The organism is Gluconacetobacter johannae, from assembly GCF_014174305.1.
In the GTDB taxonomy this organism is placed as follows: domain Bacteria; phylum Pseudomonadota; class Alphaproteobacteria; order Acetobacterales; family Acetobacteraceae; genus Gluconacetobacter; species Gluconacetobacter johannae.
Genome location: NZ_JABEQH010000008.1, coordinates 1 through 113,837 on the forward strand (window position 1 = coordinate 1; position 113,837 = coordinate 113,837).

The 113,837-nt window shown below is 67.3% G+C and carries 102 protein-coding genes and 1 tRNA gene (1 of these 103 running past the window's edge); 41 read left to right on the forward strand and 62 right to left on the reverse strand.

What is annotated here, in order from left to right:
• Positions 1–170: 170 nt before the first annotated feature.
• From HLH21_RS06940 to HLH21_RS06955, 4 genes are all read left to right on the forward strand, one after another.
• Positions 171–911, forward strand: coding sequence for a TlyA family RNA methyltransferase (locus HLH21_RS06940; protein ID WP_182942694.1), 741 nt, complete (start codon positions 171–173; stop codon positions 909–911).
• 104 nt (positions 912–1,015) lie between these two features.
• The gene (rlmN, locus tag HLH21_RS06945; protein ID WP_182942696.1) at positions 1,016–2,233 is read left to right on the forward strand and encodes a 23S rRNA (adenine(2503)-C(2))-methyltransferase RlmN; all 1,218 of its coding nucleotides are present in this window, start codon (positions 1,016–1,018) and stop codon (positions 2,231–2,233) included.
• Positions 2,234–2,360: 127 nt separating this feature from the next.
• On the forward strand, positions 2,361–3,590 hold the full coding sequence (locus HLH21_RS06950) for an argininosuccinate synthase (protein ID WP_182942698.1): 1,230 nt from the start codon (positions 2,361–2,363) through the stop codon (positions 3,588–3,590).
• Between the two features lie 49 nt (positions 3,591–3,639).
• Positions 3,640–4,140 (forward strand): FKBP-type peptidyl-prolyl cis-trans isomerase, encoded by a 501-nt coding sequence (locus HLH21_RS06955; RefSeq protein ID WP_182942700.1) that lies wholly within the window; start codon positions 3,640–3,642, stop codon positions 4,138–4,140.
• A gap of 50 nt (positions 4,141–4,190) precedes the next feature.
• Here HLH21_RS06955 and HLH21_RS06960 read toward each other — a convergent pair whose 3' ends face one another.
• Positions 4,191–4,394 carry a hypothetical protein gene (locus tag HLH21_RS06960; protein ID WP_182942984.1) on the reverse strand — a complete coding sequence of 68 codons (204 nt, stop codon included), beginning with the start codon at positions 4,392–4,394 and terminating at the stop codon, positions 4,191–4,193.
• 195 nt (positions 4,395–4,589) lie between these two features.
• On the opposite strand from HLH21_RS06960, the gene trpS reads away from it, so the two are divergent.
• Both trpS and HLH21_RS06970 read left to right on the forward strand, forming a co-directional pair.
• Positions 4,590–5,585, forward strand: coding sequence for a tryptophan--tRNA ligase (gene trpS / locus HLH21_RS06965; RefSeq protein ID WP_182942702.1), 996 nt, complete (start codon positions 4,590–4,592; stop codon positions 5,583–5,585).
• A gap of 10 nt (positions 5,586–5,595) precedes the next feature.
• Positions 5,596–6,015 carry a secondary thiamine-phosphate synthase enzyme YjbQ gene (locus HLH21_RS06970; protein ID WP_182942704.1) on the forward strand — a complete coding sequence of 140 codons (420 nt, stop codon included), beginning with the start codon at positions 5,596–5,598 and terminating at the stop codon, positions 6,013–6,015.
• A 7-nt stretch (positions 6,016–6,022) separates the two neighbouring features.
• Here the strand turns inward: HLH21_RS06970 and HLH21_RS06975 are convergent, their stop codons facing one another.
• Genes HLH21_RS06975 through HLH21_RS06985 form a run of 3 tightly spaced genes read right to left on the reverse strand, consistent with a single transcriptional unit; the run spans position 6,023 to position 8,794 of the window.
• The gene (locus tag HLH21_RS06975) at positions 6,023–6,820 is read right to left on the reverse strand and encodes a ribonuclease T2 family protein (protein WP_182942706.1); all 798 of its coding nucleotides are present in this window, start codon (positions 6,818–6,820) and stop codon (positions 6,023–6,025) included.
• Positions 6,821–6,825: 5 nt separating this feature from the next.
• Positions 6,826–7,674, reverse strand: coding sequence for an S-formylglutathione hydrolase (gene fghA, locus HLH21_RS06980; protein ID WP_182942708.1), 849 nt, complete (start codon positions 7,672–7,674; stop codon positions 6,826–6,828).
• 4 nt (positions 7,675–7,678) lie between these two features.
• On the reverse strand, positions 7,679–8,794 hold the full coding sequence (locus HLH21_RS06985) for an S-(hydroxymethyl)glutathione dehydrogenase/class III alcohol dehydrogenase (protein ID WP_182942710.1): 1,116 nt from the start codon (positions 8,792–8,794) through the stop codon (positions 7,679–7,681).
• Between the two features lie 257 nt (positions 8,795–9,051).
• Between HLH21_RS06985 and HLH21_RS06990 the strand changes: the two genes are divergently transcribed.
• Both HLH21_RS06990 and HLH21_RS06995 read left to right on the forward strand, forming a co-directional pair.
• Positions 9,052–9,927 (forward strand): bestrophin family protein, encoded by an 876-nt coding sequence (locus tag HLH21_RS06990; RefSeq protein WP_182942712.1) that lies wholly within the window; start codon positions 9,052–9,054, stop codon positions 9,925–9,927.
• 72 nt (positions 9,928–9,999) lie between these two features.
• Positions 10,000–10,590 carry a CarD family transcriptional regulator gene (locus HLH21_RS06995; protein WP_182942714.1) on the forward strand — a complete coding sequence of 197 codons (591 nt, stop codon included), beginning with the start codon at positions 10,000–10,002 and terminating at the stop codon, positions 10,588–10,590.
• 40 nt (positions 10,591–10,630) lie between these two features.
• Here the strand turns inward: HLH21_RS06995 and HLH21_RS07000 are convergent, their stop codons facing one another.
• On the reverse strand, positions 10,631–11,077 hold the full coding sequence (locus HLH21_RS07000) for a PACE efflux transporter (RefSeq protein ID WP_182942716.1): 447 nt from the start codon (positions 11,075–11,077) through the stop codon (positions 10,631–10,633).
• A gap of 5 nt (positions 11,078–11,082) precedes the next feature.
• Positions 11,083–12,060 (reverse strand): sterol desaturase family protein, encoded by a 978-nt coding sequence (locus tag HLH21_RS07005; RefSeq protein WP_182942718.1) that lies wholly within the window; start codon positions 12,058–12,060, stop codon positions 11,083–11,085.
• Between the two features lie 178 nt (positions 12,061–12,238).
• Between HLH21_RS07005 and HLH21_RS07010 the strand changes: the two genes are divergently transcribed.
• Positions 12,239–12,613 carry a response regulator gene (locus tag HLH21_RS07010; RefSeq protein WP_182942720.1) on the forward strand — a complete coding sequence of 125 codons (375 nt, stop codon included), beginning with the start codon at positions 12,239–12,241 and terminating at the stop codon, positions 12,611–12,613.
• A 13-nt stretch (positions 12,614–12,626) separates the two neighbouring features.
• Here HLH21_RS07010 and HLH21_RS07015 read toward each other — a convergent pair whose 3' ends face one another.
• Together HLH21_RS07015 and HLH21_RS07020 are read right to left on the reverse strand one after the other, a co-directional pair.
• Positions 12,627–16,853 (reverse strand): translocation/assembly module TamB domain-containing protein, encoded by a 4,227-nt coding sequence (locus HLH21_RS07015; RefSeq protein ID WP_182942722.1) that lies wholly within the window; start codon positions 16,851–16,853, stop codon positions 12,627–12,629.
• Positions 16,853–18,718: an autotransporter assembly complex protein TamA gene (locus HLH21_RS07020; RefSeq protein ID WP_182942986.1), complete on the reverse strand. Its 1,866-nt coding sequence runs from the start codon at positions 18,716–18,718 to the stop codon at positions 16,853–16,855. The genes HLH21_RS07015 and HLH21_RS07020 overlap by 1 nt, the downstream gene beginning before the upstream one ends.
• Before the next feature lie 539 nt (positions 18,719–19,257).
• On the opposite strand from HLH21_RS07020, the gene miaB reads away from it, so the two are divergent.
• The 7 genes from miaB to HLH21_RS07055 all read left to right on the forward strand — a co-directional run bounded on the left by miaB (position 19,258) and on the right by HLH21_RS07055 (position 29,530).
• Complete coding sequence (gene miaB, locus HLH21_RS07025) at positions 19,258–20,637, forward strand: tRNA (N6-isopentenyl adenosine(37)-C2)-methylthiotransferase MiaB (RefSeq protein WP_246379387.1); 1,380 nt, start codon at positions 19,258–19,260, stop codon at positions 20,635–20,637.
• An 89-nt stretch (positions 20,638–20,726) separates the two neighbouring features.
• Positions 20,727–21,782 (forward strand): PhoH family protein, encoded by a 1,056-nt coding sequence (locus HLH21_RS07030; protein ID WP_182942726.1) that lies wholly within the window; start codon positions 20,727–20,729, stop codon positions 21,780–21,782.
• Positions 21,783–21,825: 43 nt separating this feature from the next.
• Entirely contained in the window at positions 21,826–22,338 is a 513-nt protein-coding gene (ybeY, locus tag HLH21_RS07035) for an rRNA maturation RNase YbeY (RefSeq protein ID WP_246379368.1), read from the forward strand.
• Entirely contained in the window at positions 22,335–23,276 is a 942-nt protein-coding gene (locus HLH21_RS07040; RefSeq protein WP_182942730.1) for a hemolysin family protein, read from the forward strand. The genes ybeY and HLH21_RS07040 overlap by 4 nt, the downstream gene beginning before the upstream one ends.
• A 56-nt stretch (positions 23,277–23,332) precedes the next feature.
• Positions 23,333–24,280, forward strand: coding sequence for a ketopantoate/pantoate/pantothenate transporter PanS (gene panS / locus HLH21_RS07045; protein ID WP_281375020.1), 948 nt, complete (start codon positions 23,333–23,335; stop codon positions 24,278–24,280).
• A gap of 74 nt (positions 24,281–24,354) precedes the next feature.
• Entirely contained in the window at positions 24,355–24,975 is a 621-nt protein-coding gene (locus HLH21_RS07050; protein WP_182942734.1) for a thioredoxin domain-containing protein, read from the forward strand.
• A 16-nt stretch (positions 24,976–24,991) separates the two neighbouring features.
• Positions 24,992–29,530 carry an AAA family ATPase gene (locus HLH21_RS07055; protein ID WP_182942736.1) on the forward strand — a complete coding sequence of 1,513 codons (4,539 nt, stop codon included), beginning with the start codon at positions 24,992–24,994 and terminating at the stop codon, positions 29,528–29,530.
• Positions 29,531–29,593: 63 nt separating this feature from the next.
• On the opposite strand, the gene HLH21_RS07060 is transcribed toward HLH21_RS07055, so the two are convergent.
• Positions 29,594–31,114 carry an acetyl-CoA hydrolase/transferase family protein gene (locus tag HLH21_RS07060; protein ID WP_182942738.1) on the reverse strand — a complete coding sequence of 507 codons (1,521 nt, stop codon included), beginning with the start codon at positions 31,112–31,114 and terminating at the stop codon, positions 29,594–29,596.
• 216 nt (positions 31,115–31,330) lie between these two features.
• Between HLH21_RS07060 and HLH21_RS07065 the strand changes: the two genes are divergently transcribed.
• The 6 genes from HLH21_RS07065 (at position 31,331) to HLH21_RS07090 (ending at position 35,503) form a co-directional block, all read left to right on the forward strand.
• Positions 31,331–31,636 carry a hypothetical protein gene (locus HLH21_RS07065; protein ID WP_246379369.1) on the forward strand — a complete coding sequence of 102 codons (306 nt, stop codon included), beginning with the start codon at positions 31,331–31,333 and terminating at the stop codon, positions 31,634–31,636.
• A gap of 200 nt (positions 31,637–31,836) precedes the next feature.
• The gene (locus HLH21_RS07070; RefSeq protein ID WP_246379370.1) at positions 31,837–32,649 is read left to right on the forward strand and encodes a metallophosphoesterase; all 813 of its coding nucleotides are present in this window, start codon (positions 31,837–31,839) and stop codon (positions 32,647–32,649) included.
• 103 nt (positions 32,650–32,752) lie between these two features.
• A complete protein-coding gene (locus tag HLH21_RS07075; protein ID WP_264811746.1) occupies positions 32,753–33,064 on the forward strand; it encodes a chorismate mutase in 312 nt (103 codons plus the stop codon).
• On the forward strand, positions 33,064–33,621 hold the full coding sequence (locus HLH21_RS07080) for a SixA phosphatase family protein (RefSeq protein WP_182942746.1): 558 nt from the start codon (positions 33,064–33,066) through the stop codon (positions 33,619–33,621). The genes HLH21_RS07075 and HLH21_RS07080 overlap by 1 nt, the downstream gene beginning before the upstream one ends.
• Before the next feature lie 197 nt (positions 33,622–33,818).
• Positions 33,819–35,117: a citrate synthase gene (gene gltA / locus HLH21_RS07085; protein ID WP_182942748.1), complete on the forward strand. Its 1,299-nt coding sequence runs from the start codon at positions 33,819–33,821 to the stop codon at positions 35,115–35,117.
• Positions 35,118–35,269: 152 nt separating this feature from the next.
• Complete coding sequence (locus HLH21_RS07090) at positions 35,270–35,503, forward strand: hypothetical protein (protein WP_182942750.1); 234 nt, start codon at positions 35,270–35,272, stop codon at positions 35,501–35,503.
• Positions 35,504–35,541: 38 nt separating this feature from the next.
• On the opposite strand, the gene HLH21_RS07095 is transcribed toward HLH21_RS07090, so the two are convergent.
• Entirely contained in the window at positions 35,542–35,796 is a 255-nt protein-coding gene (locus HLH21_RS07095) for a hypothetical protein (protein WP_182942752.1), read from the reverse strand.
• 203 nt (positions 35,797–35,999) lie between these two features.
• On the opposite strand from HLH21_RS07095, the gene HLH21_RS07100 reads away from it, so the two are divergent.
• Entirely contained in the window at positions 36,000–36,758 is a 759-nt protein-coding gene (locus tag HLH21_RS07100; protein WP_182942754.1) for an orotate phosphoribosyltransferase, read from the forward strand.
• 13 nt (positions 36,759–36,771) lie between these two features.
• On the opposite strand, the gene murI is transcribed toward HLH21_RS07100, so the two are convergent.
• Both murI and HLH21_RS07110 read right to left on the reverse strand, forming a co-directional pair.
• Complete coding sequence (murI, locus tag HLH21_RS07105; RefSeq protein WP_182942756.1) at positions 36,772–37,569, reverse strand: glutamate racemase; 798 nt, start codon at positions 37,567–37,569, stop codon at positions 36,772–36,774.
• A 53-nt stretch (positions 37,570–37,622) separates the two neighbouring features.
• Entirely contained in the window at positions 37,623–38,627 is a 1,005-nt protein-coding gene (locus HLH21_RS07110) for a polyprenyl synthetase family protein (protein WP_182942758.1), read from the reverse strand.
• Between the two features lie 115 nt (positions 38,628–38,742).
• On the opposite strand from HLH21_RS07110, the gene HLH21_RS07115 reads away from it, so the two are divergent.
• The gene (locus HLH21_RS07115) at positions 38,743–39,588 is read left to right on the forward strand and encodes a tRNA1(Val) (adenine(37)-N6)-methyltransferase (RefSeq protein ID WP_246379371.1); all 846 of its coding nucleotides are present in this window, start codon (positions 38,743–38,745) and stop codon (positions 39,586–39,588) included.
• A gap of 33 nt (positions 39,589–39,621) precedes the next feature.
• Here the strand turns inward: HLH21_RS07115 and HLH21_RS07120 are convergent, their stop codons facing one another.
• The 7 genes from HLH21_RS07120 to uvrC form a co-directional block, all read right to left on the reverse strand.
• Positions 39,622–40,641: a ribonucleotide-diphosphate reductase subunit beta gene (locus HLH21_RS07120; RefSeq protein ID WP_182942760.1), complete on the reverse strand. Its 1,020-nt coding sequence runs from the start codon at positions 40,639–40,641 to the stop codon at positions 39,622–39,624.
• Positions 40,642–40,755: 114 nt separating this feature from the next.
• Positions 40,756–42,699 (reverse strand): ribonucleoside-diphosphate reductase subunit alpha, encoded by a 1,944-nt coding sequence (locus tag HLH21_RS07125; protein WP_182942762.1) that lies wholly within the window; start codon positions 42,697–42,699, stop codon positions 40,756–40,758.
• A 244-nt stretch (positions 42,700–42,943) separates the two neighbouring features.
• Complete coding sequence (locus HLH21_RS07130; RefSeq protein ID WP_182942764.1) at positions 42,944–43,411, reverse strand: molybdenum cofactor biosynthesis protein MoaE; 468 nt, start codon at positions 43,409–43,411, stop codon at positions 42,944–42,946.
• A 6-nt stretch (positions 43,412–43,417) separates the two neighbouring features.
• Positions 43,418–43,681, reverse strand: a complete 264-nt coding sequence (gene moaD / locus HLH21_RS07135) for a molybdopterin converting factor subunit 1 (protein WP_456305458.1) — start codon at positions 43,679–43,681, stop codon at positions 43,418–43,420.
• Between the two features lie 87 nt (positions 43,682–43,768).
• A complete protein-coding gene (locus tag HLH21_RS07140) occupies positions 43,769–44,290 on the reverse strand; it encodes a hypothetical protein (protein ID WP_182942766.1) in 522 nt (173 codons plus the stop codon).
• Positions 44,291–44,385: 95 nt separating this feature from the next.
• Positions 44,386–44,985, reverse strand: coding sequence for a CDP-diacylglycerol--glycerol-3-phosphate 3-phosphatidyltransferase (gene pgsA / locus HLH21_RS07145; RefSeq protein WP_182942768.1), 600 nt, complete (start codon positions 44,983–44,985; stop codon positions 44,386–44,388).
• Positions 44,986–45,061: 76 nt separating this feature from the next.
• The gene (gene uvrC / locus HLH21_RS07150) at positions 45,062–46,942 is read right to left on the reverse strand and encodes an excinuclease ABC subunit UvrC (protein WP_182942770.1); all 1,881 of its coding nucleotides are present in this window, start codon (positions 46,940–46,942) and stop codon (positions 45,062–45,064) included.
• Positions 46,943–47,313: 371 nt separating this feature from the next.
• Here uvrC and HLH21_RS07155 point away from each other — a divergent pair, with 371 nt between their 5' ends.
• On the forward strand, positions 47,314–48,123 hold the full coding sequence (locus HLH21_RS07155) for an exodeoxyribonuclease III (protein ID WP_182942991.1): 810 nt from the start codon (positions 47,314–47,316) through the stop codon (positions 48,121–48,123).
• A 52-nt stretch (positions 48,124–48,175) separates the two neighbouring features.
• Here the strand turns inward: HLH21_RS07155 and HLH21_RS07160 are convergent, their stop codons facing one another.
• On the reverse strand, positions 48,176–48,892 hold the full coding sequence (locus HLH21_RS07160) for a response regulator transcription factor (protein WP_182942772.1): 717 nt from the start codon (positions 48,890–48,892) through the stop codon (positions 48,176–48,178).
• A gap of 232 nt (positions 48,893–49,124) precedes the next feature.
• On the opposite strand from HLH21_RS07160, the gene HLH21_RS07165 reads away from it, so the two are divergent.
• Entirely contained in the window at positions 49,125–49,583 is a 459-nt protein-coding gene (locus tag HLH21_RS07165; protein ID WP_246379372.1) for a L,D-transpeptidase family protein, read from the forward strand.
• A 17-nt stretch (positions 49,584–49,600) separates the two neighbouring features.
• Here the strand turns inward: HLH21_RS07165 and HLH21_RS07170 are convergent, their stop codons facing one another.
• The 3 genes from HLH21_RS07170 to guaB form a co-directional block, all read right to left on the reverse strand.
• On the reverse strand, positions 49,601–51,415 hold the full coding sequence (locus HLH21_RS07170) for a cation:proton antiporter (RefSeq protein WP_182942775.1): 1,815 nt from the start codon (positions 51,413–51,415) through the stop codon (positions 49,601–49,603).
• Positions 51,416–51,538: 123 nt separating this feature from the next.
• A complete protein-coding gene (locus HLH21_RS07175) occupies positions 51,539–52,831 on the reverse strand; it encodes an RsmB/NOP family class I SAM-dependent RNA methyltransferase (RefSeq protein ID WP_182942777.1) in 1,293 nt (430 codons plus the stop codon).
• Between the two features lie 69 nt (positions 52,832–52,900).
• Positions 52,901–54,403 (reverse strand): IMP dehydrogenase, encoded by a 1,503-nt coding sequence (gene guaB / locus HLH21_RS07180; protein ID WP_182942779.1) that lies wholly within the window; start codon positions 54,401–54,403, stop codon positions 52,901–52,903.
• Positions 54,404–54,584: 181 nt separating this feature from the next.
• Between guaB and HLH21_RS07185 the strand changes: the two genes are divergently transcribed.
• Positions 54,585–55,190 (forward strand): nucleoside 2-deoxyribosyltransferase, encoded by a 606-nt coding sequence (locus HLH21_RS07185; protein ID WP_182942781.1) that lies wholly within the window; start codon positions 54,585–54,587, stop codon positions 55,188–55,190.
• A gap of 100 nt (positions 55,191–55,290) precedes the next feature.
• Here the strand turns inward: HLH21_RS07185 and HLH21_RS07190 are convergent, their stop codons facing one another.
• The 15 genes from HLH21_RS07190 to HLH21_RS07260 all read right to left on the reverse strand — a co-directional run bounded on the left by HLH21_RS07190 (position 55,291) and on the right by HLH21_RS07260 (position 71,423).
• Complete coding sequence (locus HLH21_RS07190; protein ID WP_182942783.1) at positions 55,291–55,788, reverse strand: cystathionine beta-lyase; 498 nt, start codon at positions 55,786–55,788, stop codon at positions 55,291–55,293.
• On the reverse strand, positions 55,766–56,221 hold the full coding sequence (locus tag HLH21_RS07195; RefSeq protein WP_182942785.1) for a c-type cytochrome: 456 nt from the start codon (positions 56,219–56,221) through the stop codon (positions 55,766–55,768). The genes HLH21_RS07190 and HLH21_RS07195 overlap by 23 nt, the downstream gene beginning before the upstream one ends.
• Positions 56,218–56,739: a methylamine dehydrogenase light chain gene (locus HLH21_RS07200; RefSeq protein ID WP_246379390.1), complete on the reverse strand. Its 522-nt coding sequence runs from the start codon at positions 56,737–56,739 to the stop codon at positions 56,218–56,220. Before HLH21_RS07200 ends, HLH21_RS07195 begins: the two co-directional genes overlap by 4 nt.
• 107 nt (positions 56,740–56,846) lie before the next feature.
• Positions 56,847–58,055 (reverse strand): amine dehydrogenase large subunit, encoded by a 1,209-nt coding sequence (locus HLH21_RS07205; RefSeq protein ID WP_182942787.1) that lies wholly within the window; start codon positions 58,053–58,055, stop codon positions 56,847–56,849.
• Between the two features lie 311 nt (positions 58,056–58,366).
• Positions 58,367–59,923, reverse strand: coding sequence for a SpoVR family protein (locus HLH21_RS07210; RefSeq protein ID WP_182942789.1), 1,557 nt, complete (start codon positions 59,921–59,923; stop codon positions 58,367–58,369).
• On the reverse strand, positions 59,923–61,284 hold the full coding sequence (locus tag HLH21_RS07215; protein WP_220789719.1) for a YeaH/YhbH family protein: 1,362 nt from the start codon (positions 61,282–61,284) through the stop codon (positions 59,923–59,925). The genes HLH21_RS07210 and HLH21_RS07215 overlap by 1 nt, the downstream gene beginning before the upstream one ends.
• Positions 61,254–63,203 (reverse strand): PrkA family serine protein kinase, encoded by a 1,950-nt coding sequence (locus HLH21_RS07220; RefSeq protein ID WP_182942792.1) that lies wholly within the window; start codon positions 63,201–63,203, stop codon positions 61,254–61,256. The genes HLH21_RS07215 and HLH21_RS07220 overlap by 31 nt, the downstream gene beginning before the upstream one ends.
• 381 nt (positions 63,204–63,584) lie before the next feature.
• Positions 63,585–64,376: an MBL fold metallo-hydrolase gene (locus tag HLH21_RS07225; RefSeq protein ID WP_182942794.1), complete on the reverse strand. Its 792-nt coding sequence runs from the start codon at positions 64,374–64,376 to the stop codon at positions 63,585–63,587.
• Positions 64,377–64,379: 3 nt separating this feature from the next.
• A complete protein-coding gene (locus HLH21_RS07230; protein ID WP_182942796.1) occupies positions 64,380–65,171 on the reverse strand; it encodes a TatD family hydrolase in 792 nt (263 codons plus the stop codon).
• Positions 65,171–66,706, reverse strand: a complete 1,536-nt coding sequence (gene metG, locus HLH21_RS07235; protein WP_182942798.1) for a methionine--tRNA ligase — start codon at positions 66,704–66,706, stop codon at positions 65,171–65,173. Before metG ends, HLH21_RS07230 begins: the two co-directional genes overlap by 1 nt.
• Positions 66,703–67,659: a DNA polymerase III subunit delta' gene (locus HLH21_RS07240; RefSeq protein ID WP_182942995.1), complete on the reverse strand. Its 957-nt coding sequence runs from the start codon at positions 67,657–67,659 to the stop codon at positions 66,703–66,705. Before HLH21_RS07240 ends, metG begins: the two co-directional genes overlap by 4 nt.
• A gap of 2 nt (positions 67,660–67,661) precedes the next feature.
• Entirely contained in the window at positions 67,662–68,306 is a 645-nt protein-coding gene (gene tmk, locus HLH21_RS07245; protein ID WP_182942800.1) for a dTMP kinase, read from the reverse strand.
• A 5-nt stretch (positions 68,307–68,311) separates the two neighbouring features.
• Positions 68,312–69,571, reverse strand: coding sequence for a D-alanyl-D-alanine carboxypeptidase family protein (locus HLH21_RS07250; RefSeq protein ID WP_182942802.1), 1,260 nt, complete (start codon positions 69,569–69,571; stop codon positions 68,312–68,314).
• A 2-nt stretch (positions 69,572–69,573) separates the two neighbouring features.
• On the reverse strand, positions 69,574–70,437 hold the full coding sequence (locus tag HLH21_RS07255) for an RlpA-like double-psi beta-barrel domain-containing protein (protein ID WP_264811736.1): 864 nt from the start codon (positions 70,435–70,437) through the stop codon (positions 69,574–69,576).
• Entirely contained in the window at positions 70,434–71,423 is a 990-nt protein-coding gene (locus HLH21_RS07260; RefSeq protein WP_182942804.1) for a lytic murein transglycosylase, read from the reverse strand. Before HLH21_RS07260 ends, HLH21_RS07255 begins: the two co-directional genes overlap by 4 nt.
• Positions 71,424–71,713: 290 nt before the next feature.
• Between HLH21_RS07260 and HLH21_RS07265 the strand changes: the two genes are divergently transcribed.
• The 4 genes from HLH21_RS07265 to HLH21_RS07280 all read left to right on the forward strand — a co-directional run bounded on the left by HLH21_RS07265 (position 71,714) and on the right by HLH21_RS07280 (position 75,328).
• Positions 71,714–72,301, forward strand: coding sequence for a DedA family protein (locus HLH21_RS07265; protein ID WP_182942806.1), 588 nt, complete (start codon positions 71,714–71,716; stop codon positions 72,299–72,301).
• Positions 72,298–73,395, forward strand: a complete 1,098-nt coding sequence (locus HLH21_RS07270; RefSeq protein WP_182942808.1) for an ATP-grasp domain-containing protein — start codon at positions 72,298–72,300, stop codon at positions 73,393–73,395. The genes HLH21_RS07265 and HLH21_RS07270 overlap by 4 nt, the downstream gene beginning before the upstream one ends.
• 196 nt (positions 73,396–73,591) lie before the next feature.
• Positions 73,592–74,968 carry an FAD-binding oxidoreductase gene (locus HLH21_RS07275; protein ID WP_182942810.1) on the forward strand — a complete coding sequence of 459 codons (1,377 nt, stop codon included), beginning with the start codon at positions 73,592–73,594 and terminating at the stop codon, positions 74,966–74,968.
• 108 nt (positions 74,969–75,076) lie between these two features.
• The gene (locus HLH21_RS07280; protein WP_182942812.1) at positions 75,077–75,328 is read left to right on the forward strand and encodes a hypothetical protein; all 252 of its coding nucleotides are present in this window, start codon (positions 75,077–75,079) and stop codon (positions 75,326–75,328) included.
• Between the two features lie 83 nt (positions 75,329–75,411).
• Here HLH21_RS07280 and HLH21_RS07285 read toward each other — a convergent pair whose 3' ends face one another.
• Both HLH21_RS07285 and HLH21_RS07290 read right to left on the reverse strand, forming a co-directional pair.
• On the reverse strand, positions 75,412–76,152 hold the full coding sequence (locus HLH21_RS07285) for a glycosyltransferase family 25 protein (RefSeq protein WP_182942814.1): 741 nt from the start codon (positions 76,150–76,152) through the stop codon (positions 75,412–75,414).
• A 53-nt stretch (positions 76,153–76,205) separates the two neighbouring features.
• Positions 76,206–76,673, reverse strand: coding sequence for an MlaD family protein (locus HLH21_RS07290; protein WP_182942816.1), 468 nt, complete (start codon positions 76,671–76,673; stop codon positions 76,206–76,208).
• Between the two features lie 93 nt (positions 76,674–76,766).
• On the opposite strand from HLH21_RS07290, the gene HLH21_RS07295 reads away from it, so the two are divergent.
• The 3 genes from HLH21_RS07295 (at position 76,767) to HLH21_RS07305 (ending at position 80,033) form a co-directional block, all read left to right on the forward strand.
• Positions 76,767–77,609, forward strand: a complete 843-nt coding sequence (locus HLH21_RS07295) for an undecaprenyl-diphosphate phosphatase (protein ID WP_182942818.1) — start codon at positions 76,767–76,769, stop codon at positions 77,607–77,609.
• 21 nt (positions 77,610–77,630) lie between these two features.
• Positions 77,631–78,410: a GDSL-type esterase/lipase family protein gene (locus HLH21_RS07300; protein ID WP_182942820.1), complete on the forward strand. Its 780-nt coding sequence runs from the start codon at positions 77,631–77,633 to the stop codon at positions 78,408–78,410.
• 78 nt (positions 78,411–78,488) lie between these two features.
• A complete protein-coding gene (locus tag HLH21_RS07305) occupies positions 78,489–80,033 on the forward strand; it encodes an amino acid permease (RefSeq protein ID WP_182942822.1) in 1,545 nt (514 codons plus the stop codon).
• 30 nt (positions 80,034–80,063) lie between these two features.
• On the opposite strand, the gene HLH21_RS07310 is transcribed toward HLH21_RS07305, so the two are convergent.
• Complete coding sequence (locus tag HLH21_RS07310; RefSeq protein WP_182942824.1) at positions 80,064–81,263, reverse strand: mechanosensitive ion channel family protein; 1,200 nt, start codon at positions 81,261–81,263, stop codon at positions 80,064–80,066.
• Positions 81,264–81,439: 176 nt separating this feature from the next.
• Here HLH21_RS07310 and HLH21_RS07315 point away from each other — a divergent pair.
• Positions 81,440–81,514, forward strand: a tRNA-Met gene (locus HLH21_RS07315).
• A 93-nt stretch (positions 81,515–81,607) separates the two neighbouring features.
• Here HLH21_RS07315 and HLH21_RS07320 read toward each other — a convergent pair.
• The 10 genes from HLH21_RS07320 to glmU form a co-directional block, all read right to left on the reverse strand.
• Positions 81,608–82,876, reverse strand: coding sequence for a c-type cytochrome (locus HLH21_RS07320; protein ID WP_182942826.1), 1,269 nt, complete (start codon positions 82,874–82,876; stop codon positions 81,608–81,610).
• On the reverse strand, positions 82,873–85,020 hold the full coding sequence (locus HLH21_RS07325) for a xanthine dehydrogenase family protein molybdopterin-binding subunit (RefSeq protein WP_182942998.1): 2,148 nt from the start codon (positions 85,018–85,020) through the stop codon (positions 82,873–82,875). Before HLH21_RS07325 ends, HLH21_RS07320 begins: the two co-directional genes overlap by 4 nt.
• Positions 85,020–85,475, reverse strand: coding sequence for a (2Fe-2S)-binding protein (locus HLH21_RS07330; protein ID WP_182942828.1), 456 nt, complete (start codon positions 85,473–85,475; stop codon positions 85,020–85,022). Before HLH21_RS07330 ends, HLH21_RS07325 begins: the two co-directional genes overlap by 1 nt.
• Before the next feature lie 90 nt (positions 85,476–85,565).
• The gene (locus HLH21_RS07335; protein WP_182942830.1) at positions 85,566–88,187 is read right to left on the reverse strand and encodes a cation:proton antiporter domain-containing protein; all 2,622 of its coding nucleotides are present in this window, start codon (positions 88,185–88,187) and stop codon (positions 85,566–85,568) included.
• Positions 88,188–88,428: 241 nt separating this feature from the next.
• Positions 88,429–89,055 carry a thiamine phosphate synthase gene (locus tag HLH21_RS07340; RefSeq protein ID WP_182942832.1) on the reverse strand — a complete coding sequence of 209 codons (627 nt, stop codon included), beginning with the start codon at positions 89,053–89,055 and terminating at the stop codon, positions 88,429–88,431.
• Positions 89,052–89,822 (reverse strand): thiazole synthase, encoded by a 771-nt coding sequence (locus HLH21_RS07345; RefSeq protein ID WP_182942833.1) that lies wholly within the window; start codon positions 89,820–89,822, stop codon positions 89,052–89,054. Before HLH21_RS07345 ends, HLH21_RS07340 begins: the two co-directional genes overlap by 4 nt.
• A 3-nt stretch (positions 89,823–89,825) precedes the next feature.
• Complete coding sequence (thiS, locus tag HLH21_RS07350; protein ID WP_182942835.1) at positions 89,826–90,023, reverse strand: sulfur carrier protein ThiS; 198 nt, start codon at positions 90,021–90,023, stop codon at positions 89,826–89,828.
• Between the two features lie 32 nt (positions 90,024–90,055).
• The gene (gene thiO / locus HLH21_RS07355) at positions 90,056–91,063 is read right to left on the reverse strand and encodes a glycine oxidase ThiO (RefSeq protein WP_182942837.1); all 1,008 of its coding nucleotides are present in this window, start codon (positions 91,061–91,063) and stop codon (positions 90,056–90,058) included.
• A 150-nt stretch (positions 91,064–91,213) separates the two neighbouring features.
• Entirely contained in the window at positions 91,214–93,037 is a 1,824-nt protein-coding gene (gene glmS / locus HLH21_RS07360; protein ID WP_182942840.1) for a glutamine--fructose-6-phosphate transaminase (isomerizing), read from the reverse strand.
• A complete protein-coding gene (gene glmU, locus HLH21_RS07365; protein ID WP_182942842.1) occupies positions 93,037–94,410 on the reverse strand; it encodes a bifunctional UDP-N-acetylglucosamine diphosphorylase/glucosamine-1-phosphate N-acetyltransferase GlmU in 1,374 nt (457 codons plus the stop codon). Before glmU ends, glmS begins: the two co-directional genes overlap by 1 nt.
• Before the next feature lie 109 nt (positions 94,411–94,519).
• Between glmU and HLH21_RS07370 the strand changes: the two genes are divergently transcribed.
• Positions 94,520–95,212, forward strand: coding sequence for an HAD hydrolase-like protein (locus HLH21_RS07370; protein ID WP_246379373.1), 693 nt, complete (start codon positions 94,520–94,522; stop codon positions 95,210–95,212).
• Between the two features lie 13 nt (positions 95,213–95,225).
• On the opposite strand, the gene HLH21_RS07375 is transcribed toward HLH21_RS07370, so the two are convergent.
• The 8 genes from HLH21_RS07375 to mutM all read right to left on the reverse strand — a co-directional run bounded on the left by HLH21_RS07375 (position 95,226) and on the right by mutM (position 104,087).
• Complete coding sequence (locus HLH21_RS07375; RefSeq protein ID WP_182942844.1) at positions 95,226–96,008, reverse strand: DUF3108 domain-containing protein; 783 nt, start codon at positions 96,006–96,008, stop codon at positions 95,226–95,228.
• 13 nt (positions 96,009–96,021) lie between these two features.
• Entirely contained in the window at positions 96,022–98,448 is a 2,427-nt protein-coding gene (gyrB, locus tag HLH21_RS07380; protein WP_182942846.1) for a DNA topoisomerase (ATP-hydrolyzing) subunit B, read from the reverse strand.
• Between the two features lie 86 nt (positions 98,449–98,534).
• On the reverse strand, positions 98,535–99,710 hold the full coding sequence (recF, locus tag HLH21_RS07385) for a DNA replication/repair protein RecF (protein ID WP_182942848.1): 1,176 nt from the start codon (positions 99,708–99,710) through the stop codon (positions 98,535–98,537).
• 21 nt (positions 99,711–99,731) lie between these two features.
• A complete protein-coding gene (gene dnaN, locus HLH21_RS07390; RefSeq protein ID WP_182942850.1) occupies positions 99,732–100,856 on the reverse strand; it encodes a DNA polymerase III subunit beta in 1,125 nt (374 codons plus the stop codon).
• A 111-nt stretch (positions 100,857–100,967) separates the two neighbouring features.
• Complete coding sequence (dnaA, locus tag HLH21_RS07395) at positions 100,968–102,413, reverse strand: chromosomal replication initiator protein DnaA (protein ID WP_182942852.1); 1,446 nt, start codon at positions 102,411–102,413, stop codon at positions 100,968–100,970.
• A gap of 166 nt (positions 102,414–102,579) precedes the next feature.
• Positions 102,580–102,783 (reverse strand): hypothetical protein, encoded by a 204-nt coding sequence (locus HLH21_RS07400; RefSeq protein WP_182942854.1) that lies wholly within the window; start codon positions 102,781–102,783, stop codon positions 102,580–102,582.
• A gap of 47 nt (positions 102,784–102,830) precedes the next feature.
• On the reverse strand, positions 102,831–103,100 hold the full coding sequence (gene rpsT, locus HLH21_RS07405; RefSeq protein WP_182942856.1) for a 30S ribosomal protein S20: 270 nt from the start codon (positions 103,098–103,100) through the stop codon (positions 102,831–102,833).
• 123 nt (positions 103,101–103,223) lie between these two features.
• Complete coding sequence (gene mutM / locus HLH21_RS07410) at positions 103,224–104,087, reverse strand: bifunctional DNA-formamidopyrimidine glycosylase/DNA-(apurinic or apyrimidinic site) lyase (protein ID WP_182942858.1); 864 nt, start codon at positions 104,085–104,087, stop codon at positions 103,224–103,226.
• A gap of 29 nt (positions 104,088–104,116) precedes the next feature.
• On the opposite strand from mutM, the gene HLH21_RS07415 reads away from it, so the two are divergent.
• The 5 genes from HLH21_RS07415 to HLH21_RS07435 are packed head-to-tail and all read left to right on the forward strand — an operon-like array spanning position 104,117 to position 109,782.
• Positions 104,117–104,911: a class I SAM-dependent methyltransferase gene (locus HLH21_RS07415; protein ID WP_182942860.1), complete on the forward strand. Its 795-nt coding sequence runs from the start codon at positions 104,117–104,119 to the stop codon at positions 104,909–104,911.
• Positions 104,912–104,913: 2 nt separating this feature from the next.
• The gene (gene coaBC, locus HLH21_RS07420) at positions 104,914–106,161 is read left to right on the forward strand and encodes a bifunctional phosphopantothenoylcysteine decarboxylase/phosphopantothenate--cysteine ligase CoaBC (protein ID WP_182942862.1); all 1,248 of its coding nucleotides are present in this window, start codon (positions 104,914–104,916) and stop codon (positions 106,159–106,161) included.
• Entirely contained in the window at positions 106,158–106,628 is a 471-nt protein-coding gene (gene dut / locus HLH21_RS07425) for a dUTP diphosphatase (protein ID WP_182942864.1), read from the forward strand. Before coaBC ends, dut begins: the two co-directional genes overlap by 4 nt.
• A gap of 39 nt (positions 106,629–106,667) precedes the next feature.
• Complete coding sequence (locus HLH21_RS07430) at positions 106,668–108,398, forward strand: ABC transporter permease (protein ID WP_182942866.1); 1,731 nt, start codon at positions 106,668–106,670, stop codon at positions 108,396–108,398.
• A gap of 37 nt (positions 108,399–108,435) precedes the next feature.
• Positions 108,436–109,782: an ABC transporter ATP-binding protein gene (locus tag HLH21_RS07435; protein WP_373319585.1), complete on the forward strand. Its 1,347-nt coding sequence runs from the start codon at positions 108,436–108,438 to the stop codon at positions 109,780–109,782.
• Here HLH21_RS07435 and msrA read toward each other — a convergent pair.
• The 3 genes from msrA to HLH21_RS07450 all read right to left on the reverse strand — a co-directional run.
• Positions 109,779–110,354 carry a peptide-methionine (S)-S-oxide reductase MsrA gene (gene msrA / locus HLH21_RS07440; RefSeq protein WP_182942870.1) on the reverse strand — a complete coding sequence of 192 codons (576 nt, stop codon included), beginning with the start codon at positions 110,352–110,354 and terminating at the stop codon, positions 109,779–109,781. The genes HLH21_RS07435 and msrA overlap by 4 nt on opposite strands.
• Positions 110,355–110,467: 113 nt before the next feature.
• A complete protein-coding gene (locus HLH21_RS07445) occupies positions 110,468–113,161 on the reverse strand; it encodes a valine--tRNA ligase (protein WP_182942872.1) in 2,694 nt (897 codons plus the stop codon).
• 126 nt (positions 113,162–113,287) lie between these two features.
• On the reverse strand, positions 113,288–113,837 hold the end of the coding sequence (locus HLH21_RS07450; RefSeq protein ID WP_182942874.1) for a TolC family outer membrane protein. Its footprint extends 884 nt past the window's final position; only the last 550 of its 1,434 coding nucleotides appear in the window; the start codon falls outside the window, past its right edge; it ends in the stop codon at positions 113,288–113,290.

Genomic DNA, 113,837 nt, shown 5'->3' on the forward strand with positions numbered 1-113,837 from the left:
CCCCATGACCCTGCCCGACCGCTTCATCGACCACAACACCCAGGACGCCCAGTATCACGAGGCCGGACTCGACGCCGCCGCCATCGCCCATACCGCGCTTCACGCCCTGGGGGTCGCCGCGTCCCAGCAGACGGCCTGATCCGGACGACAGGGACAGGGGGACCGGCGGGATGGCCAAGCGGCGCGTGGACCAGATGCTGGTCGATCGGGGGCTGGTGGAGACACGCAGCCGCGCGCAGGCGCTGATCCTGGCCGGCGTGGTGTTTTCGGGCGAACAGCGCGTCGCGAAGGCCGGTGACCAGTTGCCCGAGGACGCGCCGCTGACGCTGCGGGGGCAGGACCATCCCTGGGTGTCGCGCGGCGGGGTCAAGCTGGCCCACGCGCTGGAGCATTTCGGCCTGTCGCCCGAGGGCGGCATATGCCTGGATGTCGGCGCATCGACCGGCGGCTTCACCGACGTTCTGCTGACCCACGGCGTGCGGAAAGTCTACGCGGTCGATGTCGGGCATGGACAACTGGCATGGAAGCTGCGGAGCGACCCGCGCGTGGTCGTGCTGGAAAAATGCAACGCCCGCACGCTGGACCACACGATCATCCCCGATCCGATCGACGTGCTGGTCTGTGACGCCAGCTTCATCGGCCTGCGTACCGTCCTGCCCGCCGGGCTGGACCTGTGCCGTCCGGGCGCCTGGGCCGTGGCGCTCATCAAGCCGCAATTCGAGGCCGGACGGGCCGCCGTCGGCCCCAAGGGCGTGGTGCGCGACCCGGCCGTCCATGACGAGGTCTGCCAGACCGTTCGCGCCTGGTGGGACGCCCTGCCCGGCTGGCAGGTCCTGGGCGTCGAACCCAGCCCGATCACCGGGCCGGAAGGAAACCGCGAGTTCCTCATCGCCGCCCGGCGGAACGCCTGACCCAAATCCCCGGCCCCACGGGCGCAGGTATTTCCCCTTTTGCCGCGCGAATGTGTTACGCAGCGCGGATTCAGCCATGCCCCCAACCGGATGATTATCTGTCCATGACCGCCGCCTCCGCCCCCGCGACCCCGCACACCGCCGACACCGGTCTGGCCGCCGCCCTGACGGATGCGGAACGCCAGCGGATCCTGGCGAAATCCGCGCTGTTCGCGCCACCTAGCGGCATGCTGCCCGATGGCAGGCGCGAACTGGTGGGCCTGTCGCGTGAGGAAATGACCCAGGCGCTTCTGGAAATCGGCGAAAAGCCGTTCCGGACCAAGCAGCTCTGGCACTGGATCTATCACCAGGGCGTCACCGATTTCGAGCGGATGAGCACGATCGCCCGCCCATTGCAGGCCAAGCTGGCCGAACGGTTCGTCATCGGCCGGCCCGAGGCCGCGACGGTGCAGACATCCACCGACGAGACGCGCAAATTCCTGTTCCGCTTCCGCGACGGGCAGGAAGCCGAGACCGTCTACATCCCCGACCGGCGCGAGGATCGCGGGGCGGTATGCATTTCCTCGCAGGTCGGCTGCACCCTGTCCTGCACCTTCTGCCATACCGGCACCCAGAAGCTGGTCCGCAACCTGGGCGCCGCCGAAATCGTCGGCCAGTTCATGGCGGCGCGCGACAGCTATGGCGAATGGCCCAGCCCCCGGGGCGAGACCCCGCGCCTGCTGTCGACCATCGTGCTGATGGGCATGGGCGAGCCGCTGTACAATTACGAAAACATCGCCAAGGCCATGAAAATCATCATGGATGGCGAGGGGATCGGCCTGTCGCGCCGGCGCATCACCCTGTCCACCTCGGGGGTGATCCCGATGATGGACCAGTGCGGCAGCGAACTGGGCATCAATCTGGCGATTTCGCTGCATGCGGTCCGCAACGACCTGCGCGACGAAATCGTGCCGCTGAACCGCAAATACCCGATCGAGGAGCTGATCGCGGCCTGCCGGCGCTATCCGGCCGCCAGCAACGCGCGGCGGATCACGTTCGAGTACATCATGCTGCGCGGCGTGAATGACAGCGAGGCCGAGGCCCGCGAACTGGTGCGCCTGATCGCGGGGATTCCGGCCAAGGTCAACCTGATCCCGTTCAACCCCTGGCCGGGCAGCGCCTACAAGCCCTCGACGCGCGAGCAGTTGGCGAAATTCGCCCAGATCGTGATGGACGCGGGCTTCGCCTCGCCCATCCGCATGCCGCGCGGGCGCGACATCCTGGCGGCGTGTGGGCAGTTGCGTACCGAAAGCCAGCGCGAACGCCGCACCCAGCCGGCCTGACCCGAACGGGGTGCGCCTGAAATATAGGCGCACCCGCTGGCACCGCCCGCCATCCAATGCTAGGACGCGGGAACCCTACAGGCGGGCCCGCCCGCGCTTCAGCTTCGACGACAGGAGACCTTTTCCCATGGCCGCAAAGGACGTCAAGAAGGTCGTGCTCGCCTATTCAGGCGGTCTCGACACGTCCGTGATCCTGCGCTGGTTGCAGACCAGCTACGGGTGCGAGGTCGTGACCTTCACGGCCGACCTGGGACAGGGAGAGGAACTGGAGCCCGCCCGCAAGAAGGCCGAGATGTTCGGCGTGAAGGAAATCTTCGTCGAAGACCTGCGCGAGACCTTCGTGAAGGACTTCGTCTTCCCGATGTTCCGCGCGAACACGCTGTATGAAGGCCAGTACCTGCTGGGCACCTCCATCGCCCGCCCGCTGATCGCCCAGCGCCAGATCGAGATCGCCGAGGCGGTCGGCGCGGACGCCGTCGCCCACGGGGCCACCGGCAAGGGCAACGACCAAGTCCGCTTCGAACTGGCCTATTACGCGCTGAAGCCCGACGTCACCGTCATCTCGCCCTGGCGCGAATGGGACCTGACCTCGCGCACGCGCCTGCTGGCCTTTGCCGAGGAACATCAGATCCCCATCGCCAAGGACAAGCGCGGCGAGGCCCCGTTCTCGGTCGATGCCAACCTGCTGCATTCGTCGTCCGAAGGAAAACTGCTGGAAGACCCGGCGGTGGCGCCCGATGAGATCGTGTTCCAGCGCACGATCTCGCCTGAAAACGCCCCGGACGTCGCGACCGAGATCGCGATCGACTTCGTTTCGGGCGATCCGGTGGCGCTGAACGGCGTGACCCTGTCGCCCGCGACCCTGCTGACCCGCCTGAACGAACTGGGCCGGGCGAACGGGATCGGACGGCTGGACCTGGTGGAAAACCGCTTCGTGGGCATGAAGTCGCGCGGCATCTACGAAACGCCCGGCGGCACCATCCTGCTGGCCGCCCATCGCAGCATGGAGACCATCACCCTAGATCGCGAGGCCGGCCACCTGAAGGACAGCCTGATGCCCCGCTATGCGGAGTTGATCTATAACGGGTTCTGGTTCTCGCCCGAGCGCCGGATGCTGCAGGCCCTGATCGACGAGAGCCAGCATTCGGTGACCGGTCGCGTGCGCCTGAAGCTGTACAAGGGCAACGTCATCTGCGTCGGGCGTGAAAGCCCGAACAGCCTGTACGACACGCGCGTGGTCACCTTCGAGGATGACGAAGGCGCCTATAACCAGGCCGATGCCCAGGGCTTCATCAAGCTGAACGCGCTGCGGCTGCGGCTCGGCGCGCAGATCGGGCGGCGCGGCGGCGCGCTGTGACCGTGGCGCACCCGCGTCCCCTTTTCCGCCACTCTTCGATCGAGGTGTCATGAAACGTCTGTCCCGCTTCATTCCCCTCCTTGTCGCGTCCGCGCTGGCCCTGCCGATGGTGGCCTGCAGCCAGAGAGCCGGCACGGGCGATGACGAACCGGACCTGACGCCGGCGCAGTTCATGGCGAAGATGCGCGCCCAGCCGGGGGTCAAGTCCCTGCCGGACGGTCTGGCCTACAAGATTCTGGAATCCGGCCCCAAGGACGGCCAGAGTCCTTCGCCGGGCGACACGATGATGGTCATCTACGAAGGCCGCCTGCCGGATGGCGGCATTTTCGACAGTTCGGACCAGCATGGCCACGGCGCCTACATGCAGATGCCGCTCGATGGCGTCATCAAGGGATGGATGGAAGCCCTGCCGATGATGCACGTCGGGGACACCTGGATGCTCTATGTCCCGCCCGAACTGGGATATGGCCATCGCTCGATGGGCATCATTCCGTCGGACAGCCCGCTGGTCTTCAAGATCCAGCTTCTGGGCGTGTCCAAAAGCCAGTAACTGCGGCGTTCGGACCGTGCGATGGGATAGGTCCCATCGCACGGTTCGTCCTATCTTCCTGTCTTGCCCGTCCTGTGTCCGCCTTTGCCGAACATGGCCCGGCAGCGGGGCGAGAGCTTGTCGATTTTCTTCTCCATGCAGGCCTGCACCTTGCGCTCGTTCGGAATGGCGAAAGCGCACAGCTTGACCGCGTCGCCACGGCACGCGGCGGACTGTTGGTCGCGCGTGGGGGCCGCCCCGCGTGCTGGCAGCATGTAGAGGCCCAGGGCGGCCAGCACCGCGACGGACCATGAAACGGGCGATAAAATGCGGCGCACCGAAATCTCCCTCATCTTCGGCATCAGGACTGCCATGATATAACGTCGTCTGCGACCAGCCGTTTCCCGCATCGCTCCGCCAGCCGCCTTGACCCTTGACCGATTGGGGGCGGACGACCGAAAAGAACGCTCATGCAACGCATATTTTCCGGCATCCAGCCGACCGGTATCCCGCAACTGGGCAACTATCTCGGCGCGATCCGCAACTGGGTCGCCCTGCAACGCGACCACGAGTGCATTTTCTGCCTGGTGGACCTGCACGCGATCACGGTGTGGCAAGACCCGGCCGCCCTGCGCCAGCAGACGCTGGCCCAGACCGCCGTCCTTCTGGCGTCCGGGATCGACCCGCAGGCCCATATCCTGTTCAACCAGTCCGCCGTGTCGGCGCATGCCCGGCTGGGATGGATCTTCAACTGCGTGTCGCGCCTCGGCTGGCTGAACCGGATGACGCAGTTCAAGGACAAGGCCGGCAAGGACCGCGAAAACCATTCCGCCGGCCTGTACGTCTATCCCAACCTGATGGCGGCCGACATCCTGGCCTACAAGGCGACACGGGTACCGGTAGGCGACGACCAGCGCCAGCACCTGGAACTGGCCAACGACATCGCGCAGAAATTCAACCACGATTACGGCGTGGAGTTCTTTCCGGCGATCGAAGCCCTGATCCCGCCCGGCGCGGCCCGGGTCATGAGCCTGCGCGACGGCACGAAGAAGATGTCCAAATCCGACCCGTCGGCCCAGAGCCGGATCGAGATGACGGACGACGCCGACACCATCGCGCTCAAGATCCGGCGCGCGAAGACCGACCCCGAGCCCCTGCCCACCGACCCGGCCGAGCTGGCGGCGCGGCCCGAAGCCCGCAATCTGGTTGAAATCTATGCCGTGATGGCAAACATGACGGTCGCGGACGTCCTGGCGCGCCATGGCGGCGAAGGGTTCGGCCCCTTCAAGTCGGCGCTGGCCGATGTCCTGATCGCGGCGGTCGGGCCGATCGCCGCCGAAACCCGGCGGCTGCTGGACGACCCGGCGCATCTGCAGGCCGTGCTGCGCGACGGCGCCGCCCGCGCCCAGGCCATCGCGGAACCGGTGGTCAGCGAGGTCGAGCGCCTCGTCGGCTTCCTGAAGTAGGACCATGCCCATGCGCCAGGCCATGCACCGTCTGAGGATCGCCACGCATGGCAAGGGGCTGGTGCCCTTCACCCACGATGTGCTGGCCTGGGTGGCCTCCACCAGGATCAAGATGGGTGTGCTGACCCTGTGGTGCCGGCATACCTCGGCATCCCTGACCGTTCAGGAAAATGCCGACCCGACGGTGCTGGAGGACATCAAGCGCTATTTCGAGGCGCTGGTGCCCGAGGCGCACGGACGCTACATCCACGACGACGAAGGGCCGGACGACATGCCCGCCCATCTTCGGACCATGCTGACCCAGACCCAGCTTTCGATTCCCGTTGCCGACGGACGGCCCGTTCTGGGGACGTGGCAGGGCCTGTACCTGTTCGAACACCGGCGTCACCCCCACCAGCGGGACATCGTCCTGCACCTGATCGGCGAATAAGGGTCTCCTATTGCGCGAGGCGCGGCCAGTCCGGGACCGTGAAGCGCGCGGGGCAGTTGTCCTGTGGTTCCGGCGACCTCATGAACGATTCCGGCCGGGGAAAGGATGCGACGGCCCCGGTCCGGATGGTGAACCAGAGCTGGGTCAGGATGGTGCGGCCGTGATCGGTTTCGCAGTGGATCTGCAACGCCCGGTCGACATCGGTTCCGAACGTGCGCCGAAACACGTCCAGCAGCGCATCGTGGGTGATGTCCTGGCCGATATGCGCGCCCAAATACGCCGCCAGCGGCGAATCCGCGACCGTCGCCCGCATGGCCAGGGCGGTCCGGAAGAAGGATTCGGCCGGCATCCCGAAACACTGCACATGCTTGCGGTATTCGTGCGTCACCAGATCGTCGTGCAGATGCGCCACGGCCTCGCCCAACGCGCGGCGTGTGCCGTCGGTGAGCACGATCGGCGCATTCCTGTCCTGGCCGGGATAGATGTCGCACCCGGCGGCCCACCATTGCGGCGGGGTCACGCCCTGCTCGATCAGCTTCCGGGGGCGCGACGCCCATAGCCCGTGCAGGCCGATCAGCGGCGCCTTCGGCTGGTCGGCCAGGCAGCCGGGTCCGCTGGCGCAAAAGCCCGGCTGCCATGTCAGGGCCAGCGTATAATGGCCGAAGTCGCCATGCGCGGACGGCTGCAATGCCGGCAGGCCACGGGTGGCCTCGGGCAGCGGGGACGGAACGGGTCGGGGCGCGCAGGCGGCAAGGCCCAGCGTCAGCACCGCCGCCAAGGCCACCCCGGTCACATGTCGGAACATCGCCCCTAACCCCTGAGGATCGCGGCGTGGTGGGTCAGGTGGTCCTGGATGAAGGACTGGATGAACCAGTACGAATGGTCGTAGCCGGGATGGCGTCGTAAAATCAGCCCCTGCCCCGCCGCCTTCGCCGCCTCGTCCAGATACCAGGGCTGCAACTGCTCGGCCAGGAACTGGTCCGCGTCCCCCTGATCGACCAGGATGGTCGTCGGATGGCGATGTCCGGCCCGTAGCAGCAGGGTCGCGTCCTGCGCCGCCCAGCTTGCCCGGTCCGGCCCCAGATAGCCGGAAAACGCCTTTTCGCCCCAGGGCACGGCGGCCGGATGGACGATCGGAGCGAAGGCCGAGACCGACTTCCAGCGATCCGGCGCGCGTAGCGCGTGGACCAGCGCCCCGTGCCCGCCCATCGAGTGACCCATGATCCCGCGTCGGGTCCCGTCCAGGGGAAAATGGGCCTCGGTCAGGGCAGGCAGTTCCGTGCCGATATAAGACCCCATGCGGTAATGGGTGTTCCAGGGGGCCTGGGTGGCGTCCAGGTAGAAGCCGGCGCCACTGCCGAAATCGTAGGAGTCGTCCTCGCCCGCGATGCCCGCGCCCCTCGGCGAGGTGTCGGTGGCGACCAGCGCAATGCCGAATTCCGCGGCGAATCGGATGGCGTTCGCCTTTATCAGGAACGTCTCCTCGGTGCAGGTCAGGCCCGCCAGGACATGGACCACCGGCACGCGCGCCGCATCCGACGCCCCGTCGGGCAGGAAGACGGCAAAGCGCGCTTCCAGCCCCAGGGACGCCGACATGTGGCTGTAAAAACCCACCCTGCCGCCGCAGCACGCATGTTCGGATCGCGTGGTGATGCTCATCGGCTCAGAACTCGACGACGGTGCGGATGCTTTCGCCACGGGTCATCAGGTCGAAGCCTTCGTTGATCTTCTCCAGCGGCAGCTTATGGGTAATCAGGCTGTCGATGTCGATCTTGCCGTCCATGTACCAATCGACGATCTTCGGCACGTCGGTCCGCCCGCGCGCGCCGCCGAAGGCCGAACCGATCCAGCGCCGCCCGGTGACCAGCTGGAACGGGCGGGTGCTGATTTCCTGACCCGCGCCGGCCACCCCGATGATGGTCGAGACCCCCCAGCCCCGATGCGAGCATTCCAGCGCCTGGCGCATCAGCGTGGGGTTGCCCACGCATTCGAACGAATAATCCGCGCCGCCGCCCGTCAACTCCACCAGATGGCCCACGACGTCGCCGTCCGGCCCCAGGTCCTTGGGGTTGACGAAATGGGTCATGCCGAACTTGCGCGCCATCTCCTCGCGCGCCGGATTGATGTCGACGCCGACGATCATGTCGGCCCCCACCATCCGCGCGCCCTGGATGACGTTCAGCCCGATACCGCCCAGGCCGAACACCACCACGGTCGATCCGGTCTCGACCTTCGCGGTGAACAGCACGGCGCCGATGCCCGTCGTCACCCCGCAGCCGATATAGCAGACCTTGTCGAACGGCGCGTCGGGGCGGATCTTGGCCAGGGCGATCTCCGGCAGGACCGTGTAGTTCGCGAACGTCGAACAGCCCATGTAATGGTGGATCGGCCGCCCCTTGTAGGAAAAGCGCGACGTGCCGTCGGGCATCAGCCCGCGGCCCTGCGTCGCGCGGATCGAGGTGCACAGGTTCGTCTTGCGCGACAGGCAGGACTTACACTCCCGGCATTCCGGCGTGTACAGCGGAATCACATGATCGCCGGGCTTGAGGTGGGTCACCCCCGGCCCGACCTCGACCACCACGCCCGCGCCCTCATGACCCAGGATGGCGGGGAACAGCCCTTCCGGGTCCGCGCCCGACAGCGTGTATTTATCGGTGTGGCACAGGCCCGTCGCCTTCACTTCGACCAGGACCTCGCCCGCGCGCGGCCCATCAAGCTGGACCGTTTCGATCTCCAGCGGACGTCCCGCCTCGAATGCCACTGCCGCTCTTACGTCCATGCCCGTGCCCCGCGTCCGTCAGGTTAGAAATCGTGTACGAAATAAAGACGCGCGTTGCCGGGGCGGTCAATGTCCGCCCGCGCATTATGGTCGCGCGGTTGCATCCGTCCCGAATACTTTCCTGATTGCGACAGAAAATGTCGGCATCGTCACAAATTTCATCATGAATGCCGGGGCATTGTCTTTCCTTTGGCACCGTGCGAGCCACTATGCCTGCACGGCATGCCTGTCCGGACCAGGAGGAGGAGAATCATACGATGATCGTCGACCGGAAGATCGGCCTGTTCATCCTTATGCGGGAAAGCCTGCTGTCGCTGACGCTGCTATGCGCGTGGGACGTCTTCGTCGTCGTCATGTTCCAGATCTTCCACCAGGACTGGATGGAGCAGCCCAGCCTTCCCGTCTCGCTGATCGGCTCTGCCCTGGTGCTGTTCATGAGCGTGCGGAACAGCACCGCCTACAACCGCTGGTGGGAGGCGCGGACCCTGTGGGGCGCGATCACCAACAATTGCCGGTCGTTCGGGCGGCAGGCCGGCACGCTGCTGGGCGGACGGCCGGACCTGGCGCGCGCCATGGCCGCCTACCCCTACGCGCTGCGCGGCGCGCTGGGCCGGTGGGACGCCTCGGCCGACGTGAACCGCCTGCTGCCGCCGGCGATGAAGGACGCGATTTCCGGCTGGTCGAACCAGCCGAACGCCATCCTCTACCAGATCGGGCGCGAGGTGAACGCCGAGGTCGCGCGCCAGGGAATCGACGGCGCGGTGCATGGGCAGATCGACCGCATCCTGTCCGACCTGGCCAACGCGCAGGGCGGGCTGGAGCGGATACGCAATACGCCACTGGCCATCCAGTTCTCGTTGATCCCGCGGTTGGTCGCCAATGTCTTCTGCATCGTCCTGCCGCTGTCCATGGTCCAGACCCTGGGGTGGATCACGCCGCTGGGGTCATCCCTGGTGGGGCTTTTGTTCGTGGCGCTGGACAAGATCGGCAGCGACCTGCAGGAACCGTTCATCCACTCGCCTCACGCCATGCCGATGCTGACCATGGCGCGGACGATCGAGATCGACCTGCTGCAACCCGACCGACAGCCCGTCGAGGGGCCGATCGCCCCGGTGCGCGGGGTCCAATCCTGACCGCGGCGGCCGGCGCCGCCCGGTTTTCGAGGGATCAAGACAGAATATGAAAAATGTGGTAGACAATGCCCCATGAGCATGTTCAGAACGACCCCTAAGGGCGGCGTGACCGACGCAATGGCGCGGACCGCTGCCGCCGTAACTGCCGCGCAAGCCAAGACGAAGGTCAAGGACGAGGACCCGTTCCGCGAGGGAGACGCTATCGTCTATGCGGCTCATGGGGTCGGGCGCGTGGACCGTATCGGCGTTGACGAGATCGCGGGCACGAAACTGGAAATGATCCAGATTTCTTTCCCCGGCAACCAGATGACCCTGCGTATTCCGCTGTCGAAGGCGCGCAAGGCCGGCCTGCGTAAGATCGTCTCGCGTGAGATCGTGGACAAGGCGATGGCCATCATCAAGGGCAAGCCGCATGTCAGCCGCGGCATGTGGGCCCGCCGGGCCGTCGCCTACCAGGAAAAAATCAATTCCGGCGACCTGGTGCAGATCGCCGAGGTGCTGCGCGACCTGCGCCGCAATGTCGACAGCCTGGACGGCAGCTTCAGCGAACGCAAGCTGTTCGAGGCCGCCCAGGAACGCTTCGTGGCCGAAGTCGCGGTGCTGGAAGGCAAGGAACCCGCCGCGGTTCTGGAAACCCTGACGGCGGCGATGAAGGCCGCATGACCCAAAGGCCCTGGAAGGAGATCGTCCTCCAGGGCTTTTTTTACGTCCCGTGCGCCTCCTCGCCGTCCATGCCCGTGAACGGGACGGGGAAGGCCAGGTCGTAGGCCCATGTGAAGACGAAATTATATACGAGGTAGAACAGGGTCAGGCTGATGTTCGCCAGGAATGCCGCCCGCAATCCCTGGCCCAGATACAGCGCGATCGCCGGCACAAGCAGGCCGATCAGGCCGACCTGAAACAGCACCGCATGCGCGACCCGGTCGGTCAGGCTCTTGCGGGCCGATCCCCTTCGCCACAGCACGAACCGGTCGAACAGGCGGTTGAACGCATAATTCCACAGCACCGCGACCACGGACGACCCCACGCCGATGGCCCCCATGTCGACCAGCCGGATACCCAGCAACAGCCGGCCGCCCGGCAGGACCATCGCCAGTCCCAGTGCCTCGAACATGATCGTGTAGCGGAGCCTGTCCGCCGTCGTACGCACCCCCTTTACCGCGTCATCGGGCGGGACCCGCTGGCCGAGGAAGGCGAACGCCGCCAGCGCCGTGTCGCCAGGCGCCAGGACAGGCGCAGCCCGGCCACCTGCTGGGCGCCCCACCCCCCGCTGACCAGCGCGGGCTCGGCCTTCGGATCGCCGGTTTCCACCACCTTGTGCGAAAAATTGGCCGTCCGCAGGATCATGTCCCACCACGGGAAGACCGCCCCGTAGTTGCATGAATTCCGTCCCGCCGACCGCAGGCCGTGATGCACCCGATGGAATTGCGGCGACACCAGCAGGCGTTCGCCCAACCAGCCGAACCCGACAGTGGTATTGGCATGCGACAGGCTTTCGACCAGGCGCAGCAGCAGGATCAGCAGCGGAAACTGCAACGGCGGCACCCCGATCAGCAGGCCGACGGCGATGGCCCAGACATAGGACATGACATCGTCGAGCAGATGATTGCGGTCGTCCGACCAGAACGTCATCTGGGTCTGGGCATGATGCAGGGCATGAAGGCCGTACCACCACGCAAAGACATGGGACAGCCGATGCCGCCAGTAATCGGCGAAATCCAGAATCACGGCATAGATGAAGAAGGTCAGGACCGGCCAGTCCATCAGCGTCGGGAACAGGCTTTCGAGCGTCGGCGGGATATAGCCCCGATCGGTCAGGAAGCCATTCATCCAGGTCTGGATTTCATAGAATCCGAAAAACGTCACCAACGGGAACAGCCCGACCCGCGCGACGAGGGTATAGAGAACATCCATCGTCACATTGTCGCGGTTTTCCCATTTCTGCAGCGGCCGGAACCGTTCCAGCGGAACGCAGATCGCCAGGTTCAGCACCACCTGCAACACGCCATAGATCGCGAACATCGCCCACAGGAACGATGTGTCCTCCCACTCCATCCATCCGAAGCGGTAGAGGACCGGAATCAGCCAGTTTTCCTGGATCCATCCGGCAAGCCATGTAAACGGGTCGATCATTCCGGCCTTCCTGTCGTGGGTCGTGCGGGTGCGACGCCCGATCCTATCGTATCATGACGGACGGCATCAGCCTGTCCCCGGCATAGCCGATACGTGAACCCCTGGCCGCGCCCCGCGTTGGACAGGGCATGCGAAAATTTCCCTGCCCGCGCCCTCGCACGCGCCCGATTCCTGTTCCATGACTATAGCGCCCATTGTCCTGGTCGAGGACGAATTCCTGATCCGCACGGCGCTGGCGGGCTATCTGCGCCTGCGCGGTGGCTTCACGGTCATCGAGGCCGAGACCGCCCCGGAGGCCCTGGCCGCCATGGACACCCAGAACGACATCGCGATTCTGCTGACCGATATCCGGATCCCCGGCGGCCTGGATGGTTCGGAAATCGCGGCACTGGCGCGGCGGAAATGGCCCGACCTGCCGGTGGTCTATATCAGCGGCCATGCAACGGCGCCCGACGGCCCGGCCCCGGATGGAACGCGCGATAGCCATATCGCCAAACCGTACGAGCTTTCGGCGGTCCTGGAGCGGGTCCGGTCCATCCTCGGACAGGCCTGAGAGACGGACGGCCTCAGTACTGGTACTGGTAGGACAGGCCGACGCTGCTGCCCGGATCGTTTTCCGGCGTGGTGAAGCCGGTGACGTTGCCCCCGGTGCCGACCGTCGTGTTCAGCTTCAGCCGCCGCGTCAGATCCACCTGGACCTGGGCCTGCGTGCCGGAACCCGACGTCGCCTGCTTGGCCCCGACATAGACGCCGCGCATGACATATTTCCCGGCCTCGACACTGGTGCCGCCGCCATTGCCGACCCCGGAGCCGCCCGCCACTTGCAGCCGGTCCAGGCCCAGTCTGTTGCGGATCGTGCCGATGGGATCGAACCCGCTCCCCCCGGTCAGCGTCGCGACGGCCGCCGCGATCTCGGCCATCTGGGTCGGCGACAGCGATTGCGCGTCGGTGCCGAACAGCAGCATCGCCATGATCTGGTCCTGCGACAGGGGCGGCGAGGACGAAAAGCTGATCTTGGGGGCGCTGGCATATCCGCTGACCGTCAGGCGCGCCGTCCCGGCGTTGGTGCCGCGCTCGGCCTCGAAATCCAGGGTCGGGTCGATCGCCTGCGTGACGCCGGTGCCGTTGAACGCCACGCGCCCCTTTGTGAAATCGAGCGAGATCCCCGCCAGGTTGAAGTTGCCGCGCCGCATGGTGAATCCGCCGGTGACCAGCGGCGCATCCGCCGTGCCGCCCACGTGCAGGCGCCCGCGCATCTCGGCGTCCAGGCCATGCCCGCGAATGAACATCTGCCCCGGCGAGGAGGCCGTGATATCCAGCCCCACGACCATGCCGCCGCCCCCATCCTGCGCGGCCTTGGCGTCATCGCCCGGACGAATGACGTCCAGCCGCGCGACGGAGGTCGGCAGGGAACTGGGAATATTGATTTCGGCATGCGGAATCGCGACCGACCCCGCGACGTCGATACGCGAGGCCAGAAGCCCCCGGACGGTCAGGTCGCTGTCGATCGTCGCCGTGACCAGGTCGCTGGCCAGCGGCCGCGCCTTGGCCGCCATAATCCGCAGGTCGATCGGCAGGCCGGGCTGGAACGCGCCGACCGTCCCGCTGACCGTAATCTGGCCCGATCCCGCGGCGGCGGTCAGGCGGTCGATCGTCAACCGGTCGTCATGGGCCACGATCGAACCGTTTATGCTGGAAAGCTGGATTCCCTGGGCGAAATCATGGACCTGCCCGTTGGCCAGGGTCACGGTGCCGTTGGCGCGCGGGGCCGAGAACGGCCCCGTCAGCGCCAGGGCGAACCGTGCCACGCCTTCCGCCTGGCGTCCCTGCGCGCCCAGATAGGCGTTGGCCGCAGACAGGTCGATCTTCCCGTCGGCCTGCAGGGCCATGCCGCCGGCAGCCCCGGTCGGCACAGTTCCCCGCACCGTCAGGTCCAGCATCGACCCGGCATGGGCCGTGGCGTCCAGCCGTGCCTGCGTGCCCGCCAGTTGCGCTTTGGCGTCCAGGCTGGCCGCGGGCAGCGCCCCGCTGACGTCGGAATGATATTTCATGTCGCGGGCGGTCAGCGTCACCGTGCCCTGCGGCCTGGCCAGCGTCCCCGAAAGTTTCGCCCGCGCCGAGATCACGCCGCTGGCGTCCAGGGACGGCATGAACGGCCGGGCGATGGCCGGCGTCAGCCCGTCGATCGCGACGTTCAGGGACAAGGCGGGCCTGACGCTTCCGGCAATGTCGATCTGCGCCGGGCTGACACCCGGCGGCGCCACTGTCGCCCGCAGCCGATCGACGGCGATTGTGGCGCCGAAGCCGATTCGGGCCGGCGCCAGCAGGCGCAACGTCTCGCCCTTCGCGTTCGCCTGCAGCGTACGCAGGGCCACGGCCCGGCCGGGCAGGTCGAGGACGAAATCCGTCGACAGCCCGGCCGGTGCGCCGGCCAGGTTCTGCAACGCCGACGTCGCCGTGACGGCCAGCGCATTCCGTGGGCCGCGGGCCGTGATGCGGGCATTGCCGGTCACCCCGCGCGCGGCCACCCCGTCGATCGCCAGCGTCAGGTCCGATCGCGCCGCCCCCGCCGGATCGGCGACGCTGCCGGCCAGGACGACATGGCGGACGCTGGCCGCGCTGCTGGAGACGTTGCCATCCAGATGCAGCGTCACCGTGGGGGGAACGGCGGCATTCGCGGTATCCGATGTCCGCACCGACGCCACGACCGCGCCCGAGATCGCCTGGCCCAGCAGAGAGGACAGGTCGGCCAGGCGCGTCATCTGGAAATCGAGGGTCCCCAGCGGAATCGCCTTGCCGGCGGCCAGGGTCAGGTGGCCCTTGCCGGACGCGCTTTTCCAGTCGAGATGGTCCAGATCCAGCGTCCGCGTGCCCTGGGCATCCTGCTCCAGGTCCGCCGCGATGGACAGCGGCGCGCCGTCCACGGTGCCCTGCGCCATCACCGTGCCCTGGGGAGTCGTGGGCAGGTGGTGAAAAACCGCGTCCAGCATGACCGGACCGGCCGGCATGCCGCTGGTCCCCAATTGTCCGTCCAGATGCGCCGTCGCCGACAGGTCGTCCATCGGACCGGTCACGGCCAGCCCCAGGTCGCTGCGGCCGCGCAAGGCAGGCAGGACCCGATTCAGATCGTCCAGGGCCAGCTTCAGGCGAGCATCCAGTATTTTCGCGCCTGCCCCGCCGGTCTGGCTGCCGGACAGGGCCAGATGCATCGCCTGCCCGTCAAATGTCAGGCTGTCGATCCGGATCGCCCGCCCCCCTGCGGTCCCTTGCGCCGGCCCCAGCCTGCCCCGCAGCGCCAGACGTCCGTCCGGCCCGACCAGGCCGACCGCCTGGGGCTGGCCCCCGGTCAGCCCGACGGTGCCGTCAAGCGCCAGCGTCGTGTCGCCACCGGGATGGGCCGGCAGGGCAAACGCACCGTGCAGACCGGCCTGCCCCGTCAGCGCGACCGATCCGATGGCCGCCAGGGGTGCCAGTTGGGGCACCGTCAGGTCGAACGTGCCATGCGCCGGGGTGGCGGTCGCGACCCGGCCGACCAGATGGAGCAGGGCATGGGAGAGGTCGATGTCCAGCGGCGCTTGCGCGTCGTCGGGGTGCAGGAGCAGGTCCAGCGTGATCGGCGCCGCAGCGAACACCGCCGGACGCGGCCCCGGTATCGTCAGCCCATCGAGCGTGGCGCGCAGGTGCGCCAGGGCCGGCTGACCCGCCACCCCTTCATGCCCGTCGAAATTCACCGCGATCCGGCTGGCGCTGGTGCCGGCCGCCGACAGCCGGTCGAGAACCAGTTGCCCGCTTCCTACCGGGTGATGCAGATCGCCCGAGACATGGGCGTCGAGCGCGACCTCGTGCCAGCCGATGCCGTCACGCACCACCATTCCGGGTGCATGCGCCGTCAGGGCCAGTTGCGTCTTTCCATCAAGAAAATTGACGACACCATTTATATTGGAGGAAATTTCCCCTGCCTTCAGTGCAAAATCCAGACGGTTCGCATCGCGTGGCCCCTCAAGGTCGAGAGTCAGGTGAAGCGGGTCCAGCGCCGCCATGCCGGCGACCGTCGCAAACCCGCCCGCCTTTTCGTCGGCGGTCAGATGCAGGGCCAGCCGTCCCGGCGACACCATCGTATGCAGGGCCAGGGCGCCTTCGCGATCCAGGCGTTTCAGGCTCAGGGTAATGGCCGCGTCGGGCAGGGTGGCGACGCTCACCCCCTTCAGCACCGGCGCGATATGGGCCAGCCGCGCCTGCCCGTCGAGGGCGAAGGACGCCGCGGCGCCGGCGATGTCAGGCCCGACATCAATCCGCCCGACATGGATGGTCCGGATATCGACGCCGAGATCCAGCCCTCCCCCCTGGGACGACGACTTGCCCGAATTGTCCGTCTGGCCGGCCGGCAGGCGCGGGATGGCGAGGCGGTCCATCGCGATGCTGTCGACCCGCGCGGTCCGGAACAGCAGGTGCGTGGGGCGCCAGTCCAGCGACAGGCCGTCGATCGAAAGCCACGTGCCCTTGCTGTCGGCCAGGGCGATATGGCGAATCCGCAGCGCATCGGGAAAGCGGCCCGAAATGCCCTGCACCTGGACGGTGCCGTCGGTCAGGGCGGCCGTCTGCCGTTCGATGAAGTGACGGCCCGGCCCGGTATTGGCGGCGATCAGGATGCCGGCGAGGGCCAGCAGGACCAGCCCCGCCGGCACGCCCACCATCAGGCCGGCCGCCCATAGCGCGATCCTGGGCCACCGCCGCCCGGCTGGTGCCGGGGGGTGGGAATTGCGCGGGTCGGGGGTGCGTGGGTCCGGCGCCATCAGAACGTCTCCCCCAGGCCGATATAAAGCTCCCACGTGTCGCCCTGCGCCGGGCGGTTGAGCGGCACGGCCACGTCCACCCGGACCGGGCCGATCGGGGTATAGTACCGCACGCCGGCCCCCGCGCCGACCCGCAGCGTGCCCTCGAACGGGCGGCTGCTGGTGCCCACCTGCCCTGCGTCGGCGAACAGCGCCGCGCCGAAACTGCGGAACAGGCGCTGGCGGAATTCGAACGATCCGGCATCCATCGACGTTCCGCCGATCGCATATTTGCTGTTGGGGAATTGCGGACCCACACCCTGGTAGCGGAATCCCCGCACAGTGGCGCTGCCACCGGCATAGAGGCGCTGATCCGGCGGAATATCGAAGGTCGAGGCCCCCTGCACATTGCCGATGATGCCGCGAAACGCCAGGACGCTGCGTCCGGGGCGCGACAGCCCCAGGTGCGTCAGGTCGAAATAGGTCGAGGCGTTGGCCTGCAGGATGGTGAAGAAGGACGTCCCGTTGACCAGCGAGGCCGACGGCGTGGCGCTCAGCGCCAGGCGCACGCCATGGGTCGCGGGGTCGATGGGGTTGCTGACCCCCGTGCCGTCATAGGTCGCCGACAGGGGCAGCGAGACGATCGTGTAATCGTTCGTCCGGCCCATCTGGTCGATCTGTTCCTGTTCCGCCTGGCCCCCGTACGACACGCTCCAGCGCCGTCCCAGCCGCCGGACCAGCCCGGCACGGACCAGCAGCGCGGTCTGGCGATAGGAATAGAGCAACTGCCGGATGCCTTCGACGCGCACGCTGAGGTTCTGGTTGCGGGAGCCGAAATCCGGCTTCATCAGATCGGCATAGACATCGTAGCCCAACCCCTGCTGCGCGGATCCGCCCAGACCGGTGACCAGCGCCGTCAGCCGCAGTTTCTCGGCATTGCCGAAGATATTGTTGTGCGTCCAGCTCACGCCCCCCCGGCCGCCCAGGTCGGTCGAATAGCCGCCTTGCAGTTCCACCATCCGCCGCTTGCCCTCGGTGAACCCGAAATCGAGTGGCATGCGCTCGCCCGCCGTCAGCGGCGGCACGTCACGCACCTGCACGTCGGAAAACACCCCCAGCGACGCCAGGTCCTGCCGCGCCGCCTCGATGCGCGAGGGCTGGTAGAGCATGCCGGGGCGAATCGTCAGCCTGCGCGCGATATACGACGGGTGTACCCGCGTGAGCCCGGTCAGCGTGATGGCGCCGATATCGACGACCGGTCCGCGCCGCACGGTGAACACCAGGTCGAGCGTGCGCGTCTCGGGACGCAGCCACGCCTTGGGCGGCGCAACCGCCGCCAGGGCATAGCCTTCCTCCTTCAGTTCCGCCTGCAGATGCGTGGCGGCCGCCAGCACGTCCGATGCAACGGCCGGCTGGCCGACGCGCAGCCCCAGCGCCTTGGCTTCCGGACCATTCAGGACCACATCCCCCGGCCCATCCTGCGGGGCACGTTGCAGGGTCAGGCGCCCCAGCCGAAACAGTTCGCCGCGCGTGGGTGTGACGGTGATCTGCACGTTCTGCCCTTTCGGGACCGACAGCAGCCATTCCGGCAGGCGCGGATCGCGGCCATCGAGCATGGGGCCGGCCGGCGCCCCCTTGCCGGGCCGCATTCCCACCTCGATCCGGACGATCGGCGCATAATAGCCAAAACTTTCCAGGGCGGTGCGAATGCGGTCGTACTCGTTGCGGATGCGCCCCGCCAGCGCGAACGGGCTGACGGCCTGGGTCTTCTGAAGGGCCAGAAGATCGGAGGATGAACTGATCGCGGCGTCCAGGTCGCCGTCGCCCGTGGCGCGAATCGTAGTGACGTAGGCTTGCGGGTCGGCCCCGCGCGCGGTGACGGTCATCCAGGCCGACAGTGCCGACACCGCGATCCCGGTGGCCAGCAGGCCCGTGCGCCGCCGCCCCCCCCGCCCCTGATCGCCGCCCCCAGCCCCTGCCGCGTTTTCCCGTGAAATCGCCTTGGGGTGCCGTGACGCTGTCAATGTGTCCGAGCCCTGCCTCTGTGCTTTCCGACGGTCGCGTCCCGCGACGGCCTTCCTGCCTTGTTTATACGGCAGCCATTTGACAAGACGATAAAAAATTGTTGCCCGGCAGGCCGGCCGGATGTTTTTTTGATGCGAGACTCGGAGAGTTGCCTTGACAAGGGCGGGGCTTCTTTTGCCAGATCATGAACAGGGATGCCGCGGCCACCGGCATCGCCTGATGGAGGTCCGCCACGCGATGATCCTGCCATATCCCGGTCTGGCGGCTTCCGGCCTTGCAGGTGCCGGGCCTTGACCCGGACCTCCGCGCATATGATGTGTTCCCGCGACCGCGCGGGATGGTCCGGCGGTGCGCCGAGAAAGTTTCAGCCGTGACCGATCGTTCTGACTGCCCCCCCGCCATGGATGCCGCCCCCGAGGACAGGCGCAAGGGCCTCCATGTCATTACGTGGGGCTGCCAGATGAATGTCTATGACAGCGCGCGCATGACCGATGTCCTGCGGCCGCTGGGCTACCGGCCGGTGGACACGCCCGATGCGGCGGACATGGTCATCCTCAATACCTGCCACATCCGCGACCGCGCGGCGGAAAAGGTGTTTTCCGAACTCGGCCGGCTGCGCGTGGTCAAGGACGCGCGCGCGACCGAGGGACACAAGACCGTCCTGGCCGTCGCCGGATGCGTGGCGCAGGCCGAAGGCCGGGAAATCCTGGCGCGAGCCCCGTTTGTGGACATCGTCCTGGGGCCGCAGACCTATCACCGCCTGCCGGAAATGGTGGCGCGGGCGTCGCGGGCGGCAGGGGCGGTGATCGACACCGACTTCCCGGCCGAACAGAAATTCGACTTCCTGCCCGACGCCCAGGCCCCGCAGACGCCCGGCGGCGTCACCTCCTTCCTGACGATCCAGGAAGGGTGCGACAAATTCTGCTCGTTCTGTGTCGTGCCGTACACGCGCGGGGCCGAGGCCAGCCGCCCCGTGGCGTCGGTGCTGGCCGAGGCGCGGCGCATGGTCGATGCCGGGGCGCGGGAAATCACGCTGCTGGGCCAGAACGTCAACGCCTATCACGGCGCGGCGCCGGACGGGCGCATCTGGGGCCTGGCCCGCCTGGCCGAGGCCCTGTCGGCCATCCCGGGGCTGGCGCGCATCCGCTACACCACCTCGCACCCGCGCGACATGGACGACGCGCTGATCGCGGCCCATCGCGACCTGCCGGCGCTGATGCCGTTCCTGCACCTGCCGGTGCAGTCGGGGTCGGACCGGATCCTGGACGCGATGAACCGGGGCCATACCGCCGCGCAGTATCTGGAACTGGTGCACCGCCTGCGCGAGGCCCGGCCGGATATCGCCCTGTCGTCCGACTTCATCGTCGGCCATCCCGGCGAGACCGACGCCGATTTCGAGGCCACCATGCAGTTGATCCGCGATGTCGGGTTCGCGCAGGCGTTCTCGTTCACATATTCCCCCCGTCCCGGCACGCCGGCCGCCGGCGCCGCCCTGCAGGTGCCCGAGCCGGTGAAGGACGCGCGCCTGCAGGCCCTGCAGGCCCTGCTGCGCACGCAGCAGGACGCCTTCAACGACACGACGGTGGGACGCACCCTTCCGGTCCTGTTTACGGGGCGCGGGCGCAAGCCGGGTCAGATGTCCGGCCGGTCGCCTTATCTGCAGGCCGTTCACGTCGACGGACCGGACACCCTGATCGGCCAGATCACAGACGTGGAGATCGCTGAAAGATTGACCAATTCACTGAGTGGAACCCTCGTGCAGGAGAGAGCCTTCGCTTGAGAGAACAGACGGTATCACCGGTCCTGTCCGGCCAGCGCCCGACAGGCGCCCCCCTCCCCCAGGATCCGTCGCGGCATGGTTCCGACACCATGCGGACGGTTACCCTTCAGTTCGACGACAATGCCCTGCTGGCGATGCTCGTCGGGGATCATGACCGTCATCTTCTTCTTCTCGAACGCGGATTCGGCGTGCGGCTGTCCTGCCGCGGCAACCGCATCGCCATCAACGGCGAGGCCGGACGTGTCGAGAGCACCCGCCTCGCCCTGACCGGCCTCTACCGCAAGCTGGAATCCGGAACCCGGCTGGATACCGCCGAAATCGAGGCGGCAATCCGCATGGCCGCTCCCGCCCGTTCCCCCATGTCCCATCCGGCGACGGAAGGAAGGTCGAGCATGTCCCCCGAAGGCACGAGCCTGCTGTCCCTCTCCAACCTTCCCGCGATCCGCACGCGGCGGGGCGCCATCGCCCCACGCTCGGCGGGCCAGGCCGCCTACATGGAAATGCTGGCCCAGACCGAAATGGTGTTCGGCGTCGGGCCGGCCGGCACCGGCAAGACCTATCTGGCCGTCGCACAGGCGGTGGCGATGCTCCAGGCCGGTCAGGTCGACCGGATCGTGCTGTCCCGCCCCGCCGTCGAGGCCGGCGAACGGCTGGGCTTCCTGCCCGGCGACATGAAGGACAAGATCGACCCGTATCTGCGCCCGCTGTACGACGCCCTGCACGACATGATGCCGGGCGATCAGGTGGTGCGCCGCATGGGCACCGGCGAAATCGAGGTGGCGCCGCTGGCCTTCATGCGCGGGCGCACCCTGGCGCATTCCTTCGTCATCCTCGACGAGGCGCAGAACACCACCTCGGCGCAGATGAAGATGTTCCTGACCCGCATGGGCACGGGCACGCACATGGTGGTGACCGGCGACCTCAGCCAGGTGGACCTGCCCCATGGCGTGCCGTCGGGCCTGCGCGACGCGGTGGATACGCTGGAGGGCCTGCCCGGAATCGGCATCACGCGCTTCGAATCCCGCGACGTCGTGCGTCACCCGCTGGTCGCGCGCATCGTGGACGCCTATGATCAGCGGGCGGCGGCCGAAAGGGATATGTCCCGCAGCAGGGCGCGCCGGGAGAACAATGGAACCTCGAAGTAGCCAGAACTCCGCCAGTCCTGACGGAGTCCCGGAAATATCGCCGATGGCCGGTCCGGCCGTCGGCTTTTCCCCCCCTTTGCCTCGTGACGAGGCGGAAGTCGACGTGATCGTGGCCGATCCGCGCTGGCATGGCGCCGTCCCCCGGGTGGGGGCGCTTGTCCAGCGTGCCGTCCGGGCGGCGTGGGAGGCCGGCGGACCGGCGCCCATCACCATCGTGCTGGACAGCGATCGCGCCATCCGGCGGCTGAACGCCCGGCACCGGAACAAGAACAAGCCGACCAATGTGCTGACGTTCGAATACCCGGCCGGGCAGCCGGGGGGCGACGTCATGATCGCGCTGGACACCGTCCGGCGCGAGGCCAGGGCCGCCGGCCGCCCGATCCGCCATCATCTGATGCACCTGGTGGTCCACGGGATCCTGCATCTGCGCGGCCATGACCATCACCAGGCCGGCGAGGCGCGACAGATGGAAATGGAGGAATCCCGGATTCTCGGACGTCTCGCCGTCCCGAACCCGTGGAAAAACCGGGCCGGCATGGCGGGGGGCGACCAATGAACCGCCCTCCGCCCGACCCGGCCCCGCCCGAGAACGGGTCGGCCCGGGCCGACGACGCCGCGCCGGCCGCCAGACCGCGCAGCCGCGGCCTGCGCGCGCTGTTCGGGCGACGGCGGGTCGAACAGGGGCTGCGCCATTCGATCGCCGCCCTGGTTCAGGAAGCCGACGAGGCCGAAGGCGACGGCAACGGCGAGGCCTCGGAACTGGACCGTCAGGAACGCGCGCTGATCGCCAATGTGCTGCGCCTGCGCGGGATCACCGCCGACGACGTGATGATCCCCCGCGCCGACATCGTGGCGATGCCGGTGGCCCTGAGCCTGGACGACGCGCTGGCGCTGATGCGGCGGGAAAACCATTCCCGCATGCCCGTCTACCGCGAACAGTTGGACGACATCGTCGGCATGATCCACGTGAAGGATCTGATCGCCTACGCCGGCACCAGCGAAGCCTTCAATGTCGAGTCCCTGTTGCGCCAGCCCCTGATGGTGGCGCCGCAGATCCCGGTGCTGGACCTGCTGTTGCAGATGCGCCAGCGGCGCGTCCATCTGGCGCTGGTCATCGACGAATACGGCGGCGTCGATGGCCTGGTGACGATCGAGGATCTGGTGGAGACCATCGTCGGCGACATTTCCGACGAACATGACGAACCGACCGCCGTGCTGATCCAGGAACGTCCGGACGGCACGTTCGACGTCGATGCCCGGATGCCGGTGGCGCAGTTCGAGGCCCGCATGGGCCCGATCCTGACCGAAGCCGAGCGCGAGGCGGAAATCGAGACGGTCGGCGGACTGGTCTTCTTCCTCGCAGGGCACGTGCCGACGCGCGGCGAGGTCCTGACCCACGGCAGCGGCCTGGTCTTCCGGGTGCTGGACGCCGATTCGCTGCATATCCGCAAGGTGCGCGTCCGGCTGCCCACGCCGCCGGTCCCGCCCCCCTGATCCCTATGGCCGGCCGGGCGCGCGCTCGTCCGGCCCCCACACGCGGACCCTCATTCTTGCAGATCCTCACCCGCCTGTTTCCCCTGTGGGCGATCCTGGTCTCGGCCGCCGCGATCGGCGCGCCGGGGCCGTTTCTGGCCCTGTCGCCCGCGATCACGCCGCTGCTGGCCTTCGTCATGTTCACGATGGGGGTCACGCTGACGGCGGCGGATTTCCGGCGCATCGCCGTGCGTCCCGCGCCGGTCCTGGCCGGGATCGGGCTGCATTACACCGTCATGCCGCTGGCGGCGTGGCTGGTGTCGTGGCTGCTGGACATGCCCCCCGCCCTCAGGGTCGGCATGATCCTGGTCGGCAGCGTCTCCAGCGGAACCGCGTCGAACGTCATGATCTATCTTGCCCGGGGGGATGTCGCGCTATCCGTCAGCATCAGCACGCTCTCGACCCTGGTGGGCATCGTCGCCACCCCGTTCCTGACCCGCCTGTATGTCTCGACCGACGTCGCGGTGAATGTCTGGGGCCTGCTGCGTAGCATCGTCGAACTGGTCGCCCTGCCCGTCATCGGCGGCGTCGCGGTCAATGCCTTCGCCGGCCGCCTGGTCCGGCGCGTCGAGCCCGCCTTGCCGCTGGTCGCCATGGTGGCGATCATGGCGATCATCGGCTCCATCGTCGCGGCGACGCGCCCGGCGCTGGGTTTTGCCGGACCGGTGATCCTGCTGGCCGTGGTGCTGCACAACGGCATCGGCCTGCTGGGCGGCTATTGGGGCGGCCGCCTGCTGCGCCTGGACGAAAGCACCTGCCGGACGTTGGCGATCGAGGTCGGCATGCAGAATTCCGGCCTGGCCGCCACGCTGGGGCGCCTGTATTTCGGCCCGCTGGCCGCGTTGCCGGGGGCGATCTTTTCAGTATGGCACAATATCTCGGGCTCGGCCCTGTCGGCATGGTGGGCCGGGCGGCCGACCGGGGCGACCACGCCGTCGCTGGCCGCCGTTACGCGCGCACCTTGACGTTCACGCGCTTTGTGGGCTCTGTCCCCTTTCACGCGACCCCTTCGTCCCAGCCTGCCGGAGACCGTTCAGCCATGTCCGTTACGCGCCGCACCCTGCTTGCAACCGCGACCCCCGCCCTGCTGTTCGGGCCGCAGCTGGTCGCCGGCACGGCCCGGGCGGCCACCGATCCGCGCATGTCCGTCCGCGCGGCGGGCAACCCCGCCGCCCGCGTTCATGTCGAGGAATGGTTTTCCCTCACCTGCACCCATTGCGCGCGCTTCGCGTCCGAAGTCTTCCCCGAGGTCCGGACCAAGCTGATCGACACCGGGAAGGTCTATTACATCTTCCGCGATTTCCCCCTCGACCAGATCGCCCTGATGGCCGCCATGGTCGCCCGCACCCTGCCGCCGGAACGGTACGAGCCCTTCGTGCTGTCACTGCTGTCCAGCCAGGACCGCTGGGCCTTCGCGCGCGACGTCAATCCGCAGGACGAGTTGCAGAAGATGGCCGCGCTGGCCGGCATGCCGGCCGACCTGTTCCAGAAGACGGTCGCCGACGACACGCTGCGCCAGGCCATCATGGACGAGGAAAACCGCGCGCAGGCGCTCTACAAGATCGAGGGCACGCCGACCTTCCGCTTCAACGACAAGGTCCAGATCGGGCAGGAAATGACCTACGACGCCTTCGCCCAGCAGGTCGCCTCGGCCGCCTGATCCGGCTTCCGGTTCCATGACCGCCCGTTTCGTCCGGCTGCGTATCGTCGGGTTCAAGAGCTTCGCCGACCCCGTTTCGGTCGAAATCCTGCCGGGGCTGACGGGCATCGTCGGCCCGAACGGGTGCGGCAAGTCCAACGTCGTCGAGGCCCTGCGCTGGGCGATGGGCGAATCCTCCGCCCGGTCGCTGCGCGGCGGGGAAATGGACGACCTGATCTTCGCCGGGACAGCCGCCCGCGCGGCGCGCAACCTGGCCGAGGTCACGCTGACGCTGGAAGGCACGACCGGCATTGCCCCGCCGCCGCTGCACGACCAGGACGAATTGCAGATCAGCCGGCGCGCCGAACGCGGGGCCGGCAGCGACTACCGCGTCAACAGCAAGCCCATTCGCGCGCGCGACGTGCAGACCCTGTTCGCCGACCTGGCGTCCGGCGCGCGGTCCTCTGCCATGGTCAGCCAGGGACGTGTTTCGGCCCTGGTCAACGCCCGGCCCGAGGAACGGCGTTCGATCCTCGAGGAAGCCGCCGGGATCACCGGCCTGCACGCCCGCCGGCACGAGGCGGAACTGAAGCTGCGCGCCACCGAAACCAATCTGTCGCGCGCCGACGACCTGCGCGTGCAGTTGGAAGGCCATCTGGACAATCTGCGCGACCAGTCGCAGCAGGCCCGCCGCTACCGCGAGATATCCTCCGGCCTGCGCGAGGCCGAAACCACGCTGCTGGCCCTGCTGCATGCCCGCGCCCGGCTGGCGGTCGAACGTGCGGGGGCCACCGCCCGCCAGGCCCGCCAGGCCCTGACCCAGGCTGAGGAATCGGCCGAAAGCGCCGTCATCGCGGAATTCGAGGCCAATCGCGACATTCCCGCCCTGCGGACCCGGACGGACGAAAGCCGTACGGTGCTGGAACGCCAGAAACTGATCGCCGAAGGCATCGCGCAGGAAGAACACCGCGCCGCCGAGGCGGCCTCGGCGGCCACCGAACGCCTCCGCCAGGGCGAAAGCGACCATCAGGCCGCCCAGGCCCGGCAGACCGACGCGCAGGACAATGTGTCGCGCCTTCAGGCGGAACGTCACGCCATCGAGACACGGCTGGCCACCCTGCCGGCCGATATCGCCGACGCCGATGCGGCATTGCAGGCAGCGACGGCCGGCGTCCGCGCCGCCGAAGACACGCTGGAACGCGCCACCGCCGACGCCGGCACCACGCACAGCCGCATCCGCCAGACCGCCGAGGCCCACCGGGACGCCCTGGCCCGCCATCAGCGCCTGGAGACGCAATACGGACAGTTGGCGGCGCAACTGGACACGCTACGCCAGTCCCTTCCCGACCAGGACACGCTGGACGCCCACGCCGCCGCCCTGGCCGTGGCGTCCGAAACGCTGGCGCAGGCGCGGACCGGGCTGGAACAGGCCACACAGGCGCAGGCCGACGCCGTACTGGCGGCCGACCTGGCCCGCAACGCGGCCGCCGAGGCCCGACGCCTGCACGGCGACGCGCGACAGAGCCTGACCCAGACAGCGGAACGTGCGACCGCCCTGCACAGGCAACAGGAGGCCCTGCAACGCCGCCAGGCCGACGCGCTGTCGCAGCAGGTCGCGCAGGATCGGCGCGACGCCCTGCGCGACAGGCTGACGGCGGCCGAATCGGCCCTGGCGACGGCCCGCGCCGCCCTCGAGCAGGCGGAACTGGACCGGCAGGCCGCGTCGGCCGCGCAGATCGACGCCCGCGCCCGGGTGCAGGAGGCCGGAACCCGGCGCGCCGGTCTGGCCTCCGCCCTGCAAAACGCCGAATCGGCGCACACCCGCGCGGTGGCGCGGTTCCAGGCGCTGGACCGCGACCTGGCGCAGGCCCGTGCCGGGGCGGTGGACCCCGACAGGCTGATCGCCGCACGCGTCGCCCGCGAGCAGGCCGAACAGGACGTCGCCCGCTCCGGGCAGGCGCTGGACACCGCCGAGGCCGATCTGGCCGCCCGCACGGCCGCACGCGACACGGCGGCGCAGCATCTGTCGGACGTCAAGGCCGACCTCTCGCGGCTCGAGGCCCAGGCCGACGGGCTGACACAGGCGCTGGCAGCCGATGAAGGCGATGCCGGTATCCGGGGGGTCGTGGACGACATCACGGTGCCGGACGGGCTGGAAGCCGCCCTGGCCGCCGCCCTGGCCGACGGGCTGGATGCGTCGATCCAGCCGGACACCCCGCGCCTGTGGCATCGCCTGCCGGAAATCGCAACACAGGGGCTTCCGGGCCACGGCACCGTGCCGCTCTCCACGCTGGTCACGGCCCCGCCGGCCCTGGCCCGGGCGCTGGGCGCCATCGGATTGCTGGCCGACGGCGAGGATGGCGCGCCGTTGCAGGTGCAGTTGCATCCCGGCCAGAGCCTGGTGCGCCGCGATGGCGCCTTCTGGCGCTGGGACGGCTATCGGCTGGCGCCGGGCCTGCCCAGCCGCGCGGCGCTGCTGCTGCAACAGCGCAACCGCCTGCGCGAAACCACGGCGGCGCTGGCGGCCCGCCGCGCGGATCTGCCGGCCGCGCAGGCCGATCAGGCCGCGACCGAATCCGCCCGCGCCCAGGCCGCCGAGGCCGTAACCCAGGCCCGGGCAGAGCGCACGCGGATCGAGGCCATCCTGCGCCAGACCCGCGCGGACGAAGCCGAGATCAGCCGGCTGGACGCCACCGTCCGCGCGCGGCTGGACACCGTGCTGCCGCAACACGAACAGGCCGTCCAGGCCAGGACCGAATCCGAGGCCGCGCTGGCCGCCGCGCGACAGGCCCTGTCCGACCTTCCGGACGAGGCCCGGTTGCGGCACGACCATGACGCCACCCGCCAGCGGGAACAGGCCGCGCAGGCGGCGGAAAGCGCGGCCCGCGAGGCCCGTCGCCAGGCCGAAACGACGCTCGAGGCCGCCCGGCGCGACGCCGGAGACGCCACGGCCCGCCATGACGAGGCCGAAACCCGCCTGGCCACGATCGTCCCCGAACTGGAGCGCATCGTCCGCGAGGCCGAGCAGGCCGAAGCCGCCCGGCAGGCGGCCGAACAGGCGCTGTCCGGCCTGCCCCCGGTCCAGGACGCCGAAACCGCCCTGGCCGCCGCCCAGTCGCAGGTGGCGCAGACGACGCAGGCGCTGGACGCCGCGCGCCAGTACCGGCTGGACGCCGAGCAGGCGCTGGAACAGGCGCAATCCGCCCAGTCCGCCCTTCAGACCACCCTGATCGAAACCCGCAGCGCGATCGAGGCCCAGGCGCCGAGGCTGGCGACACTGGCCGAGGAACGGGACGACGCAGCCCAGACCCTGGCGCGGATCGTCACGGAACAGGCGACCCTGCCCGACCCGGATGCGATCGCCGAACAGATCCGGACCCTGCGCCAGGGGCTGGCGACGGCCCGCCAGGCCGAGGACACCGCCCGCGAACGCCGCGCCGCCCTGGCCGGCGAGGACCAGACGGCGCAGGCGCGCCTCGCGGGCCTGCGGGACGCCATCGCCGACTGGTCCGCCCGGCACGACGCCGCCGCCGCCGAGGCCGGGCAAACCGCTGCACGGCTGGACGCCACCCGTGCCGAACATGCGCGCCTGTCCGCCCTGCCCGACGAAGTCGTCCGCACGCGCGAGACGACGCGCGAGGCCCTGCTGCGGGCCGAGGCCGCGCATGAGGCGGCCACCGGCGCGCTTGCGGCGGCCGAAGCCGCCCTGTCCCAGGCCCAGGCCGGCCGGCGGGACGCCGACGCGGCGCTGGCGACCGCCCGCGAGGGTCTGCTGCGCGCCGAAGGGCGGCACGAACAGGCCGAAGCCATCCTGACCCAGCTTCTGACCGAAACGCCCGAACCGCCCGGCGTCGTGCCACCCGACCTGACGGAAGCGGCCGAAAGCAGCCTGCGCCGCAAGATCGCCCGCCTGGCACGCGAACGCGAGGACATGGGGCCGGTCAATCTGCGCGCCGAACTGGAAGCCGACGAGGCCGAGACCCGCATCGCCGTCATCCAGACCGAAAAGGACGAGCTGGAAACCGCCATCGCCCGCCTGCGCGGGTCGATCGGCGCCCTGAACCGCGAGGGGCGCGAGCGGCTGCTGGCGGTGTTCACCGAGGTGGACCAGCATTTCCAGGCCCTGTTCGCCCGCATGTTCAATGGCGGCCGGGCGCATCTGGGCATGGTGGGCAATGACGATCCGTTGCAGGCTGGCTTGGAAATCTACGCCCAGCCGCCGGGCAAGAAGCTGGCGACCCTGTCGCTGCTGTCGGGCGGCGAGCAGGCATTGACCGCCCTGTCGCTGATCTTCGCGGTGTTCCGCTGCAACCCCGCACCGATCTGCGTCCTCGACGAAGTGGATGCGCCGCTGGACGATGCCAACGTAGGCCGGTTCTGCGCCCTGCTGGGCGACATGGTGGCCGAGGCCGGCACGCGCTTCCTGGTCGTCACGCACCATCAACTGACGATGGCGCATATGGACCGGCTTTATGGCGTGACGATGCAGGAACGCGGGGTCAGCCGTGTCCTGTCCGTCGACCTGGAACACGCCTCGACCATGGCCGGACAGGCCCGGGCGAACGCCACGGCCTGAGGGCCCGGACCCCGATCGTGGATGGCATCCCCCGACCCGCATGGGGTCGGGGGGCGCTGTCCGTCAGGTCGGCAGCATCGAGCCGGTTTCGATGAACCGCTGGTGCCACGACAGCGATTCCTTCAGCAGGTGCGGCGATTGCAGGCCGTAGGAACCTTCCTTCGCGCGCTTGAAGTAATCCTGCAGCATCGGCCGGTAATCGGGATGCGCGCAGTTCCTGATGATGGTTTCCGCGCGCTGCTTGGGCGACAGGCCGCGCAGGTCGGCCAGGCCCTGCTCGGTCACCAGGACCTGAGAATCCTGCGTGATATGATCGACATGCGACGCCATCGGCACGATCGCCGAGATCTTGCCCCCCTTGGCGGTGGACGGCGTCATGAAGACCGAGATGTAGGCGTTGCGCGCAAAGTCGCCCGAACCGCCGATGCCGTTCTGCACGCGCGACCCCATGATCTGGGTCGAATTGACGTGGCCGTAGATGTCCGATTCGATCAGCCCGTTCATCGCGATGCATCCCAGGCGGCGGATCAGTTCGGGATGATTGCTGATGTCCTGCGGCCGCAGGATGATCTTGGACCGGAATTCGGCCATGCGCGCATTCAGCGATTCGGCGGCCTCGGGGCTGAGGGAGAATGCCGTGGCCGATGCGACGCGCATCTTGCCGGACTCCAGCATGCCCAGCATGCCGTCCTGAATGACCTCGGTGAAGGCCGTCAGATCCTCGAACGGGCCTTCCTCCAGGCCACCCATCACCGCATTGGCGACGTTGCCCACGCCGGATTGCAGCGGCAGCAGCGACTGCGGCAGCCGCCCGCGCGCGACCTCATGGCGGAAGAATTCCATCAGATGGCCGGCAATCGCCTTGGCCGCCGCATCGGGGGGCGAGAACGGGGCGTTACGGTCCGGGGCAAAGGTCTCGACAACCGCGACGACCTTGGACGGATCGACCCGTAGCGTCGTCTGGCCGATCCGGTCATCCGGCCGCAGCAACGGAATCGGCTGGCGCTCGGGCGGCAGGGCGGTGCCGTACCAGATGTCGTGCATGCCCTCCAGCGCCGCATCCTGCCAGCTGTTGACCTCGATAATCACCTGGCGCGCGGATTCGATCCACGTCTTGTTGTTGCCGACCGACGAGGACGGGACGATGGTGCCGTCCTCGCGGATGGCGACGGCCTCGATGACCGCGACGTCCATTTCGCCGCAGAAGCCCTGCCAGACGATCGGGGCGACATGGCTGAGATGCATGTCGAGATATTCGGCCTCGCCCTTGTTAATCAGGCCGCGCAGCGTGGCGTCCGAATTGTAGGGCATGCGGAACGAGATGCCATTGACCTTCGCCAGCGCCCCATCCAGTTCCGGCCCTGTCGAGGCGCCAGTGAACAGGCGGATGCGAAACGGATTTCCCTTGTCGTGCTCGACGCCCATGATCGCCGCCAGCGCCTGGGGGACGGCCTTGGGGTAGCCCGACCCCGTAAAGCCGCTCATGCCGACCATGGCGCCGGGGCGAATGTGGGAAGCAGCCTCCTCGGCAGTCGTTACTTTTGCCCGGAAGGCCGCATTCCGGATTCGGCTGTGATCGATCATGGAACCTTTCCTCGTATCTTTTCATTTTATGTCGTGGGTAGAGTGCAGAATCCCTGTCCCACGTTCGGCGGCGACGCCTGTCCCGGTCCGCATCCAACCGGCTGGTCTGACTGGCGGCCCCAACCCGCTCGTTCCTATATGACGCACAATCTCTTCTCTTTCCCGCGCAGCGCGTCACAACAAAAGAGTGTTACAGCGATGACCTGTTCCGTCGTCTTGACCGCACCGACCGAACGCGAGCGCCGGATCGGCCTGCTGCTGGCGCGTGCGCCGCACCGCCTGCGCGGGGCGGTGACGTGGCTGCGGGTGCCATCACGCCGGCACTGGCGCCTGCTGTCGGGCGGGCTTCTGATTCTAGGCGGTTTCCTGTTCATCCTTCCGTTTCTGGGGCTCTGGATGCTGCCGCTGGGCATGCTGCTGCTGTCCGAGGACATCGCCGTCCTGCGTCGCGGCGTGGACCGCTGCCTGGCCTATATCGAACAGAACCATCCCGGCTGGATGGGCCTACCCGACCAAAAATGAATGGCAGGCATGCAAAATTCGTTCCTATTTTCCTGTCCACCCATGACCTGACGCGGCAGTCTGTTCCAATCATCCCGGACCACGCCCTTTCCGCGTCGCCCACCATTTGCCGGCGCGGACATGGCAAAGGGGGATGTCCATACCAATGTCACGGGATGGAACATGCCGTCGCCCCTCTGTCGCCAGAAACGGACATTCGATTGGACCGCAGCCAGCCTTCCGGACCCGCACCGCCCTTCCCCGCCGACGATCTGCCATCGCCCGGCCTGCCGCCCTCCGCGCCGCCTGATCCGGTGCTCGCCACCTATGACAGCGCCGTCGTCGAACGGCTGATCGCGGGGCGCCCGATTCGGGTGGTGGGCGACGTCCATGGCGACCTGCGGGCCTTTCGCCACGCGGTGGCCACCGACCGTTTCGTGATCCAGCTGGGCGACCTTGTGGACCATGGGCCTGACAGCGTGGGCACGTTCCGCCTGATGCAGCGCCTGCTGGACGAGGGACGCGGGCTGTTCATCCTGGGCAACCACGACCGCAAGCTGGCCCGTGCGCTGGCGGGCCACAAGCTGCGCCGCGACGCGCCGTTGACGGAAACGCTGCGGCAGTTCGAGACACCGGAGAACGAGGACGTGCGGCGCAGGGCGTGGCGCGACATCGCCCAGGCCCCGCCGTGGCTGGTGCTCGGGCGACGGATCTTCGTGCATGGCGGCTTTCATTCCCGGATGCTGACGGAAGCGCCGCCGTCCGGGCTGGGCGCGGTCACCCCCGTCCTGTCGCGGGCGCTGTTCGGCGAAACGACGGGACGCATGCAGAAAGACGGCTACCCCGAACGCCGCCTGAACTGGGTCGACCATATCCCGGCGGGTTACACTGTCTATTGCGGGCACGACCGGCGCTCGACGGACGGGCGCCCGTGGGTTCGCGCGGGTCGCGCGGGGGGCAATTCGGTCTTTACCGATACCGGCGCCGGCAAGGGCGGGCATCTGGCATGGATCGACCTGCCCGACGACGCCTGAAAACCTGTATGATGATATGATGTTGCCGATCAACATTCAGGAGCATGTTCACGTGAGCGACAGCACGGCCATCGATACGACAGTCGCGCCCCCCCAGGGCGGCATACAGGAAGGCGCGCGGGAAACCCTGCTGGCGCTGCGCCGGAGCATCGACAATATCGACGCCGCGCTGATCTACATGCTGGCCGAACGATTCCGCCACACCCAGGCCGTGGGCGAGCTGAAGGCCCGCCACGCCATGCCGGCCGCCGATACCGAGCGTGAGGCGCGACAGGTCCGACGGCTGCGCGACCTCGCGGCGGCGGCGCAGCTCGACCCCGATTTCGCCGAGAAGTTCCTGGCCTTCATCATCAAGGAAGTCATCCGCCATCACGAGGCGATCGCGCGTAAGACCAACGGAAACGGCGCCCCCTGATGCAGGACCTGTCCAAACGCGGTGACACCGCCCCGGGCGCGCGCATGCTGGTCCTGATGCGCCATGCCGAGGCCTTCCACGCCCCGCATGGCGATCTGGGCCGGGCCAGCGACCTGTCCCGTCCCCTGACGCCGTCGGGACGCCGCAAGGCGGGGCAACGGGGAACACAACTGCGCGAGATCGGCTTCCATCCCGACCTGGTCCTGGTCAGCCCGGCCATCCGCTCCAGCGAGACCTATACCGCCCTGGGCCCCTTCCCCGCCGCCCCGGCCCCCACCGTCGCGCAAGAGGCCGGCCTTTATGAATCGGGTCCGGACACCATCCTCGACATCATTCGGCTGATCCCAGATATGTTTAATAATATCATGGTAATAGGCCACAATCCGGACCTGTATCATCTGGTCCTGGACCTGGCGGGACGAGCCATCGATGACCCGGACAAATCCATCCTGAGCCGGGGTTTTCCCACCGCGTCCGTCGCCTGTTTCCGGATCCACGGTCCCTGGCACGAACTGGCTGCAAAACGGGCCGTTCTTTCCCTGGTGCTATGCGCCTGACGGCATGACGGACCCCGCGTCGGCGGAGTTGCCACATTTGTCGTTTCGTCCTTATCTCGGGCGCATGCCTGCCGTCCCCGAACGGGGGCGCATCAGTGGGCCACGCGACGAACTGTCACGCAGAGGACAGGGTGCCCGCAGGTTTGGGATGAGATCTGTCGCACCAGAAGGCGGCGAACGACCAAGAGGAGAGTTTGATGACCGAGTCAGGAAAAGTGGCCACCGTCTCGCTGGAAGGCAAAACCGCCAGTCTGCCGGTCCTGTCCGGGGTGCTGGGACCGGACGTCCTGGATATCCGCAAGATCGCCGCCGACCTCGGCGTCTTCACGTTCGATCCGGGTTATGGCGAAACGGCGTCGTGCGAGAGCAAGATCACGTTCATCGACGGCGGCAAGGGCGTGCTGCTGCATCGCGGGTATCCGATCTCGCAGCTTGCCGAACAGGCGACGTTCATGGAGGTCGCGCACCTGCTGCTGAACGGCGAACTGCCGACCCGGGCACAGAACGATGCGTTCGTCTCCACCATCAAGTCGCATACGCTGCTGCACGAGCAGATCCGGAATTTCTTCAATGGCTTCCGCCGCGACGCCCATCCGATGGCGATCCTGTGCGGCACCGTCGGCGCCCTGTCGGCCTTCTATCACGAAGGCACCGACATCTCGAACGCCGCCAGCCGCGAACTGTCGGCGATGCGCCTGATCGCCAAGCTGCCGACGATCGCGGCCTGGGCCTATAAATACACGCAGGGCGAAGCGTTCGTATATCCGCGCAACGACCTGAACTATGCCGAAAACTTCCTGTCGATGATGTTCGCGCATCCGTCCGAGCCGTACGTGGTCAACCCCGTCCTGGCGCGCGCGATGGACCGGATCCTGATCCTGCATGCCGACCACGAACAGAATGCCTCGACCTCGACGGTGCGTCTGGCGGGTTCGACGGGCGCCAATCCGTTCGCCTGTATCGCCGCCGGCATCGCCGCCCTGTGGGGGCCCGCCCACGGCGGCGCCAACGAGGCCGTGCTGAAGATGCTGGCCGAGATCGGCAGCAAGGACAATATTCCCGACTTCATCTCCAAGGTGAAGGACAAGAACAGCGGCGTGCGGCTGATGGGATTCGGTCACCGCGTCTACAAGAACTTCGACCCCCGGGCGAAGATCATGCAGGCGACCTGCCACGAGGTCCTGAGTGAACTCGGCATCAAGGACGACCCCTTGCTGGACCTGGCGATCGAACTGGAAAAGATCGCCATCCACGACGAATATTTCGTCAAGCGCAGCCTGTATCCGAACGTCGATTTCTATTCGGGGATCATCCTGAAGGCGATGGGCATTCCCACCAGCATGTTCACCGTCCTGTTCGCCGTCGCCCGCACCGTCGGCTGGATCAGCCAGTGGAAGGAAATGATCGAGGAACCCGGCCAGCGCATCGGCCGTCCGCGCCAGCTTTACACCGGCTCCCCCCAGCGCGACTTCCCGTCCTACGACCAGCGCGGCTGAGCGCACATTCCACCATGGGGCTGGCGGCAACGCCACCCCTTCGGCGGAAAAGCCGGCCCCCTTTGGGGGCCGGCTTTTTTGTCTGTCCAATAGATGAGGGCAAGCGGCAGAATATCGGCTATCGACGCCAACGATCCGGATAGGGACTGAACATGGAAAAAATTCCGAACCGGGCCTGGTTCAAACCCAAGACATTCGGCTACGGCGCATCGCCTGCCTCATGGCAGGGATGGCTTGCAACGGCGATTTTCGTCGTCGTCTTCCTCGCCGCGACGCTCAGTCTTCGCGGCGTGGGGCGATGGATCGCCGATGGCGTCCTGCTGGCAGGCTTTGTGGCGTTGGTTTACGCCAAAACAGACGGTGAGTGGCGTTGGCGTGGTTTGTAGAGCAGGTCGCGTTCAGGCGGTAAAGCGCGCCGCCCCAATCAATCGCACAGGCATCCCGCCGTCGGCCCCTGGTCGCGGCGGATGACATGATGGTCGATCCATTCGGACACCAGACGCCGCGCCTCGTTCAACGAGGATTCGGGATGGTGGATCCGGTACAGGGTCGTACACGCATGGAATGCCGACATGTCGCCGGTCCCAACGTCGCGCAGCTCCTGATAGGCGGTCACCACCGCACGCTCGCAATTCCGCACAATCCTGCCGGTCTCGACATCCACTGCTCTCACCCTCATTTGCGAACGATTTGCAATTACGTAATGATAGCGTCTTCACCCTATGCAGGCAAGGAAAACCCCTGCCGCAGGACCACGCTTCCCATTTCCGCCCGAGAAGCAGCAGCATCCCCTGCCCGACCTTTCCCGGAGCATGGATTTTCCAGCCTGTTCCCGCTAAGCCTCATCCACCAGTCACGTAATAATCCGGAGATACAGGCGGCATGAGCGACATGACAGGAAACGGGGCGGGCCTCTCGACGGGCTCCACAGCCTGGGACCGGGACGCCGCCCTGACGACGGCCAAGTTGCTGCTCGAAATCAAGGCCGTCAATTTCCGACCCGAGGAGCCGTACACCCTGACGTCGGGGTGGAAATCGCCGGTCTATATCGATTGCCGGCGCATCATTTTCTTCCCGCGCGCCCGCGCCAAGATCGTCGAACTGGGCGTCGAGAAGATCGGGCGTCATGTGGGCTATGAAAGCATCGACGCCGTGGTCGGCGGCGAAACCGCCGGCATTCCCTTTGCCGCCTGGATCGCCGACCGGATGATGGCGCCCATGGCCTATGTCCGCAAGAAGCCCAAGGGTTTCGGCCGCAACGCCCAGATCGAGGGCGACGTGCCCGAAGGCATGCGTACCCTGCTGGTCGAGGACCTGACGACGGACGGGTCGTCCAAGGTCCGGTTCGCCAAGGCGCTGCGCGACGCCGGGGCGATCGTGGATCATACGTTCGTGGTCTTCTTCTACGGCGTGTTTCCCGGCGCGCATCGCACCCTGGCGGACATGAACATCTCGTTGCATGCCCTGTGCACCTGGTGGGACGTGCTGGAAGCCTGTGCGGGGCGGCCCTATTTCTCGGAAAAAGCCGCGGCCGAAGTCCGGCGCTTCCTGGAAGACCCCTGCGGGTGGTCCGCGCGCCACGGGGGCGTCGGCAGCGCCGAAGAGGCCCTCGCGTTCAAAGGCGCACAAGCCCAGGGGTGATCCGCCTGGGCTTTCAGAACCGCTCGAACACAGTCAGCCCAAAACGCGCCAGACTGCCCCGAAAGGCGGCAGTCGGCGCGAAGGGGCCGGTGAAAACGGCAACCCCCGGCGGGGGATCATCAGGCCAGGACTGCCCCTGGGTCAGGTAGGCCACGCGACGCGCGATGCCGGCGCCCCCATCGACGAAGGCCAGCGGGCGCGGAGCGACGGCGATCAGGCGATCGGCGACCAGCGGAAAATGGGTGCAGGCCAGGACGATCGTGTCGATGGACGCGCCATCCGGCTGGCCAAGCAGGCCGGCCAGGACCTCGCGATAGGCATCGTCGGGCGTCTCCTCGCCGCGAAGATGGGCCTCGGCCAGTTCGACCAGCCGCGCCGAGCCATGGCGCAGGACCACGCAATCGGCGGCATAATCGGCACTCAGCCGGTCCACATAGGGCTGGCGCACCGTGGCCTCGGTGCCCAGCACCCCGATCACACGGGTGCGGGAGGCCAGCGCCGCGGGACGGATCGCGGGCACGGTCCCGACCACGGGCAGGTCCAGCACCGCCCGCATCGTCCCCAGCGCGATGGTGCAGGCGGTGTTGCAGGCATTGACGACCAGACGGGGACGATAATGCGCCGCCAGCCGGCCCAGCAGGGCGGGAACGCGGCCGGCGATCTCGGCCTCGGATTTCAGGCCGTAGGGAAAGAAGGCATTGTCGGCCACATAGACGATAGGGGCGCGCGGCAGCAGGGCACGCGTGGGGGCAAGGACCGACAGCCCGCCGACGCCCGAATCGAAAAAGAGGATGGGACGACGGTCAGCCATGCGCGGGTCGCGGGTCCGTTTGAAGAAACGTGTTCCGACGATCGCGGCGTGCCCTAGCGGGCACGGCTGACGGTGTAGCCGGCCGTATCCTGCAACAGGCGGCGCAGACGGCTTTCGGGGAAGATCTCCAGCGCGTCGCGTGCCGCCTGCGCGTAGACGGCGGCACGACTCAGCGTGGTCTCGATCGCATTGGTGGCCTCGATCAGCGACAGGGCCCGATCCAGGTCTTCCGGGCTCTGCTCGCTGTCCTCGATGACGCGGCGCCAGAAGATCCGGTCCTCGTCGCTGCCGGCGGCGTAGGCCGCCAGGATGGGCAGGGTGATCTTGCCTTCGCGGAAATCGTCCCCGACCGTCTTGCCCAGGATCGCCTGGTCGGCGGCATAATCCAGCGCGTCATCGACCAGCTGGAAAGCCATGCCCAGGTTGGTGCCGTAGGATTCAAGCGCCAGTTCCTCGGCCTCGGGCCGACCCGCGACGACCGCGCCGACACGACACGCAGCGGCGAACAGGGCCGCGGTCTTGCCGTGAATGACCTCCAGATACTGTTCGATCGACGTCGACAGGTCATTCTGGGTCGACATCTGCAGGACTTCGCCCTCGGCGATCGTCGCGGACGCCGAGGACAGGATGGCCATGACTTTCAGCGACCCGTCGTCGGTCATCAGCTGGAACGAGCGGGCAAACAGGAAATCGCCCACCAGGACCGACGCCTTGTTGCCGAACACCGCATTGGCGCTGGCCAGGCCGCGCCGCAGCAGGCTGTCGTCGACCACGTCGTCGTGCAGCAGGGTCGCCGTATGAATGAATTCGACGCAGGCGGCGAGGGAGACATGGCGCTGGCGAGTCGGTCCGGGCTCGTATCCGCACAGGCGCGCCGATGCCAGGGTCAGCAGCGGACGCAGGCGCTTGCCGCCCGCCGCGACCAGATGGGCGGCAAGCTGCGGGATCAGGGCAACCGGGCTGTCCATCCGTTCGACGATCGCGCGGTTGCATGCCGCCATATCGTCGCCAAGATAGTCCGACAATTCCCGCAGCGCCGCTTCCGTTCCGTCCGCCATCGGATTGGTCGCCCCTTTGTCTTTCGCGCTTGCGGTTCGTTCGGATTCCGGCAGGGTGACTGCAACGCCCAAAAGGTTAAACTCCCCGGCTCCGTAGGATTGGTCTGCTGAACATATGAGCGGCGCAGGAATGACGGTCAAGCCGAAGGACACGATAGATGAGATCCCGCCGGATCAGGCATGCCCGGCGGACAAGCCGGGGTGCGAGGCGACCACGGCGGGAAGCCTGCTGGACGGCCGTATTCGCTACCGGCAGTTCCGGCAGGGATACCGCACGGGCCTGGAACCTGTCCTGATGGCGGCGCATGTCCCCGCGCGCCCCGGGGACCGGGTTCTGGAAGGCGGGTGCGGCGCCGGCGCGGGCCTGATGTGCCTTGCCCATCGGGTCGCCGAGGTGACGGGGGTGGGACTTGAACACGACCTCCCGACCGCCGGACTGGCGCAGGCCAATTTCGCCGATAACGGGTTCGACCGCCTGCATGTCGCGCGGACCACCCTGCCCGCCCTGCCGACGACCCTGTCCACCCTTGCCATGTTCCCGCCCGAGGGGGGATGGTTCGACCACGCCTTCGCCAATCCGCCCTGGCATCGCCACGACGCCACCGCCTCGCCCGACGCGCGGCGGGACCTGGCGCGCCGCCTCGCGTCCGCCGAGACCATCGCCGCCTGGGTCGGCAGCCTGGGGCGGCAGGTCCGCCGTCGCGGCACGCTGACGCTCGCCCTGCCGGCCGCCCTTCATGACGTAGCGGTTGCCTCCATGCGTGAACACGGGATCGGCGCGATCTCCATCTTCCCGTTCTGGCCCAAGGCCGGGCGGGCAGCCCGGATCGTACTGGTGCAAGGACGAATCGGATCGAAAGGCGACGCCGCCATCCTGCCCGGCCTGGTCCTGCACGAGGAGGACGGCCGTTTTACCCCTCGTGCGACATCGGTGCTGCGCGACGGGAGCGCCCTTGCCTAGAGGGCGCCCCGCCCTCCCTTGCCGGACGGGCGCTTACTGGAAAACGCTTTCCTCGAACGCTTCTTCCCACGAACCGGACGTGGACGCCCGGCTGTATTCGGTCGAGCGGTTTTCGAAGAAATTGGTGTGCTCGACGGCGTTGAGCATGTCGTCCAGCCACGGCAGCGGATTGCTGGGCACATTATACAGTGCGTCCAGCCCCAACTGATTCAGACGCCGGTCGGCGACGAAGCGGATGTAGGTCTTGACCGTGGCCGCATCCAGCCCCTCGACAGGCCCCATCTCGAACGCCAGATCGATGAAGGCGTCCTCGTGTTCGAGGATGTCGCGGCAGATCTGGCGGATGTCCTCCTGCAGGGCCTCGGTCCAGATCTCCGGGTTCTCCTGGATGAACACGCGGAACAGGCGCGCCATCGACAGGCAATGCAGGGTCTCGTCCCGCACCGACCACGAGACGATCTGCCCCATGCCCTTCAGCTTGTTGAAACGCGGGAAGTTCAGCAGGATCGCGAAGGATGCAAACAGCTGCAGCCCTTCGGTAAAGGCGCCGAACGCCGCCAGGGTCCGGGCGATCTCATATTTGCTGTCGACCGAGAAGCTCTGCATATAGTCATATTTATCCTTCATTTCCTTATATTTAAGGAAAGCCGAATATTCGCTCTCGGGCATGCCGATGGTATCGAGCAGATGACTGTAGGCGGCGATATGAATCGTCTCGATGTTCGAGAAGGCCGACAGCATCATCAGCACTTCGGTCGGTTTGAAGATCCGGCTGTAGTGCTTCATGTAACAATTGTTCACTTCCACGTCGGACTGCGTGAAGAAGCGAAAGATCTGCGTGACCAGGTGGCGCTCGCTTTCGGTCAGCGTGCGGTGCCAGTCCTTCACGTCGTCGGCCAGGGGCACTTCCTCGGGCAGCCAGTGAACACGCTGCTGGGTCAGCCACGCATCATAGGCCCACGGATAGCGGAACGGCTTGTAGACCGGATTGGCGGTCAGCAGGTCGAAATGCGGTTCGGCCCCGGATTGGGGCTGCTGTGACGTATCGCTCATGTCGTATTCTCCGGGAGGCGGAAGGCGCCGATGCGGGCCGGATGGGCCTGGTCCGGACGCATCTCCGTTCAGGACGGAACGGCGCCGGACCTCATGTGCTTTTACTGGGGGCCGTTACTGGCAGGCCAGGCATTCGTCGTAATCGGTCGAGGACGACGTCGCCGGTACGCCGGCCGGCGCGGCGGGCGTACCTTCCTGTTCCATGACGTCGCTCTTGCCCAGGATATTGCTGACCGTGTCCGCCCGCTGGATCGAGAGCGAGCGGCAATAATACAGGGATTTCACCCCCCGCTTCCACGCCAGGTAATGGATCTGGTGCAGGTCGCGCTTATGCACGTCCGCCGGCAGGAACAGGTTGATCGACTGGGCCTGGCAGATGAACGGGGCGCGATCGGCCGCATGTTCGACCACCCAGCGCTGATCCAGTTCGAAGGCGGTCTTGAACACGTCCTTTTCCTGCTGCGTCAGGAAGTCGAGATGCTGGACGCTGCCCTTGGTCAGGGTGATCGACGACCAGACCTCGTCCGTGTTCTGTCCCTTGTCGATCAGCAGCTTCAGTAGATGCCGGTTGCGGACGGTAAAGGACCCGGACAGGGTCTTCTGCAGGAAGACATTGGCCGCGATCGGCTCGATCCCCGGGCTGGCATTGCCCGCGATGATCGAGATCGACGCCGTGGGCGCGATGGCCAGCTTGTTGGAAAAGCGTTCCATGATGCCGTATTCCGCGGCATCCGGGCAGGCTCCGCGCAGTTCCGCCAGCTTACGCGACGCCGCATCGGCCTGTTCGCGAATATGCTTGAAAATCCGCTTGTTCCAGACCTTCGCGATCACGCTTTCGAAGGGAATCTCCTTCGCCTGCAGGAAGGAATGGAAGCCCATGACCCCCAGTCCCACCGACCGTTCGCGAGCGGCGGCGTATTTCGCCCGCTCCATGTCGTCGGGGGCGCGGTCGATGAAGTCCTGCAGCACGTTGTCGAGGAACAGCATCACGTCCTCGATGAAAAGCGGATCGTCCTTCCACTCGTCCCAGGTCTCGAGATTCAGGGACGACAGGCAGCAGACCGCCGTACGCTCCTTGCCATGATGATCCATGCCGGTCGGCAGGGTGATCTCGGCGCACAGGTTCGAGGTCTTGACCTCCAGCCCCGCCATCTTGTGATGCTCGGGCCGCGCGTTGTTCACATGGTCCGAATAGATGATGTAGGGCTCGCCCTGCTCCATCCGGGCCGTCAGGATGCGGATCCACAGCGACCGGGCCGAAATCTTGCGGATATGCGCGCCGTCCTTGGGCGACAGCAGCGCCCATTCGGCGTCGGCGGCGACCGCGCGCATGAAGGCGTCGGACACCAGCACGCCATGATGCAGGTTCAGCGCCTTGCGGTTCGGATCGCCGCCCGTGGGGCGTCGGATCTCGATGAATTCCTCGATTTCCGGATGCCAGACCGGCAGGTAGACGGCGGCGGACCCGCGACGCAGCGAGCCCTGGCTGATGGCCAGGGTCAGGCTGTCCATGACGCGGATGAAGGGGATGACGCCCGACGTCTTGCCGTTGCGCCCCACATCCTCGCCGATCGAGCGCAGATTGCCCCAGTACGAGCCGATGCCGCCCCCCTTGGACGCCAGCCAGACATTCTCGTTCCAGAGATCGACGATGCCGCGCAGGCTGTCGTTCGCTTCGTTCAGGAAGCACGAGATCGGCAGGCCGCGCGTCGTTCCGCCATTCGACAGGACCGGCGTCGCCGGCATGAACCAGTGGCGGGAAATATAGTCATACAGGCGCTGGGCATGCCCGGCATCGGCGCCGTAATAGGACGCCACCCGGCCGAACAGGTCCTGGTAGCTCTCGCCGTCCAGCAGATAGCGGTTATCCAGCGTCGCCTTGCCGAACGGCGTCAGCAGCGCGTCGCGCGACCGGTTCACCCGGACCGGATGATGGCCAGGAAGCTGAACGACGTCGTCGAACATGTCGGGGGTCTGGTCAACGCCGCGATCCTGGACAGGACCCCGGTCGTCGGCCGGACGATCAGACACAGTTCCGGATACGTCGTCCAGGCTCATCCATCATCTCCGTGAAAATCGCTGGGACAGGGCTGCGCTCGCTGTCCCGACGTTCTGATTATGCCCCTACATATCGCGCCCGGGCAATCGAAGACGCACTAGATATATGAACCACCGCAGACGGCAAGAGCGCGATCCCGTTGACGGGGAAGGAGTTTCCACGGCTTTCGGAAATCAAGGAAAATCTTTTTTCTCACCCGAGGGGACCCGGCCGCCGAATCCCCCCTCGCCCGACTCGCACCGATCAGCCGGGTCGGCCGTCCCGTGCCCAGCGGGCCGCGGCGACATCGTCCGCCTCGCGCGCGTCGACCCAGGCGGTCCGCCCGTCCTCGAATTCCTCGCGCTTCCAGAACGGCGCCCGGGTCTTGAGCCAGTCCATGACGAACGCGGTGGCGTCCAGCGCCGCCGCGCGATGCGCGGCCAGGCACAGGACCAGCACGATCGGTTCGCCAACCACAAGGCGTCCGACGCGATGGATGACTGTGCAGCCCAACAGGCCGAATCGCGCCTGGGCATCGGCGGCGATTCGACCGATCATGGATTCGGTCATGCCGGGATAATGCTCCAGCGTCAGGGCACGCAGCCCCGCCCCGCCCCGTACGACACCCAGGAAGGCGCCGACACCGCCGGCCGCGTGCCCGCCCTGCATCAGGCGGGCGTGTTCCGCGTCCATCGAAAACGCGGCGGTCTGTACGCTGACGCGAATCGCCATGACGGCCTATCCCCCGGTGACGGGGGGAAAGAACGCGACCTCGTCCCCGTCCCGCACCCCGTCATCCGGGCCCGCGAATTCCTGGTTGACCGCGCAACGGATGGCGCCCCCCTGCAGCCCGAAGACCGCCCGGTACTCGCCGTCCCGTTCCGCCAAGCTGCGGATCACGTCGCCAACGAACCGCACACCCTCGGGCAACGGCATCGATTCGCTCGACCGCCCCAGCCGGTCGCGCAGCCAGGCAAAATACAGGATCGTAATCACAGGCACGCCTTCCATCCACACGGCAGGCCAGGTCGGGCCCTGCCCTGAGGCACGCCGCCGACGAGTCAGTCATAACGCGGATTGCTCTTACCCCTATCTGGGGGTGGTCGGCGAATCTTTAACCGTCCTGACCGTCCCATCAGGTGCGATGATGGTGCTGGTGCCATCCCCGTTGGGAATGACGATGGTCGCGGCCCGCTGGCCCGCACCATAATGCGCGGCATCATCCCGTACCGCGGACGGCAGCCCGCCACTGGAAAAATCCTGGACCCCGCCGCGGATCTCGGCCTGCTCGCCGGCACTCATGCTGCCGCCCTCGGGCAACTCCGCCCCGCCCGCATCGGCAGGCAGCCCGTCGCCCAACCGGCCGCGGTCCTTCGATACATCACCCAGGGTCGGCAATGGCGCGGGGGGGCCGGGCCATAGATTTCCAGCTGCTGGAAGAATCGGCAGCTCCACCGCCGCCTCCCCCCGCGCGCGGCGCAGGTTTTCAGCCTCGCCGCCCGGCGCGTTGGGATTGCTCCCCGGAAAACTCATGCCGTCGCCCGCCAGCTTGCCGAACCCCGCGCACCCGCCGAGCAGGACCAGTGACGACAACAGCGCCGCGTTTCGCATCATGCCTCTCCTGGCCAGCCACCCCGTTCGCCACCGAAACGGAGTGTGCCTGCCCGAAAGCGCAATCTCAAGTAGCGCGAAACGTTCTGACACAATCAGGACGCGATTTTTGATGCCGTCCCGCCGTTGCGACCGACATGACGCAGGCCTGTCGCAAGATAGTCCCACCCCGTGACGATCGTCAGCAGGGCGGCAACCCAGAGCATGATCGCCCCCAGCATGCTGACCGGCAGTCCGTCGAGATGCAGCAGCTTTCCCGTACTGTCGCCGGCCAGCAGGAAGCCGATGGCCGTCATCTGGAACCCGGTCTTCCATTTCGCCAGGCGCGTCACCGGAAGGCTGATCCGGGTGGAGGCCAGGAATTCGCGCAGGCCGCTGACCAGGATTTCCCGGGCAAGGATGATGATGGCCGGATACAGCGCCCCGAACGGCAGGCGAGCCGACCCCGCCAGGACCATCAGCGATGCGCCGACCAGCAGCTTGTCGGCAATCGGATCCAGCATCCGCCCCAGGTCGGAATATTGATGCCATGCGCGGGCCAGCTTGCCGTCCAGATAATCGGTGATGGCCGCGGCGATGAACAGCAGACAGGCCGCGCAATCCGTCACCGGCGCCCCTATCGCCACGAGCGCCACCAGAACGGGAATCGCCACAATCCGCGACAAGGTCAGGATATTGGGCAGGTCGGTCAGCATCGCACACAGAATACAACAAGATAGAAGGAACAGGAACGCCTCATCACGACGGTCTGATGACGAAATTGCTCAGGGCTCACTCCCCGGACCAGCCGGGATGGAAATGACCATAGACGATCCGCGCCGTTTCCCGGTTGATCCCCGACGTGGCCTCCAGTTCGGCCAGCCCCGCCTGCTTCACGCCGCGCGCCGAGCCGAACTGGTTCAGCAGCGCGCGCTTCCGCGCGGCGCCCACACCGGGGATCTCGTCCAGTTCCGACTTGACCAGCGCCTTCGACCGGCCGGCGCGATGGGTGGTGATGGCGAAGCGGTGGGCCTCGTCGCGCAACCGCTGCAGATAGTACAGCACCGGATCGCGCGGCGGCAGCTGGAACGGCGGCCGGTCCGCGACATGAAACCATTCCCGCCCGGCATCGCGGTCCGGCCCCTTGGCGATGGCCACCAGCGTCACGTCCGTCACGCCCAGGTCGTCCAGCACCGCGCGGACCGCCGAATACTGGCCCGCGCCACCGTCGATCAGGACGACATCCGGCCAGTCCCCGGGGGTCGCCTGTTCCTGGCGATCGCGCAGGCCACGGCTGAATCGCCGCTCCAGGACTTCGCGCATCATCGCGAAATCGTCGCCCGGCGTAACAGGGCCCCGGATCGAGAATTTGCGATAGGCGCGCTTCTCGAACCCATCCGGGCCGGCCACGACCATGACGCCATAGGCATTGCTGCCCATGATATGGCTGTTGTCGTAGATTTCGATCCGCTTCGGCGGGGCATCGAGGCCGAACAGCTCGGCCATGCCGTCCAGAAGGCGCGCCTGCGCCGTGCTTTCGGCCAGCTTGCGTTCCAATGCCTCGCGCGCGTTGGTTTCGGCGTGGTCGACGACCGCCTTCTTCTCGCCGCGGCGGGGGACCAGGATCTCGACTTTCCGGCCCCGGCGGATGCTCAGCGCGTCGGCCACCAGGTCGCTCTCGGCGATCTCGTGGTTCAGCAGGATCTGCGGCGGCGGTGGCTTGTCGTCGTAGAACTGCGCCAGGAAGGCCGTCAGGATGTCGGCGGCGTCCTCATCCTTGGCGTGGGCCGGGAAAAAGGCGCGGTTGCCGTTGTTCCCGCCCCCGCGGATGAAGAAGACCTGGATGCAGCAATGGCCGGCGGCCTGCCGGATCGCGACCACATCCGCGTCGTCGAGCGAGGCCGGATTGATGACCGACGAATCCTGCATGGCCGCAAAGCCACGGATGCGATCGCGGATGGTCGCCGCGCGTTCGAATTCCAGGGACTGGGCCGCCGCTTCCATTTCCCGCACCAGTTCGTCGCGAATGCCGGTGCGCTGGCCCGACAGGAAGGCGCGCGCCTGTTCGACCAGATGCGCGTAATCCTCCCGGCCGATACGCTCGACGCAGGGGGCCGAGCACCGCTTGATCTGGAACAGCAGGCAGGGACGCGTGCGCGAGGCAAAGACGGAATCGGAGCACGATCGCAGCAGGAACACCCTCTGGATCAGGTTCAGGGTCTGGTTCACCGCCCACGCCGAGGCGAACGGCCCCCAGTAGGACGCCCCCTTCGCCGGCCGGCCACGATGTTTCGTGACCTGGGGAAACAGGTCGGCATCCGTCATCATGATCCACGGATAGCTTTTGTCGTCCCGCAGCAGGATGTTGAAGCGGGGCTTCATCCGCTTGATATAGTTGGCCTCCAGCAGCAGGGCCTCGGCCTCGGTGTGGGTCGTCACGATTTCCATCGTGACCGTTTCCGACACCATGCGCCGCAGCCGTTCCGGCAATTTTCCAAGCTGGGTGTACGATGTCACGCGCCGCTTCAGGATGCGGGCCTTGCCGACGTACAGGACCTCTCCCTTCTCGCCGAGCATCCGGTAGACGCCGGGGGAAAGCGGCATCGTCTGCAAGGCCTGGTGGATGGCCGCGACCCCCTTGACCATCGCCACGACCGGCATGTCGCCGTCCATCAGCGGCCCCGTCCGTTCATCCACCGATCATGTGGATAAGTCTGTGGAACAGCCGCTGACAGAATCGTGCGGGTGGCGGTTTCCCTGCGCCCCGCTTGAATTGCCCAAAAAAGAAGCACAACAAATAACCTACTGATATTAAATAATTATATTGCAGACGTCCGGGGAGTCACATGTGAAATTCGAGCAATCCTTTGGAAAATAAGGAAGTCAATCCCAAAGGTGGACAAAATTCGCCCGAATCGCCTTTTCCCTTCCCCGCGACTCGATCCTGTTTTGTTCGTCATTGCGATACCGATTGGTTTCCAATCCCGGCGCTGCGCCGCCGAATCCCCCTTGCCAGGATTCGCCCGATGGGTAATGCCACCGATATGCGTATCGTCACATGGAATATCAATTCGCTCCGCCTGCGGTTGCCGCTTCTGGCGCGGCTGTGCGCGGAACTGCAGCCCGATATCGTCTGCCTGCAGGAAACCAAGGTGCCCGACGATCTGTTTCCGGCCGATGCGGTACGCAAGCTGGGCTTCGCCCACATCCAGCACCGGGGAATGAAATCCTACAATGGCGTCGCGATCCTGTCCCGGGTCGGGCTGGTCCCGCTGGACGATACGCCGGACTGGTGCACCCGCAGCGACTGCCGCCACATCGCGGCGTCGTTCGACATGGGCGGCCAGCCGATCGAACTGCACAATTTCTATGTCCCCGCCGGCGGAGACATCCCCGACCCGGAGGCCAATCCGAAATTCGCGCACAAGCTGGCGTTCGTCGATGAGGCCCATGCCTGGTTCACGGGCCGGGACAATCGCCGCGCGATCCTGGTCGGCGACCTGAACATCGCCCCGCTGGAACAGGATGTCTGGAACCACAGGCAGCTGCTGAAAATCGTCAGCCATACCCCAGCGGAGACGACCCGCCTGCTGGCCTGGCAGGCCTGTGGCTTCGTCGACGCCATGCGCCATTTCGTGCCCGCGGACGAGAAATTGTATACGTGGTGGTCCTATCGCAATCGCAACTGGACCGAGAGCAATCCCGACCGATGGACGCGCGGGCGCCGGCTGGACCATGTCTGGGTGACGCCCGACCTCACGCCGTCCCTCAAGGACATGATGGTCCTGCGAGAAACACGGGATTGGCCGACCACATCGGATCACGTGCCCGTGGTGGTCGATTTCGCCCCCTGACCGCAACCAGGGAATAATGGCGCCCGGGCCTGCGGCCCGAGCCCAGCCTGCGTCAGCCGGCGCGCAATCCGCCTTCCGGGTCCAGGCGATAGCCCCCGCCCTCGGTCACCAGCAGCGACGCATTGGTCGGATCGGGCTCGATCTTCTGCCGCAGGCGATAGATGTGGGTTTCCAGCGTATGGGTGGTCACGGCGGCATTGTAGCCCCAGACCTCGTTCAGCAGGACCTGGCGCGGCACAGGCCGGGTGCCGGCCCGATACAGGAATTTCAGGATCGCGGCCTCTTTTTCCGTCAGCCGGATCCGGCGGTTGCGCGTGGGCTCCTGCAGCAGCTTCGCCGACGGCCGGAAGACGTACGGCCCGATGGAGAAAACCGCGTCCTCGCTGTTCTCGAAGATCCGCATCTGCGCGCGCAGGCGGGCCAGCAGTTCGGCAATGCGAAAGGGCTTGGCGACATAATCGTTCGCCCCGGCATCCAGGCCGCGCACCACGTCGGTTTCGTCATCCGAACCCGTCAGGATGATGATGGGGATGCGCTTGCCCTGGCGGCGCAGGTCGGCACAGAAATCGCGACCGTCGCCGTCGGGCAGCGTCACGTCGAGGATGATGGCGTCGAAGCGCGCGCCCGGCGCATTCAGCTTGTCCCAGGCATCGGCGACCGATTCCGCCTCGGTGGCCAGGAACTCTCCTTCCAGCTGCAATTGTTCGACGAGCATATGACGTAATGTCTGATCGTCATCCACTATCAGAATGGGACGCGCACCTGCCATCGAACCCTCTTTATTTTTGACCTCAACCCCGTTTGCAGGGCCGGGTATCCTATATCATTCCCGAAGCGGAAACGGCAGCGTCCGGACCCGTCCGCACGCGACCTCTTCCCATGGCCGTACTGGTGCCGTCCAGTCTAGGCCCGAATCCCAGCAAAAGGCGACCCGTTTGGAGGCCTCCATGATACGCGCAGTTTTGAGATCGAATACCGGCCCGGATGCACAACTGCATTGCATGGATCAGAAAATCCCGGCGATCATCGGGGCCGCGGGCATCCGGCGCATCAAGGAGGAAGGCGATCACGCCACGCCGACCGGAATTCTGCCGTTACGACGGGTCATGTACCGCGCCGACCGTGTCGCGGCCCCGGCCTGCGCCCTGCCGGTGGAACCCCTGGCGCCCAACGACGGATGGTGCGACGACCCCTCTCATGCCGATTACAACCGGCGCGTCACCCTCCCCCATCCCGCCCGGCATGAGAAGCTGTGGCGCGACGATGACGTTTACAATATCGTGATAGAGCTTGGATATAACGACGCCCCGCCGATTCCAGGGCGCGGATCGGCCATTTTCCTGCATCTGCAATCGCCCGACGGCCGCCCGACGGAGGGATGCGTCGCCCTGCGCGAAACCGACCTGCGCCGCCTGCTGGCCGCCGGACTGACGGAAATCGAAATCCTGCCGCCGGCCTGACGGGCCGGATCGCCGGATCACGATGCACGCGCGGCCTCGGGCGGCAACATCGCGACGATGGTATCGCCCGAGATCGGCTCGATCGGGGCTTCGTCCTCGACCGAGCGGATCCATATCGCCGTTCCCCTGCGAATTGTCATGATGTTCAGGCGGTTTCCGTCCCGGGCCGCCGCATCGTCGTGCATGTCGCTGCCGAACGGCAGGCTCCTGAACCGCCATCCACGCTCGAACAGCGTGTCGATCAGGGTAAAGTTCCAGGCGGGGTCGCCCAGCACCTTGCCGCGCGAATCGCGGCTGAGCCCCCGATAGAGGTCCAGGCGCGCCACCCCCGGACTGACCTGGAACACGCGCTGCCGTCCGAAATCGGGCGCCATGCGCGCGCAGACCAGCCCGTTGTAGATCGCATCCGGCGTCGCGGCGATCAGATAGTCCGCCGGCCGTTCCTCCAGGCTTTCCAGACCTTCGTCGGACAGCAGTTCGGCCTTCAGCGTCGGGATGCCGGCCCGGGCCGCCGGCGCCAGCGCGCCTGCATAGGTATCGACTAGCACGACCGGGCAGCCCAGGCGATGCACGACGCCGGCCAGGTCGGTCGACCATCCGCTGGCGCCCACGATCGCCAGGGCGGGTTCGTCCGACAGGGTCAGGCGCAGGACCCGCGCCACGGGACGAAGCGAAAATCCATGCAGGATCATGGTGGTGGCGATAAGGGCGAACACACCCGGCGTCACCAGGTCGGCGCTGGGATAGCCTGCGTCCTGCAACTGCAGGCCGGCCACGCCGGCGACGGCGGCGGCGACGATGCCGCGCGGCGCGATCCAGCCGACGAAAAGGCGTTCCTGCCATGACAGGTCCGACCGGATGGTCGAAAGCAGGATGCCCACTGGCCGCACCACGAACAGCACCGTCAGCGTCATCGCGACGATCGGCAGGGACAGGCGTTCCAGCACCTCGCGATGCAGGTCGGCGGTCAGCATGACGAACAGGCAGGACACGACAAGGACGCCCAGCGACTCCTTGATCCGGCGCAATTCGGACATGCCGGTCACATGCATGTTCGTCAGCGCCATGCCGAAGACGGTGGCCGCCATCAGCCCCGCACCTTCCATGATGAAGTTGCAGACCGAAAAGACGCTCATCGCCAGGGTCAGGATGATGGGAATGCGCAGAATTTCCGGCACCAGATCGCGGGCGGACAGGAAGCGGACCAGAAGGGCGGGAAAGACCCCGAACCCCATGGCCATCATCGTACTGAACAGCAGGTGCGGCACGATCTCGACCATGAACATGCCGGAATGGCGGTTACCCTGGATCACCAGGATTTCCAGCACCAGGGTGGCGAGGATGGCCCCCACGGGATCATTCAGGATGGCTTCCCAGCGCAGGAACGCCGCCACGCGCGGCCGCAGCTTGGTATGGCGCAGCAGGGGCAGCACGACCGTGGGGCCGGTCACGACGATGATCGCGCCGAACAGCCACGACGCCCCCCAATGCATATGGCCGACGAAATGCGCGGCCAGCGCGCCCAGGACCCAGTTGATCGGCAGGGCCACCGCCGTCAGGCGCAGCACGCCCTCGCCCGACGCGCGCCATTGCCGGAAATCCAGCGCCAGCCCGCCCTCGAACACGATGAACGCAACGGCGAGCGAGACGATGGGATGGAAATAGCGGCCGATCGCCGCCGACGGATGCAGAAGGCCGAGACCCGGACCGTAGATCAGGCCCAACCCGAACAGCAGGACGATGGCCGGTAGCCGGAAACGCCAGGCCACCCATTGGGCGCCGATGCCGCCCCCCAGCACGCACAAGATCCCGATGGCCAGATTTTCCTGCATTCCCCGTTTCCCGGACTGTTGGCCCGACAGATCGGGCAACCCCATCATACTATGACGATGGCAAAACCGATAATCGGGCGAAACCAGTCCGTTAACCAGAAAAAACGCCGGGGAAAGCGACCGTCAGGCCGCCCGTTCCAGGATCGCGGCGAAGAACCCGTCGGTCCTGTCGCGCAAGGGCGACAGCGCGATCATGCCCTGTTGCGCCAGTCCCGCCGGCAGGCCGCACTGCGCGTCGGGTTCAGCACGGCGAAAATGCGGCGACGCCCGCAGGAAGGTTTCGATGCGGTCCTGATTTTCCTCGCGCAGGATCGAACAGGTCGCATACACCAGCCGCCCCCCCGGCCGGACCAGCGTCGCCGCCGTATCGAGGATTTCGGCCTGCTTGACCGTCAGTTCGGCCAGATCCTGTTCCGTCAGCCGCAGGCGCGCGTCCGGGTTTCGGCGCCACGTGCCCGTCCCGGTGCATGGCGCATCGACCAGCACCCGGTCGAAACTGCCTGCACGCCGCTTGGCCCAGCGGTCGCCCGGCACCAGAAGGTGGCGTTCGGCATTGTGCACGCCCGCCCGCCGCAGCCTGCGGACCGCGCCGTCCAGCCGGGCCTCGGAGACGTCGCAGGCCACGATATGACCCCGGTTCTGCATGGTCATGGCCATGCCCAGCGTCTTGCCCGCGGCGCCCGCGCAGTAATCCAGCACCCGCATGCCCGGCCGGGCATCGGCCGCCGCCACCACCACCTGGCTGCCTTCGTCCTGGATTTCCACCAGCCCGGCCTTGAACGCCGCCGTCGCCGTGACGGGCTGCCGCCCCGGAACGCGCAGCCCCCAGGGGGACAGCGCGGTGTCTTCGGCCATGATGCCGTCGGCCGCCAGCGATCGCCGCGCCTCGGCCCGCGTGGTCTTCAGCAGGTTGACGCGCAGATCCAGCGTCGCCTCGCCCGACAAAGCCTCGATTTCCCGCGCCAGATCGTCGCCGAACACCGCCTCCAGCCGCGGCAGCAGCCAGTCGGGAACTTCCAGGGCGACCGCGCGCGGCATGTCGGGGTGGGTCAGGTCCTGCCCCCGCAACCGCGCGGCCAGGTCGCGCTCGGCCGCCGACAGGGGGGCCGCCGCGTAGCGGTCGCCGGCAAACAGATCCTGCGGGGCCTCGCCCGGTCGGGGGGACAGGGCCAGCATCGCGATAATGCGGCTGCGCGGCGTGGCGGGGACGCCGGCGCGGTCCAGCCACCATTCGATATGTCGCCACTGGCGCAGCACGGACCACACCCGTGTCGAGACAGCCCGCCGGTCGCCCCCGCCGATATAGCGGCGTTCGCGGAAGAAGGCATTGGCAACGGCATCCGCCGGGCGACGGGGCGTGGCCTCCATCGCCGTCAGCAGATCGATGGCGGCGGCAAGCCGCGCACTGGGGGTCATGATCGTCCTGTCTGTCGTCCAGCGTCCCGGAACCGGGACCTTATATCGGCGGGTCGGCGGCAATCCCGCTCAGTCGCGGCGGTAATTCGGCGCCTCGCGGGTGATCGCCACGTCATGGACATGGCTTTCGCGCAGGCCCGCACCGGTGATGCGCCGGAAACGCGCGCGCGTCTGCAGGTCCGCCACCGTCGCCGAGCCGGTATAGCCCATGCCCGCCCGCAGGCCGCCGACCAACTGATGCACCACGGCGTCCATTCCGCCCTTGTAGGCCACGCGCCCCTCGATCCCTTCCGGGACCATCTTGTGGGTTTCCTTGATTTCCTGCTGGAAATACCGGTCGGCCGACCCCCGGGCCATGGCGCCCAGGCTGCCCATGCCGCGATAGGACTTGTAGGACCGCCCTTCGTACAGGAACACCTCGCCCGGTGCTTCCTCGGTGCCGGCCAGCAGCGAGCCGATCATGACGACATCCGCGCCGGCCCCGATCGCCTTGACGATGTCGCCGGACGTCCGGATCCCGCCATCGGCGATGGCGGGAATATCGCGTTCATGACAGGCAGCCGAGGTTTCCAGAACAGCCGAAAACTGCGGCACGCCCACCCCCGCGACGACGCGCGTGGTGCAGATCGACCCCGGACCGATGCCGATCTTCACGCAATCGGCCCCGGCCTCGATCAGGGCGATCGCGGCCTCGGGCGTCGCGACGTTGCCGGCGACCACCTGGATGCGGTCGTCCGCCGCCTTGACCCGGGCGACAGTGTCGAGGACGCCGGACGAATGGCCGTGGGCGGTATCGACGACCACGACATCCACCCCGGCCTCGATCAGCGCCAGGGCGCGGCGGTACCCGTCCTCGCCCACGCCGGTGGCGGCGGCGCAGCGCAGGCGGCCCATCTCGTCCTTGTTGGCCAGCGGATGCAGGACCGCCTTTTCCATGTCCTTCACGGTAATCAGGCCGATGCAGCGATCCTCGTCGTCCACCACCAGCAGCTTCTCGATCCGGTGACGATGCAGCAGTTGCCGGGCCTCGTCCCGCCCGACGTCGTGACGCACGGTGACCAGGTTTTCGCGGGTCATCAGTTCGTAGACGCGCTGCTCGGGGTCGGTGGCGAAACGCACGTCGCGGTTGGTCAGCATGCCCACCAGCCGCTTGGTTTCGCGTTCGATGACCGGCAGGCCGCTGATGCCGTGGCGGGACATGATGGCGTTGACCTCGGCCAGCGTCTGGTCGGGCGAAACCGTGACCGGATTGACGACCATGCCGGATTCGAAGCGCTTCACGCGTCGCACGTGCTCGGCCTGCTCCTCGACGGTCAGATTCTTGTGGATCACGCCCATGCCGCCCTGCTGCGCCATGGCGATGGCCATCTGGTCTTCGGTCACCGTGTCCATGGCCGAGGAAATCAGCGGGATATTCAGTTCGATCCGGCGGGTCAGGCGCGTCCTGGTCGAGGTCTGGCCGGGCAGGACGCTGGACTGGGCCGGAACGACCAGAACGTCGTCGAAGGCCAGGGCCTCGCGGATGCGATCGTCAACGCGCGCGGTGGACGCCGGATTATTGAATGAAGACATGCTACTGGACCCTCTTCAACCATTGCAGGGGTCCCTGTGCCTCGGGTACCCGACCGTTGGCGCTTCCACATAAGATGCGAATCGGACCGTGGCAAGAAAAAGACGCGCGCCACTGAAAAACCTGGGTCCGGGGCCGTCGATGGCCTATCCGGTCCCTTCCTGCGACAGAGGGTGAGTGAACATGACGACGCGCGGAACGGTCTATCTGGCGGGCGACCTGGTGTTTCGGCCCGGCGCGATCGCGATCTTCGATCACCTGCGCGCCCTGTGCGATGCGGCCGGCGTCACGGGCCTGGCCCCGTTCGACGGCCAGGCCGGGATCGAGGCCCTGCCCCAGGGGCTGGAGACCACGCTGAAGATCGTCAGGGCCGACCGCGATCTGATGGATCGCTGTGACGGCGGAATCTTCTGCATCGACCCGTTCCGGCGGTCCGCCGACATGGACCCCGGCACGGCGGTGGAAATCGGATACATGATGGCGCAGGGCAAGCCCCTGGCCGGCTACACGACGGACGGACGGCTGTATCCCGAAAAGGTCCGGGCCTATTGCCGCGCGGCATGGGGGGACGATCTGCGCCCGCGCACCACGCACGACGCGCCGGTCGGGTCGGGCGCGGTCGAGGATTGCGACGGTATCCTGGCCCATTCCGACGGCATGCTGCAAAATGGCATGGTCGAAGGCTTCATCCGCCTGTCGGGCGGCGGCATCGCCGTGCATGACGATTTCTACGAGGCATTCCGCCTGGCGATCACCGACCTGGCGTCGCGCCTGCGGGTCAGAGCCTGAGACCCCGCCCCCGATCAGGACTAAACGAATGGGATGCAAGGGCCGAGGCCCTTGCCGGGTTCGGGCGGAGCCCGCCCTTCCCTTACGACCGCGCCCCCGTTCAGTAGGCGCCGGCCGTGTGACCCGCCTGCGCGGCGCAGGCCGTAACCGCCCGGCCCCAGACACCCGCCCGCAATTCCGGCAGGTCGGTCGCCCGCAACGGATGGCCGCGCAGGGCGTGAACTTCCTCGGCCGTGTACGGACGGGTGCCCTTCGGCGTGCTTGACCCGCCGAGGTCGAACACGACGAAGTTCAGCACCCGCGCCATTTCCGCGTCGTCGCGGATCAGCGACATCGACACGCCCGGCACCTGGACCAGATAGGACCGGCCTTCCGGCGTGCAGGTCAGGCTGCCGACGCGGTCGCGCAGCACCGGGATGTAGGTCTGCCCGGACAGACCCTCGATCCCGTGGCATCCGCCGCATTTGACCAGATAGGTCGTGCGCGTTCCGTCCAGGGCGCGCGCCTGCCGCGGCGGTGCAAGGAGGCCGGCCAGCGCCAGAAGAACGACGGCCGGCCCCGCGACCCACGCGACCTTAGGGAAGCGGATGTGCCGCATTCAGCGCCTTCCTGGCGGCGGCCACGGCCGACGATGGCATCGGCGCCGCACGGGACGCCGCCAGGTCGGCCGCCGTGAAGGTCGGAGCCGGCTTGGTCGAACCCAGCGACGACAGATAGGTCAGGATCGCCGCGATCTGATCGTCGGGCAGGCTCTTGAAGCTGGGCATGAAGCCGACATAGGTCGCGCCGGCAGCCTGGATCGACCCGGCCAGGCCGTTAATCAGCACCTGGGTCGCATATTTCTTGCCTTCCGGGGTCGACGCGATCTTGTCGATGCGGTTGGCCAGCGGCGGGAATTGCCCCGGCGCGCCCACGCCGCCGCCCTGGTGGCAGATGCCGCAATTGGCGCCATAGAGGGCCATTCCGTCAGGGGCGGCAAAGGCGGGCGTCGCCCCGGCCAGACACAGGGCCAGGGTCAGGATCTTCTTCATTCGGCGGTTCCTACGATTACGGCTGTCGAACAATTATAGAGAAGCGAGCCCGTTCCGAAACACCAGATGATGTCGTTATTGGCCTGCGGACGGTAGGTCGGCAGATCCCCATCCATGCCCAGGCAGGTCTGCTCGTTGCAGGCATCCTGTCCACAGCAGTCGCGATAGGCGATCAGGTACGCGCGGCGGTCCTGCGGGTTGAAGCATGTGCCGATCCACGATGTCGGCGACGGCCGGGTACCCGGCGGGCAGCTATGAACCCCGCCGCCGCACGTGGTGCACAGATTGCCGTCAATCGCGCAATACCGCCAGTAATCGCACTTGGTGTCGTCCTTCACCTGGGCCTTGGCGGAAAAGGGCGACGGGGCGCGGGTCGTGGGGGTGGCCGCGCGGGCATCGCCGCGCCAGACCGGCAGCACCGGGAAAGCCGGGATCGCGGCCGCCCACGCCCCCAGCCGCGCCAGCGCGCTGCGGCGCGACGACCGTCCGGCCAGACGGCGGGTCAGCCGCTCGGCCATGCGGTCGAGACCATCGTGTCCGCCGGTCGTACCACGTCCGGGCTCAGGCGTGGCTTCGGCGCCCGTCGCATGGGACGGGCGGCCGGTCATGTTTCGTGTCATCGCCATCATTCCCCCGCCGCGACCGTGAAGATAAGCGATTCGCCCAGTTTCCTGATCGGCCGCACCATCTTGCCGGTGGCGCCGTCCAGGACGTTCAGATCACCGGCCTCGTCGGTCACGAAAATACGCGACGCCGCGTCCTGGGTGACGCCGACCATGGTGCTGGGGGCGGCCAGATGAATGCGGCGCACCAGCTTGCGGGTCGTCAGGTCGACCTCCCACAACTCGGTCCCCGGATCCTTGTGCGTCCAGAACGTGCCGTTATGCATCAGGATGAACAGGTGCGAATCCCGTGCCCGCACGGCCGCCAGTTGCCAGCCGCCCGGACGCCAGGTGACGTCGAACGGCGCACGGGCGTCGGACGCGGGCTTAAGGCCCGCGGCTTCCTGAAGGGACCAGGGCTTGCCGATCCGGGCGTCCGAACCCAGGACCGTGTCGTAGACAAGGCCGCTGAAGGACACGAACCAGACATGTCCACTGGCCGCGACGTCCGGGCTGTGCTCGAAGACGGGGTCCCGATCAGGCACGAAGAACGGCGCGGAATGGGTGACGGTGGGCTTGGCCGACGCGTCGAGGCTGACATTGGCCAGCGAACCATCGCCGCAGATCGACGAAAAACCCGACACCCCCCACGGATAGACCAGCGCGCAGCCCGGAACATCGACGGTCTGCACCACCGCCTTCTTCGCCGTGTCCACGACATGGACCGAATTGGTCGGGCTGGTGTCGTAGACATAGACGTAATGCCCGTCGGCGCCGACCGCCAGGTCGGGCTTCTTGGGCGTCACCAGGGCACGACTCGGCAGGTCGATGTCCATCGTCGGTTCGAGCGTCTGGGGATCGTAGGCCGCCAGCATGTCATGCCGCTTGCCGCGATTTCCACGTTCCCACGTCGTCTCGGCGACATAGAACGCCCGGCCGGCCGGATCGGCGGCGACATTGGCGTTGTACGAGGCCTGGACCATACCCAGCAGCTTACCGCTGTCGGTATCGACCACATAGACGCGCCCGTCCTTGTTGTGACGGTACACGGCGTCTTCCACCAGGATCCGATGCGGACCAGCAGGCGGAAGCTTCACGATGTCGCTTTCCTCGGTCTGCAGGATAGGATCCGCCGCACCGGCCGGGCCGGCGACAAGGACAGACAGGGCGCCCAGAAGCGTCAGCGGAGCGGCCAGATTACGGGTCATGCTACGACGTCGTTCAACCGCCATAAGCCCGCCCGACCCCAGGATAGGATAATATATTCATCCTGTTACCTTATCTTTCGCTCCAGCAACCATCAATCGTCCGGCGTGGCAGCGTCACACGCGGGACGTCGACCCGCCCCGCATTGGCCGGATTCAATAATCTTTCGATACAAATTTTTCCGGGACATGACCAGCCCACGCCACCCCTCGGTCCCATGGGACCAGAGGGGGAATTCCCAGTTCTCCGATATCGGAAAAGGGCCTTTGAGCGCTGATTATAAAATTATCTTCATTCAGCGATATCATCGCCGGATGCAGCCTGCACGCAATCTGCCCTAGCCGGGTGGGTTGACCGCGTGCGTGGTGATGACCTCGCCGGTCTGGCTGTCAATTTCCTTCAAGACAACCCCATAACCCCATAATGTTACGAGATAATCCAATGTCTGTCGGGCATCGCCCGGTTGCAGCGTCTGCCCTTTTCGGCTGCGATGTTCCAGAACCAGGGTCCGGTCGCCCAGCAGATCGACATCGACGATCTCGATCTCGGTATAGAATGTCCCCGGATCATAGGTCAGGGCCACGCTGCGACGGATATCGCGATAGCCGGCCTCGTCATGGATGGCGTCGACCAGCAGATAGGGCTGGGTGGTGTCGTCACGCAGCCGGAACATGCGAAAGTCCCGGATCACCTTGGGCGACAGGAACTGCTGGATGAAGCTCTCGTCCCGATACTCGGCCCAGGCGTGCCGCAGGGTGCCGACCGGATCGCCATTGCCGGCAATGTCGGGAAACCAGCGCCGGTCCTCATCCGAAGGATCCACGCAGATCCGGGCGATGTCGGTCATCATCGCGTAGCCCAGTGCGTAGGGGTTGAAGGACGGCCCGCCGCCCGCCTCGAATCCGGGCTGGTTGATGACGTTCGACGTGGAATGGATGACTTCCAGATACGCGGCGTCGTCGATCCGTCCAAGTTCGTGCAGGCGGCGCATGATGTAGGCATGAACCCATGTGGCGCAGCCCTCGTTCATCATCTTGACCTGGGGTTGCGGGTAGAAATACTGCGCGACCATCCGGACGATGCGAATGATCTCCCGCTCCCACGGCGCCAGGCGCGGGGCATTCTTTTCCAGGAAATAGAGCAGGTTTTCCTCGGGCAGCCCCAGCCGCCGCCGGGTCGCGGAATCCTGCGGGCCGTCCTTCTCGCCCGGCAGGTCCGACGGCAGGGTCCGCCACAGGTCGTTGAACATGCTGTCTTCATATTCGCGGCGCTCGCGCGCGCGCTGCTGCTCGGCCTTGAGGTCCAGCTTGCGTGCGCCGGAATGACGATGGACCCCCTGGTTCTGCAGGGCATGTGCGGCATCGAGGATGCGTTCCACCGCCCGCTGCCCATGCCGCTCCTCGCACCGCGCGATGAAGCCCCGGGCGAATTCCAGATAGTCCAGGATCTGCGACGGGTCGGTCCATTCCCGGAACAGCCGGTTGTTGCGGAAAAAATGGTTATGGCCGAACGCCGCGTGCGCGATGACCAGCGCCTGCATCGTCGCGGAATTTTCCTCCATCAGATAGCTGATGCAGGGGTCGGAATTGATGACGACCTCGTACGCCAGCCCCATCAGTCCACGCCGATAGGCGCTTTCATGCCCGATGAAGCGCTTGCCGAACGACCAGTGCTTGTAGCCCAGCGGCATGCCGTGCGAGGTGTAGACGTCGAGCATCTGCTCGGACGTGATGATCTCGATCCGGTTGGCATAGATCTCCAGGCCGAGTTCCTTGTCCGCGATCTCCTGGATCGCGTCGTAGCAGTTCCGGATGATCTGGAAATTCCAGTCATTGCCGGAATAGAGCAGGCCGCCCGGCGTCGCGGACGCCCCACCCGGAACAATCTGGTCCATCAGGCCTCCGCATGGTCATGCTGGCGGGAAAACAGATCGCGGAACACGGGGAAGATCTCCTTGCGGTCGCCGACCTGGCGGATCGCAAGATGGCCGTTCTGCTCGGCAATCGTCCGATAGCTGCGCCACAGGTCGGTTTCCCCGCGAATGACCGCGCCGGATCCCGAGACCTCGATATAGGCGTAGTACTGGACCACCGGCAGGATGTCGTCCTGCAGCAGCGACGCCGTCCGCTGGGTGTCCGACGATGCGTTGTCGCCGTCCGACGCCTGCGCGACATAGATGTTCCAGCCCCCCGACGGATAGCGTTCGCGCTGGATGCCGCGCATCAGCTCCAGCGCGGACGACACGATGGTGCCGCCGGTGCGCGGATCGTGGAAGAACGTCTCCTCGTCCACCTCCTCGGCGCTTTCGGCGTGACGGATGAAGACGATGTCGACCTTCTTGTAGCGCCGTTCCAGAAAGACGTGCAGCAGCAGGAAGAACTGCTTCGCCAGATCCTTCATCCGCTCGGTCATCGAGCCCGAGACATCCATGATGCAGAACATGACGGCGCGGGTCGATGGCTGGGGCGTCATCGTATAGCGGCGGAAGCGCAGATCGACCGGATCGACCCACGGGATGCGCGCCATGCGCTGGCGGATCATCGACCGCCGCTCGCGCTGGCGTTCCAGTTCCTCGATCTCCTCGGCATCGAGGGGCCGCCGGGCCTCGAGTTCGGCGATCCGCTCGTCGATTTCACGCAGGTCGTCGGGTTTCGGGCGGCCCAGCCCGATCCGCCGCGCGATCGACCGGCGCATCGTCCGGCCCAGGTCGAGATGCGACGGCGCCCCCTCGTTGCTCAGGCCGCTGCGGCTGGGCACGCTGTTCTCGGTCGTCGAGATCTCGCGCTTAATCAGGTCCGGCAGTTCCAGGTCGTCGAAGAACAGGTCCAGGAATTCGTCCCGGCTGAGCACGAAGCGGAACGAATCCTCGGCGCCCCCTTTCTCGCCCCCCTGCCCCGGCCCGCCACCATTGCCCGGCCCGCCCGCCGCGGGCGGACGCTGCAACCGGTCGCCGCGCGAGAATTCGCGATTGCCGGTCAGGACGATCTCGCGCGTGCCCTCGGTGAAGACGCGATGGAATGTGGGTTCATGCAGCGCGTCGGACGGCACGGAAACGGCATTGCCCTGCCCGATTTCCCTGATCTTGCCCCGCGCGACCGAATCGCGAACCGCCTTCTGCACCGCGCCACGCGCCCTTTCGAGCACGCGGCGCCGGTTCTCGATATTCTTCCCATGGGGATTGGGACGTCTGTCGATAATATCCACTGGGCGACACCATTCCCGTTTCAGGCGGACTGCTTCACCCGCATGTACCATTCAACGAGCCTGCGGACCTGTCGTTCCGTGTATCCGCGCGATGCCATCCGCTCGACGAACTCGTCGTGCTTGCGTTCGGTTTCGCCATCCTTCTTCGACCCGAAGCTGATGACCGGCAGCAGGTCCTCCACCTGGCTGAACATCCGCTTCTCGATGACGTCGCGGATCTTCTCGTACGACGTCCAGGACGGATTTCGCCCGCCATTGCTGGCTCGGGCGCGCAGCGAGAACTTCACGACCTCGTTGCGGAAATCCTTGGGATTGGCGATCCCGGCCGGTTTCTCGATCTTGGTCAGTTCGGCATTCAGCAGCTCCCGGTTCAGCATCTGGCCGGTGTCGGGGTCCTTGAAATCCTGGTCCTCGATCCAGGCGTCGGCGTAGTCCAGATAACGATCGAACAGGTTCTGGCCGTAGTCGTTGTAGCTCTCCAGATAGGCCTTCTGGATCTCGTGCCCCAGATATTCGGCATAGCGCCCCGCGAGCTCGGATTTCAGGGTCGCGAGATAGGTGGCCTCGACCTCGGGCGGGAACTGCTCGCGCCGGATCGCATGTTCCAGCACATACATCAGATGCACGGGATCGGCCGAAATCTCGTTCGAATCGTGATTGAAGGTCGCGGACAGCACCTTGTAGGCAAAGCGGGTGGAAATGCCTTCCATCCCCTCGTCCACACCGGCGGCGTCGCGATATTCCTGCATGGTCCGCGCCTTGGGGTCGGTCTCGCGGATGTTTTCGCCGTCATAGACCCGCATCTTGGCGAACTGCGTCGAGTTCGGATGCGGCTTCAGCCGCGACAGGACCGCGAAGCGCGCCAGCATTTCCAGCGTGTTGGGCGCGCAGGGCGCCGCCGCCAGGCTGGAGGACTGGACCAGCTTCTCGTAGATCTTGGTCTCCTCGGTCACGCGGAGGCAGTACGGCACCTTGATGACGCACACGCGGTCAAGGAAGGCCTCGTTGGTGCGGTTGTTGCGGAAGGTCTGCCACTCGGCCTCGTTGGAATGGGCCAGGATGACGCCGGTAAACGGAATGGCGCCGATATTCTCGGTGCCCACGTAATTGCCTTCCTGCGTCGCCGTCAGCAGCGGATGCAGCATCTTGATCGGCGCCTTGAACATCTCGACGAATTCCAGAAGCCCCTGGTTCGCGCGGTTCAGCCCGCCTGAGAAGCTGTAGGCATCGGAATCGTTCTGGCTGTAATGTTCCAGTTGCCGGATATCGACCTTGCCGACCAGCGCCGAGACATCCTGGTTGTTGTCGTCGCCCGGTTCGGTCTTGGCGATCGCGATCTGCCGCAGGCGTGAGGGATGGATCTTGACCACCGTGAAGCGCGACAGGTCGCCGTCGAATTCCTCCAGCCGTTTCAGCGCCCAGGGGCTTGCGATGCCGGTCAGCAGGCGACGGGGAATGCCGTAGCGCCCTTCCAGCGCGTCGGCCATGCGATCCGGGTCGAACAGCCCCAGCGGGCTTTCGAACACCGGACTGACATGCCGCCCGGCCTTCAGGACATAGATCGGCTCCTTTTCCATCAGGGCCTTCAGCCGTTCGCCCAGCGACGATTTGCCGCCGCCGACAGGGCCGAGCAGGTAGAGGATCTGCTTGCGCTCCTCCAGCCCCTGGGCGGCATGACGGAAGAAGCCGACGATCTGCTCGATCGTTTCCTCCATGCCGTAGAAGTCCGAGAACGCCGGATAGATCCGCAGCGTGCGGTTCATGAAGATGCGCGACAGGCGGGGATCGCGGGAGGTATCGACGTTGCGCGGCTCGCCGATCGCCTTGAGCATGCGTTCTGCCGCCGTCGCGTAGCACGACGGGTCCGTCCGGCAGGATTCGAGATAGTCGGACAGGCTCATCTCAACTTCGCGACGCCCGTCCCGCATCGCGGTAGCCAGGGAAAACACGTTGATATCAGAAGAAGCCATCGACAGATGTCTCCGATCCGTCGCCGGGATCCGTCATGAACCCTGGGCGACCATGCATCATGGACAAGATTTCCCGGGCGGAGACCGTTCCCCGTCCGGGGAGAAACGTCAGGCTAGCGTTCGCGTATTTCTACCATCCAATGCTCGTCCCCTTTTTCAGATGGCCCTTTCAGATGGGCGGGCACGCCGCGGTCCATGGCCCAGGCGCTTCAACGGCATCGCTGTATCGTGAAGCGGCGGGGCACCGGACCTTCAGGGTCGTCTTGTCCAAAGGGTATCGCCGCAGACTGTCGCGATTCAACCTAAATCGCGCACCGGCCGCAAACACTTCCCCAGCTTCAACGGATTTTTTCAAACCCGCCTCGCCGGCCCAGGCCCGGATTACCGGAATGTCACGCGCATGCCATCGAAGGCGGGTTCGACCCCCTCGGGCAGGTTGGCCTGCATCCAGGCCCAGTCCATGTCGCCGCCCATATGGGTCAGAATCACCCGCCGGGGGCGCAGCCGCGCGCGCCAGTGCAACACTCGCTCCAGCCAGGCATGCGCGCTGTGGGCGGCCGCGCGCTGAAAGCAGTCCACCAGCCAGGTCTCGACCCCCTCAAGGGCCGCGAACGCCTCCTCGGGCAGTTCCACCACGTCCGTGGAATAGGCCAGGGACCCGCAACGCACCCCCAGCGAGAGCGTTCGGCCGTGAATCTGCTCGAACAAGGACAGGGTCAGACCGGCAATCTCGCAGGTCTGGCCGGCATGGACGATTTCCGGCACCACGACCGGACGATAGAAGCCGGGCGGCGACCAGGGGCGGAAGGCGTAGTTGAAGCGGGTTTCCAGGTCCGACAGGACGGGCGGCGTGCCATAGACCGGCAGGGGCCGGTCGATGACGCGATTGACGGCCCGGACCTCATCGAGGCCCGCGATATGGTCGGCATGGGCGTGGGTGTACAGGATGGCGTCGAACCGGTCGATTTCCTGCGCCAGCAACTGGTCGCGCAGGTCCGGGCCGGTGTCGATCAGCACCCCCCGTCCGTCATCGCCGCGCAGCAGCACCGACGCACGGGTGCGGCGATTGCGCGGTTCCGCCGGATCGCACACGCCCCAGTCGCCGCGTCCGCCCGGGCCGCCGATCGCCGGCACGCCGGTGGATCCGCCGCACCCCAGGACGATCAGTTCCATGGCCTATGACGCCCGGCTGAACAGGCGATGGAAATTGGCGGTCGTCACCTCCGCCAGCCGCTCGGGCGGCGTGCCCCGCAGTTCGGCAAGCCTGCGCGCGGTATGGGCGACGAATGCGGGCTCATTCTTCTTTCCCCGCTGCGGCACCGGGGCAAGATAGGGCGAATCGGTCTCGACCAGCAGGCGATCCTCGGGGATGGACAAGGCGATATCGCGCAGGGCGTCCGACCGGGGAAAGGTCAGGATGCCGGAAAAGCTGACATATCCGCCCAGGTCCAGCCCCGTCCGGGCCAGGTCGGGTCCCGAGGCGAAGCAATGCAGCAGGAAGCGGAACGGGCCATGGGCCGCGATCTCGTCACGCAGGATTTCGGCGACGTCCGCATCGGCGTCGCGGGCATGGATGACCAGCGGCAGATCCATCCGCCGCGCCGCCGCGATATGGGCGCGAAAACGCACCTGTTGCAGCGGCCGCACCTCGGGCGCGCCATGGAAGTAGTCCAGCCCGCTTTCCCCGATGCCCACGACGCGCGGATCGTCGGCCAGCGCCACGATGTCGGCGGGGTCCGAAATCGTGCATTCCTCGACATGATCGGGGTGCGTGCCCACGGTGCACCACACCCGCAGGTCCGGCCGGTCGAAGCGGGTCAGCTCCTTCTGCCGGGCCGCCCGCGACAGGCGGGTGCCGATCGTCACCATGCCGTCGACCCCGGCCTGCTTCGCCCGGTCCAGCAGGTCGGGAATCTCCTCGTCGGAGAAATGATCCAGATGGCAGTGTGAATCGATCAGCCCCGTCATCACGCCTCGGGCTCCACATAGCGGGGGAAGATGCCCTTGGGCGCAGGCAGCGCGCGCCCGGCCGGCAGGGGCGTCTCCAGCGCCGCGAAGCTCCGCTCGTCCGCGCCGGCGCCGACCTGGGTCAGCAGCGCGTCCATGCTGGCGGGCATGTAGGGCTGCAGCATCGTGCCGACGGCCCGCAGCGCATCGACCAGCACGCGCAGCACCACCGCCATGCGCTCGGGGTCGGTCTTCTTCAGCGCCCAGGGCGCCTGGCGGTCGATATAGGCGTTGCAGGCCCGGACCACGCGCCAGACCTCCTCCAGCCCGTCGGTCAGGGCGCGACGGTCGATCTGCCCATGCATCACCGTCGGCAGCAGGGCGGCCTGCGCCAGCAGGGCCAGGTCGTCCTCGGTCCGCGCGCCCTGTTCGGGCAGGACCCCGCCGCAGTTCCGCGCGACCTGCGACAGCGTGCGCTGCGCCAGATTGCCCAGGTCGTTGGCCAGTTCGACATTCATCCGGGTGATGATGGCCTTGCGGTTCAGGTCGCTGTCGCCGCCGAAGGGCATTTCGCGCATCAGGAAGAACCGCACGGGGTCCAGGCCGAATTCGCCGACCAGGTCGCGCGGATCGACGACATTGCCCAGCGACTTGCTCATCTTCTCGCCCTCGATGGTCCACCACCCGTGGGAGAAGACGCAGTCGGGCAATTCCAGCCCCGCCGCCATCAGCAGCGCCGGCCAGTAGATCGCATGGAAACGGACGATATCCTTGCCGACCAGATGCAGGTTCGCCGGCCAGTACCCCCAGCGCGGGCTGGCGGTGTCGGGGAAGCCCACGGCCGACAGGTAATTGGCCAGCGCATCGACCCAGACATACATCACATGCTCGGCGTCGCCCGGCACGGGAATGCCCCAGCGGAAGCTGGTGCGGCTGATGGACAGGTCGCGCAGGCCCTGCCGGACGAAACTGGCGACCTCGTTGCGGCGCGATGACGGCTCGATGAAGCCCGGCCGGGTTTCATACAAGTCCAGCAGCCTGTCGGCGAAGGCCGACAGGCGGAAGAAATAGGAGGGCTCGCGGACCCATTCCACCGGCGCGCCGGTCGGCGCGACGCGGGTGCCGTCGGGCTGCGTGACCAGTTCGTCCTCGTTATAGAAGCTTTCGTCGCGCAGGGCGTACCAGCCTTCGTAGGCGCCCAGATAGATATGGCCGTTCGCGGCGATCCTTTCCCACAGGGCCGAGGCGCCGGCGATATGGCGCGGTTCGGTCGTGCGGATGAAATCGTCGTACGAGACGTTCATCGCGTCGTACATCGCCCGGAAGTCGGACGAGACGCGGTCGGCGAAGGCGATCGGCTCCAGCCCCGCCGCCTGGGCCGCCTGCTCCACCTTCTGGCCGTGTTCGTCGGTGCCGGTCAGGAAGAAGACGTCATATCCCGCCAGCCGCTTGAAGCGCGCGACCACGTCGGCGGCGACGGACGTATAGGCGTGGCCGATATGGGGCGCCCCGTTCACATAATAGATCGGTGTCGTGACGTAATAGCGCCCTGTCATATTCCACTCACCAGTGTCAGGCCGGTCAGGATGGCCTGATGTTTATCCAGATTGAAGCGTTCCGTCTCGGCCCGCAGATGGACCAGCCGACGCCACAGATCGACCATGCGGTCGGCCGGCGCGCCGGCCGGCGTCCGTCCGCGCACCGCATCCCGCGTCCGAACCGATATGGCATCGCACAGGAGATTGAAGAAGACCGAAAAACCATTCTCCCGCTTCAGAACGGCCTCCGCGATGTCGTACATCGCCCCCGCCCCGACCGGTTCGCGCAGGATACGGTCCACCAGCACGCCGAGTTCCGCGCCGTCCCCCGCCAGCAGCGCCAGGGCGCGGCCGGGCGCGCCCTGGGCCAGCGGCACGATCCGCGCGATGTCCGCATCGGGCATGTCGCCGGCAAGATACCCCATGGCCTCGTGCATGTCCCGCGCCGCCAGCGGGGCCAGCGGCAGGGTGCGGCAGCGGCTGCGGATGGTCGGCAGCAGCCGCCCCGGCGCCGCGCACGTCAGGATCAGGATCGCGCGCGGCGGCGGTTCCTCCAGGATCTTCAGGATGGCGTTGGCGGCGCTGCGGTTCATGTATTCCGCGCCGTCCACCACCACCACGCGCCAGCCGTCCTCGGCCGCCGTGCGGTGCATGAACTGACCGATCGGGCGCACATCGTCGGCCACGATCTCGGCCCGCATCTTCTGCCGCTTTTCGTCCACCCCCCGCGCGATGGTCAGCAGGTCGGCATGGCTGCCGGCGGCGATGCGCCGCGCGGTGGCCGAGCCGGGGTCCTCCCCGTTCAGCAGTACCCGCGCCATCCAGAAGGCGAACGTCGCCTTGCCGATCCCCTCCGGCCCGGTGACCAGCCAGGCATGATGCAGCCGCCCGGCCCGCACGGCGTCCAGAAAGGCGGCCTGTGCCGCCCTGTGCCCGACAAGGCGGTCATTTTCGCGCGGCGCGGGCGCCACGATCACGCCGGCCCGGAACGGGAGGCGAGGCAGGCATCGACACGCGCCGCGATGTCACGGGCAACCGCATCCGCCGGCCGGTCGGCGGGAATGGGCAGGCACCGCCCCGGCGCCGCGCGCGCGATGGCGTCGAACCCGTCGGCCACGCGGGCATGGAAGGCCTCGTCCGCGGCCTCGTACCGGTCGGAACGCTGGCCCCGCGCGGTCAGGCGCGCCAGCGCCCGGGTGCGCGGCAGGCCCAGCACGAAGGTCATGTCCGGCACCACCCCCATTCGCGCCCCCAGCGCCTGGATCAGGTCCAGGATCTGCGGGTCCCCCTGGCCAAGCCCATACCCCTGATAAGCCAGGGTGGAATCGACGAACCGGTCGCAGATCACGACCTGCCCCCGGTCCAGCGCCGGCCGGATCAGGCGGTCCACATGGTCGCACCGCGCGGCGAAATGGACCATGATTTCGGCCCGCAGGGACAGGTCATGCCCGCCGAACAGCAGGAAATCGCGCAGCGCCTCGGCCCCCGGCGTGCCGCCGGGTTCGCGGGTGCGCGCGACATCGTGCCCGGCCGCGCGCAGGTGCGCCTCCAGAAGCCGCGCCTGCGTCGACTTGCCGGCCCCCTCGCCGCCCTCGAAGGTGATGAACAGTCCAGGCACCGCCTTCAGTGCCGGCCCAGTTTCTGGCCCAGCACCGTCGACGCCCGGGCGAACAGGCCCAGCCGCGCCACGTCCTGGCCGGCGGCCAGACTCATGCGGATGTCGGCCAGGCCGGGGTTGGCGATCACCAGTTCGCCCAGCACCTGCCCGGCCGCGACCGGGGCCTGCACCGGCGCCTGGTAATCGACGCCAACATGGGTGCGGGACCGCCAGCCATGCGGCAGGGTCATCACGATATCCCGCGTGGCGACCAGCGGCACCGTGGGCGCGGTGCCCAGCCAGACCGCGGCATGCTCCACGACGTCGCCCCGGCGGAACAGGACCGCGTTCTCGAAATTCGCGAAGGACCACTCCAGCAGGCGCTCGCCCTCATGCGCGCGGACATTGCTGGAGGGCATCCCGTTCAGCGCCAGGACGATGCGGTTTCCGCCCCGATCGGCGCTGGCGCACAGGCCGAACCCACCGGCGTCAGTGTGCCCGGTCTTCAGCCCGTCGGCCAGCCCCTTGTCCACCAGGACGTTGCGATTGCCCTGGGCGATCTTGTTGAAGCGATAATCCTTCTCGGAAAAGAAGTGGTAATATTCGGGGAAGTCGCGGATCAGGCGCACCGCCAGCGTCGCCACGTCGCGCGCCGACATGTAGTGGTTGTCGGCGGGCCAGCCGGTGACGTTCACGAAATGGGAATTCGTCAGGCCCAGCCGCCCCGCCTGGTCGTTCATCAGGGCGACGAACTGCTCCTCGGACCCGGACACGCCTTCGGCCAGCACGATGCAGGCGTCGTTGCCCGACTGGATGACCATGCCCTGGATCAGATCCTGCACCGGGATGCTCTCGCCCAGCGGCACGAACATCTTCGAGCCCTGCATCCGCCAGGCCTTCTCGCTGACCGGCAGGGGCTGGTCCAGCTTCAACCGGCCGGATTTCAGCATGCCGAACACGATGTAGGCCGTCATCATCTTGGTCAGCGAGGACGGCGGCATCCGCTCGTCCGCCGCCTTTTCCAGCAGGACGGCGCCGGTCGTGTAATCGACGATGCACGCCCAGCGCGCCGTCGTGTCCAGCGGGCCGATCGGGGTGGCCGCGGGCGGCCCGACCGGCGCGGCCGGGGCGTCGCCGTCATCCCCCGCATCGTCCGACGCGGCGGCCGGGGCGTGGGCATGGGACGACGCGGCGCGGTGCCGATGCGGCGCCGCGAACGCAAGAGAGCCGGAAGCGGCCAGCGAGGCCGATCCGGCAAGAAGGAACCTTCGGGTCTGCACGTTCATCCCTATTCGACGACGATCCGGGCACCGGTTACTCCGGCACCCATGGCCTGGTCCAGTCCCCGGTCCGCGTCGGCGGCGGTCGTGAACGGCCCGACATGTACCCGCCAGGCCGCCTTGCCGCGATCGCGCACCGGAACAACACGGCCACCGGTCCTGGCGGCGGCAATTTCAGCATAGCGAAGTGTCGAGAATGTGCCGGCATCCACCCACAGCAGACCCCCCTCGACATAGCCCTGACGCACCGATGCGGGCAGGTCGCGCATCACCGCCACCGCATCCGCCGCATCGCCGCCGCCCGAGGGCGCGGCGACGATCGTGCCGCCGGCGCCCGGATGATCGAGCGATTCCGCGCGGACCTGGCCGGCGGGGGCCGCGCTGACATCCAGATGCTGCCCCCCCGGCAGGGTCTCGGCCAGTTGCTCGTTCAGCCCCTCGATCCCGGTGACGGCCACCCGGACCGGATTGGCGCCGATCCCCAGCAGGGCGGCGGCCCGCGGCGTCAGCGACACCAGCCGCCCCGCCGAGACCGGACCGCGATCGTTCAGGCGAACGGTGATCTCGCGCCCGTTTTCCAGGTTACGGACCGTGACGATCGCCGGCAGTTGCAGGGTGGCGTGGCTGCCGGTCATGGCATTGCCGTCGTAATGCTCGCCGTCCGCCGTCACATAGGGCGTCTGGTCCGGGTCGGCGACGGCCAGCCCCGTCGCCCGATAGGAAAAATCTTCCTGCGGATAGCGCCAGACGCCGCCCATGCGATAGGGCGCGCCAATGACATAATGGGGCGAGGCCGGCGGCAACGGGGGTTCCTCGGGCCGATGGCAGCCGGCCAGCGCCGCCGCCATCAGCACGGCGCAGACACGCCTCACGTCACGTCACGACCCAGCAACCCGACCGCCAGCGCGTAGAAATCGGACGGGTTATAGCGGCGGATGACCGAAAAATTGCGATAGACCATGAAGGCCTCGCCCCCCGGCCCGTCCGGCCGGATCACCGCGCCGGTGACGTCCCCGCGCGAGAACGCGCTGCCATCCGGGCGACGGACCCCCAGCCCCATCCAGTCGGTCAGGGTCATGCGCCGGTCGCGCCCCAGCCGGTCCTGGCCCAGGGCGGCCGGAACGGACACCGCCTGCCCCCACGGCTCGCCCGCCACCCAGCCGCACTTGCCCAGGTAGTTGGCGATGGACGCAAAGACGTCGGGTTCGCTGGTCCAGATGTCCCGCCGTCCGGTCCCGGTATAATCGACGGCGTAGCGCAGATAGGCGCTGGGCATGAATTGCGGCTGCCCCATCGCGCCGGCATAGCTGCCGATCATCCGCTCGGGCTCGACGTCGCCATGGTCGAGGATCCGCAGCGCGTTCATCAGTTCGGACCGGAAGAACGACGCCCGCCGTCCGTCATAGGCCAGCGTCGCCAGCGCATCAGTGATGCGGAACGTGCCGATCCGGGTCCCGTATGCGGATTCCAGCCCCCAGATCCCCATCAACGGCTGCACATCCACGCCATAGCGCTGCCCCACCGCCGTCAGCAGCGCGCGACGCGCCTGCGCGGCGCTGCGTCCATCGGCGATCTTCTTGTCGGTGAGCACCCGCTGGCGGTACTGGGCCCAGGTCAGCGTGAATTCCGGCTGGTGACGGTCGAGTTGCAGCACCTTGTCGTTCGGCGCCTGCAGCGCCAGCGCCCGCCCCACCACCGACGCCGACAGGCCGTCGCGCAGCGCCTCGGCCCGGACGCCGGCCAGGAAGGCGGCATACGACGTCGCCGGCGCGGCGCGGGCCGGCGTGCCGACCAGGGCGACGCCCCCGCTCGCACAGGCTGCCGAGGCGGAAAAAAGGAAGGCGCGACGTCCGATCATGACGCATAGCTGTGCCACATCTGGCCGGGGCCTTTCAATCCTCGCCGCCCCGCCTGGGCGATTTGTCGGCCGGGACGAAGCATGCCACAAGGACCGCCTCTCCGGACCCGAGGCGGATCGCGCCGGGGCCGAAGCCCGGACACATGACGATCCGGGTCAAAATATCAGAGTTGGGCGACGCGACCGCATGAATCGGGTCGCATCGTCCAACGGCAAGAGGCTTGATGAAGTGACGCATGTGACCCTACCGCTCCCGCCGCTGCGACGCTGAACGCCGGCGCGTCCCCGTCATGTTCCCGTCCCTTTCCGCCCTGCTCGCCAGCGCCGGCACGTCGCCGTTCGTCCAGGCGCTGGCGATCATCATCGGGACCTTCATCCTGGAAGACGCGGCGACGATCGTGACCGCGATGGAGGTCCAGACCGGCCAGGTCTCGCTGGGGGTCGCGCTCGTGTCCCTCTATATCGGCATCGTGGTGGGCGACCTCGGCCTCTACGGCCTGGGGCGCCTGGCCGCCCTGTGGCCGCCGGCTCGGCGCTGGGTCGCCGTTCCGGGCACGGGCCAGCAGGGCCCCGACAGCCAGGGCTGGTTCGGCCGGAACGTCTTTCGCATCGTCTTCATCAGCCGCTTCATCCCCGGCGCGCGCCTGCCGCTTTATACCGCCTGCGGATTCTTCCGGGCCAGCATCGGTCGTTTCGCCGGCGCGGCAGTCGTGGCGACGCTGATCTGGACATCGCTGCTGTTCGCTGTTTCGCTACGCATCGGCCAGTTCCTGATCGACCATCTGGGCGCGTGGAAATGGCTGGGCATGGCGGGATTCGTCCTGACCATCATTCTTGTCGGCCGGATCGTGGCCACCGTGCGGAGTCCGTCCCGATGAACCAGGCCTCGACCGCCGCGACGCCGGCCGCCGGCAAGACACGCCAGCCCTCACCGCTGTCGCTGTTCGAATTCTGGCCGGGCTGGGTATTCTATACCCCGGTCGTGCTCTACTGGATCCTGATGGGCCTTCGGCACCGGGATTTCAGCCTGCCGACAGCGGCGAATCCGCGGATCGAGACCGGCGGCCTGTGCGGGGAAAGCAAGACCTCGATCCTGGACATGGCCGGGGACGAGGCCCGGCGCTGGATCGCCCCCTACACCACCATCGTCACCGGATCGACCGACGATGGCCGGGCGGCGCGCATGGCGCTGGAACAGGCCGGCCTGTCCCTGCCCGTCGTCCTGAAGCCCGATATCGGCTGCAACGGCACCGGGGTGAAGCTGATCGAAAGCCAGGACGACCTGGCCCTGACGCTGGACCAGTATCCGCGTGGCATCCGCCTGGTCCTGCAACGGCTGATCCCCTTCGAGCACGAGGCCGGCGTCTTCTACATCCGCCATCCCGACGAGGCGCAGGGGCGCATCACGTCACTGACCTACAAGGAAGCGCCGGTGCTGGTCGGCGACGGACGCTCCACGGTGCGGCAGTTGATCGACGCCGACGCGCGGACGCGCCTGGTCCCGCATCTCTACCTGCCCCGACTGGGCGAACGGGTGCACGACATCCTGCCGACGGGCGAACCCCTGCGGCTGGTCTTCGCGGGGAATCATTGCAAGGGGTCGATCTTCCGCAACGGCGCCGACGACATCACCCCGGCGCTGGTCGAACAGATCGACCGGATCATGCAGGACGTGCCCGATTTCCATTTCGGCCGGATCGACCTGAAATTCGAATCGATCGCCGCCCTGCGCCTGGGCGTGGGGTTCGAGATCATCGAGATCAACGGAGTCGGCTCCGAGGCCACCCATATCTGGGATTCTCGCACCACCCTGCGCGAAGCCTACGCCACGCAGTTCCTGCATTACCGCGAGACGTTCCGGATCGGCGCCAAGAAGAAGAAGGCGGGCTGGCGCACCAGCGGCGCCTTCACGATGCTGCGCTACTGGCGGTTGCAGAGACGGCTGCTGGCCTCCTATCCTCTGAACGATTAGCACTCCAGTTGCATTTTTGACCTGACGCGCCTTCTCCGGCGCGGAAAAATGCGACCGCCTGGGCGCGCCGCCCCTCGACACAGGCCGCGCGCGGCATCACCTCCCTGTTTATCCACAGATCCGGCGCCCCCGGCCAGACGCGCCCCCTGGGCCACCCGTCCGAAGCCGGCGCCGGTTCGGTCCGGGAGCAGACCTCATGGACGACGAAGACATCAGCCGCTTCGCGGCAACCCTGCGCGGGCCCGTCATTCAGGCGGGTGACGCGGAGTATGACGACGCCCGCAGGCTCTATAACGCCATGATCGACAGGCGGCCGCGCCTGATCGCCCGTTGCGCCGACGCCGCCGACGTCATGGCCGCCGTGGCGTTCGGCCGCGACAAGGCCCTGCCCATCGCCATACGCGGCGGCGGCCATAACGGACCCGGTTTGGGCAGCGTCGATGACGGGCTGGTCATCGACCTGTCGGCCATGAAGGGCATCCGCGTCGATCCCCGCAACCGTACGGTCAGGGTGGGTCCCGGCTGCACGACCGGGGAGGTCGACCATGCCACCCACGCGTTCGGCCAGGCTGTGCCCTTCGGGATCATCTCCACCACCGGCGTCGCCGGCCTGACGCTGAGCGGCGGCCATGGCTATCTGGCGCGGCAATACGGCCTCGCCATCGACAGCCTGATCGAGGCCGACGTGGTGCTGGCCGATGGTCGCTTCGTCGTCGCCGGCGAAGACGACAATGCCGATCTTCTCTGGGCGCTGCGCGGGGGCGGCGGCAATTTCGGCGTAGTGACCAGTTTCCTGTTCCGTACCCATCCGGCGGACAGGCTCTATGGCGGACCGATCATCTTCGACCTGTCGGACGCGGAAACGGTGATGCGATGGTATCGGGATTTCCTGCAGAACGCATCGGACGCGTTCTACATCTTTCTCGGCCTGCAGACGGTGCCGCCCAGTGCGCCCTTCCCGCCCGAACATTGGGGGAAACGGATGTGCGTGCTGCTCGTCTCGCATAACGGCGACGGGGCCGAGGCCGCCGTCAACGCCGTCCGCCCCGCCCTGCCGACGCCGCTCATCGACTGGGCGGGGCCGATTGCCTATCCGATGCTGCAGACCCTGTTCGACGCGCTCTGCCCGCCGGGGCTGCAATGGTACTGGAAGGGCGATTTCGTCAAATCGCTGCCGGACGCGGCGATCGCGGCCCATATCGCGCATGCCGCCCAGGCCCCCAGCGCGCTGTCGCTCATGCATCTCTACCCGATCGACGGCGCGGTGCACGCGAAGGCCCGGGGCGATACCGCATGGGCCGTCCGCGACGCGACATGGTCCATGGTCATCGCCGGCGTCGATCCCGATCCGGCCAGGGCCGATGCGCTGCGGGACTGGGCACGGGCGTATTGGGCGGCGGTGCACCCCTTCGACCTGGAAGGCGCCTATCCCAATTTCATGATGGATGACGAAGGCGAAGGCCGGATCAAGGCGAGCTACGGCGCCAACTACCCGCGCCTCGCCGCCCTCAAGGCGAAATTCGACCCCACCAACCTGTTTCACGTCAACCAGAACATCCGCCCGGCGGCGTGACAGCGTCGCGGACGGATTTCAAAGGATGAAGGAAGGGGTCGGTTCCCGCATAACGCTCATGCGGTCACCGATTATGGGGTCTCGGGCCACGCGGCTAGGCTGGCGGACATGACGCATGATCCCGCCTGGCCCGATCCCGAACATATTGGTATTCCGCGCGACCCGGAGACCACCGGCCCCCACGCGCTGCTCGACCCACAGGGCGAGAAAATCTGGGGATGGTGGGAGGCGCACCGGCGCCTGTGGGTCCTGTCCCGCTGGCGGCAGAAACACGCGGGACCGGCCATGGCGGCGTGGCGCTATCTCGGCCCCGCCCGCTGGCCGGAAACGGATGGCGGGTCGGAAGACGACCCGACCTAGCCAGCGCGTGGCGGCTTCCGCAGGGCGGTTTCCGGAAACGCTGCCGGGCAAGACCGGCATCAGATCAAATATGTTTCCGAGCACTAATGATAAAAATCTTCTCCATTCCACATGGTAGAAATGGATTTATCATTTTTTGAAACGCACAGTGGAGGCACACAGCAATAAGCATTCATTTGCTTATATGCTGCACATAAAAAATTATCCAAGCTTCCATTTTTATATAAACCGCCAACAATATCAATATTAAATGTCATATCTCTTATTGGAATTATGGAATTCATCAATTTACCAGCCCCTCTGGGAGATATAGCGTACCCACAAAGGCCAAATGCCTCCAATAATTTCACGGCCTTCGCATCAATGGTAATATCTGAAAAATTATCCGCATTTTCTGCGAATTTTTTACTATTGAAAGAAACAACTCCGTCCAAAACTCCAGGAACTATACACAAATATAAACTTGCATCAAAATTATTTCCAAATAAAACAATATCCCAATCCTCACCCAGAGAATCTATTACCTTTTTACATTCCGATGTGAAGTTTTTACAAATTATTGCATCATCTTCAAATATACATGCAGATTTTCCGCTCTCGATAACACCGCTCCACAGATATATATGGGAAAGCGCGTTTGCTATTGCGGCATTTCCATAAATGCAATCTTCATTCAATATCCCTCTGCCTATGAGGTCATTTTTATTTATATTTTGTTTATCTACAGCACTAAATCTCTCAATGTTTTCTACATGAAAATTTTTTTCTAAAAAAATTTCCCTCCTTTTGACGTCCTTGTCTCTATTTATATAGATATATTTCATGCTCCGCCCCGACCGATTATTTCTGTCATTCCGACCGCCCCCGACGCGCCGCCCTATTGCGTCGAATCGGACGGCAGGCCGCCATTGCCGAAGATGTAGTTGCTGACCTGCTGCTCCAGGCTGACGGCTTCCTGGGCGTTGGTGATGACGGCCCCGGGCGCCAGGCGCGCCGCCGCCTTGCCGGGCACGATCATCAGCGCATCGTCCGCAGTCATCGTGGCGCTGCCGATCATGACACCCGAATCGGCGGGCAGCGACAGGTTCCGGTCCACGGTGAAGCGGACATCGGCCATATAGCTGGCCGGGTCCAGGGTGATGGCGGCGACGCGGCCGACGGGCACGCCGGCCAGTTGCACCTCGGCCCCCACATGCAGGCCGTTCGCCGACAGGAAACGCGCGTCCAGCGCATAGCGATCATGGCTCAGATCGACCTGCGTCGCCCGCGCATAGGCATAGAACGCCCCGGCGACCAGCAGGACCAACCCGCTGAAAATTATCGCGCTGCCATTTTCTCGCGCCAAACGTTCCTCCTAAATCCCGAAGCGGTATCCGCTTGCGGCATCCCCGAAAACTGGGGCACGACAACATTGTAATTCGCCATGGACAGCCGGACAATGACACTCATCCAAGCTATCTTGATTGCCATCCTGCAAGGCGCCACGGAATTGTTTCCCGTGAGCAGCCTGGGGCACGCCGTGATCGTGCCCGCCCTGTTGCACTGGTCGCTCGATCCCCATGGCGACACCTTCCTGCCCTTCCTGGTGATGCTGCACCTGGGAACGGCGGTGGCGCTGCTGGTCTTCTTCTGGAAGGACTGGTCTGCGATCGTCCAGGGCCTGACCGGCCGGGACGGCACCCAGCGACAGGCCGAAAGCATCCATATCATCGCGCTGCTGGTGGTCGCCACCATCCCGGCAGTCATCATCGGAGGGGCCCTGGAGCATTGGCTGCGCGCCCTGTTCGGCACCGCGCGATTCGCCGCGATCTTCCTGATCCTGAACGGCGCCCTCCTGCTGGTGACCGAACGGATCAAGAGCCGCGAGCGCGTCCACCCCGACCGGGCCATCGCCGCGCTGACCTACGCCGACGCCGCCGTGATCGGCCTGTGGCAATGCCTTGCCTTTCTGCCGGGCATTTCGCGGTCGGGGGCAACCATCATCGGCGGCCTGCTGCGTAACCTCAATCACGAAGGGGCCGCGCGCTTCTCGTTCCTGATGGCCCAGCCGGTCATCATCGCCGCGACGGTGCGCGAGGCCTTCCACCTGCGCCATGTCGACATCCCGCCCGGCACGATGCAGACCGCGACGATCGGCGCGGTGATCGCCGCCATCACCGCCCTGGCCAGCACCGCGTTCCTGATGCGCTATTTCCACAGCCACGAACAATGGGCGCTGCGGCCGTTCGGCTATTACTGCCTGGGAATCGGCGCGGTGGCCTTTGTCCTTCTCGGCCACTGACCTGCTGCGGAACCCGACCTTATGCGCCCCTTTTTATCCGCCCTACCCCTCCTGGCCCTGCTGGGGCTGGGCGCCGCCCCTGCCAACGCCGTCCGCGCCAACATCGCGATCCAGCCCGTATCGCGCATGGACACGCCCTGGTGGCGCCAGCGATTCGCCGAAAAGCAGGCCGAAATCGCCCATGGCCGATTCGATGTCGTCTGGCTGGGCGATTCGATCACCCAGAACTGGGAACGGAACGGGCCGGAAGCCTGGCGCGATTTCGCCCCGGTGTGGCAGCGGTATTACGGCGACCGGCACGCCCTCAACCTGGGGTTCAAGGGGGACAGCACCTGCCACGTGCTGTGGCGCCTGGCCCATGGCGAGCTGGATTTCCGTACCCCACCCCGCCTGTTCGTCGTTCTGATCGGGGCCAATAATTTCGGCCATGTCCATACGGACGCGGGGCAGACCTATCCGGGCGTCGTCCGGATCGTCGACACGATCCATGCCCGATTCCCGTCCAGCCGCGTCCTGCTTCTGGGCGTCCTGCCGTCCATCCGCTCGGCCTGGATCACGGCGAACACCCGCCAGCTCAACCGTGCGTTGCAGGACGATATCCGCCGGGGCCGCCCCTGGCTGCACTATGCGGATGTCGGGACGGCGGTGGAACGTGACGGCGCGCCCGATCCGTCGCGCTTCCTCGACCCGCATCTGACGCCCCCCGATCCGCCCCTGCACCCGACCGCCACGACGCAGGAGGCGATCGCCCGCATGATCGAACCCGCCGTCGCCGACGCCCTGGCGGATCGTCGCCATTGACCACCCGCAGGATCGAACAGGGCGGCAACTCCTTTTCATTGCGATACAGTTTTTGCGCGGCATGTTAGGCTTCGTTTCATGCCGACTGTTCCCTCCTCGCCCCGGCGCCTGGCGCTTCGCAAATCCATCCAGCAGATCGAGTCCGAAAGCCTGACGCACGGGTTGCGCCGCACCCTCGGTCCGGTCCAGCTCATGATGCTGGGAATCGGCTCGACGATCGGCGCCGGGATCTATGTCATGACCGGCACCGCCGCCGCGAACTATGCCGGGCCGGCCATCCTGCTGTCCTTCCTGGTGGCTGGCCTGGCCTGCCTGTTCACGGCGTTTTCCTACGGGGAACTGGCCTCGACGATGCCGGTGTCGGGCTCGGCGTACAGCTACGCCTATGTGTCGATGGGCGAACGCGCCGCCTGGGCGGTGGGATGGCTGCTGCTGCTGGAATATGGGGTGTCCTGCGCGGGCGTGGCCGCCGGGTTTTCCGGCTATGCCACCAGCCTGCTGCAGGATCTGGGCGTCACGGTCCCCTCCTTCCTTCACGCGTCCCTGGTGCAGACGCTGCCGACCGCCCATGGGGCCAGCCTGCTGGTGGCGCCCCGGATCGACCTCGTGGGGGCGTCATCCGTTCTGCTGGTCACGTTCTTCCTGGTCCTGGGCGTCGAGGAATCGGCCCGGATCAATACGTTCATCGTGTTTATCAAGGTCGGTGTGCTGATGCTGTTCCTGGCGGTGGGCATTCATTACGTCCACCCGTCGTACCTGGTGCCGTTCATCCCGCCGCGCGAAGGCGGGTTCCATTACGGGGTGCCGGGCATCTTCCGCGCGGCCTCGGTCATCTTCTTCGCCTATGTGGGGTTCGAGACCGTATCGACCGCATCGGCCGAAGCCCGAAACCCACGGCGCGACGTGCCGCTGGGCATCATCGGGTCCCTGCTGGTCTGTACGCTGGTCTATATCTGCGTGGCCGCGGTGCTGATCGGCATCGTCCCGTACCGCAAGCTCGGCGTGGCCGATCCCCTGGCTATCGCGGTCGATACGATCGGTCAGCCCTGGCTGGCGATTCTCATCAAGATCGGCGCGGTGACCGGCCTGTGCTCGGTGATTATGGGCCTGCTCTACGGCCAGACGCGCATCTTCTTCACCATCGCCCGCGACGGGCTGCTGCCGCCGATGTTCTGCCGGCTGCATCCGAAATTCTGCACGCCCTGGATCGGCACCATCGTCCTGGGCCTGGTCGTGGCGGTGGCGACCGCGACGCTGCCGATCGACATCATCAGCGACCTGGTCAGCCTGGGCACGGCAACGGCGTTCGGCATCGTCTGCTTCACCGTGATCTGGCAGCGCAACACCCGGCCCGACCTGCCCCGCCCGTTCAGCGTGCCCCTGGGCGGGGTGCGGATCGGCGGGGTGTGGATCGGCGTCTCGCCGGCGCTGGGCATCCTGTTCTGCGTCATCATGATGGTCCCGCTGTTCGTGGACATGATCCGCGCCCTGTGGAACGGCAACCCCCTGCCGGCCATCCTCCTGGGAAGCTATGTCGTCCTGGGCGTGCTGGGCTACGTCTTCTACGGCCGGTCGCATTCGCTCCTGGGCCGCGAGAACGCGGCCGTCAGGTCCCTGTCCTGACCGGGTTCGGGCACGCCCGAGCCAGCCCCCTCAGGAGACGGACGGCGGCGGCGCGCTGCCCGGCCCGGTGTAGGACCCCGGCGGCGGCCGATCGACCAGCGGCGAGACGATACCTGTGGTGGTCAGGACATCCTGGCCGGCAAGTGACGTAACATGGGCCATCCGTTCCCGCGGCAGCGCCTCGGGGCATTCGTCGCGCAGGAAGACGATGATCTTCTCGCGGATTTCGCACCGCAGGTCCCAGCTCTGCAATGCCGTGCGGGCGCTGGCGATGATCCGGATGGTCATGACCTGCGCGCTGCAATCCGAAACCTGAACGTCGAAGACTTTTCCATCCCACAGGGCCGTTGACCGGACGATGTCGTTCAGCCGCGCCCGGATGCGATCCATCGGCGCGTGGAAATCCACATGCAGGAACACCACCCCGATCAGCGCCGCCGAATTATGCGTCCAGTTCTGGAACGGATTTTCCAGAAAGTAGGAAATCGGCACGATATGACGGCGCCAGTCCCAGACCCGCAGCACGACATAGGTCGCGTTGATTTCCTCCACCCAGGCCCAGTCGCCGTTGATGATAATCAGATCTTCCATGCGGATCGGCTGCGTCATGGCGATCTGCATGCCCGCGATCAGGTTCGTCAGCAGCGGCCGCGCGGCCAGGCCGACCACGACGGACGCGGCCCCGGCCGAGGCAAAGAGGCTCAGCCCGTATTCGCGCACCGATTCGAACGTCATCAGGGCCGATCCCACCGTCAGCAGCCCCACCAGGATGTCGGCCATCCGCCGCAGCACGCGCACCTGGGTCATGTGCGTGCGCGACAGGATGTCGTCCCGGTCGTCCTTGCCGTTGATGCGCGTCAGATAGGCGTCCGACAGGATACGCATCGCCACGATCGCCGCGTAGCCCAACATGAGCACGAACAGGACCAGCAGCCCATGCCCCGTCGCCTGCCGCGTCGCGTACGAAAAGCCCGAGGCCGGAAGCGCCGTGCCCACGAAGATGATGACCAGCATGATGCGCGCCGGGCGCTGCATGGCCAGGGTAAAGGACCGCACGAACGCCCCGCGCTTCTGTCCGGGAATCCGCAGAACCAGCTTGGTGATGATGCGGCTGAGGATTTCCGCCATCAGTCCGGCCGCGCACAGCATCAGGACCGACGCCACCGGCGCCGGCAGCCAGCCGAGCAGCTTGCGGATATCGGTCAGCAGGGAAATAAACTCGGTTTTCATCACGGCATGGATTCCGGTCTCTCGTCTCGAAGGCGGGGGATAGGGCGGGCATGAATAAAGCCATATCAATGGAAACGGGAGTTTTCTTTAACCGTCGTGACAAGGTTTACATCCCATGCGCCGAACGGGTTGACTTTGGCCGACCGGGGCGATATCTCCCAACCACCCGACGCGATGGCGGCGTAGCTCAGCGGTAGAGCAGGGGAATCATAATCCCTTGGTCGGCGGTTCAAATCCGTCCGCCGCTACCATCCGTCGGGTCTTTCCCCTTCATATCCCCGTACGAAAATCCGTTCGCGCGACATGCCCGGATCCACTCCGGGCCTGCCCTGCGCGGTGCCGCCTCACGACGGCGGTTCGCCCCCCCGCGCGCTCGCGGCGTCCCGCGCCGTGACATGGCCGATCCGATGGCTGAAATGGCCGATGGCGTAATTCGCGATGTCCGCCAGATCCTGATCGCGATATTCCGGCCCGAAGGCCGGCATGGTCATCGCCCCCTGGGCGGTATCGAGCCGCGATCCCTCGACCATGAGCTTCATCAGGTTGCGTCCCTGCGTCTCGCCGAGCGAGCGCGCGCCCCACAGGTCGGCAACCTCCACCTGTCGCCCCTGCCCGGTCGTCAGATGGCAGCCGGCGCAGGCCGCGGCGAACAGCCTGCCGCCGTTGCTGTCGTTGGGGCCGGTGGCCAGCGCGTCCGGGGTGATATTCGCCACCGTCTCGTCCGATCGCCGCGCCGGCAGGGTACGCAGATAGGTCACCATGGCCGAGATGTCCCGCGCCGTCAGGTACCGCAGGCTGTGGCTGACGACATCGGCCATCGGCCCGGCCGCCGTTCCATGGCCCCCGGCATGCCCGCGGGACAGATAGGCGGCCAGTTGCGTGTCGCTCCACGCCCCGATGCCACTGTCGGGATCGGGGGAGATGTTATAGGCGCGCCACCCGTCGGTCACCGCGCCGGCATAGGAATGCGCGCTGGACGTCGCCTGCATGATGTTGCGCGGCGAATGGCATTCGGCGCAATGCCCGGCGGCCTCGACCAGATACCGCCCCCGATTCCAGTCGGCCGATTGGCCCGGATCGTCGGCAAGGGCCGCCGATGGCAGGTTCATCAGGTTCCAGGCGATCATCACCGGCCGGAAACTGTAGGGAAACCGCACCGCGTTGGCCGGCGCCGGGGCATGGACCGGGTGCAGCGTATCCAGATAGGCGCGAATGGCCCGCACGTCATCGACCGTCATCCGCGCGTACGACGCGTAAGGCATGACGGGGTACAGATGCTTCCACCCCGGCGCCACGCCCGCCCGCACGGCGGACACGAACTGCGCGTCGCTATAGGTGCCGATGCCGGTTTCCCGGTCCGGCGTGATGTTGGGGGAATAGATCGTCCCGATTCCCGGCAGGACGAAGGCCCGGCCGCCAGCAAACGGGGCGCCGCCCGGCCGGGTGTGACAGACCTCACAATCCGCCGCGCGTTCCAGATACGCGCCCCGGGCGACCAGGTCCGCATCCGCCGCCCGCGCGCCCCGCGTGCCAGTCCCCAGCGCCGCAACGGCAAGAGACAGACAGACGGTCCGTCGCAGGACGCGGCGACGCGATTCGGCCGGCGCGCTCATGCCTGCCGCCCCGTCAGCGGCAGGGTCCGGTACCGCCGTCCGCTGGCGGCCGCCATCGCGTTGGCCAACGCCGCCGCCGCCGCCGCCGTGCCGGTTTCCCCTATGCCCCCCGGATCCTCGGTGCTGTCGATCAGATGGACGTCGATCATGGGCGATTCGTTCATGCGGAGGATCCGGTAGGAATGGAAATTGTCCTCCTGCACCCGGCCACCGCTGAGCGTGACCTCGTTATACAGGGCGGCACTGAGCCCGAAGATCAGGCCCCCTTCGATCTGGGACACGACCTGATCGGGGTTCACCACCCGTCCGCAATCCACGGCAACGATGACCCGCCGGACCCGCACGGCCCCGGTATCGGACATCTCGACTTCCATCACCGTGGCCAGGTACGACCCGAAGACGTACTGCAACGCCACGCCCCGGCCGACATGCGGCGGCAGCGGCGTGCCCCAGTTCGCTTTCTCGGCCGCCAGGTCCAGCACGGCGCGCGCGCGCGGGTTGTCGGCCGTCATCTTCCGCCGGAACGCCACCGGGTCGGCCCCGGCCTGGGCCGCCAGCTCGTCGATGAAGCTTTCCACCACGAACACGCCGCGCGTGCCGCCGACGCCCCGCCACCAGGCCGTCACCACGCCCGGCGCCTCGCGCCGCGCATATTCCAGGCGCGTCGCGGGAATCGCGTAGGGCGTCTCCGCCGTGGCGACCAGCAGATCGTCATCCATCCCGTTCGGCAGCAGGGCCTCGGGCGCCCAGCGGGCGACCACTGCCGGCCCGACGATGCGGTGTTCGATGCCCACCAGGTTGCCGTGCCGATCCAGCCCGCCGACCAGCCGGTCGACATAGGCCGGCCGGAAGCGGTCGAGCGTCAGATCTTCCTCGCGCGTCCAGACGATCTTCAGCGGATAGGACACCTGCCGCGCGAACTGGACCGCCTGGATCACATACTCATGTTCCAGCCGGCGGCCGAATCCGCCGCCGATATACTGGTTGTGGACATGGACCTTATCCTTGGCCAGGCCCGTGATCCCGGCCGCCGCATCGCGTGCCCGCAGGGGCACCTGGGACCCCACCCAGATGTCGCAGCGCTCGGGCGTGACCTGCACGGTGCAGTTGATCGGCTCCATCGGCGCATGGGCCAGCAGCGGCTGCTGGTATGTCGCCTCGACCCGCGTCGCGGCCCCCGCGACGGCGGCCCTGGCGTCGCCCTTGCTGTGGGCGACGATGGCCGGCCCGTCCAGCGCATCGTGAAGCTGGCGATAGATCGTCGCGGTGGTGACGGCGGCGTTCACCCCTTCGTCCCAGGTGATCGACAGCGCCTCCAGCCCCTTGCGGGCCGCCCAGAAATGATCGCCGACCACGCAGACCGCATTGCCGATCGTCAGCACGTCGCGCACGCCCGGCACCTTGCGCGCCGCGTCGGCATCGACATGCGTCAGGATGCCGCCCATGACCGGACAGGCCGCAACGGTGCCGACCAGCATGCCGGGGACCTGCACGTCGATGCCGAAGGTCGCGGTGCCGGCCACCTTGGCGGGAGAATCCAGCCGGTGCTGCGATTTGCCGATCAGCCGGAAAGTGGCGGGGTCGCGCAACGGCACCGGGGCCGTCGGCGCGGGCAGCAGCGCGGCGTCGGCCGCGACCTCGCCATAGGTCAGGCTGCGCCCGCTGGCCAGGTGACGGACCACGCCGGCCTCGGCCTGGCAGGTGTCGGGGACGACCGACCAGTGCGCGGCGGCGGCCTGGACCAGCAGGGTCCGCGCCGCGGCGCCTGCCTGCCGCAGCCCCGCCCAGGTAGCGATGGTCGATGTCGATCCGCCGGTCGCCTGGGTTCCCAGTTCCTTGGTGATGTACGCGTCGCCCGGCGGCGCGGCTTCGATCTGGATCTGGTCCAGCCCCACGGCCAATTCCTCGGCGATCAGCATCGCCTCGCCGGTATAGATCCCCTGCCCCATTTCCACATTGGGCAGGATCAGCGTGATCGTGCCGTCGGTCGCGACACGCACGAAGGCGTTGGGGGCGAAAGGCCCGGTCTCGTCCTCGACGATCCGCGTCGCCCCCCGGGCGGCACGGCGAGGCAACGCCGCCGCCAGCAACAGGCCGCCGGCGCCGGTCAGGACGCCGCGGCGCGACAGCATGGTCACGGCCATCATGCCACCCCGGCGGCGTTACGGATGGCGGCGCGGATCCGCCGATAGGTGCCGCAGCGACAGATATTGCCCGACATCGCCTGATCGATGTCCTCGTCCGTGGGATGCGGATTGGCCTTCAGCAGCGCTACCGCCGACATGATCTGCCCGGTCTGGCAATAGCCGCACTGCACCACGTCGATATCCATCCACGCCTGCTGCACGCTTTCGCCCACCAGGTCGCCGGCCAGCCCCTCGATCGTCGTCACCGGCCGCCCGGCCACCAGCGACGCCGGCAGCGAACAGGACCGGACCGGCTTGCCGTCGACATGAACGGTGCAGGCGCCGCATTCGGCGATGCCGCATCCGAACTTCGTGCCCGGCATGCCCAGCACGTCCCGCAGGACCCACAGCAGGGGCATGTCGTCGGGGACATCGACCTGATGCGCGACGCCGTTAACCTGCAATGTCAGCATGCATCCTCCGGACAGAACCAGCGGCCGGCGCCGATGGCGCCGACACGATCCCGTCTTGTAACAAAATATTGTTGGAAAGGGGAACCCGGCCTATGGCTGCCGGCCGTCGGCGCCGTCGATCGAGGCGGGCAGCGCGTCGGACAGCGACGCCGTCGCCAGAGCGATCGCCTCATCGGACGGGGCCAGCGCCTGGCCCTTGCCGGCGGGCAGCAGAAGGGCCTCCGACCTGTCCGAGGTCTCGCGCGCCCGACCCAGCGCGTCCAGGTTTTCGAGGATGACCGGATGTTCCGCGACCAGCCGGCGGAAGCGGCGGGCACTCATGGTCAGGAAATGCCCGAACTGCAGCGAACGGCTGATGGCGCGGACCGGCTCGCCCGACAGGGCTTCCTCCGCCCCGACGACGTCGCCGGCGCCGTAGCGGACATCGTGCTCGGCGTAATGGGTTTCGGCCAGGCCCGCACTGATGAAATAGACCGTCCTGACCTTCCGGCCCCGGCGATACAGCCGCTCGCCCGGCGAGGTGAAATGGATGGACATCTGCTTCGACAAATCATGCAGAACCCCGTCCGGTAGGCCACGAAAGGCCGGCAGGCCGCGCATCCGGGCTTCGATCCCCGTCTTGATGTCGAATTTGAGCCGGAAATCCAACTGCGCGCGCCGACGCTCGACATCCCGGTGCAGTTCCCGGTGCAGTTCCTCGCTGATGAGGGATTCGGACATCAGCGCGTCATATTCCTCGCCCTCCAGCCGCAGGGCGACCTGCTGCAGCAGCCGGCTCTCCAGGGCTTCGGAATAGCCGTGATAATGCAGCCGCAGGGTCTGGAGGGCCTCGTTCAGCAATTTGCGCTGACGTTCCAGCACCTCGCCCACGATCTCGCCGATGCGGCTGCCCAGGGTCGGTTCCATCCGCGTGCGCATGAACCGGATCAGCGACAGCGACACGAAATAGCTGATCATCAGCATCTCGAACCGCTCGGTCATGCAGTACGTCAGCGGCTGGTCGAAATGAAACCGGTGATGGATCGCCTGGGCGATGCGGAAACGCAGCGACGGACGCAACCGCCGGCGCAGGGCGCGGACATAGCCGAACCGCCCTTCCAGCCGCGCGCCGTCAACCATCGCCTCGGCCGAACGCAGCAGCGTCTCCATCACCGGGCGCGACAGGCCCTGGATGCGGAACAGATCCAGCAGGATCGAGCGTTCCTTGTTGGCCACGACGATCAGCGCCAGCGTCACCCGCTGCCGGTCGCCCAGCGCGGTGTCGAAGGTATTGGCCTGTTCTTCCTCGGCCACGCGCTCGTCCAGCATGCCGATGACGCCGCCGGCCACATTGCGCGAGAATCCCAGTTCGTCGGCCATGTCGCGGGTGCGGTCCCGCACCTCGCCCAGGCCGATGCCCAGCACCTGATGCCGCAGCGCCTGGTCGATCGGCGAGAGCTGGTCCAGCTTCAGGAACAGCACCAGGTAGCGCAGGGTCGTGCCGTTGACGAACAGCGTAATCAGCACGAATCCGGTGGCGATGATGCCGATGAAATGCGCGACCGGGGTCGAGACGTGCTCGTTCTCGGTCACCGCCAGGGCCAGCGCCAGCGTGATCGCGCCGCGCAGCCCGCCCCAGACCATCGTGACCTTGAAGGGGGTCGGCACCGGCGGGGACAGGCGCGTGGCCGCCAGCACCGGCAGCAGGCCGAACACCACGGCACCCCGGGCCAGCAGCCCGGCGCCCGTGGCGATCAGGATCAGCACGCAGTCCCACCGCGTCATGCCCACCAGAAGGCGCGGCACCAGCATCGACGCCAGGACAAAGACCAGCGACCCCGCCCAGAACACCAGTTGCTGCCAGAGCTCCTCCAGGAAGCGCCAGGTCTGCGGGCGGAAGGTCGATGGCCCGTAGACCGACAGCGTCAGCCCGGCGGCGGCGGTCGCCACCACGCCCGAAAAGCCCAGGAATTCGTCGCAGACGATATAGACGATATAGGGCAGCGCGACCGTCAGCGTGATTTCGGCGGCCGGCGCGGCGCCGATCGTCGTAATCAGCAGCAGGGTCAGCCGCCCGAACAGCACGCCCATGACGATGGCGCCGACGAACGACACCAGGAATTCCAGCACCGCGCCGCCGGGTTCGATCCGGTGATGCGACGTCACGGCGGCCAGCAGGATGGAAAAGATGGCAATGGCGGCGGCGTCGTTCAGCAGGGCCTCGCCTTCGACCAGCCGGGTCAGGCGGCTGGTCGCACCGATATCGCGGAAGATTCCGGCCACCGCCGACGGGTCGGTCGTCGCGACGATGGACCCCAGCAGCAGGCAGACCGACAGCGGCAGGCCCGCGAACGGAAACAGGGCCAGCCCGATGGTCGCCGTCGACACGATCACCGCGACCACCGCCAGCAGCAGCACCGTCGCGGTTTCATGCGCCAGGCGCCGGACATCGATCGCCAGCGCCCCCTGGAAGACCAGCGCCGGAAGGAAGATCAGCAGGAACGCCTCGCTGTTCAGCGGAAAATCCAGAAGCGTCTCGGCCGCGCCGTTGAGCAGGTCAGTGTAGGAACTACGCAGCACCAGGTCCGCCGAACCGCCCAGCACGATCCCCACGACGGCCAGCAGGACGGTCTCGGACACTTCAAGGCGGCGGGCGATCGGCTGCACCGCGCTGACGACCACCAGCAGCACGGCGATCGCCAGAAGAACCGCAGCAAGTCCCGTCACCGCCATCCGCTAACCTCTCCTCGTCGCATGGTGCATGCTATTTCACTATGGCAGGCAAGTATGAACTTATGATGGCCGTTTCAGGACATCCGGCACCGTCATTGGTTCCATCCTGGCCGGATGCGAATGTAGATTAACATTTCCGCCATCCAGACATGTCCGAAAAAGCATACAAGCCGGAATCGGGCAACGCATGGACAGTCACGTATTGCTGCACGTCCGATACATTACCGCGTCACCGGACGATTTATTGGGCGTGGGGCGAAGGGGGCACATCGGCGGTGGCCGCCAGCCAGCCCCGCACCTGCCCTTCGGGATCGGGCGCGCCGATAAAATCGGACACGGCCGATACGCAATCCGCCCCGGCCGCGATGCAGGCCCCGGCCCGGGCCAGCGTGATGCCGCCGATGGCGACCAGCGGCACCGGCCCCACCAGGCGCTTCCACTCACCCAGCCGCTCCACCCCCTGCGGGGCCCAGGGCATCTGCTTCAGCTTCGTCGGCCAGACCGGGCCCAGCGCCACGTAATCGGGGCCGACCGACAGCGCCCGGTCCAGTTCGTCCGGCGCGTGGGTGCTGACCCCCAGCCTGATCCCACCCCGCCGGATAGCGGCCAGGTCGGCGGTGTCGAGGTCCTCCTGGCCCAGATGAATGAAATCGATCCCCCCATCCAGCGCCAGTTGCCAGTAATCGTTCAGGACCAGGCAGACACCATGCCGTGACGCCCACGCCCGCGCCATCCGGACTTCGGCCCGCAGGTCGTCCGCCGGCAGGTCCTTGACGCGCAGCTGGATCAGCCGTGCCCCGGCGCCGCCCAGCCTGTCCACCCACACGGCGCGATCGACGACGGGATAGATCCGCGACGGCAGGATCATGCCAGCACCGCCCGGCCCAGGACCGGGGTGGACGGCACCGCCATGTCGCGCTCCTCCATCGGGTCGGCCCGGCGGGCGATCTGGCCGGCCTCGACCGCCAGGCGGAAGGCCGCCGCCATCGCCGCCGGGTCGCCGGCCCGCGCCACGGCGGTGTTAATCAGCACCGCGTCATATCCCAGCTCCATCGCCTGCGCGGCATGCGACGGCAGGCCGATCCCGGCATCGACGACCAGGGGCACATCCGGAAAATGCGCCCGCAGCGCCCGCAGGCCGAACAGGTTGTTCAGTCCCTTGCCCGACCCGATCGGCGCGCCCCACGGCATCAGGACCTCGCAACCCGCCTGCAACAGCCGTTCGGCGCCGACCAGATCCTCGGTCATGTAGGGAAAGACCTTGAACCCCTCCTCGCTCAGGATCCGCGCGGCCTCGACCAGGGCGAACATGTCGGGTTGCAGCGTATCCGACTCGCCGATGACCTCCAGCTTGATCCAGTCGGTCTCGAACACCTCGCGCGCCATGTGGGCGGTGGTGACCGCATCCTTCACCGTGTGGCAGCCGGCGGTGTTGGGCAGGACGGGCACGCCCAGGTCGCGGATCATCGACCAGAAAGCCTGCCCGGCCCGCAGCCCCGCCGATTCCCGCCGCAGCGAGACGGTGACGACCCCGGCCCGGGCCGCCCGTACCGCGTCGGCCAGGATCTCGGGCGACGGATATTGCGCCGTGCCCAGCATCAGGCGGGACGACAATTCTGTGCCGTAGAACAACATGGCTCAGCCTCCCTGCATGGGGGCCAGGATCTCGATCCGCGCCCCTTCGGCCAGCATATGCGCCCCCCGGCGGGACGCCGGCACGAAATCGCCGTCAACCGCGGTGGCCACCCGTGCGTCGCCATAACCCAGCTCGTCCAGCAGGCCGGCAAGGGTGGTGGTCGAGACCTCGCGCGCTTCCTCGTTCACCAGAATTTTCATCTGCCCCTCCTTCACCCTCCGGGTCGAAGCGCTCAGACGGCGCCGAACACGATATCGGCGGCCTGCCGCGCGCGGGCCGGCGACAGCAGAAAGCCGTGCCGGTACATCCCGTTCACATAAACCGTCCGGCCCTCCCGGGTCACGGCCGGCATGTTGTCCGGATAGGCCGGACGCAGGCCGATGCCGCTTTCGACGATTTCAGCCTCGCCGAAGGCGGGATGCAGCACATAGGCGGCCGTCAGCAGTTCCACCATGGACCGCAATGTCATGCCGCCCGCGTTCTCGCTTTCCACCATCGTCGCCCCCACCATGAACAGATGGTCGGCGCGCGGAACGATGTAAACCGGGATGCGCGGATGCAGCATGCGTACCGAGCGGCGCAGGGTCACGTCGGGGCAGCGCAGCAGCAGCATCTCCCCCCGGACCCCGCGCAGGCCCGAAAGCCGCGACCGCGCGGCGATACCCGTGCAATCGACCACACGGTCATACCCGGTATCCGGCTCGTCCGGCGGCGCGTCGCACCGGACATGCCCCCCCAGATCCACCAGCCGGTCGCTCAGGGCGCACAATGCCGCGCGCGGATCGACGTGCCCTTCACCCGGAAAAAACAGCCCCTTGCCGAACCGGCCGCCCAGGTCGGGTTCCAGCCCTGCGATCGCGTCCCCGTCGACCATCTCGAAGTGACTGGTGCGCCGGGCGAACCGGGCGATCTCGCCGACGTCGCGCGGCGGGGCCAGGACAAGGCTGCCATTGCGTATGACGCCGGGCACATGCGCGTCCCACCAATCGAGCGAATCGACCGATTCCCGCGTGACCTCGGGCGGCGCGGCCTCGGCCTCGCACCACGGCGCGAGCATGCCGCCGGCCATCCACGACGCCCCCGACCCGACCCTCGGCCCGATTTCGACCAGGGTCACGTCGGCGCCGCGCTCGGCCAGCGTCACGGCGGTGACCAGGCCGGCCACCCCCGCCCCCCGGACCAGGACCCGTGGCCGCGCGCCGGACGGCCTGCCGGCCTGTTCTGATCCGCTGTGTTCCATGATCGTCGCTCCCTCTCACCGGCTTCCGAGTCACGTCCGGCGGAAACCCCGGGGGAGGAAACATCCTCTCGCCGTCCATGACAACGCCCGGGGGCGATGCCCGACCCGCCCGGCGGGCATGGACGGGCCGACGCTGCCCGGCGCGGGCGCTTATTCGACCGTCACGGATTTGGCGAGGTTGCGGGGCTGATCGACGTCGGTGCCCTTCAGCAACGCGACCTCGTACGCCAGCATCTGGACCGGAATCGTCTGCAGGACCGGCGCGGTAAATTCGTCGACGGTCGGGATCGCGACCACGATTTCCGCGATGCCCCGCAGGCGCTCGGCCCCCTGCGTGTCGGTAAAGACCAGCAGGCGGCCGCCGCGCGCGCGGGCCTCCTGAAGATTCGACAGCGTCTTCTCGAACAGGCGTCCCGAGGGCGCCGTCGCCACGATCGGCACGGTCTGGTCGATCAGCGAGATCGGCCCGTGCTTCATCTCGCCCGCCGCATAGGCCTCGGCGTGGATGTACGACACTTCCTTGAGCTTCAGCGCCCCTTCCAGGGCCACCGGGAAGGACGACCCGCGCCCAAGGTAGAGCACGTCCCGCGCCCCGGCGATGACGGCCGCCATCCGGCGGATGGCGTCGGCCTGGTCGAACACCTCGCCGGCACGGCTGGGCAGGTCCAGCAGGGAGGCGACCAGCGCCTGTTCCTGGTCGGGCGACACGACCCCGCGCCGACGCCCGGCGGCGATGGCCAGGCACGCCAGCACGGACAATTGCGCGGTGAACGCCTTGGTGCTGGCGACCGAGATTTCCGGCCCCGCCGCTGTCCCCAGCACCACGTCGCTTTCGCGGGCAATGGTGCTCTGCTCGACATTCAGGACCGACACGATGTGCTGGCGGTGCGCGCGCATGCCGCGCAGGGCGGCCAGCGTGTCGGCGGTCTCGCCGGACTGCGAGATCAGCAGGCCCATCCCCCCCGGCGTCAGCGGCGGGTCGCGGTAGCGCATTTCGCTGGCCACATCGATATCGACCGGAATCCGCGCCACGCTTTCCAGCCAGTAGCGCCCGATCATGCCGGCATAGAACGCCGAACCGCACGCCGTGATGACCGCACGGGGAACCGACGCCAGATCGAAGGGCAGGTCGGGCAGGACCACCCGCCGGGTCGCCGGGTCGATCAGGCGCTGCAACGTCTGGCCGATCACCACCGGGTGCTCGTGCAGTTCCTTTTCCATGTAATGGCGGTAGCCATCCTTGCCGATCGCGCCGGCGATCAGGGCGGTGACGCGAATGTCGCGCGCCACCCGCTCGCCCGACGCATCGAAGAATTCGGCGCCCTCCGGGGTCACGACCACCCAGTCCCCATCATCCATATAGGCGATCCGGCGCGTCAGCGGCGCCAGCGCCAGGCTGTCGGAGCCAAGGAACATCTCCTTCTCGCCGTATCCCACGACCAGCGGCGCGCCGTGCCGCGCGCCGATGACCAGGCCGTCGTGACCGGCGAAGATCATCGCCAGCGCATAGGCGCCTTCCAGCCGCCGCAGGGTGGCGAAGGCCGCGTCGCGCGGCGACAGGCCACGGGCCAGATGGAAATCGACCATCTGGGCGATGGTCTCGCTATCGGTTTCGGTGGTGAAGACCTGGCCGGCGGCTTCCAGTTCCCGCCGCAATTCCTCGAAATTCTCGATGATCCCGTTATGGACCACCGACACGCGCGCGGTGCCGTGGGGGTGGGCGTTGTTTTCGGTCGGCGCGCCATGCGTCGCCCAGCGGGTGTGGCCGATACCGGTGACGCCCGCCAGCGGCATGCGCTCCAGCAGCGCCGCCAGATGATCCAGCTTGCCCGCGGCGCGCCGCCGTTCGATCCGCCCGTCCACCAGGGTGGCGATCCCGGCGGAATCGTATCCGCGATATTCCAGCCGACGCAGCGCGCCGAAGATCACCGGGGCGGCCTGGTTGCTGCCGACGACACCCACAATGCCGCACATCAGCCCTGCTCCTTCTTCTTACGCAGGGCCGCGCGCATCGCCGCGCCGCGCCCGTCCTTGTTGGTCTGCCGCGCCCGGCCCAGCGCCAGGGCCTCGGGCGGCACATCCTCGGTAATCACGCTGCCGGCGGCGACCAGCGCCCCGTCGCCGATGGTGACCGGCGCCACCAGGATCGCATCCGATCCGATGAAGCACCCCTCCCCGATCGTCGTCCGGTGCTTGAACACCCCGTCGTAGTTACAGCTTATCGTCCCGGCCCCGATGTTCGTTCCAGCGCCGATGGTCGCGTCACCCAGATAGGTCAGGTGATTGGCCTTCGCCCCCGCCCCCATCGTCACGGCCTTCAGCTCCACGAAATTGCCGACATGCGCGTCCGGCCCGACATCGCTGCCCGGCCGCAGGCGGGCATAGGGGCCGATCTGCGCCCCCGGCCCGACGACGCAGCCTTCCAGATGGCTGAACGCCCGGATTTCCGCCCCGCGCCGCACCGTCACGCCGGGGCCGAACACGACATGCGGCTGCACCGTGACGTCGGGTTCCAGCACCGTGTCGGCCGACAGGAACACCGTCTCGGGGGCGACCAGCGTCGCCCCGGCGTCCAGCACCGCAGCCCGCAGCCGGCCCTGGACGCAGGCCTCGGCCTCGGCCAGTTCGGCGCGGGAGTTGATGCCGCGCAGTTCGTCCTCGGCCGCCTCTACGGCGCGGACCTGCCGTCCGTCCGCCACCGCCTGGGCCACGACGTCCCCCAGGTAATACTCGCCCTTGGCATTGTCGTTGCCGACCGCGCGCAGCCAGGCGCCGAAGGCGTCGGCCCCGGCGCACAGCACCCCGGCATTGCACAGGTCGATCGCCCGTTCCTGCGGAGTCGCGTCGGCCCATTCGACGATGCGCCGGACCAGCCCGCCTTCGGTTACGACACGGCCATAGCGGCCCGGATCGCGCGGCCGCATTGCCAGCAGCGCCAGACCCACCCCGTCCTCGGCCCGGCAGGCCAGCAGGCGGCGCATGGTGTCGGCGGTAATCAGCGGGTTGTCGCCATACAGGACCGCCACGTCGCCATCGCCGAACAGGCCGGCCGCCTGCAAGGCGGCATGGGCGGTGCCCAGACGGTCCTGCTGGACCACCACCGCGTGCGGGGCGGCCAGGGACGCGACCTGCTCCATGCCCGGCCCGACCACCACCACGATCCGGTCGAAGACCGACGCCGCATTGTCCAGCAGGTAGCGCAGCATCGGACGCCCGGCCAGCGGATGCATGACCTTGGGCCGGTCGGATTTCATGCGGGTGCCCAGCCCGGCCGCCAGGATGACGGCTGTGGCGGGACGGTGGGCGGTCGTGCCCCCCAGGGGGGCGGACTCTGCTGCGGCGTTCATGTTTTGCGGGTAGCGGGCGGGCGACGTCGCGTCAAATCCATGACGGCCCCCATGACCATCACTTAGATTTACGGAATACTGCATCGACCGGCCCGCAGGAGTTTCCGTCATGACGCTACAGTCCCCCCGTTCCACAGCCCCCCGCCTTGCCGTATTCGACATGGACGGCACCCTTCTGGACAGCCTCCCCGACCTTGCGGCCTGCGCGGACCGCCTGCTGACCTCCTACGGCCTGCCCGGCGTCACCCCGGATGTGGTGCGCCCGATGGTGGGCGACGGCGTCGCGGCCCTGGTCCGGCGCCTGCTGGCCCATGCGGGGGACGCCGCCGCGTCGATCGACCCGCAGCAGGCGGCGGCACGCTACATGGCCGACTACACGCCCCGGTCCACCGAACTGTCGCGTCCCTTCCCCGGCACCACCTACGCGCTGGAAACGCTGAAGGCCGACGGCTGGATGCTGGCGATCTGCACCAACAAGCCGGTCGAGGCCGCACGGCGGATCGTATCGGCATTGGGGCTGGATGGGTGGTTCGACGCGATCGGCGGCGGCGACAGCTTCCCCGTCCGCAAACCCGACCCCGCGCATCTGCTGGGCACCATCGGGCTGGCGCATGGCACGCCGGCCCGCGCGATCATGGTGGGCGACCATCATAACGACATCCTGGCGGCGACAGGCGCGCATGTCGGTTCGGTGTTCGCCCGCTGGGGCTATGGCCGGCCGGAGATGGAGGCCGGGGCCACCGTCGGGGCCGACACCATGGTCGAAATTCCGCATATCGCGGCGCAACTGGTCCCGGCATGAAACCTGAGGGACCTCAGGCCCCCGGGCGGAGCAGCACCGTCAACCGGCCCAGCTTCGGATGGTCGAACACGATCCGCACGGCGGTCTCGCCTCGCCCCGAGACGTCCTGGAACCACACGCTGCCCAGGATGGGACGGCGGGCCGGGGAATCCGGCCCCTCCGACCCGCGGAAACCGGCGATCTGCACGTCGCTGAAATCGCACCGCAGCGCCGCGCCGCGATAGGGCTGGCGCGAATCGTCGGGCATCTGCCCGGTGCCGACGGTCCGGGCCTCCATACGCAGCAGGCGCGCGCCGTCGAAGACGACCGCCGACCCGTCGCAGGCATGGCGGGTCCGTACCGCCTGCTGCAGCCGCATCAGGGCGCTGAGGGAATCCACCGCCGGGGCCAGATCGTCCGCCGGGATCGGGTCGCGCCCGGTCTCGGGCGGGGTTTGCAGGGCGATGCGCGCACGGCCGTTTTCATAGGCCATGACGACATGCCGGTCGGCCCCGCGCGAGAAGCCCGCGCTGTCATAGGTCAGCGGCCGGACCCCATCGGCGACGAACCGGCCGGTCGCCTGCGAGGTGATGTCCATATGAAACAGCAGCCCCATCAGGCCGCCGCTCCGCATCGTCGCGCGGACGGCATATCCCATGGGCGTCACGCCGTAGCGGGCCGAGATCGCCAGCACCCGGAAACCGTGGCTGTACACGGCATAGCTCTGGTTGATCGCCGGCGGCAGATCCGCCGCCAAAACGGGTCCCACCCCCAGGCCGGCGCCCAGGGCCAGGACGCGAACGATCGCCCGGATCATCGCCGATCCTGTCCTAGACGTCGAGATTGGCCACCTTCAGGGCGTTGCCCACGATGAAGTCGCGGCGCGGCTCGACCACGTCGCCCATCAGGGTCGAGAAGACCTGCGCCGCGTTCTCCACGTCGCCCACCTTGACCTGCAACAACGTCCGCATCGCCGGGTCCAGCGTGGTCTCCCACAACTGGGCGTCATTCATCTCGCCCAGGCCCTTGAAGCGGTTGATCGACAGGCCCCGTCGCCCCTGCGCCAGGACACGGTCGAACAGCGACGCGGGTCCGGTCACCGGACGGGTCGTGCTGTCCAGGGTCAGTTCCACCGTCCCGGAGAAATCGGCCATCAGCCGGTCCACCCGCTCGGCCAGCCAGCGGACCTCGGCGCTACGCAGGGTCGCGGGGTCCAGGCGATAGACCTCGCCTACGCCGCGCACGCTGTGCGCCAGTTCCAGACCATCGGCGCTGGCGACGACTTTCCAGCCGCGTTCGTTGGGCAGCGACACCTCGTCCAGGCGGGCCTGCAGGCTGGCGACCCGGCCCTGGACGGCGGCGACGTCGGCATTCAGGGCGCCGGTAATCGCCGCCTGTTCCAAAATCCAGATCGGCGCCCGGACCGACAGGCGCTGCAAGGCGCGCGTCACGTCGCGGATAAAGCCGATTTCGGTCGCCAGGTCGTCGCCCGTCACGACGCGCCCGTCGCCGAGGCGCAGCGACGCATTGGCCAGCGCCTTGTCCAGCAGGTATTTTTCCAGCGCCGCATCGTCCTTCAGATACCGCTCGTCATTGCCGCGCTTGGCGCGATAGAGCGGCGGCTGCGCGATATAGAGATGCCCCCGTTCGATCAGTTCGGGCATCTGGCGGAAGAAGAACGTCAACAGCAGCGTGCGGATATGCGAGCCGTCGACATCGGCGTCCGTCATGATGACGACGCGGTGATAGCGCAGCTTGTCGATGGAAAACCCGCCCTGGTCCACCTCGCCCCGCCCGATGCCGGTGCCCAGCGCGGTGATGAGGGTACCGACCTCGGCCGAACCGAGCATGCGGTCGAATCGCGCGCGCTCCACGTTCAGGATCTTGCCCTTCAGCGGCAGGATGGCCTGGAATTTCCGGTCCCGCCCCTGCTTGGCGGTGCCGCCGGCCGAATCCCCCTCGACGATGAACAGTTCCGAGCGCGCGGGGTCGCGTTCCTGGCAATCCGCCAGCTTGCCCGGCAGCGACGAGATGTCGAGCACCCCCTTGCGCCGCGTCAGCTCGCGCGCGCGCCGTGCGGCCTCGCGCGCGGCGGCGGCGTCCATCACCTTGGCGACGATCGCCCGGGCCTCCTTGGGGTGGGTTTCGAACCAGTGCGCGATCATGTCCGACGCCGCCGCGTGCACGACGGGCTGCACCTCGGACGACACCAGCTTGTCCTTGGTCTGGGACGAGAATTTCGGGTCGGGCACCTTGACCGACAGCACCGCCGTCATGCCTTCGCGCATGTCCTCGCCGACCAGGGCGTGGCTGTCCTTCTTGCTGCTGTTTCCCTCGGCATAGCGGCCGACCACGCGGGTCAGCGCCTGCCGGAACCCCGCCAGATGCGACCCGCCGTCGCGCTGGGGGATATTGTTGGTGAAGCACAGCATCGTCTCGTGGAAGCTGTCGTTCCAGGTCAGCGCGAATTCGACCTTGATGCCGTTCTCGTCGTTCTGCAGGCTGCCGGTGATCGGCGGATCGACGATCGCGGCCTTGCCCTGGTCCAGCCATTCGACGAAGGCCGCCAGCCCGCCTTCGTAATGGAAGATATCCTCGCGCGTCGTGGCGTGACGCTCGTCACGCAGCACGATCTGCAAGCCGGAATTGAGGAAGGCCAGTTCGCGCACGCGGCGTTCGAGGATGGCGAAGTCGAATTCGATGTTCGTGAAGGTCGCGACGCTGGGCTTGAACGTCACCAGCGTGCCGCGCGGCTCGGCGCTTGGGCCCACCACCACCAGCGGGGCGTCGCGTTCGCCATGGCGGAAGCGGATCATGTGCTCCTGGCCGTTTCGCCAGATCCGGACTTCCATCCATTCCGACAGGGCGTTGACGACGGCGGCGCCCACCCCGTGCAAGCCACCGGACACCTTGTAGGAATTCTGGTTGAACTTGCCGCCGGCATGCAGCTTGGTCAGCACGACCTCGGCCGCGCTGATGCCTTCCTCGGCGTGCATGTCGGTGGGAATGCCGCGACCATTGTCGCGCACCGACACGCTGCCGTCCCCGTTCAGGGTGACGATGCAGCTCGTGGCGAATCCGGCCTGGGCCTCGTCCACCGCGTTGTCGATGATCTCGAAGCACATATGGTGCAGGCCCGACCCGTCATCGGTGTCGCCGATATACATGCCCGGCCGCTTGCGAACGGCGTCCAGCCCCTTCAGGACGGAGATTGAGGCGGCGTCGTAGTCCGAGTCGTCGGGCGAGATCCCGCTCATCTCCACATCGGGTTTCTGAACGGGATTGGATTGATCGGACATACCGGACGGATGCTCCAGGCAAGAATCTTGGTCGAAAGGCGGGATCATACAGCCTTCCCGCCCGGCGAACCAGCATCCGCCGGCCGAAATCCGGCGGGGGACGGGAACAGGGGGCGCAGCTCATCGTCGCGCGGCGTCACGAACGCGGCAAGGTCGCGCAGGGGCAGGAACTGCTCGGCGTCGGTGCCGGTCATCAGCACGGTGGTGTCGAACCCGCCGATGGTCCTGAACAGGGCGTCGCGCCGCGTCCGGTCCAGATGGACCAGCGGTTCATCCAGCAGGATCATCGGCGCGTCGCCCCGGCTGCGCGCCATCAGGGCCGCGTGCGCCAGGATCACGCCCAGCAGCAACGCCTTCTGCTGGCCGGTGCTGGCCTGCCCCGCCGCGCGGCCGGTCGCCCGGTCCGACAGGGCCAGGTCGGTGCGGTGCGCCCCGGCGCCGCTGCCGCCGCGCGCGGCATCGGCCGGCCGATCGGCGGCCAGGCGCGCGCGCAGCCAGTCCTCGACCGACAGGGCGGGACGGTCGCGCAGGCGCTCGGCAATGGCGCAGACGATGTCCAGCCGGGCGGCGGGAAACCCGTCGGGAACCGCATTGCCGCCGGCCTCGTTCAGATGCGCCACCAGCGACAGGCGCGCCGCCGAAGCCGCCACCGCGTGCCGCGCCATCGAATCCTCCAGCGCCGCCAGCCAGGCCGCATCGGCCCGGCCGGTCGCCAGCAGCCTGTTCCGCTGCGCCATCGCCTGGTCGTGGGCGGCCAATTCGCGCGCGTGCCCCGGTTCCAGCGCCAGCACCAGCCGGTCCAGGAAGCGACGGCGGCCGGGCAACCCGTCCAGGAACAGACGATCCATCTGCGGGGTCAGCCAGACGGCGGACAGATGATCGGACAGGCCGGCCCGGCTGCGTAGCGTCTCGCCATCCATCCGGAAGACACGGCGCTCGGGCCGGGTCGGGTCGCTGCCGGTCGCGATCTCGACGGGCGGCCCCGCACCGCCCGCGAACCGGGCGGCGACGCCCCAGGCCGATGCGCCATGACGCACGATCTCGGCGTTGCGCGCGCCCCGCAGGCCACGCCCCGGCACCAGCAACGACAGGGCTTCCAGCAAATTGGTCTTGCCGCTGCCGTTTTCCCCCGTCACCACGGTTACGGGCGAAGACGGCCGCCAGACCAGATGCCGGTAATTCCTGAAATCAGTCAGCGCCAGCCGTTCGAGACGCGCCATGGCGGCCCTGACGACTCCCGGTCAGACCCGCATCGGCATCAGCACGTACAACGCCGACGGGCTGCCGACGTCGCGCACGATGGTCGGCGCCGAACTGTCCGAGAACGCGAATTCGACATCGCGTTCGATCTGGTCCGTGATGTCGTTCAGGTAGCGGGCCTGGAACCCGATCTCCAGCGGATCGGACTCGTAGCTGACGTGATTGTCGTCCAGTTCTTCCTTCGCCGTCCCCTGGTCCGGGCTGACCGCCGACAGGGTCAGCAGGTTGCGGCCGATCGACAGCTTGACCGGGCGCGAACGCTCCTGGCTGATGGCGGCGACGCGGGCCACCGCGTCCGAGAAATCGCGCTTGCCGACCCGCAGGATCTTGTCGTTGCCGCGCGGGATCACGCGATCATATTCCGGGAAGGTGCCGTCGATCAGCTTCGATGTCAGCGTGACGGTGCCGACGGTGAACTGGATGCGCGTTTCCGACAGGGCGACCGTGACATCCTCCGCCCCCTCGTCCAGCAGCTTGCGTAGCTCGGCGATCGTCTTGCGCGGCACGATGACGCCGGGCATGCCCTCGGCCCCGGGCGGAACCTCGGTTTCGACCCGCGCCAGGCGGTGGCCGTCGGTCGCGACCGCGCGCAGCATGCTGCCACCCTCGACGTCGGCGACATGCAGATAGATCCCGTTGAGGTAATACCGGGTTTCCTCGGTCGAGATGGCGAATCGCGTCCGGTCGATCAGCCCCCGCAGCACGGCGGCGGGCATGGTGAAATGATGCGGCAGGGTTCCGGCCATCATCGACGGGAAATCATCGACATCCAGCACGTTCAGGCTGGTGGCGTAGCGCCCGGCCCGCAGGGCCAGCGGCGCGTCGCCGCCCGCGTGGTCCAGTTCGATGGCGACGCTGTCCGGAAGCTTGCGGACGATCTCGTACAGCACGGCGGCGGGCGCCGTCACCGCGCCGTTCCGGCTGGTCTCGGCGCCGATTTCCTCCACCACCGCGATTTCCATGTCCGTCGCGGTCAGCGTCAGCCGGCCATCGGCGACGTTAATCAGGACATTGGCCAGGATCGGAATGGTGTTCCGCTTCTCGGCGACACTCTGGATATGGGCGAGCGCCTTGAGCAGTGTCGCGCGGTCAGCCTTCAGCTTCATCGGTACAGAATCTCCTTGCCCGGCATAAACCCGCCCTGGCCAGCCCGACGGGGCAATAGCTCTAGCAGCGCCGGGCGACCGCGGAAAGGCCCCGCGCGCCCGGCCGCGCGATCAGCTTTCGAGCATGCGCCGCAGAAGCTCGACATCCTCGGCGAACGCGGTGTCGCGTTCCATCAGCTCGGTGACGCGGGCGACGGCGTGCATGACGGTGGTATGGTCGCGATTGCCGAATTTCCGGCCGATTTCCGGCAGCGAACGGCTGGTCAACTGCTTGGCCAGGTACATTGCCACCTGCCGCGGACGGGCGACGGCGCGGGCCCGGCGGGCCGACGACATGTCGGTCAGGCGGATATTCCAGTGCTCGGATACCTTGCGCTGGATTTCCTCGATCGTCACCCGGCGGTCGTGGGCCTTCAGGATGTCGTGCAGCACATCCTGTGTCGCTTCCAGCGTCACCGGCCGGCCGAACAGGTTGGCATGCGCGATCAGCCGGTTCAACGCGCCTTCCAGTTCGCGGACGTTGGACGTGATCTTGTGCGCCAGGAATTCCAGCACCTTGCCCGGAACGGCGACGCCGGACGCGGCGGCCTTGGATTCCAGGATGGAAATCCGCAACTCGAACGTCGTGGCATGGATGTCGGCGACCATGCCGCAGCCCAGCCGGGTCCGCAGCCGATCCTCCAGCCCCGACAGGTCGGACGGCGACTTGTCGGCCGACACCACGATCTGCCGGCCCGCATCCACCAGGGCATTGAAGGTATGGAAGAATTCTTCCTGCGTATTGTCCTTGCCGATCAGGAACTGCAGGTCGTCGATCATCAGCACGTCGACCGACCGAAGCTGCTCCTTGAATTCCATCGTCGATTGCGACCGGATGGCGGCGATGAAGCGGTACATGAACTTTTCGGCCGACATGTAGGCGACCGACACCGCCCCGCCCCGCACCAGTTCCGACCCGATGGCATGCATCAGATGCGTCTTGCCCAGCCCGACGCCGCCATACAGGAACAGCGGATTGAACCCCGGGCTGGACGGCCGTTCCGCCACCCGGCGCGCGCAAGCATAGGCAAATTCGTTCGGCTTGCCGACGACGAAGGTATCGAAGGTGAAGCGCGGGTCCAGCGGCGCCGCCAGATCGTTGCGATTTTCAGGAACCCGGTCCTCGGCCACCGCCGGCGCCGCCGCTGCAACGCCCCGATCGTCGCCGCCCGGCGCGGCACTGGCGATCGGGGCCGATGGCGTGGCGGCCGCGCCCTCGGCGCGGGCGACCTGCAATTCCACCCGGCGGATCTCGGGGATTTCGGCGTTCCACAGCGTGCTGAGGCGATCGCCATACTGGCTGCGTACCCAGTCGCGCAGGAAACGGGTGGGCAGGTTCAGGGTGATTTCGTCCCCATCGACGGGGCCGATCGTGATCTGCTTCAGCCAGGTCCGGTACTCGACCTCGCCCACCTCGGCCTGCAGCCGGGCGCAGATCCGGGTCCAGTGGATATCGAGGATATTCCGGGCCGACCGAGCCTCCGCGACGGCATCATATCCACCCAATTCGCCCGTCATCCCAACTCCCGGCCGTTCGAGGACATGACTGCCCGGTTGCACGGATAATTCCGCACGGTTGTTTCCAGACACCAAGACATCACCCATCGCGTCGCACCCACCTTCGGCAGGCATTCCCGTTCGACAGGCACAGTTTTCCACCTGCCCGACACCCTGGCGGGTGCGGTCACATCGCTTCACCAATCATTACGACAGGAAGACGCGAATAATAGGTCACAGGCCGGGCAGAGGCAACGAAAAACTGGCGAACCAGCCACGCCAAAACCCCAAAACCAACCGGCCAGACCAGCAGGAACTTGCACAATAACGCAAAAGCCGGACCCTGCGCCGAAACGCCTGGCCCGACTTTTACTAAATTTTCACCGTCCACAAACCCGTTACTTTCCCCGAGGAAAATAATACCGGGTCGTCAGCCGATCACGCTGCGGCGATCGCCTTGATCCGGGCCGACAGGCGGGAGATCTTGCGCGCAACGGTGTTGGCGTGAATGACGCCCTTGCCCGACGCCCGCTGCATTTCCGGCTGGGCCTCACGCAGGGCCTCGGCCGCCTGCGCCTTGTTGCCGGTCGCGATCGCGGTCTCGACCTTCTTGATGAAGGTACGCATGCGCGAGACGCGTGCCGTGTTGCGCGCGTTGCGGCGCTCGTTCTGACGGATGCGCTTGCGCGCGGATGCGGTATTGGCCATCGTTCTCAGTTCAGCATAAATCAGGTTACGAAGTCCGCCGCCTGACATGTGCGGACATCCAGATCAGGCTGGCGATCTAGTCCAAGGCTTCATCCCTCGTCAAGACACGTCTTCGCGGAACAGTCATTCTTCGTCATCCGGGATCTGGGTCCGGGGGCAGAAGAACGTCGCGCGCCCCACCTGGACGATCCGCACCACGCCCGCGCAGGCCGCCCCACCCGGACACTCCGGGCAGCCCTGTCCCGCGCGGCCGTAGACGCGCCAGGCATGCTGGAAATAACCCAGTTCCCCATCCGGCCGGACATAGTCGCGCAGGCTTGATCCCCCCGCCGCGATCGCCTCGCGCAGCACGGCGCGGACGGCCCGGACCAGGGCGGCCTCCTCGCGTTCGTCCAGGGCGCAGGCCAGGCGCGCGGGGTGGATCGACGCGCGGAACAGGGATTCCGACACATAGATATTGCCCAGGCCCGCCACGACGGCCTGGTCCAGCAGCGCCGCCTTGATCGACGTCCGGCGCCCGGCCAGGGCCTTGTGCAGCCAGCGTTGCGAAAACTGGTTTCCCAGCGGCTCGGGGCCGAGGCGGGCCAGCAGGCGGTGCCGGTCCTCGTCCGCGGTGGGCATCAGATCGACCGCGCCGAAGCGCCGGGGGTCGATCAGGCCGAATCGCGCCCCGCTTTCCGTCTCGAAGGCCAGATGTTCGTGCCGCGCGGGGTCGGGCGGCGGCGCATCCCCCGGCCCCGACAGCAGCACCCGCCCGGACATGCCCAGATGCAGCAGCAGGGTTTCCCCGCGATCCAGCCGCATCAGGATATATTTGGCCCGCCGCCGGAAATCGACGATCCTGGCCCCGGTCAGACGCGCGGCCAGCCGCTCGGGGAACGGGAAGCGCAGCCCGTCCCGCCGGACCGTCGCCCGCGCGATCACCTGGCCTTCGAGATGCAATCGCATCCCGCGCATCACTGTTTCGACTTCAGGGAGTTCCGGCATGACCGGATCTGAGGTTATATCCCTGGTCCATGACCGACAATACCTTCCAGCCCCCGTTTGCGGACTCCGCAATGCCCCATCCCGCCCACGCGGACACCACCGATTTCGGCTTCCGCGACGTTCCGATCGCCGAAAAGAAGCCGATGGTCCGCGCCGTCTTCGACAGCGTGGCCAAGCGGTACGACATCATGAACGACGTCATGTCGCTGGGCATCCACCGGGCGTGGAAGAAGATCTTCATCACCGAACTGGGCGCCCATCCGGACCTGACCCTGCTGGATCTGGCCGGCGGGACGGGCGACATCTCCTTCGGCTGGCTGCGGGCCGGCGGCGGCCAGGCCATCCTGTCGGACATCAACGCCAACATGCTGGCCGTCGGCCGTGAGCGGTCGCTGGAACGCGGCCTGATTTCCAGCCTGCGCTTCGCCGTGATGGACGCCGAGGCCATTCCCCTGCCCGACCGCTCGGTCGACCGGGTGTCCATCGCGTTCGGCCTTCGCAACTGCACCGACAAGAACGCCGTCCTGCGCGAGGCGCGGCGCGTCCTGCGTCCGGGTGGCCGGTTTCTCTGCCTCGAATTCTCCCGCGTGCAGGTGGCGGCGCTGTCGCCGGTCTATGATGCATGGTCCTTCCAGGTGCTGCCCCGGATGGGGGCCGCGATCGCCGGCGACCGCGAGAGCTACCAGTACCTGGCCGAAAGCATCCGCATGTTCCCCGACCAGGAGACTCTGGCCGGCATGATGCGCGATGCGGGGCTGGAACATGTCTCGTACCGCAACCTGTCGGGCGGGATCGCGGCCATCCATTCGGGCTGGCGGATCTGAGCATGACGCCGCACGCCCCCGCACCCGACGGGCGATCAGTGCTGCTGATCGTCTGCGGGGGCATCGCGGCCTACAAGAGCCTGGAACTGATCCGCCTGCTGACCGCGCGGGGCGTGCGCGTGCGCGTGGTGCTGACGGCGGCCGGCGCGCACTTCGTCACCCCGCTCAGCCTCCAGGCCCTGACGGGCGAGCGCGTCTTTTCGGACCTGTTTTCCCTGACCGACGAGAGCGAGATGGGGCATATCGTCCTGTCGCGCGCCTGCGACCTGCTGGTGGTGTGCCCGGCGACGGCCGATATCCTGGCGCGGATGGCGGCCGGCATGGCCGACGACCTGGCCACCACGCTGCTGCTGGCGACCGACAAGCCGGTCATGGTCGCGCCGGCGATGAACGTGCGGATGTGGGACCACCCGGCCACGCAGGCCAACATGGCGACCCTGCGCGCGCGCGGGGTCGCGGTCGTGGGGCCGGAGGTCGGCCTGATGGCCTGCAACGAGACCGGACCCGGACGGCTGGCCGAACCGCCCACGCTGGCCGATGCCATCTTCCGCCATCTGGACCACGGCGCCGAAGCCCTGCCGTCGCTTGCCGGGCGACATGCCCTTGTCACCGCCGGGCCGACGCATGAGCCGATCGACCCGGTGCGTTACCTGGCCAACCGCTCGTCGGGCCGCCAGGGCTATGCCATCGCCGCCGCGCTGGCCGCGCGGGGCGCGCGCGTCACCCTGGTCAGCGGCCCGGTGGATCTGCCGCCGCCGCCGGGCATCGAGGTGCGGCGGGTCGAAACCGCCGCCCAGATGCTGGCGGCGTGCCAGGCCGCCCTGCCCTGCGACATCGCCATCTGCACCGCCGCCGTCGCCGACTGGCACGTCGCCAGCCCCACCGACCGCAAGATGAAGAAGGCCCCGGGAGCCGCCGCGCCGATCCTGACCCTGGCGCCCAACCCCGACATCCTGGCGCAGCTCGCCGCCGCCGGGCCGGCGCGCCCGGCCCTGGTCATCGGCTTCGCGGCCGAAACGCACGATGTGGAGCGGTACGCGGCGGCGAAGCGCGTGGCGAAGGGATGCGACTGGATCGTCGCGAACGATGTGCGGCCCGAAACCGGCATCATGGGCGGCGCGGAAAACGAGATCGTCCTGATCTCCCCCGACGGGTCCGAACGCTGGCCCAGGCTGACGAAAGAGGCCGTGGCGCAGCGTCTGGCGCAGCGGATCGCCGAATATTTTTCCCCCGACCGGAGTCCCGCATGACCGCCCCCACCATCCCCGTCGCCGTCCGACGCCTGCCCCATGCCGAGGGCCTGCCCCTGCCGACCTACGCGACGGCGGGCGCCGCGGGCATGGATTTCCTGGCGGCGGTCGAGGCACCCGTCCTCGTCGCGCCGGGCGCCCGGGTCCTGATTCCGACCGGCCTGTGCATCGCCCTGCCGGCGGGATATGAACTACAGGTCCGCCCGCGGTCGGGACTGGCGCTGAAGCACGGGATCACCCTGCCCAACTCGCCCGGCACGATCGACGAGGATTATCGCGGGGAAATCGGCATCATCCTGCTGAATACCGGCACCGAGGCGGTAACGATCGAGCGCGGCATGCGCGTCGCCCAGGGCGTGCTGGCGCCCGTCGTCCGCGCCGGCTGGCACGAGGTCGGGACATTGGATGAAACGGCGCGCGCGGGCGGCGGATTCGGCAGCACGGGAACGGCGGCCCCCGCAGCCTGAGGCCCGGCGCACCGTCAGCAGGACAGGAAGGTTAGGTTCATGACGGCGAGCACGCTCCCCGCCCAGACGTCCCGCCAGGGCCGTCCCAACCTGTTCGACCTCGCGGCCCTGCTGTGCCTCATGGGGCTGGCCGTCCTGCTGGCCTCGGCCGGCCGCCACATGCTGGCGCCGCTGTCCGCGCCCAATGCGGCGACCATCCATCTGGACCCGTCCTGGCTGCCCGGATATGCCGTGCGGACCACGCTGCGGATGTTCGCGGCTTTGCTGGCGTCCCTGCTGTTCACCTTCACCTACGCCGTGTGGGCCGCCAAGAGCCGCCGGGCCGGCCTGATCCTGATCCCGGTGCTGGACGTGCTGCAATCCGTCCCGATCCTGGGGTTCCTGACCTTCACGATCGTGTTCTTCATGGGGCTGTTCCCCGGCCAGGTCATGGGGGCCGAACTGGCGGCGATCTTCACGATCTTCACCAGCCAGGCCTGGAACATGGCCTTCAGCATGTATCAGTCCCTACGCAGCATCCCGCCCGACCTGGAGGAGGTCGCGCGCGGGTTCCGCCTGACGTCCTGGCAGAAATTCTGGCGGCTGGAGGTCCCGTTCGCGGTGCCGGGGCTGGTGTGGAACGCCATGATCTCGATGTCCGGCGGATGGTTCATGGTGGTGTATTCCGAGACGATCACGGTGGGGAACACCGATGTCCTGCTGCCCGGCATCGGGTCGTATGTCGGCACCGCCATCGCCCAGCGCGACCTGTGGGCGGTGCTGTACGCCATCATCACGATGCTGGTGGTCATCCTGGGCTACGACCAGCTGGTCTTCCGTCCACTGGTCGCGTGGTCGTCGCGCTTCGCCACCTCGACGATCGACGTGCGGTCGGCCGACGATCCCTGGATGCTGGTGCTGCTGCGCCGCACCGCCCTGCTGCGTCGGGTGACGGATTGGATCGGCAACGGGCTGACGGCGATCGGCGGCCTGCCGCTGGGCCGTCGCCCATCGGATGCGCGCCACCACAAGATGCGGGTGCCCGAGCGCGTGAAGGACGCGGGGTGGGCCACCTTGCTGGCCGGCCTCTGCGCCGTCGCGGCCTGGCAGGTGTGGCAGTACGTCCACGCCACGTTCCCGCTGGCCGAGATCTGGCATGTCATCGGGCTGGGCGGGCTGACCCTGATGCGGGTGATTGCGATGGTGCTGCTGGCCTCGCTGATCTGGGTGCCGGCGGGGGTGTGGCTGGGGCTGGACGCAACGCGGGCCCGCCGCACACAGTTCGTCGCGCAGTTCATGGCGGCCTTTCCCGCCAACCTGTTCTTCCCGATCTTCGTGGTGGTCATCGTTCATTTCCACCTGGCCAGCGACATCTGGCTGACGCCGCTGATGATCCTGGGGACGCAGTGGTACATCCTGTTCAACGTCGTGGCCGGGGCCGCGTCGTACCCCGCCGACCTGCTGGAGGTCGCACGCAGCCTGCATGTGGGCGGGCGCCTGTGGTGGCTGCGGGTGATCCTGCCCGGCATCGTCCCCTACTACATCACCGGGGCGATCGCGGCATCGGGCGGCGCGTGGAACGCCGCCATCGCCGCCGAGGTCGCCAACTGGGGCGACGTCCATCTGGCGGCCCACGGGCTGGGCGCCTACATCGCCCACGCCACCCTGCGCGGCGATACCGCGCATGTCGGGCTGGGCATGACGATCATGGCCGCCTTCGTCCTTCTGTTCAACCGCGCGGTCTGGCGTCCGCTTGCCGAATATGCCCGCCGTCATTTCACCTTCAGCTGAGGCCCTCCACGTGATGCCCCCTGCGATGCCCCATGAGATGACCATGCCCGCCTCGGCGCCCGCCGGGCCGGACCATGACGAACTGATCCGCATCGTCGGCTGCCGGCAGGCCTATCACAAGGAAAGCGCCGCCGACCTGGTGGTGCTGGACGACGTGCACCTGACCCTGCGGTCCGGCGAGATCGTCGGATTGCTGGGGCGTTCGGGGTCCGGCAAATCCACCCTGCTGCGGATCATCGCGGGCCTGTTGCCGCCGACCTCCGGCCAGGTGCTGTGGAAGGGGCACGAACTGCAGGGCCCCGCGCCGGGCATCGCGATGGTCTTCCAGTCCTTCGCGCTGTTCCCCTGGCTGACTGTGCAGAAGAATGTCGAACTGGGGCTGGAGGCGAAGGGCGTGCCGGCGGCCGAGCGCGAGCGTCTGGCCGAAAACGCCATCGACCTGATCGGCCTGGGCGGGTACGAAAACGCCTATCCCAAGGAACTGTCGGGCGGCATGCGCCAGCGCGTCGGCCTGGCGCGCGCGCTGGTCGTGCACCCCGACCTGCTGCTGATGGACGAGCCGTTCTCGGCGCTGGACGTGCTGACGGCGGAAAACCTCCGCACCGACCTGATCGAACTGTGGGCCGAGCGCCGCCTGCCGATCAAGTCGGTGCTGCTGGTGACGCACAATATCGAGGAAGCGGTGCTGATGTGCGACCGCATCCTGGTCTTTTCGTCCAATCCGGGGCGGGTGGCGCATGAGCTGACGGTGCCGTTCGCCCACCCTCGCAATCGCGAGGCCCCGGCCTTCCGGCAGGTGGTGGACCGGATCTACGCGCTGATGACCCGTCGCGCGCCCATTGTCTCGGAAGCCGAACTGCCCGGCGAGGAAGGTCCCCAGCCGGCCCCGGCGGTCCAGATCGCCCTGCCCTCCCTGCCGATCAACACCATGGTGGGCATGATGGAAACACTGGCCGCCGATCCGCTGGACGGGCGCGCCGACCTGCCGCTGCTGGCGTCGCGGCTGCAACTGGAACTGGACGATCTGTTCCCGCTGGGGGAATCGCTCCAGCTTCTGGAATTCGCCGAACTGGAAGACGGCGACATCATCCTGACGCAGGAAGGCGCCCGCTTCGTCCAGAGCACCCATGACGAACGCAAGCACATCCTGTGGCACAGCCTGCTGCACAATATTCCGCTGGTCCGCACCATCCGCGCGGTCCTGGACGAACGGCCGAACCATCGCGCCAGCGCCGAACGCTTCCGTGACGAGCTGGAGGACAGCATGTCCCCCGATTACGCCAAGCAGACCCTGCAGACGCTGATCGGCTGGGCCCGCTACGCCGAACTGTTCGATTTCGACGAGGAAGCCGACCAGTTGTTCCTGGACGAGGAAGCCTCCTAGACGCGACGCACCAGCGCCAGCCGGTCGTGGAACAGGCGGCGCACCTTCGCGACCTTCGGCGAGATCACGGCGACGCAATAGCCGCGTTCGGGATGTTTGGCGAAATAGTCGTGATGATAAGGCTCGGCCTCGTAGAACCGCTCCAGCGGACGGATCTCGGTGACGATCGGGTCGGGCCACAGGCCGGAGGCCGCGATTTCGTCCCGCACGGCACGGGCGGCGCGTTCCTGCGCGGCATCCGTGCAGAAGATCACCGAACGATACTGGGTGCCGACATCCGCACCCTGCCGGTCCGGCGTCGTCGGGTCATGCAGGGTGAAGAAGATCCGCAGCAGGTCCGCATAAGGCAGGATGTCCGGATCGAACCCCACCCGGACGATTTCGGCATGGCCCGTCCGGCCGGTACAGACCTCCTCGTACGTCGGGTCCGGCCGGATGCCGCCGGCATATCCCGGCGCCAGGTCCAGCACCCCCGCCAGTTCCCGAAGCATCGCCTCGATGCACCAGAAACATCCGCCCCCCAGATAGGCGACGTCCCGGCGGGACGCGCCATGCGTCGTATGGTCCGTCATCCGAATCCCCCGTCCCGATCATCTGGCCCGTCCCTCAACATGTGACGGCGCGGGCCGGATTAAAAGAGAAGTGATGGTGACGACGGCGCGACTCCGGGCCGACCCGGCGCCGATCAGGCGATACGGGCCAGGGCCGCGTCCAGCCGGGCGCGCTCGCCCTGCTGCTGGGCCAGGCGATCGCGATTTTCCTCGACGACCTCGGGCTTGGCGCGCGCAATGAAATCCGCATTGCCCAGCTTGCGCTCGACCTTGGCGATTTCGTCGTCGATCTTCCGGCGCTCCTTTTCCAGGCGCTGGCGCTCCTGCGACAAATCAATAATTCCGGCCAGCGGGATAACCAGCGTCGCCTCGTCCACCACCAGCTGCGCCGCGCCCTGCGGCATCTCGCCCGCCAGCACCGTGACCTCGGACACCCGGGCCATGCGGCCGATCGCCTCGGCCCAGCGGCCGGCCCGCTCCACCGTCGCCGGCGCGGCGTCACGCAGCAGCACGGGCGCCAGGCGCGACGGCGGCACGTTCATTTCGGCGCGCACGGTACGAATCGCCGAGATGAACCGCACGACCCAGTCCAGTTCGGCGGCAGCCTCCTCGGCGCCGTCCGGGCGGACGGCTTCGGGCCATGCGGTGGTCATCAGGCTGCCGGGCGCGCCGAACCCGAACTGCGCCCACAGGTCGTCGGTGACGAACGGCATCACCGGCTGCAATATCCGCAGGATCACGCCCAGCACATGGGCCGCGACCGCGCGGATTTCCGCCGCCTGCGCCGCGTCCTCTCCGTTGAAGACCGGCTTGGCGAACTCCAGGAACCAGTCGCAGAAGCAGTTCCAGACGAAGCGGTAGCAGGTCGCCGCATATTCATCGAAGCGGAAGGCCTCCAGCGCCGCGTTGGCCTCGACGCTCGCGCGCGCGGCCTCGTCCAGGATCCAGCGGCCGAGCGCCGAGGTCGCATCCTGGGGGCGGAAGCCGTCCACCGGCTTCACCCCGTTCATCTCGCAGAACCGCGCGGCATTCCAGATCTTGGTGACGAACGAGCGATGTTCCTCGATCCGCTTCTGCCCCAGCTTGACGTCGCGGCCCAGCCCGGTCAGCGCGCAGACCGTAAAGCGCATGGCATCGGCGCCATACTGGTCGATCATCTCCAGCGGGTCGATGCCGTTGCCCTTGCTCTTGGACATCTTCTGTCCGCGCTCGTCGCGGACCAGCCCGTGGATGAAGACCGTGCGGAACGGCACGTCGTCCATGAAATGCAGGCCCATCATCATCATCCGGGCCACCCAGAAGAAGATGATGTCGAATCCCGTCACCAGCACGTCGGTCGGGTAGTAGCGCGCCAGGTCCGGCGTGCGCTCCGGCCAGCCCAGCGTGGAAAACGGCCAGAGGGCCGAGGAAAACCACGTGTCCAGCACGTCCTCGTCCCGGCTCAGGGCCGCGTCGTGGCCATAGTGCGCGTGGGCCTGCGCCTGGGCGTCGGCCTCGTCCCGCGCCACGAACACATGCCCGTCCGGACCGTACCAGGCCGGAATCCGGTGTCCCCACCACAGCTGCCGGCTGATGCACCAGGGCTGGATCTCGCGCATCCAGGCGAAGAACGTGTTTTCCCACTGCTGCGGCACGAACTGGACGCGGCCGGTCTCCACCGCCGCGATCGCCGGTCCGGCCAGCGTCGCGGCATCGCAATACCACTGCGTGGTCAGGCGGGGTTCGACGACCGCGCCGCTCCGCTCGGCATGGGGCACCTGGTTGCGATGCGGCTCGATCTTCTCCAGCCAGCCCAGGCGCTCCAGTTCCTCGACCATGGTCTTGCGGGCCTGGTCGCGCGGCAGGCCGTCCAGCCCCCGGACGAACTGCGGATCGGCCAGCCCGTCCTCGGCACGCAGATCGCCCTCGATCTCGGCCAGGGTGATGCGGGCATCGGCGTCCAGCACGCTGGGCATCGCCAGCTTGTGGCGGCGTCCGACCTCGAAATCGTTGAAATCGTGCGCGGGGGTGATCTTGACCGCGCCGCTGCCCTTTTCAGGGTCCGAATGCGTGTCCGCGACGACGGGGATGCGCCGGCCCGTCAGCGGCAGGACCACCGACCGGCCGATCAGGTCGGCATAGCGTTCGTCCTCGGGATGCACGGCAACCGCCATGTCGCCCAGCATCGTCTCGGGCCGGGTGGTCGCCACGGTGATGGTGCGGCCCGGTTCCCCCTCGACGGGATAGCGGATGTACCACAGGCTGCCCTGGATTTCGCGATTCTCGACCTCCAGGTCCGAAATCGCGGACCGGAAGGCCGGGTCCCAGTTCACCAGCCGCCGGTCCCGGTAGATCAGCCCCTGGCGATACAGGGTGACGAAGACCTCGCGCACCGCCTGCGACAGGCCGTCATCCATGGTGAAGCGTTCGCGCGGCCAGTCCAGCGAGGCCCCCAGCCGGCGCAGCTGCGTCGTGATGCCGCCGCCCGATTCCGCCTTCCATTGCCACACCCGCTGCTCGAACGCCTCGCGGCCCATCGCCTGGCGCGAGGTGCCTTCCTTCTGCAAGGTGCGTTCGACCACCATCTGCGTCGCGATGCCGGCATGGTCGGTGCCCGGCTGCCACAGGGTGTCGCGCCCCTGCATGCGCCGCCAGCGGATCAGCGTATCCTGCAACGTCATGGTCAGCGCGTGGCCGACATGAAGCGTGCCGGTCACGTTCGGCGGCGGGATCATGATCGTGTAGGGCTGGGCGTCGCTGCCCGGATCGGCGGCGAACGCGCCATTCCGTTCCCAGAGCGCATATAATGTCGGTTCGATCTCGCCGGGCGAGAAAGACTTGTTCAGCATCGCGAAAGCCAGACCTAACTTGATGAATAGCCGGCGGGATACGCCCCGTGTCCGCCGCTTATACCGAAAACCCGACCGAAAGAAACGATCGCAGCACCCCGGTCCCCGTCGCGGCGGACGGGCGCGTCAGCGTCCGGGCTGGCTCGTCGCGTGGTCGCTGATGCCCCACAGCCGGTCCTTGACCGCCTTGTAATAGGCGGTCTCGTCATAGCGTGGGACGTCCAGTTTCAGGTCGGCGGACGTCAGGCGCCCGATGGCCGCCGCCACGCCGTACGACGCGGTGACGAGGTTGCTCAGGCTCTGCACCAGCGCCACCTGGGCCTGGAGCAGCGTCTGCTGCTGCTGCAGGACCTCCAGCGTCGTGCTGGTGCCGACGATGGCCTGGCGCTCCACCCCGTCCAGGGCAACGATGTTCGAGGCGATGGCGGTGCGGTTGCTGTCGATCGAGGCCTTGTAGGCCACCAGCTTCTGCCAGTTGGACGAGGCAAGCTGCAACGCCGCGCGCCGCTGGATATCGACGGCGCGATGCGCCTCGGTGGCCTGCTGGCGTGCCTGGCGAACGGCGGCATATTCCGATCCGCCCTGATAGATCGGAACCTGGAAATTCAGCGTCGCGTATTTCTCGTCATTGAGGGACCGGCCGCTGCTCTGGTTGCTGCCGTGCATGTACGAGGCC

What these genes read in the sequence shown, in the direction of transcription:
- HLH21_RS06940 (WP_182942694.1), top strand. Translation starts at nt 171, where the DNA reads ATGGCCAAGCGGCGCGTGGACCAGATGCTGGTCGATCGGGGGCTGGTG.
- rlmN (WP_182942696.1), top strand. Translation starts at nt 1,016, where the DNA reads ATGACCGCCGCCTCCGCCCCCGCGACCCCGCACACCGCCGACACCGGT.
- HLH21_RS06950 (WP_182942698.1), top strand. Translation starts at nt 2,361, where the DNA reads ATGGCCGCAAAGGACGTCAAGAAGGTCGTGCTCGCCTATTCAGGCGGT.
- HLH21_RS06955 (WP_182942700.1), top strand. Translation starts at nt 3,640, where the DNA reads ATGAAACGTCTGTCCCGCTTCATTCCCCTCCTTGTCGCGTCCGCGCTG.
- HLH21_RS06960 (WP_182942984.1), bottom strand. Translation starts at nt 4,394, where the DNA reads ATGCTGCCAGCACGCGGGGCGGCCCCCACGCGCGACCAACAGTCCGCC.
- trpS (WP_182942702.1), top strand. Translation starts at nt 4,590, where the DNA reads ATGCAACGCATATTTTCCGGCATCCAGCCGACCGGTATCCCGCAACTG.
- HLH21_RS06970 (WP_182942704.1), top strand. Translation starts at nt 5,596, where the DNA reads ATGCGCCAGGCCATGCACCGTCTGAGGATCGCCACGCATGGCAAGGGG.
- HLH21_RS06975 (WP_182942706.1), bottom strand. Translation starts at nt 6,820, where the DNA reads ATGTTCCGACATGTGACCGGGGTGGCCTTGGCGGCGGTGCTGACGCTG.
- fghA (WP_182942708.1), bottom strand. Translation starts at nt 7,674, where the DNA reads ATGAGCATCACCACGCGATCCGAACATGCGTGCTGCGGCGGCAGGGTG.
- HLH21_RS06985 (WP_182942710.1), bottom strand. Translation starts at nt 8,794, where the DNA reads ATGGACGTAAGAGCGGCAGTGGCATTCGAGGCGGGACGTCCGCTGGAG.
- HLH21_RS06990 (WP_182942712.1), top strand. Translation starts at nt 9,052, where the DNA reads ATGATCGTCGACCGGAAGATCGGCCTGTTCATCCTTATGCGGGAAAGC.
- HLH21_RS06995 (WP_182942714.1), top strand. Translation starts at nt 10,000, where the DNA reads ATGAGCATGTTCAGAACGACCCCTAAGGGCGGCGTGACCGACGCAATG.
- HLH21_RS07005 (WP_182942718.1), bottom strand. Translation starts at nt 12,060, where the DNA reads ATGATCGACCCGTTTACATGGCTTGCCGGATGGATCCAGGAAAACTGG.
- HLH21_RS07010 (WP_182942720.1), top strand. Translation starts at nt 12,239, where the DNA reads ATGACTATAGCGCCCATTGTCCTGGTCGAGGACGAATTCCTGATCCGC.
- HLH21_RS07015 (WP_182942722.1), bottom strand. Translation starts at nt 16,853, where the DNA reads ATGGCGCCGGACCCACGCACCCCCGACCCGCGCAATTCCCACCCCCCG.
- HLH21_RS07020 (WP_182942986.1), bottom strand. Translation starts at nt 18,718, where the DNA reads ATGACCGTCACCGCGCGCGGGGCCGACCCGCAAGCCTACGTCACTACG.
- miaB (WP_246379387.1), top strand. Translation starts at nt 19,258, where the DNA reads ATGGATGCCGCCCCCGAGGACAGGCGCAAGGGCCTCCATGTCATTACG.
- HLH21_RS07030 (WP_182942726.1), top strand. Translation starts at nt 20,727, where the DNA reads ATGCGGACGGTTACCCTTCAGTTCGACGACAATGCCCTGCTGGCGATG.
- ybeY (WP_246379368.1), top strand. Translation starts at nt 21,826, where the DNA reads ATGGCCGGTCCGGCCGTCGGCTTTTCCCCCCCTTTGCCTCGTGACGAG.
- HLH21_RS07040 (WP_182942730.1), top strand. Translation starts at nt 22,335, where the DNA reads ATGAACCGCCCTCCGCCCGACCCGGCCCCGCCCGAGAACGGGTCGGCC.
- HLH21_RS07050 (WP_182942734.1), top strand. Translation starts at nt 24,355, where the DNA reads ATGTCCGTTACGCGCCGCACCCTGCTTGCAACCGCGACCCCCGCCCTG.
- HLH21_RS07055 (WP_182942736.1), top strand. Translation starts at nt 24,992, where the DNA reads ATGACCGCCCGTTTCGTCCGGCTGCGTATCGTCGGGTTCAAGAGCTTC.
- HLH21_RS07060 (WP_182942738.1), bottom strand. Translation starts at nt 31,114, where the DNA reads ATGATCGATCACAGCCGAATCCGGAATGCGGCCTTCCGGGCAAAAGTA.
- HLH21_RS07080 (WP_182942746.1), top strand. Translation starts at nt 33,064, where the DNA reads ATGCAGGACCTGTCCAAACGCGGTGACACCGCCCCGGGCGCGCGCATG.
- gltA (WP_182942748.1), top strand. Translation starts at nt 33,819, where the DNA reads ATGACCGAGTCAGGAAAAGTGGCCACCGTCTCGCTGGAAGGCAAAACC.
- HLH21_RS07090 (WP_182942750.1), top strand. Translation starts at nt 35,270, where the DNA reads ATGGAAAAAATTCCGAACCGGGCCTGGTTCAAACCCAAGACATTCGGC.
- HLH21_RS07095 (WP_182942752.1), bottom strand. Translation starts at nt 35,796, where the DNA reads ATGAGGGTGAGAGCAGTGGATGTCGAGACCGGCAGGATTGTGCGGAAT.
- HLH21_RS07100 (WP_182942754.1), top strand. Translation starts at nt 36,000, where the DNA reads ATGAGCGACATGACAGGAAACGGGGCGGGCCTCTCGACGGGCTCCACA.
- murI (WP_182942756.1), bottom strand. Translation starts at nt 37,569, where the DNA reads ATGGCTGACCGTCGTCCCATCCTCTTTTTCGATTCGGGCGTCGGCGGG.
- HLH21_RS07110 (WP_182942758.1), bottom strand. Translation starts at nt 38,627, where the DNA reads ATGGCGGACGGAACGGAAGCGGCGCTGCGGGAATTGTCGGACTATCTT.
- HLH21_RS07115 (WP_246379371.1), top strand. Translation starts at nt 38,743, where the DNA reads ATGAGCGGCGCAGGAATGACGGTCAAGCCGAAGGACACGATAGATGAG.
- HLH21_RS07120 (WP_182942760.1), bottom strand. Translation starts at nt 40,641, where the DNA reads ATGAGCGATACGTCACAGCAGCCCCAATCCGGGGCCGAACCGCATTTC.
- HLH21_RS07125 (WP_182942762.1), bottom strand. Translation starts at nt 42,699, where the DNA reads ATGAGCCTGGACGACGTATCCGGAACTGTGTCTGATCGTCCGGCCGAC.
- HLH21_RS07130 (WP_182942764.1), bottom strand. Translation starts at nt 43,411, where the DNA reads ATGGCGATTCGCGTCAGCGTACAGACCGCCGCGTTTTCGATGGACGCG.
- HLH21_RS07140 (WP_182942766.1), bottom strand. Translation starts at nt 44,290, where the DNA reads ATGCGAAACGCGGCGCTGTTGTCGTCACTGGTCCTGCTCGGCGGGTGC.
- pgsA (WP_182942768.1), bottom strand. Translation starts at nt 44,985, where the DNA reads ATGCTGACCGACCTGCCCAATATCCTGACCTTGTCGCGGATTGTGGCG.
- uvrC (WP_182942770.1), bottom strand. Translation starts at nt 46,942, where the DNA reads ATGGACGGCGACATGCCGGTCGTGGCGATGGTCAAGGGGGTCGCGGCC.
- HLH21_RS07155 (WP_182942991.1), top strand. Translation starts at nt 47,314, where the DNA reads ATGCGTATCGTCACATGGAATATCAATTCGCTCCGCCTGCGGTTGCCG.
- HLH21_RS07160 (WP_182942772.1), bottom strand. Translation starts at nt 48,892, where the DNA reads ATGGCAGGTGCGCGTCCCATTCTGATAGTGGATGACGATCAGACATTA.
- HLH21_RS07165 (WP_246379372.1), top strand. Translation starts at nt 49,125, where the DNA reads ATGGATCAGAAAATCCCGGCGATCATCGGGGCCGCGGGCATCCGGCGC.
- HLH21_RS07170 (WP_182942775.1), bottom strand. Translation starts at nt 51,415, where the DNA reads ATGCAGGAAAATCTGGCCATCGGGATCTTGTGCGTGCTGGGGGGCGGC.
- HLH21_RS07175 (WP_182942777.1), bottom strand. Translation starts at nt 52,831, where the DNA reads ATGACCCCCAGTGCGCGGCTTGCCGCCGCCATCGATCTGCTGACGGCG.
- guaB (WP_182942779.1), bottom strand. Translation starts at nt 54,403, where the DNA reads ATGTCTTCATTCAATAATCCGGCGTCCACCGCGCGCGTTGACGATCGC.
- HLH21_RS07185 (WP_182942781.1), top strand. Translation starts at nt 54,585, where the DNA reads ATGACGACGCGCGGAACGGTCTATCTGGCGGGCGACCTGGTGTTTCGG.
- HLH21_RS07190 (WP_182942783.1), bottom strand. Translation starts at nt 55,788, where the DNA reads ATGCGGCACATCCGCTTCCCTAAGGTCGCGTGGGTCGCGGGGCCGGCC.
- HLH21_RS07195 (WP_182942785.1), bottom strand. Translation starts at nt 56,221, where the DNA reads ATGAAGAAGATCCTGACCCTGGCCCTGTGTCTGGCCGGGGCGACGCCC.
- HLH21_RS07200 (WP_246379390.1), bottom strand. Translation starts at nt 56,739, where the DNA reads ATGGCCGAGCGGCTGACCCGCCGTCTGGCCGGACGGTCGTCGCGCCGC.
- HLH21_RS07205 (WP_182942787.1), bottom strand. Translation starts at nt 58,055, where the DNA reads ATGGCGGTTGAACGACGTCGTAGCATGACCCGTAATCTGGCCGCTCCG.
- HLH21_RS07210 (WP_182942789.1), bottom strand. Translation starts at nt 59,923, where the DNA reads ATGGACCAGATTGTTCCGGGTGGGGCGTCCGCGACGCCGGGCGGCCTG.
- HLH21_RS07215 (WP_220789719.1), bottom strand. Translation starts at nt 61,284, where the DNA reads ATGGTACATGCGGGTGAAGCAGTCCGCCTGAAACGGGAATGGTGTCGC.
- HLH21_RS07220 (WP_182942792.1), bottom strand. Translation starts at nt 63,203, where the DNA reads ATGGCTTCTTCTGATATCAACGTGTTTTCCCTGGCTACCGCGATGCGG.
- HLH21_RS07225 (WP_182942794.1), bottom strand. Translation starts at nt 64,376, where the DNA reads ATGGAACTGATCGTCCTGGGGTGCGGCGGATCCACCGGCGTGCCGGCG.
- HLH21_RS07230 (WP_182942796.1), bottom strand. Translation starts at nt 65,171, where the DNA reads ATGACGGGGCTGATCGATTCACACTGCCATCTGGATCATTTCTCCGAC.
- metG (WP_182942798.1), bottom strand. Translation starts at nt 66,706, where the DNA reads ATGACAGGGCGCTATTACGTCACGACACCGATCTATTATGTGAACGGG.
- HLH21_RS07250 (WP_182942802.1), bottom strand. Translation starts at nt 69,571, where the DNA reads ATGAACGTGCAGACCCGAAGGTTCCTTCTTGCCGGATCGGCCTCGCTG.
- HLH21_RS07260 (WP_182942804.1), bottom strand. Translation starts at nt 71,423, where the DNA reads ATGATCGGACGTCGCGCCTTCCTTTTTTCCGCCTCGGCAGCCTGTGCG.
- HLH21_RS07265 (WP_182942806.1), top strand. Translation starts at nt 71,714, where the DNA reads ATGTTCCCGTCCCTTTCCGCCCTGCTCGCCAGCGCCGGCACGTCGCCG.
- HLH21_RS07270 (WP_182942808.1), top strand. Translation starts at nt 72,298, where the DNA reads ATGAACCAGGCCTCGACCGCCGCGACGCCGGCCGCCGGCAAGACACGC.
- HLH21_RS07275 (WP_182942810.1), top strand. Translation starts at nt 73,592, where the DNA reads ATGGACGACGAAGACATCAGCCGCTTCGCGGCAACCCTGCGCGGGCCC.
- HLH21_RS07280 (WP_182942812.1), top strand. Translation starts at nt 75,077, where the DNA reads ATGACGCATGATCCCGCCTGGCCCGATCCCGAACATATTGGTATTCCG.
- HLH21_RS07285 (WP_182942814.1), bottom strand. Translation starts at nt 76,152, where the DNA reads ATGAAATATATCTATATAAATAGAGACAAGGACGTCAAAAGGAGGGAA.
- HLH21_RS07295 (WP_182942818.1), top strand. Translation starts at nt 76,767, where the DNA reads ATGACACTCATCCAAGCTATCTTGATTGCCATCCTGCAAGGCGCCACG.
- HLH21_RS07300 (WP_182942820.1), top strand. Translation starts at nt 77,631, where the DNA reads ATGCGCCCCTTTTTATCCGCCCTACCCCTCCTGGCCCTGCTGGGGCTG.
- HLH21_RS07305 (WP_182942822.1), top strand. Translation starts at nt 78,489, where the DNA reads ATGCCGACTGTTCCCTCCTCGCCCCGGCGCCTGGCGCTTCGCAAATCC.
- HLH21_RS07310 (WP_182942824.1), bottom strand. Translation starts at nt 81,263, where the DNA reads ATGAAAACCGAGTTTATTTCCCTGCTGACCGATATCCGCAAGCTGCTC.
- HLH21_RS07320 (WP_182942826.1), bottom strand. Translation starts at nt 82,876, where the DNA reads ATGAGCGCGCCGGCCGAATCGCGTCGCCGCGTCCTGCGACGGACCGTC.
- HLH21_RS07325 (WP_182942998.1), bottom strand. Translation starts at nt 85,020, where the DNA reads ATGGCCGTGACCATGCTGTCGCGCCGCGGCGTCCTGACCGGCGCCGGC.
- HLH21_RS07330 (WP_182942828.1), bottom strand. Translation starts at nt 85,475, where the DNA reads ATGCTGACATTGCAGGTTAACGGCGTCGCGCATCAGGTCGATGTCCCC.
- HLH21_RS07335 (WP_182942830.1), bottom strand. Translation starts at nt 88,187, where the DNA reads ATGGCGGTGACGGGACTTGCTGCGGTTCTTCTGGCGATCGCCGTGCTG.
- HLH21_RS07340 (WP_182942832.1), bottom strand. Translation starts at nt 89,055, where the DNA reads ATGATCCTGCCGTCGCGGATCTATCCCGTCGTCGATCGCGCCGTGTGG.
- HLH21_RS07345 (WP_182942833.1), bottom strand. Translation starts at nt 89,822, where the DNA reads ATGTTGTTCTACGGCACAGAATTGTCGTCCCGCCTGATGCTGGGCACG.
- thiS (WP_182942835.1), bottom strand. Translation starts at nt 90,023, where the DNA reads ATGAAAATTCTGGTGAACGAGGAAGCGCGCGAGGTCTCGACCACCACC.
- thiO (WP_182942837.1), bottom strand. Translation starts at nt 91,063, where the DNA reads ATGGAACACAGCGGATCAGAACAGGCCGGCAGGCCGTCCGGCGCGCGG.
- glmS (WP_182942840.1), bottom strand. Translation starts at nt 93,037, where the DNA reads ATGTGCGGCATTGTGGGTGTCGTCGGCAGCAACCAGGCCGCCCCGGTG.
- glmU (WP_182942842.1), bottom strand. Translation starts at nt 94,410, where the DNA reads ATGAACGCCGCAGCAGAGTCCGCCCCCCTGGGGGGCACGACCGCCCAC.
- HLH21_RS07370 (WP_246379373.1), top strand. Translation starts at nt 94,520, where the DNA reads ATGACGCTACAGTCCCCCCGTTCCACAGCCCCCCGCCTTGCCGTATTC.
- HLH21_RS07375 (WP_182942844.1), bottom strand. Translation starts at nt 96,008, where the DNA reads ATGATCCGGGCGATCGTTCGCGTCCTGGCCCTGGGCGCCGGCCTGGGG.
- gyrB (WP_182942846.1), bottom strand. Translation starts at nt 98,448, where the DNA reads ATGAGCGGGATCTCGCCCGACGACTCGGACTACGACGCCGCCTCAATC.
- recF (WP_182942848.1), bottom strand. Translation starts at nt 99,710, where the DNA reads ATGGCGCGTCTCGAACGGCTGGCGCTGACTGATTTCAGGAATTACCGG.
- dnaN (WP_182942850.1), bottom strand. Translation starts at nt 100,856, where the DNA reads ATGAAGCTGAAGGCTGACCGCGCGACACTGCTCAAGGCGCTCGCCCAT.
- dnaA (WP_182942852.1), bottom strand. Translation starts at nt 102,413, where the DNA reads ATGACGGGCGAATTGGGTGGATATGATGCCGTCGCGGAGGCTCGGTCG.
- rpsT (WP_182942856.1), bottom strand. Translation starts at nt 103,100, where the DNA reads ATGGCCAATACCGCATCCGCGCGCAAGCGCATCCGTCAGAACGAGCGC.
- mutM (WP_182942858.1), bottom strand. Translation starts at nt 104,087, where the DNA reads ATGCCGGAACTCCCTGAAGTCGAAACAGTGATGCGCGGGATGCGATTG.
- HLH21_RS07415 (WP_182942860.1), top strand. Translation starts at nt 104,117, where the DNA reads ATGACCGACAATACCTTCCAGCCCCCGTTTGCGGACTCCGCAATGCCC.
- coaBC (WP_182942862.1), top strand. Translation starts at nt 104,914, where the DNA reads ATGACGCCGCACGCCCCCGCACCCGACGGGCGATCAGTGCTGCTGATC.
- dut (WP_182942864.1), top strand. Translation starts at nt 106,158, where the DNA reads ATGACCGCCCCCACCATCCCCGTCGCCGTCCGACGCCTGCCCCATGCC.
- HLH21_RS07430 (WP_182942866.1), top strand. Translation starts at nt 106,668, where the DNA reads ATGACGGCGAGCACGCTCCCCGCCCAGACGTCCCGCCAGGGCCGTCCC.
- HLH21_RS07435 (WP_373319585.1), top strand. Translation starts at nt 108,436, where the DNA reads ATGACCATGCCCGCCTCGGCGCCCGCCGGGCCGGACCATGACGAACTG.
- msrA (WP_182942870.1), bottom strand. Translation starts at nt 110,354, where the DNA reads ATGACGGACCATACGACGCATGGCGCGTCCCGCCGGGACGTCGCCTAT.
- HLH21_RS07445 (WP_182942872.1), bottom strand. Translation starts at nt 113,161, where the DNA reads ATGCTGAACAAGTCTTTCTCGCCCGGCGAGATCGAACCGACATTATAT.